The 115343-nt window shown below is 53.3% G+C and carries 92 protein-coding genes, 1 other RNA gene and 1 pseudogene (2 of these 94 running past the window's edge); 42 read left to right on the top strand and 52 right to left on the bottom strand.

The window, feature by feature from the left end; genetic code table 11:
- Together mfd and msrA are read right to left on the bottom strand one after the other, a co-directional pair.
- Positions 1-1199: the 5' portion of a transcription-repair coupling factor gene (gene mfd / locus EFA69_RS10965; RefSeq protein ID WP_123133115.1), read on the bottom strand. It extends 2158 nt beyond the left edge of the window; only the first 1199 of its 3357 coding nucleotides appear in the window; its start codon is at positions 1197-1199; the stop codon falls past the left edge of the window.
- A gap of 218 nt (positions 1200-1417) precedes the next feature.
- A complete protein-coding gene (msrA, locus tag EFA69_RS10960) occupies positions 1418-2080 on the bottom strand; it encodes a peptide-methionine (S)-S-oxide reductase MsrA (protein WP_123133464.1) in 663 nt (220 codons plus the stop codon).
- A 129-nt stretch (positions 2081-2209) separates the two neighbouring features.
- On the opposite strand from msrA, the gene EFA69_RS10955 reads away from it, so the two are divergent.
- The 3 genes from EFA69_RS10955 (at position 2210) to EFA69_RS10945 (ending at position 4518) form a co-directional block, all read left to right on the top strand.
- A complete protein-coding gene (locus tag EFA69_RS10955; protein WP_123133114.1) occupies positions 2210-2479 on the top strand; it encodes a hypothetical protein in 270 nt (89 codons plus the stop codon).
- Between the two features lie 171 nt (positions 2480-2650).
- Positions 2651-3004 carry a hypothetical protein gene (locus tag EFA69_RS10950; protein ID WP_123133463.1) on the top strand — a complete coding sequence of 118 codons (354 nt, stop codon included), beginning with the start codon at positions 2651-2653 and terminating at the stop codon, positions 3002-3004.
- Positions 3005-3984: 980 nt separating this feature from the next.
- The gene (locus tag EFA69_RS10945; protein WP_123133113.1) at positions 3985-4518 is read left to right on the top strand and encodes a ferritin; all 534 of its coding nucleotides are present in this window, start codon (positions 3985-3987) and stop codon (positions 4516-4518) included.
- Positions 4519-4574: 56 nt separating this feature from the next.
- Here EFA69_RS10945 and EFA69_RS10940 read toward each other — a convergent pair whose 3' ends face one another.
- The 4 genes from EFA69_RS10940 to EFA69_RS10925 form a co-directional block, all read right to left on the bottom strand.
- Positions 4575-4847, bottom strand: a complete 273-nt coding sequence (locus tag EFA69_RS10940; protein ID WP_123133112.1) for a (2Fe-2S) ferredoxin domain-containing protein — start codon at positions 4845-4847, stop codon at positions 4575-4577.
- 137 nt (positions 4848-4984) lie between these two features.
- A complete protein-coding gene (locus EFA69_RS10935) occupies positions 4985-5545 on the bottom strand; it encodes a hypothetical protein (protein ID WP_148041331.1) in 561 nt (186 codons plus the stop codon).
- Between the two features lie 269 nt (positions 5546-5814).
- Positions 5815-9345 carry a DUF7948 domain-containing protein gene (locus tag EFA69_RS10930; RefSeq protein WP_123133110.1) on the bottom strand — a complete coding sequence of 1177 codons (3531 nt, stop codon included), beginning with the start codon at positions 9343-9345 and terminating at the stop codon, positions 5815-5817.
- 106 nt (positions 9346-9451) lie between these two features.
- On the bottom strand, positions 9452-9997 hold the full coding sequence (locus tag EFA69_RS10925) for a YfiT family bacillithiol transferase (protein WP_123133109.1): 546 nt from the start codon (positions 9995-9997) through the stop codon (positions 9452-9454).
- Positions 9998-10256: 259 nt separating this feature from the next.
- Here EFA69_RS10925 and mutM point away from each other — a divergent pair, with 259 nt between their 5' ends.
- The 6 genes from mutM (at position 10257) to EFA69_RS10895 (ending at position 15551) form a co-directional block, all read left to right on the top strand.
- A complete protein-coding gene (gene mutM, locus EFA69_RS10920; protein ID WP_123133108.1) occupies positions 10257-11072 on the top strand; it encodes a DNA-formamidopyrimidine glycosylase in 816 nt (271 codons plus the stop codon).
- 292 nt (positions 11073-11364) lie between these two features.
- On the top strand, positions 11365-11778 hold the full coding sequence (locus EFA69_RS10915) for a hypothetical protein (RefSeq protein ID WP_148041330.1): 414 nt from the start codon (positions 11365-11367) through the stop codon (positions 11776-11778).
- Between the two features lie 100 nt (positions 11779-11878).
- Positions 11879-12283 (top strand): hypothetical protein, encoded by a 405-nt coding sequence (locus tag EFA69_RS10910; protein ID WP_148041329.1) that lies wholly within the window; start codon positions 11879-11881, stop codon positions 12281-12283.
- Positions 12284-12365: 82 nt separating this feature from the next.
- Positions 12366-13010 carry a hypothetical protein gene (locus EFA69_RS10905; protein ID WP_123133105.1) on the top strand — a complete coding sequence of 215 codons (645 nt, stop codon included), beginning with the start codon at positions 12366-12368 and terminating at the stop codon, positions 13008-13010.
- 83 nt (positions 13011-13093) lie between these two features.
- Entirely contained in the window at positions 13094-14401 is a 1308-nt protein-coding gene (locus EFA69_RS10900; RefSeq protein ID WP_123133104.1) for a serine hydrolase domain-containing protein, read from the top strand.
- A 106-nt stretch (positions 14402-14507) separates the two neighbouring features.
- Complete coding sequence (locus EFA69_RS10895; RefSeq protein ID WP_123133103.1) at positions 14508-15551, top strand: alpha/beta hydrolase; 1044 nt, start codon at positions 14508-14510, stop codon at positions 15549-15551.
- Between the two features lie 117 nt (positions 15552-15668).
- Here EFA69_RS10895 and tamL read toward each other — a convergent pair whose 3' ends face one another.
- From tamL to EFA69_RS10870, 4 genes are all read right to left on the bottom strand, one after another.
- A complete protein-coding gene (gene tamL, locus EFA69_RS10890) occupies positions 15669-17954 on the bottom strand; it encodes a translocation and assembly module lipoprotein TamL (protein ID WP_183906753.1) in 2286 nt (761 codons plus the stop codon).
- 65 nt (positions 17955-18019) lie between these two features.
- Positions 18020-23005, bottom strand: coding sequence for a translocation/assembly module TamB domain-containing protein (locus tag EFA69_RS10885; protein WP_148041328.1), 4986 nt, complete (start codon positions 23003-23005; stop codon positions 18020-18022).
- A 393-nt stretch (positions 23006-23398) separates the two neighbouring features.
- On the bottom strand, positions 23399-23947 hold the full coding sequence (locus EFA69_RS10875) for a lipocalin family protein (RefSeq protein ID WP_123133099.1): 549 nt from the start codon (positions 23945-23947) through the stop codon (positions 23399-23401).
- An 84-nt stretch (positions 23948-24031) separates the two neighbouring features.
- Positions 24032-24469, bottom strand: coding sequence for a GNAT family N-acetyltransferase (locus EFA69_RS10870; protein WP_123133098.1), 438 nt, complete (start codon positions 24467-24469; stop codon positions 24032-24034).
- 111 nt (positions 24470-24580) lie between these two features.
- Here EFA69_RS10870 and EFA69_RS10865 point away from each other — a divergent pair, with 111 nt between their 5' ends.
- The 14 genes from EFA69_RS10865 (at position 24581) to EFA69_RS10795 (ending at position 39661) form a co-directional block, all read left to right on the top strand.
- Complete coding sequence (locus tag EFA69_RS10865; protein WP_123133097.1) at positions 24581-25072, top strand: YajQ family cyclic di-GMP-binding protein; 492 nt, start codon at positions 24581-24583, stop codon at positions 25070-25072.
- A 103-nt stretch (positions 25073-25175) separates the two neighbouring features.
- Positions 25176-25964: a TerC family protein gene (locus EFA69_RS10860; RefSeq protein WP_123133096.1), complete on the top strand. Its 789-nt coding sequence runs from the start codon at positions 25176-25178 to the stop codon at positions 25962-25964.
- 309 nt (positions 25965-26273) lie between these two features.
- Complete coding sequence (locus tag EFA69_RS10850) at positions 26274-27404, top strand: sugar phosphate isomerase/epimerase family protein (protein WP_123133094.1); 1131 nt, start codon at positions 26274-26276, stop codon at positions 27402-27404.
- Between the two features lie 395 nt (positions 27405-27799).
- Positions 27800-29479: a GMC oxidoreductase gene (locus EFA69_RS10845; RefSeq protein ID WP_123133093.1), complete on the top strand. Its 1680-nt coding sequence runs from the start codon at positions 27800-27802 to the stop codon at positions 29477-29479.
- 46 nt (positions 29480-29525) lie between these two features.
- A complete protein-coding gene (locus EFA69_RS10840) occupies positions 29526-30992 on the top strand; it encodes a Gfo/Idh/MocA family oxidoreductase (RefSeq protein WP_123133092.1) in 1467 nt (488 codons plus the stop codon).
- A gap of 109 nt (positions 30993-31101) precedes the next feature.
- On the top strand, positions 31102-31665 hold the full coding sequence (locus EFA69_RS10835; protein WP_123133091.1) for a gluconate 2-dehydrogenase subunit 3 family protein: 564 nt from the start codon (positions 31102-31104) through the stop codon (positions 31663-31665).
- A gap of 135 nt (positions 31666-31800) precedes the next feature.
- A complete protein-coding gene (locus EFA69_RS10830; RefSeq protein WP_183906752.1) occupies positions 31801-32967 on the top strand; it encodes a Gfo/Idh/MocA family protein in 1167 nt (388 codons plus the stop codon).
- 228 nt (positions 32968-33195) lie between these two features.
- A complete protein-coding gene (locus tag EFA69_RS10825; RefSeq protein WP_123133462.1) occupies positions 33196-33663 on the top strand; it encodes a c-type cytochrome in 468 nt (155 codons plus the stop codon).
- 6 nt (positions 33664-33669) lie between these two features.
- Entirely contained in the window at positions 33670-34416 is a 747-nt protein-coding gene (locus tag EFA69_RS10820) for a 3-keto-disaccharide hydrolase (RefSeq protein ID WP_123133089.1), read from the top strand.
- 138 nt (positions 34417-34554) lie between these two features.
- Positions 34555-35838, top strand: a complete 1284-nt coding sequence (locus tag EFA69_RS10815; RefSeq protein ID WP_123133088.1) for a nucleoside permease — start codon at positions 34555-34557, stop codon at positions 35836-35838.
- A 12-nt stretch (positions 35839-35850) separates the two neighbouring features.
- Entirely contained in the window at positions 35851-36741 is an 891-nt protein-coding gene (locus EFA69_RS10810) for a hydroxypyruvate isomerase family protein (RefSeq protein ID WP_123133087.1), read from the top strand.
- A 64-nt stretch (positions 36742-36805) separates the two neighbouring features.
- Positions 36806-37756 (top strand): sugar phosphate isomerase/epimerase family protein, encoded by a 951-nt coding sequence (locus tag EFA69_RS10805; RefSeq protein ID WP_123133461.1) that lies wholly within the window; start codon positions 36806-36808, stop codon positions 37754-37756.
- 221 nt (positions 37757-37977) lie between these two features.
- Positions 37978-38727 (top strand): SDR family oxidoreductase, encoded by a 750-nt coding sequence (locus EFA69_RS10800; RefSeq protein ID WP_123133086.1) that lies wholly within the window; start codon positions 37978-37980, stop codon positions 38725-38727.
- 262 nt (positions 38728-38989) lie between these two features.
- Positions 38990-39661 (top strand): MCP four helix bundle domain-containing protein, encoded by a 672-nt coding sequence (locus EFA69_RS10795; RefSeq protein WP_123133085.1) that lies wholly within the window; start codon positions 38990-38992, stop codon positions 39659-39661.
- A 132-nt stretch (positions 39662-39793) separates the two neighbouring features.
- Here EFA69_RS10795 and EFA69_RS10790 read toward each other — a convergent pair whose 3' ends face one another.
- The 10 genes from EFA69_RS10790 to EFA69_RS10745 form a co-directional block, all read right to left on the bottom strand.
- Positions 39794-40873 (bottom strand): SGNH/GDSL hydrolase family protein, encoded by a 1080-nt coding sequence (locus tag EFA69_RS10790; RefSeq protein ID WP_123133084.1) that lies wholly within the window; start codon positions 40871-40873, stop codon positions 39794-39796.
- Between the two features lie 194 nt (positions 40874-41067).
- The gene (locus EFA69_RS10785) at positions 41068-42381 is read right to left on the bottom strand and encodes a glycoside hydrolase 5 family protein (protein ID WP_123133083.1); all 1314 of its coding nucleotides are present in this window, start codon (positions 42379-42381) and stop codon (positions 41068-41070) included.
- 124 nt (positions 42382-42505) lie between these two features.
- The gene (locus EFA69_RS10780) at positions 42506-44821 is read right to left on the bottom strand and encodes a glycoside hydrolase family 3 N-terminal domain-containing protein (protein ID WP_245964545.1); all 2316 of its coding nucleotides are present in this window, start codon (positions 44819-44821) and stop codon (positions 42506-42508) included.
- A gap of 107 nt (positions 44822-44928) precedes the next feature.
- Positions 44929-46335, bottom strand: a complete 1407-nt coding sequence (locus EFA69_RS10775; protein ID WP_123133081.1) for a sialate O-acetylesterase — start codon at positions 46333-46335, stop codon at positions 44929-44931.
- Positions 46336-46497: 162 nt separating this feature from the next.
- Positions 46498-47727: a glycoside hydrolase family 27 protein gene (locus EFA69_RS10770; protein ID WP_123133080.1), complete on the bottom strand. Its 1230-nt coding sequence runs from the start codon at positions 47725-47727 to the stop codon at positions 46498-46500.
- 98 nt (positions 47728-47825) lie between these two features.
- Positions 47826-49574 carry a glycosyl hydrolase gene (locus EFA69_RS10765; RefSeq protein WP_123133079.1) on the bottom strand — a complete coding sequence of 583 codons (1749 nt, stop codon included), beginning with the start codon at positions 49572-49574 and terminating at the stop codon, positions 47826-47828.
- Between the two features lie 117 nt (positions 49575-49691).
- The gene (locus EFA69_RS10760; protein ID WP_123133078.1) at positions 49692-50918 is read right to left on the bottom strand and encodes an AGE family epimerase/isomerase; all 1227 of its coding nucleotides are present in this window, start codon (positions 50916-50918) and stop codon (positions 49692-49694) included.
- On the bottom strand, positions 50915-52138 hold the full coding sequence (locus tag EFA69_RS10755; RefSeq protein ID WP_123133077.1) for a glycoside hydrolase family 130 protein: 1224 nt from the start codon (positions 52136-52138) through the stop codon (positions 50915-50917). The genes EFA69_RS10760 and EFA69_RS10755 overlap by 4 nt, the downstream gene beginning before the upstream one ends.
- Positions 52139-52188: 50 nt before the next feature.
- Positions 52189-54060 (bottom strand): sodium:solute symporter family protein, encoded by a 1872-nt coding sequence (locus tag EFA69_RS10750; RefSeq protein ID WP_123133076.1) that lies wholly within the window; start codon positions 54058-54060, stop codon positions 52189-52191.
- A 45-nt stretch (positions 54061-54105) separates the two neighbouring features.
- Positions 54106-55245 carry a glycoside hydrolase family 26 protein gene (locus tag EFA69_RS10745; RefSeq protein WP_183906751.1) on the bottom strand — a complete coding sequence of 380 codons (1140 nt, stop codon included), beginning with the start codon at positions 55243-55245 and terminating at the stop codon, positions 54106-54108.
- A gap of 558 nt (positions 55246-55803) precedes the next feature.
- Between EFA69_RS10745 and EFA69_RS10740 the strand changes: the two genes are divergently transcribed.
- The 3 genes from EFA69_RS10740 (at position 55804) to EFA69_RS10730 (ending at position 58863) form a co-directional block, all read left to right on the top strand.
- Positions 55804-56676, top strand: coding sequence for an AraC family transcriptional regulator (locus tag EFA69_RS10740; RefSeq protein ID WP_123133075.1), 873 nt, complete (start codon positions 55804-55806; stop codon positions 56674-56676).
- Positions 56677-56911: 235 nt separating this feature from the next.
- Entirely contained in the window at positions 56912-58342 is a 1431-nt protein-coding gene (locus tag EFA69_RS10735) for a sugar MFS transporter (protein WP_123133074.1), read from the top strand.
- A gap of 125 nt (positions 58343-58467) precedes the next feature.
- Entirely contained in the window at positions 58468-58863 is a 396-nt protein-coding gene (locus EFA69_RS10730) for a hypothetical protein (RefSeq protein ID WP_123133073.1), read from the top strand.
- A gap of 130 nt (positions 58864-58993) precedes the next feature.
- Here EFA69_RS10730 and EFA69_RS10725 read toward each other — a convergent pair whose 3' ends face one another.
- A complete protein-coding gene (locus EFA69_RS10725) occupies positions 58994-59566 on the bottom strand; it encodes an RNA polymerase sigma factor (protein ID WP_123133072.1) in 573 nt (190 codons plus the stop codon).
- Positions 59567-60236: 670 nt separating this feature from the next.
- Here EFA69_RS10725 and EFA69_RS10720 point away from each other — a divergent pair.
- The 10 genes from EFA69_RS10720 to EFA69_RS10675 all read left to right on the top strand — a co-directional run bounded on the left by EFA69_RS10720 (position 60237) and on the right by EFA69_RS10675 (position 74127).
- Positions 60237-61388 carry a FecR family protein gene (locus EFA69_RS10720; RefSeq protein WP_123133071.1) on the top strand — a complete coding sequence of 384 codons (1152 nt, stop codon included), beginning with the start codon at positions 60237-60239 and terminating at the stop codon, positions 61386-61388.
- Positions 61389-61582: 194 nt separating this feature from the next.
- Positions 61583-64876, top strand: a complete 3294-nt coding sequence (locus EFA69_RS10715; RefSeq protein WP_123133070.1) for a TonB-dependent receptor — start codon at positions 61583-61585, stop codon at positions 64874-64876.
- A gap of 21 nt (positions 64877-64897) precedes the next feature.
- Positions 64898-66178, top strand: a complete 1281-nt coding sequence (locus EFA69_RS10710) for a RagB/SusD family nutrient uptake outer membrane protein (RefSeq protein ID WP_123133069.1) — start codon at positions 64898-64900, stop codon at positions 66176-66178.
- Between the two features lie 29 nt (positions 66179-66207).
- Positions 66208-67131, top strand: a complete 924-nt coding sequence (locus tag EFA69_RS10705; RefSeq protein ID WP_123133068.1) for a phosphodiester glycosidase family protein — start codon at positions 66208-66210, stop codon at positions 67129-67131.
- A gap of 147 nt (positions 67132-67278) precedes the next feature.
- The gene (locus EFA69_RS10700) at positions 67279-68604 is read left to right on the top strand and encodes an IPT/TIG domain-containing protein (protein ID WP_123133067.1); all 1326 of its coding nucleotides are present in this window, start codon (positions 67279-67281) and stop codon (positions 68602-68604) included.
- A gap of 204 nt (positions 68605-68808) precedes the next feature.
- Positions 68809-69768, top strand: coding sequence for a sugar phosphate isomerase/epimerase family protein (locus EFA69_RS10695; protein ID WP_221175711.1), 960 nt, complete (start codon positions 68809-68811; stop codon positions 69766-69768).
- 87 nt (positions 69769-69855) lie between these two features.
- Positions 69856-71127: a YdcF family protein gene (locus EFA69_RS10690; RefSeq protein WP_123133065.1), complete on the top strand. Its 1272-nt coding sequence runs from the start codon at positions 69856-69858 to the stop codon at positions 71125-71127.
- A 352-nt stretch (positions 71128-71479) separates the two neighbouring features.
- A complete protein-coding gene (locus EFA69_RS10685) occupies positions 71480-72625 on the top strand; it encodes an SGNH/GDSL hydrolase family protein (protein WP_123133064.1) in 1146 nt (381 codons plus the stop codon).
- Positions 72626-72774: 149 nt separating this feature from the next.
- Entirely contained in the window at positions 72775-73464 is a 690-nt protein-coding gene (locus EFA69_RS10680; protein WP_123133063.1) for a helix-turn-helix transcriptional regulator, read from the top strand.
- A 153-nt stretch (positions 73465-73617) separates the two neighbouring features.
- Entirely contained in the window at positions 73618-74127 is a 510-nt protein-coding gene (locus EFA69_RS10675; protein WP_123133062.1) for a DinB family protein, read from the top strand.
- Between the two features lie 98 nt (positions 74128-74225).
- On the opposite strand, the gene arsB is transcribed toward EFA69_RS10675, so the two are convergent.
- The 9 genes from arsB to EFA69_RS10630 all read right to left on the bottom strand — a co-directional run bounded on the left by arsB (position 74226) and on the right by EFA69_RS10630 (position 80249).
- The gene (gene arsB / locus EFA69_RS10670; protein WP_123133459.1) at positions 74226-75299 is read right to left on the bottom strand and encodes an ACR3 family arsenite efflux transporter; all 1074 of its coding nucleotides are present in this window, start codon (positions 75297-75299) and stop codon (positions 74226-74228) included.
- Between the two features lie 134 nt (positions 75300-75433).
- Complete coding sequence (locus EFA69_RS10665) at positions 75434-75853, bottom strand: arsenate reductase ArsC (protein ID WP_123133061.1); 420 nt, start codon at positions 75851-75853, stop codon at positions 75434-75436.
- A 17-nt stretch (positions 75854-75870) separates the two neighbouring features.
- The gene (locus tag EFA69_RS10660) at positions 75871-76362 is read right to left on the bottom strand and encodes a GNAT family N-acetyltransferase (RefSeq protein WP_123133060.1); all 492 of its coding nucleotides are present in this window, start codon (positions 76360-76362) and stop codon (positions 75871-75873) included.
- A 14-nt stretch (positions 76363-76376) separates the two neighbouring features.
- Positions 76377-76943: a DUF6428 family protein gene (locus EFA69_RS10655; protein ID WP_123133059.1), complete on the bottom strand. Its 567-nt coding sequence runs from the start codon at positions 76941-76943 to the stop codon at positions 76377-76379.
- A gap of 36 nt (positions 76944-76979) precedes the next feature.
- Complete coding sequence (locus EFA69_RS10650) at positions 76980-77312, bottom strand: ArsR/SmtB family transcription factor (protein ID WP_123133058.1); 333 nt, start codon at positions 77310-77312, stop codon at positions 76980-76982.
- 164 nt (positions 77313-77476) lie between these two features.
- Positions 77477-77849: a transfer-messenger RNA gene (gene ssrA, locus EFA69_RS10645) on the bottom strand.
- Positions 77850-77975: 126 nt separating this feature from the next.
- The gene (locus tag EFA69_RS10640) at positions 77976-78680 is read right to left on the bottom strand and encodes a YjjG family noncanonical pyrimidine nucleotidase (RefSeq protein WP_123133458.1); all 705 of its coding nucleotides are present in this window, start codon (positions 78678-78680) and stop codon (positions 77976-77978) included.
- A gap of 77 nt (positions 78681-78757) precedes the next feature.
- Positions 78758-79858, bottom strand: coding sequence for an acyltransferase family protein (locus EFA69_RS10635; RefSeq protein ID WP_123133057.1), 1101 nt, complete (start codon positions 79856-79858; stop codon positions 78758-78760).
- 4 nt (positions 79859-79862) lie between these two features.
- Positions 79863-80249 carry an ArsR/SmtB family transcription factor gene (locus EFA69_RS10630; RefSeq protein ID WP_123133056.1) on the bottom strand — a complete coding sequence of 129 codons (387 nt, stop codon included), beginning with the start codon at positions 80247-80249 and terminating at the stop codon, positions 79863-79865.
- An 81-nt stretch (positions 80250-80330) separates the two neighbouring features.
- Here EFA69_RS10630 and EFA69_RS10625 point away from each other — a divergent pair, with 81 nt between their 5' ends.
- Positions 80331-81023, top strand: a complete 693-nt coding sequence (locus EFA69_RS10625) for a carboxypeptidase-like regulatory domain-containing protein (protein WP_123133055.1) — start codon at positions 80331-80333, stop codon at positions 81021-81023.
- A 282-nt stretch (positions 81024-81305) separates the two neighbouring features.
- On the opposite strand, the gene EFA69_RS10620 is transcribed toward EFA69_RS10625, so the two are convergent.
- From EFA69_RS10620 to EFA69_RS10580, 10 genes are all read right to left on the bottom strand, one after another.
- Entirely contained in the window at positions 81306-83639 is a 2334-nt protein-coding gene (locus tag EFA69_RS10620) for a M1 family metallopeptidase (RefSeq protein WP_123133054.1), read from the bottom strand.
- 79 nt (positions 83640-83718) lie between these two features.
- Positions 83719-84333: a J domain-containing protein gene (locus tag EFA69_RS10615; RefSeq protein WP_123133053.1), complete on the bottom strand. Its 615-nt coding sequence runs from the start codon at positions 84331-84333 to the stop codon at positions 83719-83721.
- Between the two features lie 56 nt (positions 84334-84389).
- Positions 84390-84992, bottom strand: a complete 603-nt coding sequence (locus tag EFA69_RS10610; RefSeq protein ID WP_123133052.1) for a HupE/UreJ family protein — start codon at positions 84990-84992, stop codon at positions 84390-84392.
- A gap of 239 nt (positions 84993-85231) precedes the next feature.
- Positions 85232-87850 carry an ATP-dependent chaperone ClpB gene (gene clpB, locus EFA69_RS10605; RefSeq protein ID WP_123133051.1) on the bottom strand — a complete coding sequence of 873 codons (2619 nt, stop codon included), beginning with the start codon at positions 87848-87850 and terminating at the stop codon, positions 85232-85234.
- A 399-nt stretch (positions 87851-88249) separates the two neighbouring features.
- Positions 88250-88798, bottom strand: coding sequence for a hypothetical protein (locus tag EFA69_RS10600; RefSeq protein ID WP_123133050.1), 549 nt, complete (start codon positions 88796-88798; stop codon positions 88250-88252).
- Between the two features lie 104 nt (positions 88799-88902).
- A complete protein-coding gene (locus EFA69_RS10595; protein ID WP_183906749.1) occupies positions 88903-89700 on the bottom strand; it encodes a prohibitin family protein in 798 nt (265 codons plus the stop codon).
- Entirely contained in the window at positions 89697-89888 is a 192-nt protein-coding gene (locus EFA69_RS20285; RefSeq protein ID WP_183906748.1) for a hypothetical protein, read from the bottom strand. The genes EFA69_RS10595 and EFA69_RS20285 overlap by 4 nt, the downstream gene beginning before the upstream one ends.
- 172 nt (positions 89889-90060) lie before the next feature.
- Positions 90061-90735: a deoxyribonuclease V gene (gene nfi, locus EFA69_RS10590; protein ID WP_123133048.1), complete on the bottom strand. Its 675-nt coding sequence runs from the start codon at positions 90733-90735 to the stop codon at positions 90061-90063.
- Positions 90736-90873: 138 nt separating this feature from the next.
- Positions 90874-91566 (bottom strand): hypothetical protein, encoded by a 693-nt coding sequence (locus tag EFA69_RS10585; protein WP_123133047.1) that lies wholly within the window; start codon positions 91564-91566, stop codon positions 90874-90876.
- A gap of 126 nt (positions 91567-91692) precedes the next feature.
- The gene (locus EFA69_RS10580; RefSeq protein WP_123133046.1) at positions 91693-93504 is read right to left on the bottom strand and encodes a T9SS type A sorting domain-containing protein; all 1812 of its coding nucleotides are present in this window, start codon (positions 93502-93504) and stop codon (positions 91693-91695) included.
- Positions 93505-94168: 664 nt separating this feature from the next.
- Between EFA69_RS10580 and EFA69_RS10575 the strand changes: the two genes are divergently transcribed.
- Positions 94169-96394, top strand: coding sequence for an NADP-dependent isocitrate dehydrogenase (locus tag EFA69_RS10575; protein WP_123133045.1), 2226 nt, complete (start codon positions 94169-94171; stop codon positions 96392-96394).
- Between the two features lie 81 nt (positions 96395-96475).
- Here the strand turns inward: EFA69_RS10575 and EFA69_RS10570 are convergent, their stop codons facing one another.
- The gene (locus tag EFA69_RS10570; protein ID WP_123133044.1) at positions 96476-98731 is read right to left on the bottom strand and encodes an AAA family ATPase; all 2256 of its coding nucleotides are present in this window, start codon (positions 98729-98731) and stop codon (positions 96476-96478) included.
- A gap of 248 nt (positions 98732-98979) precedes the next feature.
- On the opposite strand from EFA69_RS10570, the gene EFA69_RS10565 reads away from it, so the two are divergent.
- Positions 98980-99198 (top strand): NmrA family NAD(P)-binding protein, encoded by a 219-nt coding sequence (locus EFA69_RS10565; RefSeq protein ID WP_123133043.1) that lies wholly within the window; start codon positions 98980-98982, stop codon positions 99196-99198.
- A gap of 14 nt (positions 99199-99212) precedes the next feature.
- Entirely contained in the window at positions 99213-99362 is a 150-nt protein-coding gene (locus EFA69_RS20280; RefSeq protein ID WP_183906747.1) for a hypothetical protein, read from the top strand.
- 323 nt (positions 99363-99685) lie between these two features.
- Here the strand turns inward: EFA69_RS20280 and EFA69_RS10555 are convergent, their stop codons facing one another.
- Entirely contained in the window at positions 99686-102214 is a 2529-nt protein-coding gene (locus EFA69_RS10555; protein ID WP_123133041.1) for a cellulase N-terminal Ig-like domain-containing protein, read from the bottom strand.
- A gap of 442 nt (positions 102215-102656) precedes the next feature.
- Between EFA69_RS10555 and EFA69_RS20700 the strand changes: the two are divergent.
- Positions 102657-102824: pseudogene (locus tag EFA69_RS20700) on the top strand (NADP-dependent isocitrate dehydrogenase); the annotation flags it as partial.
- Between the two features lie 182 nt (positions 102825-103006).
- Here the strand turns inward: EFA69_RS20700 and EFA69_RS10545 are convergent.
- From EFA69_RS10545 to EFA69_RS10500, 10 genes are all read right to left on the bottom strand, one after another.
- A complete protein-coding gene (locus EFA69_RS10545; RefSeq protein WP_123133039.1) occupies positions 103007-103378 on the bottom strand; it encodes a nuclear transport factor 2 family protein in 372 nt (123 codons plus the stop codon).
- Positions 103379-103462: 84 nt separating this feature from the next.
- A complete protein-coding gene (locus EFA69_RS10540) occupies positions 103463-103930 on the bottom strand; it encodes an SRPBCC family protein (RefSeq protein ID WP_245964543.1) in 468 nt (155 codons plus the stop codon).
- A 126-nt stretch (positions 103931-104056) separates the two neighbouring features.
- Positions 104057-104467 (bottom strand): hypothetical protein, encoded by a 411-nt coding sequence (locus EFA69_RS10535; RefSeq protein WP_123133037.1) that lies wholly within the window; start codon positions 104465-104467, stop codon positions 104057-104059.
- Positions 104468-104564: 97 nt separating this feature from the next.
- Positions 104565-104819 (bottom strand): hypothetical protein, encoded by a 255-nt coding sequence (locus EFA69_RS10530; RefSeq protein WP_148041327.1) that lies wholly within the window; start codon positions 104817-104819, stop codon positions 104565-104567.
- Positions 104820-104829: 10 nt separating this feature from the next.
- Positions 104830-105102 (bottom strand): hypothetical protein, encoded by a 273-nt coding sequence (locus EFA69_RS10525; protein ID WP_123133035.1) that lies wholly within the window; start codon positions 105100-105102, stop codon positions 104830-104832.
- A 99-nt stretch (positions 105103-105201) separates the two neighbouring features.
- Complete coding sequence (locus EFA69_RS10520; protein ID WP_123133034.1) at positions 105202-105627, bottom strand: glycoside hydrolase family 43 C-terminal domain-containing protein; 426 nt, start codon at positions 105625-105627, stop codon at positions 105202-105204.
- 496 nt (positions 105628-106123) lie between these two features.
- The gene (locus EFA69_RS10515) at positions 106124-107320 is read right to left on the bottom strand and encodes an MFS transporter (RefSeq protein WP_123133033.1); all 1197 of its coding nucleotides are present in this window, start codon (positions 107318-107320) and stop codon (positions 106124-106126) included.
- A gap of 270 nt (positions 107321-107590) precedes the next feature.
- Positions 107591-110554 carry a M16 family metallopeptidase gene (locus EFA69_RS10510; protein WP_245964542.1) on the bottom strand — a complete coding sequence of 988 codons (2964 nt, stop codon included), beginning with the start codon at positions 110552-110554 and terminating at the stop codon, positions 107591-107593.
- Positions 110555-111445: 891 nt separating this feature from the next.
- Positions 111446-111970, bottom strand: coding sequence for a hypothetical protein (locus EFA69_RS10505; protein WP_123133031.1), 525 nt, complete (start codon positions 111968-111970; stop codon positions 111446-111448).
- Between the two features lie 63 nt (positions 111971-112033).
- Positions 112034-113980 (bottom strand): DNA polymerase III subunit gamma/tau, encoded by a 1947-nt coding sequence (locus tag EFA69_RS10500; protein ID WP_123133030.1) that lies wholly within the window; start codon positions 113978-113980, stop codon positions 112034-112036.
- Between the two features lie 204 nt (positions 113981-114184).
- Here EFA69_RS10500 and EFA69_RS10495 point away from each other — a divergent pair, with 204 nt between their 5' ends.
- On the top strand, positions 114185-115343 hold the 5' portion of the coding sequence (locus EFA69_RS10495) for an ATP-binding protein (RefSeq protein WP_123133029.1). 878 nt of this gene lie beyond the right edge of the window; only the first 1159 of its 2037 coding nucleotides appear in the window; the start codon lies at positions 114185-114187; the stop codon falls past the right edge of the window.

Here is a 115343-nt window from a genome sequence, read left to right as displayed (position 1 = left end):
AGATCATCCACGAAGCCTTCGCGCAGCGCCAGCATCATGTGCTGAAATCGTACGTCATGGTCCAGTTCATCAAAGATAGTTCTGAGGCGGTCGGCCTGGCGGGGAGACTCGGCGGCGATGACGTTCACGTAGCCGTTGCTCTGGTTCTCATGCAGGTTGCTCACCAGCCGCTGGAAATCTTTGTTGAACGAGGGCTGCGGGTGCGCCTGAAACTGTATTATTTGGGCGTTCTTGAAGTTGAACCGCTTGCCAAATTCCAGCAGGGTAAACCGGTCCAGCGCTTTTTTAAAGTCTTTGCCGCTTTCAAACAGATCCTGTGGTTTGGAGACAATCTGCATGCCGGCGCTGGCTTCCAGCATCTCCTGAAACGCCTGCTCGGCCTTCTCAAAAGACTCTGACACCACCTCTGCGGTATGGCGGTAATCCTTGAGCCAGATCTTGCTGTCTTCGGGAATGAAGTCCAGGAACGATTCCCGGGTCTCCTGCAACAGCTTGGTCTGCACGTTGGGAATGATGGAAATCTGCTTTTTCTGCTCCACGCTCAGCTGCGTGTTAGGGTCAAACGTCCTGATGCTCTCAATCTCATCCCCGAACAGTTCCAGGCGGTAGGGCAGGTCATTGGCATAGGAGAACACGTCAATAATGCCCCCGCGCACAGCAAACTGACCGGCTTCATACACAAAGTCGGTGCGTTCAAAGTCATAGCTGGCAAGTACTTCGGTGAGGAAGTTCACGTCCAGCTTTTCGCCCACTTTGGCACCCAGTGTATTCGCCACCAATGATTTTTTGTTGATGACTTTCTCAGTGAGGGCCTCGGGGTAGGTCACGATCAACGCACCGGCCCCGGCGCGGTCGTTGAGGCGGTTGAGCACTTCGGCGCGCAGCAGAATGTTGGCGTTCTCGGTGTGGTCAAACTGGTAGGCCCGCTTGTAGGAGCTGGGGAACAGCAGCACTTCCTGGTCGTTTTCCAGCAGGTTGGAGAGATCGCTGTAAAAATAGGCGGCCTCGTCGCGGTCATGCAAAATGAACAGGTGCGTACCGGCTTGCATGGTTTGCAGGGCAGAGGCTACCACGGCATCCAGGCTGCCCACCAGGCCTTTCAGTTGTATATGTTGAGGTTCAGAAGACTGCAGGCGCTGGGCCATGGTTTGCACCACGGGGTCCTGGCGGTACAGCTCTAAAAATTGAGTTGCTTTCAAGGGATAATCTTTCCTTAGATACTAGTGACAAAGCTAACCATTCTTGCCGTTTACTGGAAACGGACTGGATGGGCGTTGGTTGTTCTAAAAACAGCGTAGGCGGGCTGCCCGGTGCGTTTAGGGGCCGCTTTTGGAAAAACGGCCCCTAAACGCAAAAACCTGTAAAGTTGCAAAACCTCACAGGTTTAAGGCTTCAAAACCAGAAAACGTGGAAAATGTTATTCCCCGTCCTTCAGCTTGCCCTGCATCTTCTTCTTGAGCTTTTCCACTTTGGGCGTGGAAACGGCGCGCATGTAGGGGTTGTCTGGGTTGTGGCGGTAGAAATCCTGGTGCTCTTCCTCGGCGGGGTAAAATTCCTTCAGGGGGGCTACTTCCGTCACAATGGGAGCCTGGAAGGCGCGGGCGCTGTTCAGCTGCCGGATGTACGCGTCTATCTGGGCTTTCTCCTGCGGGGTGCGGTAGTAAATGGCGGAGCGGTACTGGGTGCCCACATCGGGGCCCTGGCGGTTAAGCGTGGTGGGGTCATGCGCCGCGAAGAAAGCTTCCAGCAGCGTCTGGTAAGACACTACCTTGGGGTCATAGTAAATCTGGACGGCTTCGGCGTGGCCGGTGAGCCCGCTGCTGACCTGCTCATACGTAGGGTTCTTGGTGGCCCCGCCGGTGTACCCCGAAATGACTTCGTGCACGCCCTTCAGTTTCTCGGCGGCCTCCTCGGTGCACCAGAAGCAGCCCCCGGCAAACGTGGCCACGGCCAGGCTGTCTTTGGAAACGGTTGTCTGGGCAGTGGCCGGGGCAGAAGCCTTGGGAGCTTTTTCCGGGCGGTTCCGGGCGCAGGAACTGAGGATCAGCAGGAATATAAAAGCAAAAAGTAGATGTCTCATGTGGTCTGGAATAACTATAGTAAAACCGTAAAAGTACGGCATAAGTTTCTGGCGTCCCGGGCGGGCGGGAAGGTAACTTTTTAGGGGAAGCAACGTGCAAGAAAGGAGAAACCAACCCAGCATAGAACTATGTCAGAATCAGCGAAAACCACCACCGACCACAACACCATCAGAAAATGGGCCGAGGCCCGCGACGGCAAACCCGCCACCGTGAAAGGCACCGGCCAAGGCGAGGAGGCCGGTCTGTTGCGCATCAACTTCCCCGGCTACGCCGAAGATAACCTGGAGGAAATCAGTTGGGAGGAGTTCTTTGAGAAGTTTGAGGAGAAGAAACTGGCCTTCCTGTACCAGGACGAGAAAGACAGCCGCTTCTCCAAATTGGTGAACCGTGACAGCTAAGCCACAACAGTATGTTTGCGTTTAGGGGCTTTTTTCTGAAAAAGAGCCCCTAAACGCAACTTAAGCGGCATTCTTCGGGAAATGAGAAATATCATCCAGAATTATTTGGACTAATTCTAAACTGCTCTTACTTTTGCATTGTTCCCGTTGAGCAACCAGAAGAAGTACCGTATGCCTACCCCTCCCCAACTGCAAGAGTTATTCCGGACTGTCTATGGCGCTGTTTACCAGTGCAACCGTTACAACTGCTATTTTGTGGAGTTTGCCGGGGGCATCTCGCCGTTCAAAGTAAGGGATTTCCTGGACCTTAAACACCACGTAGACGCCATCAACGTGGAGGCCATGTTAAAAGACCCTTCCCGCGCTTCAGACGTGCACGTGCTCATGCCTTACCGCTCTGAGCGCTGCTTCGTCCTTTCCTTGACAGATGTGCTGCATTTCCAGGAGTTGTTGCAGGGAGCCAAGGCCATGCTTTCTTTGAACAGCATTCTGCATGAATGTCTGTACGCGCCAGTGGCGTATTAATCTTTCCCTTTCTTTTCTGTGGTATCACTGCGTTTTACGCCTGTTTTTAGAAAAACGGCTCCTAAACGCAAAGTCTGTTTCTGTCTGCTGAAGGATTGCCCGTTGCGCTCTATACTTTCTAAACGGTTTATTCCAAGAGAACTGCTTCTCACCGCGCAGAGTCCCCCTTTGAAGGGGGTAGGGGGATGTTTACACAAGTAGGTCTATTTTCTGCCGATCTGTCTGCAAGGGCAACTACCTTTCACTCCCGTTCCTGCCGAACCTCGGGCTATATTACCTTCCTTGCGAACCTCCTGCTGCTTTCGCCGTTGTTGGTGTTCTCACCGACAACCAGGACTGCCCCTCCGGTTAGCTACCCGTCATTGCTTTCTATTGCCGTTCCTGCTAAGCTCTTGGCGGCAGATGCGCTCTGCCGGCGTCTGTCACTTTTCTCCTTGATGAGAAAAGTAACCAAAAGAATCAAGAAGCTCCGGACTCGCTGACGCTCAAACAGGCGGAGCTTCAGTAATGGTACCACCGGGCAGGCGTCTTCTGTTTCATAGGGAGCGTGGGCCACTGCAGGCTTTCAAGGTCCAAGCGTGCTCCCGCTAAGCGCCTCGGGACGTGCCGCCCCTGCGTTGCCCGCTCCCGCAGGCAAGCCTACTGCCTGTGTAACGGCTTTGGTGCCCCATTAGCCTGCGGATGGGCTGGAGTGTGGGGCCGAATGAGTTCAAGGCACTGCGTATTGATCCTAGGTGGCGGGACTCCCCTCCTGGGAGGGGTAGGGGTGGGTTAAGTGCGTTTAGGGGCTCTTTTTCCGGAATTGCGTCAAAACTAGGCGAAGGTATGCTTGGTTACTTGTCTAATCTCTGAATTTAGACTGAATATGTATTACCCAAAATGCGGGAGCCCGAAGAACCAAGACAAGCTTTTACCGGTATATTTGAGTTAAGGCAGTTGCGCACCGCAGAGCCTTTTACCAGATAGAGATTATTACAGACATGAAAGATTTATTGAGACTGCGTACCTCCCTTTCAGAAGAAATAGAGACGCTTTTGAATGAACAGATAAAAGTGGAAGCCCATTCCTCGGCCACATACCTGGCTATGTCCAGCTGGTGCAACCGCCAGGGCTTTGACTACAGCGCAGATTACTTCATGAAGCAGAGCCATGAGGAGCGCGAGCACATGCTCAAGATCTTCAACTTCGTGAGTGATTTGGGCGGGCACGCCGTTTCGCCGGAGGTGGTGAACATTCCGCAGGAGTTTGACTCCTTCCGCGATGTGTTTGAGAAAGCGCTGCAGCAGGAGATTTTCGTGACGCAGCAGTTCAACCGCCTCGCCGACCAGTGCATGAAATCGAAGGACTTTATGACGTTCCAGTTTCTGCAGTGGTTCCTGACCGAGCAGGTGGAAGAGGAGTATGTGGCCCGTCGCGCCCTGGAACTGTTTGACGTGATTGGCGAAGAAGGCACCGGCCGCTACGAGATTGACAAAGCCGTGCGTAAAATCAAGTATGACAACGGCGAAGACTAAGCCCGCGCCAGCAACAGCATAAAAAAAGCCTCAGATGTTTCCATCTGAGGCTTTTTTTATTGGCCCAGCACCTGCTCCCTGAACACCTGCAGAATCTGGGATTCAGACATGTCATGGAGCCAGAGGTTCTGCGGCTGTATACTGAAAATAGGGCCGTGCTTGCAACGGTCGGTGCAGTCGGTTTTAATGATCTCTACCTCGTCTTTGAGGCCGGCGGCTTTGATCTGGTCGCGCATGGCCTTCCGGATTTCCTTTCCGCCGCGCTTTTGGCACTTGCCGCTGCCGCAGGCATAAATGACCTGCCGGGGTGTGGTTGGGTATTTGCTCATAATAATTGGGGCTTCTTCTGGCTTGTACGGGTATGGGCGGTATTGGCTGCGGCTAGACGTTGGAATAAACGGAGAGCTGTTGCTGTTTAGCGCCTGTTTTTAGAAAAACGGCCCCTAAACAGCGCTCGGCTCAGGGCTTAGTCTTCATATTCTTCGCGCTGGCGCTTCAGGCGTACCAATTGCCAGATGTAGAGGGCAATGCCGGCCGCCAGCAGTCCGTAGATGGCGTACGTAATGCCGCCGCTGTTTACCTGGGCCACAATGTCTTTGCCGCTAAAAAAGGTGAGGTTTTTGGCCGGGGCAGACAAACCATATAGCTTTCTGGTGCCGCCAGTCTCCAGCATATCCTCGCGGGTGCTGTACTCCACCCGTACCCGGTCGCCGGGTTTAAGGGCAGCTTTGAAAGCGGTGGTATCAAAGGTGGCTTCCTGGCCAGAGAGCAGTTCAAAGCGCTCAGAGAATTCCTTGAGCCAAATGCCGTAGTCTGGTTCTCCTTCGGGAGTTTTCTTGAATGAATAGTTGGTGAGGGTTCCTTCCCGCGCCGCCAGGTCCTGCTCATGGCGTACTTCCTGGGTCAGGGTCTTGTACATAAGCAGACCTAACCCTAGCACGATGAGAATGATGGCGGGCATGAACCTGCCCGAGATGGGCATGGGGAACGTAGGAACGCCTAAGGTGCGTCTACCGCGTCTGGACATAAATGTGGTTTCGTAAATAAAGTGCTAAAATTATAAAACTATGGCGGGAATGGAAGAGTTCGTTTGCGCGCTGTTCTTCTCAAAGCTCTTTTGCCCAGCTTTCAAAGATGCAGCAGACGTGTTTTTTCCATAGAGCCGGGGAGGTAGCGCAAAAGGCTGCCACATGCGTTTAGGGGCTGTTTTTCTAAAAATAGCCCCTAAACGCATGTGAAGAAAAGCGGTTACAGCCAGCCGGAAAGGCAAAAGAAGACCTATGCACCACAGGTTGGTTACCGAAGTATTTCCACCCAGCCTTTGGCCGAGTTGCCTTCCGTGTCTTTGAGGATGTAGAAATACGTGCCCTCAGAGAGGCTGCCCCCGTCCCACTTCTGGTTGTAGATTTTCTCCTGGTACACTTGCTTGCCCCAGACGTTGTACACAATGATCTCGGTGGGGAAACAGCTGAAAAACTGCACGAAGGTATCGTTCTTGTCGTCGCCGTTGGGGGTGAAGATGTTGGGCACAAACGGCGGTTCCACAATAACATCGCCTACGGGCAAGGTTTCCTGGCAGTTGGCGCCGTAATGGGCCACCAGCGTGACGGAGTATTTACCCGGCTGCTGGTACAGGTGCCGGGGCGTGCGCTCCGTAGACTGGGTACCATCCCCGAAGTGCCAGGTAAAGCCGGTGGCATTGGTGGTGTTGGCGAAGGAAGCGTTGAACGGCGCGTACCCCGAAATCTTAGGGTTGTCTTTGCAGGAGTTATCCAGCCAGGCTTGCATGGTGGGCCGGGGTGGCAGGTTGATCTTCTTAGTGCCGGTAATGGGGCAGGGCAAGGCAGCGGAATAAGTGACTTCCACGGTGCCGGTAAAGCTCACTGGCGGCGAAAAGTAACCTGTGGAGGAGACAAAGTCGCCGCTCCAGGTGCCACCGGGTACACTGGCCCGCAGCTGAAACGGATTCACATTACCGGGGCACAACGTAGTGTCTGGGCCTATGCTCAAGGTAGGCGCTAATACCTCCACTTCCTTGGTTACAAAGCCGCAGAACCCGTTGGAGCCGTCGCTGCGGTAAGTGATGGTGTGTTTGCCCGGCCCGGCCACCGCTGGGTTGAACTTAGAACCTGTCACTCCTTTGCCGGAGAATACGCCCCCCGCCGGTGAACCTGCTATCTGTACCGGAGCAGAGGCGCCTACGCACAAAGGTTCAGCGGGCAGCGTGATACTATGCGCTGCCACCTGCGTCACGTTCATGACCATGGATTTGGAGATGGCGCAGGAGCCGGTGCCCATGACGGTATAGGTGAGAGTGCGCGGTCCGGCCAGGGCGGGGGAAGGAGTGAAGCGGTACACCCCGTTCTCCAGCGTAACCCCATCGCCGGACCAGACACCTCCGGTCGGTGTGCCTTTCAGGACTACGGCGGCCCCGTCTGCGCAGACTTCATCATCGGGGCCCGCATCGGCCCGCAGTTCCTCCGCGAAGTCAAACTTGAAGGCGGCGTTGTTGCAGTTGTCGCTGGGGTTGAGGCGGGAGTAGAAGTTGGCTCCCAACGGAATAGGGAAATTGGACCTTGACTGGCAGCCGCCGCACACGGCCTGGTACACGTACCCTTTCTTGTCAAAGCGGCTGGTGCCGCCGTCTACGTGCTCAAAACCACCACCGCTGGGGCCGTTCTGGTTTGCCCCATAATAAGACGCGTACAGCAGGTCACGGGCATTGGCGCCTAATTGCAGCAGGTAAAAGTCGCCGCCGTCTGTGGTGGCCTGCATTGCATTGGCGGTGATGGGCAGGCCGTTGGTGGTGCCGTTGCCGTAAATGCCGCCGTTGCTGCTGCCGCCCCAGCCAGACACGTAAATGCGTTGGCAATCGTCTACCATGAACGCCGTGGGGGAAAGGTCAATAGAGTTTCGGCCTGAGCCGAACACCGTAGACCACTCGGTGGTAGACAGATCATTGCTGAGCTTGTGCAGGAACTGTTTGCCGTTGGCGTTGCGGTACGTGTTGCCGCTCACCGGATAACTGCCCAGGGTCTGGCCCAAGAGGTACACGTGGTTGCTGGCATCCAATTGCAGGAAGTACGTTTGGTCATACTCTGCCGTGCCCAGAAAAGTAGCCGCCAACACTGCCGTGCCTGCCGCATTGATCTTCAGGACGAAGCCGTCTGTGCCGCCGGCAGAGGCCTGATGGAGCCCCGGAGCGGTACCGGGCAGGGTGGGGCTGGTGGTGCCCCCGCAGATGTAGACTTGCCGGTCCTGGTCCAATTGAATGGAATAGGCCGCGTCTTGCCCGTTGCCGCCCACGTAGCTGGCCCACAGCAGCTGGCTTAAATCAGGAGACAGCTTACAGACAATGGCGTCGTTTCCACCGCCGTGCGGCTGTGACCGGAATCCGTTTCTGGCCGGGAAATCGGTGGAGGCCGTGTTGGAGGCGATGTACACGTTACCGTCTGCGTCTGCGATGATGTCTCCCCTGAACTGATCACCGTAGTTCTGCACCAGGTCATCGTTTAAGACATAGGACAAAAGCCCGTCGTTGCCGCTGCCACCCAGAAAAGTGGAGGCCAGGAGCTTATCTCCATTCTCGCTCAGGCGCGTGATGACAATATCTGACCCATTGTCAAACGTAGGGTTGCCGCCGGAGCCCAAGGGTTCTATGGAGGTGCCGCCGTTAAAACCTCGGCTGAACGCAGTCTCTGTCACCGGATAGTTGCGTGAGCTGGTGGTGCCCAGGATTAGGAGCTCGTCCTGGGGGTTCACTACCAGACTGTGGGGCGTCTCAGATTCAAGGCCGCCCAGGTAGGTGGCGTACAGGCGGGCGGCGGGCCCGGAGACTTTGGTGTTGAACTTCATGATGGCGATGTCCCAGAACCCGTTGAACTCTGTGTCAAAGGCGCCCAGGGAGGCCGGGTAGCCGGTGCCGGCGGCAATGCCCCCAGAGTACATGTTGCCCTTGCTGTCATAGGTGGCGGTAAAGCCCCAGTTGTCGGCCCGGGAACCGGTGTAGGAGGCAAACTCAATGACCGGGTCAATGAGGAGCGGGTGCTGCGGATCATAGCCCTTGGGGAAGTGGAAAGAGAGCGTCTGGCCCTGCAACTGGTACTGACAAGGCACCGCCACTTTCTGGTTCCTGATCCACTGGAAGGCCACGGGCGTGTGTTCTATGATGTTGCCCACAGACGTTTCCACGTGCAGGTTGCCGTTCTGGAGGGAAAGGGAAGTAGCGCCGGTGTATTGCAGCTGTATTTGGGCGGGCGAAGCGCCGGCGGCTAGGTACAGATCATACTTCAGCTGACCATTCTGTTCATACAGCGCCAGGTCTACGCCCTTGTAGAGGTTGGCGTAGCGCAGTTTCCGGAAACCCCTCGCCCCGCTGCCCCAGTTCTTAGGATCTTTGCCCAGATAGTAGTTCCGGATGCCCTGGGTAGCCTCCTGGGCCTGCTGCGGAGGAGCCGCGTTAGCACCCAGAAACGTAACCGCGTACGCATGTTGTTTGACGGCATTGGCCGGAGGAAGAGTACGAGCCGTAGGGGCGGGAGCCGCCGGAGTTTCCCCGTGGGCTGCACCGGAGATTGGTTCATGGAGCACGTATACAAACCCCGTGGCCTGCAGAAACATCTTGCCGCCCGGTAGGTCTGCCGCGTAGGTTACCTGTTGGGGCCACTGGCCTTTGTTCTCTACAAATTCCAGCGTGCGCGCGTATGGAGCCGCAGAAGTGACGGCAGCGGTTTTTAGAGCCGGCGCAACAGGCGCCGGGGGTGTCAGAAAGCTCTGTAACAGAGACCAGAACGCAGAGAGAATGAAGACAGGAACAGACAGGCACATGGTCAGAAGGGGAAATCTCCTGACTAATATAATTTATTTTTTATATAAATAAATTTCTACCAGTACCTAGTTTTTGCCTGATTCTGGAAAAAGAGCCCCTAAACGCTTACCACTCCATTCTTTCCTTGGTAGAAGTGATGTGGCCCACGTGGTGCAGGCCGTGCCAGGCGTACATGCCCACCGCCTGGAACAGGTACACCTCGCCGTGCTGCGGGTGCAGGTAGGTGCGATGCCATTCTTCCATGGTGAGCGAGCGCAGCAGAATAAGCCAGCGTTGGTGTAGGGCGTCCAGCATCTGGAGCGACAACTCAGGATCTGCCCAGCGGGCATCCTGCAGATATGCCCAGGAAGACTCTTCGTAGGCTTTGATGGACGGGCGATCCTCCGTGAGGGCCAGCCGGAAATGGGCGTAGCTGTTCATATGGCTGTCGGCGAGGTGATGAACCACCTGGCGCAAGGTCCAGCCGCCGGGGCGGTACGGGGTGTCCAGTTGCTCCTCTGACAACGGGGATACGGCTGCCCGCAGCAGCCCAGGCAGTTCTTCCAGGGCGGTCAAGGCCTGTTTCACAAAAGCAGAGCGGTACAGGGCCGGTGCTTCATAGCGTCCTATGGGGTAGCGCAGTTTTTCCAGGGGTAGAGTTGACGTTTCCATGCAGATTAAAGAACTGGTCTAAGCAAATCTAACGAAATAGAGATTTCTTTGCTGCGTTTTTGGGGCGCTAATTTTGAAAACTGCGCTAAAGGAGCCGGTTTGGTAGAATTGCCCACAGAGTAGGCCAGAACTATCGCCGCACTGGAAACCATGCCCTGAAATGAAGCCGCCGCGCAACCATGTGCTTCCCCGGGCGGTTTAGAAAAGAGCTGTTTTGCTCCCGATTTTGGAAAAACAGCCCCTAAACGCAAATAACGCCATGCCAGAGCTACCTGAAGTTGAAACCTACCGCCGCTTTATTGAGGAAACCAGCCTGCACCAGACCATCGCGGAGGTGGAGGTCCAGGACCCCAAACGCCAACTGCAGCTGGACCTGGACGACTTTAGGCGCGCCCTGCTCAGAAACCAGTTCACCGGCACTCAACGCATTGGCAAACAGCTTTTCCTGCTCACGGCTCAAGGGCCAATTGTGACCATGCACTTCGGGATGACCGGCGACGTGGCCTATTACCGAGATGCCGCCGATACGCCCCGTTTCGCCCGCGCCATCTTTTTCTTTGAGAATGGCTTTAAGCTGGCCTTCCTTGATTCCCGCAAGTTCGGCCGGATAGGGTTGACCCAAAGTGTGGACGCGTTCCGGCTCCAGAAGAAACTCGGTCCCGATGCCCTCACCCTATCCACCGAAGAACTCACGCAGGGGCTGGCCAAAAAGAAATCGGCGATCAAGCCCCTGCTGCTGGACCAGCGCATTGCCCCCGGCGTAGGGAACTGGATTGCCGATGAGGTCTTATTCCAGGCCCAACTGGAGCCCGAACGCCCCGCCCACACCCTGCAACCCGCCGAGGTTGACCGTTTGGCCTCGGCCATTAGAGAAGTGCTGGCCACCGCCATCGCCGCGGAAGCCGTGTACCGTGATTTCCCCTCGCACTACCTCATCCACGCCCGCGAGTGGGACACCGCCCCAGCTTCGCCTGTCAAAGATGCCCACCTGCACTGCCCCCGCTGCCAGACGCCCATCCAGAAGAAATACGTGGGAGGCCGCGCCACCTACTTCTGCCCCAACTGCCAAGTGTGAATTCCGTTTAGGGCCTGTTTTTGGAAAAAGAGCCCCTAAACGGGAGGCGTTTCCTGAAGTGGTAGCAATCTAGTATATTGGGTAGCGCTACTCCGGATACCGGCTGATTCTTAAGGGATAACCGGATGTTTTACTATAGACATAGCGCTGATAACCGGAATAGGGTGCTCCGTTTATCCAGTAGTTAGTAGCAATTAATAATTATGAGATTTAAGTGAATAAAAAGATTCTTTACCTAATTCTTTGTTTAGCGCCTTTTATCGACTCTTGCGAGAACAGGAACTCAATTAAATTGAAAGATGATGTTGATGCAGTTGAAAAAAGCATAATACAAGTTGAAAGTATCTTCAAAAAGCTGGACGATTCTGTAAACCTTATGTTTGTTGAAAATGACAATCTTTACATAAACCAAACGGACTACGGTAATTTTGATTCAATCACTAAGGAGCATATTCAAGAACTAAAGCAACTGGACACTTCAGATTGGAAACTTTTAAAGAATAACCTGAAGCTGTTGCAAAGGAACAATATAAATGGCTTTAGCCGTACCAGACACGGATTCATCAGATTCATTTATAAAAAAGAATCGGACGAAGCTTATATGCAAAGATACATTGCCTTGGACAGCGGGAATCTCAAACTAGAACATACGGGTTATAAGTTTCTTGACAGAAAGTCTAACTTAGTTTTGCTATCAGGCAGATGAAAAAAAGAATAACAGCTACTAACGGACTAGTATAAACACCAAGCTTCGGCCGACGGCCTTGCTCGTTGTTTATACTAGTCCGTTAGGCTTTATTTTAAATATGAAAAATACATCAAAAATATTATTGAGTAATTGGGTGAATGTTCTTGGATTAGTGATAACTGTTTACCTATTTACTTTTTTGATGATGTTTGTAATTTCTCCTGAGCAAGACAACGACAGAATGAGTATATGGCTTGGAGGTACCTTGATTTTAATTTTTGGGTATGGATTTATAGTTTGGTTAGGATTTTTAACAGCTATTATTTTATTAGATATTTTTTTAATTGTGCCAAGTAGGATAAGATTAAAAGAAAAACTTCTTTTAGAATGGCTTATTATTATACTGCCTTTTATATACTGGGCTTTCGAATATGATTATTGGCTTTGGTTGATGTTAGCTACATCATTTCTAATCACCCAAATTATTAGGAAAAATAAGATTGAAAGTATAATAAAAACGTAGCCCAAATTGTGTAAAAGTCATGCTGCGTCCGATGGCCTCGCCCGTCGCTTACACTAGCTGTTATGGCCAAGCCTAAATATAAATGAGAAAAGTATTCAAGATTCTTATTGCGGTTCTAACAATCTCTTGCTCCAGCCCGAGGCAGGAGAAGGAATTAATTCCACAAGCACAAGAAACTTTGGCAACTCCAACGCCAGACACTATCCTGAGAAAAGAAACCAAGAAGGACATTCTAGAAACTCTAGGTGCAAATGACGCACCCACCGAAGAAGAAGCACCTGAGGAATGTGTATTCGACCAAGAAACGCAGACAGATGAATTTCTTAAGGACGCTAAAGAACTGAAAGGCTATAAGTGGGACTACGGGAAACGGACTGCTACTTTCCTTCTTGAGACTGGCGACACATTACTGATTTACAGGGGCGGGTGCAGCCACTTCGTAGTTGAGGCGGAATTCAGGCTGAGGAACGATAAGACCGACTACTCAAACTGGGGCAATGTGTATAAGAAAGCATTATGGATTGCAAAAGTGCTTGAGAATGAATTTGATTACAAGGCGCTGAAGAAAGACATCGACTCAAAAAAAGTAACTTTCGACAGATACGAAGAAGTAGGAATCGACGTGGTGTATTTCACAAGCGAAGATTTGCGGGATAGGGAATATCAGATTGAGAGGAAACTGGAGCCAAGGTTACAGACTATAACATTGAGCTACTCCATCATCTAAAAAGGCCAGGTCACAACGTCTAGTGTAAACGTCACTACGACCTCGCCTGTAGTTTAGCCTGACTGTAAGCTACCCCTACCTGAATGAAAAACCTGTACATCATCTTTTTACTTCTTACTGGACTATTTATAGGCATCTCCTACAAAATCAAAGATGACTACTTTTACTTACCTTACCCGAATGCCATTGAGTACGTGTTGGTTTTGCTACTACTGCTAGTCACAGCAGTAGTTTTAATTGGAAAAAAGCATAGGCGAAAGAAACTGTTTACAGGCCTGGCAGCAGCAGCCACTTTGCTCATAGTAGTCAATAGTATGAACTACTTCTTTGAATGGCATCCGCTCAATCTTGCACTGCCCTTCACAGATTCACAGTCTTTCGAGGTCAGCCACGAGCCTTACCAATGGCAAAGGGCCACCCCGGAAAGTGCAGGGTATGATCAGGAGGAAATAGAGCAGTATCTCAAGGAGATTGGGGGCTGGGAAAGGCTGAGAGGACTAATAGTAATCAAAGAGGGTAAGGTAATAGTTGAGAAGTATCAGAAAGGCGCTACTAGGTTTAGCGCGTTCAATGTGCATTCTGTCACTAAGAGCATCACATCAGCCCTGACGGGCTTATCCATCCAGAATGGCTATCTTGAATCAGAAAACGCTTACGTGATGCCCTACTTCAGTGAGTACCAGAAGGGTGGACAGAATCTGCAGAAGAAAAAATTAACGGTAGCTCACCTGCTGTCTATGCGGGGTGGGTTTACCGGGTGGGATGGGCCACAGAATGTAGAGCAGGTGATTATGGAGGAAGAAGTCTCTGAGAGTAAACTTGGGCAGGAGTTTAACTACTTCACAGGCTCCCAGATGGTTCTTTCTGCTTTGATCACGAAGGCTTCCAAAACAACTACGAAAGAGTTTGCCCAGGAGAAGCTGTTTAAGCCACTCGGAATCCAATGTGGCTTCTGGCGGAAGGTAGACGGCTACTACGCCGGCGGAGACGAGACGTACTTCACGGCCAGGGACCTCGCCAGATTCGGAGAATTGTACCTTAACAATGGAAAGGTCAATGGAGTACAGCTACTTGATTCTTCATGGGTAAATAAGAGCTTCACTAACTATACCAGTGAAAGCAAAGCTTTCAGAAACTTAGACTGCTATCAGGAGAATGGGTATGGCTATTCATGGTGGCTCCTGAACTATAACGATAAGCCAGTGTACACCGCGAGAGGTAAAGGGGGGCAATACATCCTGATCCTGCCTGAACAAAAAACTGTAGCTGTTATCTTGCAGGAATGGAATCTACAGAAAGACTTTGGAAAGGAAAATGCCTATTTATGCCAACTGCTCTCTATTTTAACTAAAGAAAATAACCAGACTGCCTACAGCACGGCACACAAGTAAAACAGTAGCTACGCTTTGCCCTCCTCGTGTACAAAAACGATATAGCCAATTTGCATAGCACATTTATCATAGCTCACCACCCTTCATTCCGCCACTTCAACCAATCATGAAGCTTAAACTTTTATTGTTCCTATTCCTCTCAGTACTTGCAGGCCAGTTAGCCGCCCAGACAAATTCCATCAACGAGGAGAAATTTATTCCCATAGGTGGCATAGAGCAGTGGGTCACTATCAGCGGGGCAGACAAGACCAAGCCCGTGATCCTGTTTCTGCACGGTGGGCCGGGCAGCACCATGAGCCAGTACGATGACGCGATCTATGGTACCTGGAAGAAAGAGTTCGTGCTGGTGTACTGGGACCAACGGGGAGCAGGTAGAACCTTCGGCCGAAACGCTCCCGAGCCGGTAACCGAGGAGTACTGGATAGAGCACCCGTTAACCGTGGAGCGGATGGTGGCCGACGGGATTGAGCTAACCGAGTATCTGGTCAAACACTTGGGCAAGCAGAAAATTACCTTGGTGGGAACCTCCTGGGGGTCGGTGCTGGGAGCCAGCATGGCCCTGAAACGCCCAGACCTTTTCTCCGCCTACATAGGCCATTCGCAGGTAGTCAACGGAGAGGAAGGATTTCTGCATGCGTTCAATACGGTATCTAAACTAGCCCAGGCCGCCAAAGACGAAGAATCTCTAACTAAGTTAGCTTCCTTGGGCCCTCCACCCTACGGAGATGCCCGGAAGTCGGGGCAACTCATGCGCATCATTAAGAAATATGAGCGGCAGAACGCCACCCCAGCCCCCGCCACCTGGTGGAAGCTGGCCAGCGCCTATGACAACGAGAAAGACGCCCAGCACCGGTATGACGGCGATGACTATTCCTTTCTTTACTTTGCGGGGCATAAGGCGTTGGGGATCACATCTATGGAGGCAGCCGTGAATTTCATGAGGGATGGTTTGCACTATAAAATCCCAGTGTACTTCATTCAGGGCGAGGAAGATATTTTAACCGCCAAAGAACTCACCAAAGCGTATTTTGACAAAGTGAAAGCCCCTAAAAAGGAGTTTGTGCTTGTTCCCAAGGCGGCACACGGGCACAACCAAGCGGTGGTTGAAGCGCAGTATAAAGCCGTGAAGAAGTCTTTAAACCTTCGCTAGCAAACTGTAAAAGTCCGGCAGCCACAAACGTATGGCTAAAAAGTAAGAGGTGGCGTTTAGGGGCTGTTTTTCCAAAAACAGCCCCTAAACGCCACCTCTTACTTCTGAAAAGATGCGCTAGAACGGATAACCAATGGCCAGGTTCAATACTCCCGTCCCGAACAAGCCTGAAGATGGTCTGTCGCCGTTAGGGTAGGTGGGGTCCCGCAGCGGGTAGGCCAAATCTACCCGTATCACAAAGAATTGCACGTCTACGCGTACGCCCGCTCCGGCGCCAATGGCCAGCTGGCTCATGAAATTCCCGCTGAACTTACCGCCCGGTCTGGAGGGGTCTTCGTTCACGAGCCAGATGTTACCGGCATCCACAAACACCGCGCCTTTCAGGTAGGGGTCCAGGAGCGGGAACCGGAACTCGGCGTTTCCTTCAATCCTGATGTCACCGGTCTGGTCAAAATAGGTAAAGCTCTGGGCCACCGGGTTTTCCCCGTTTAAAGATTGGATAGGATTGTACACCCCGGGCCCAATGCTCCGGGCTGGGAATGCCCTAATGCTGTTAGGTCCGCCAATGCCGTACTGTTTAATGTAAGGCAGCACCGTAGAGTTACCGTAGGGCAAGCCATAGCCGCCCAGCAGGCGCGTGGCCAGCACCAACTTATCAGTGATGTTGAAATAGTAGCGGGTTTCCAGGTCCAGCTTCACGTACTGCGAGAGGGTCTGGCCCCGGAACTGGTTCGGGTTTTCCGGGTCTGCCGGTCTTTTGTTTTTAACCCGGTAGAACAAGCCCCATAAGCCGCCGGAGCCGTCAAACCCCGGACTGATGTAGAACTGGTGCTTTCGGCCAGGGATTCCCTGGGTGTTATAGACAAATCGGTAGTTTCCGCCAATGATCAGCTGTTGGTCAAAGGCCCGCGCCAGAAACGGACGATCTTCTAGTTGTTCCAGAAACTCCGGAGTGGCGTTCAGCAGCTTGGAGTATTGCACCTGCACCGGGTTTATGTTGATTTCAGTGGTGGCGCGTTGTCTCCAGGTGTAGCCGTACTCAAAGTTGAACGAGTTCTGCTGAAAGAACTCCCGCCGGTCTATGAACCGGAAGCCCAGCATAAACCGCGTTCTGGGCTGGTACATGCTGTTGGAAATCCGGATGTTGAACGGCGAAATGATGCGGGGAATATGTAACTCGGCATCGGCACCCACTTCATACGAGGTAAGGCCGCTGGTGCGGGTAGAATCACCGCTCACCAAGGTTTCAAAAGAACCCACCAGGTTGAGCATGAGCAGCTCGGCCCCCCTAAACGCATTCCGGTTCCTGAAACTCACCGTAATACCCGGCCCCGTGTACCCATTTGATTTCTGCACCATCTGCACCTCAGCCCTCACCGATTTCTTTTTCGCCTGCGTGAGCAGAATATCGGCGTTTAGCCTGCCGTCCAATCCCGCTGAGTCGCGGGGCGTGAACCGTACCTCGGCAAATTTAAAGGTGCCCAAATCCATGAGGCGGTTCACGGTTTGCAGGTGTCGTTTGCGGCTGTACAAGTCACCGTTTTCAATGAACACGGCATTGAGAATGGTACGGGCCTTAAACGTTTCCTCATCTGGGTAATACTTATAGTCTTTGAACTGCACGGGTGGCTGTGTATCTCCAAGCGTATCATTCAGGGAATAGTCTGTGTACACGCTCACTTGTTGGTAGCGGTAGGGGATGAGGGCCTTGGGGGGCGTGGTGTCTTTTACTCTGATGTAAATGCTGACCTTGTTGTTCTGGGTGCTGTCTACGTGGTACACCAGGTAGTCTTCGTCAAAGAAAAAGAAGCCTTTCTCCTTCAGGATCTCATCTACGCGCAAACGCTCCGCAATCATGGTCTCCAGCTTGTAAGGGTCGTTGACCTTGAGCAGGCTCTGCGGCTCTGTCTCCCTAATGGCGATGGACAGGCTGTCATTGCCCTGCGGAAACTGAATGTGCTGGATGGTGTACTGCTTGCCTACGGTAGCCGTGTAATGCACCCGGGCCATTTTGCGTTTGCTGGTGGTGTCAAGGCTGTGCTCTAGCGTGGGCGAGAAATAGCCGTTGTTGTAAGCCCGGTTAATCATCTGGCCCTGCACGCGGTCTGGGTGCGCCTCGCTCAGGAGCACCGGTGGTTCGCCCAGGCGGGTTTTAATCCAGTTGGCCACACCCTTGCGCTCACGGTTGCCGCCCATGGCGTTGTAAATCCAGAGTTTGGGGCGCATACCCAGGAACGAAATATTGGGCTGAGGCCTAATGGAGGCAGCCAGTTCCGTTTCCAGTGCTTTGGTATCTGTTTCAGGGGCGGTAGAATTCACTTTAATATCGCCCCCAATGTAGAGGTAATCGCCGGGGGGTACGCTTTTGGTACTGCTGCAACCGGCAAGCGTAGCTAAAAGCAAAACCAGAGGCAGAGCCTTTAATAAAGAGCGGCGAAAGGGTGTCACGTATGTAGAAGGCGATGTCATTATTTTGCTTTACCAGTATTTCTGAAAAGATCTGCGAGGCTGTCATACTCGCGCACGAAAAGTAGGGAGACGCCGGTGCGTTGCAGCTGTCCGTCTAAGAAGCCCTCATAGGAATTGTTCCGGAACGCCCGCAAGCGCAGCCTTCCGTCTTTGGTCACGGAGTACTCCACTGAGACATCACCCGCAAAGGCGTTCGCATTGTTGGTGTTGCCGGTGTTGCCCTGGTCACTGCCGCCCAGCGGAATGTCTGTTCCGAAGCGGATGGTGAGGCGTTCATTTAAGAGTTGCCGCTGCATGGCCACATTCAAATCGGTACGGCTTTGGGCTTCGCCCGAGGAATAGTCATCATAGGAGTTGAGGCCCAGTTCCAGCCCCAGTCCACCCAGATATTGGCCGGTCAGTGCGTTGAGCTGGTCAGAGAGCACCTTGCTGGCACTGCCGCGCAGCGCACTGTTGATGCCCCCGCCGCCAGAAGACGCCAAGGGGTCTTGGGCCATGAATCTACCCAGCACCAACAGGGAGAAGACCTGTTTAGTACGCTCAGACTCCTGGGTAGGCTGGCTCAGTTGCTCCAGACGGGCATCTACCTCTCCGTTAAAAGCGCCTTTTGCTTTCTGGTCTAACTCAATGTTGAAGGAGATTTCAGGTTTCATGAGTTCTCCTTTCAGGTTGAGGCGCACATCAAACGGCAGCTTCTGGCGGTACTGGCCGGCGCTTCCGGCATCTACTCCTGCTGTCTGGCTCTGGATCAGTTCCAGCGGTGCGGCATCCACGTTGTAAATAGCCGTGATATTGGCATCTGCGTTGAAGGGGTCGCCGGTCCAGGCCACGTAACTAGCCGGGTCTATCTCAAACTCGCGTTTCACCAGTTCATAAAGGTTCATGGCGTAGCGGCCCTCCGTCACGTCAAACCTTCCCGAGAGGGTGATGTTCTCGGTCACGTCAAACCCTACGTTCAGGTTGGCATCGCCTCTAATGGTGAGGTTGTCGCCGGTTTCAGGGTCCACAATTACCGTGATGGGTGTCTCATCGGTGAGGTTCAGGGTCATGGCCATTTCAATGCCCTGCACCACGGTCTCTACCGTGTCAATTTCCTTTTGGCGGTTAATGCGGCGGTTGCGGGTGCTGTCTACATCCACAAAAACCACAATTCCTTCCCGGTTTGGCGTTACTTCTTCCTGCGGTACTATGTAGGTTAAGTTAGAGTTAGGCGCTACCGTTACGTTGGTGTTGATCACGGGCACGTTTAAGTCTCCGGTAATGCGGGTGTCACTGTTCAGGAACACGGTGCCGTAGTAGAGCGGGTTGTCCTGTACGGTGCTGTTCATGACCATGAAGTTTTCTGTGACGGCACGCAGGTCAAACTGATAGTCTACGAAGTTAGTGGTAAGGATGGCTCCGTTCACCGTAGCCCGGTTGTTTAAGGAGTCTACCAACGTAAATTCATTGAACCTAATGCCTTCATTGGTCACGCTCAGGGTGTTGTTAGGAATGCGGTAAGTAGAGTTCAACATGGCTACGTTGAAGGTCGCATCCTGGAAGCGCAGATCACCCACAATGTCTGGGTCACTGAAATTCCCCCTGATGGCCACTGACCCCAGAATGCCGCCGCCCATGTTCTTCACCATACCCATGGTGAAAGGTTCTAGGCTGGCCAGGTTCAGTTGGTCTAAGTTCAGGTCAAACGACATAGGCTGGCCTTCGGTGGTGAGGTAATAACCCCCTAAGGTTACGTTGTTGCCGTTGCCCGTGAGGCGGGCGGTCATGTCATAGCGGTTGGCGCCGGTGTTGCGGGCCTGTAAGGTGAGGTCTCCTACCGTTTTAGCCTGGTATTGCAGTCCCGCCAGGGTCATGTCTGCCGTAAAGCTCATGTTGCCGGTGAGGTCATTCACGGTGGCCTGCCCGTTTAAGATGCCGCCTACCAAGCTGTCCTGCTCCAAAAACGCCCGCGACAAATACCCAATGTCCAGGTCTGTGATGTTGACGTTGAGCGGCGAATTGGGGTTCTGCGGATTCTGGCTTTGCAGGGCCAAAGACATGCCCCCGTTAGACAGGCGCAGGGCATCAGCCACTACGGCCCCGGAGGTGGTGTAATAGCGCACGTAGTTATTAGGGGCTACCTCCCAACGGTCGCGGTTCAGGAGCAGGTCTGGGTCTAGCCTTACTTCCAGGGCATTCGCCAGCTGCGTGAGACGAACGCCTAATGCCGTTTGGTCTTCCCCGGCTTCGTTCTGGATGGCAGCCCGGGCGGCTACCACGTTGTTCTGCACGTTGCCCCCCAGTACAATGTTCTCAATTTGCAGCGTGTCTTGGCGCGCGCGTTCGGCCCTTACTGCGTAGTTCAATTGCTCAGGGTTGGAGTTCATCTCCAGCACGAGGGAGTCCAGCCTGACGTTGGTGTAGCGCAGGCGCGGCACATTGGCCACCACCTGTAGGTTAGCCGTTTGGCTGTTGTAGCCCCCGTACAGCGTGTCTAGTTTCACCCGGGTAAGGCCGGGGACGAAAGCCTGGAAAACCCGCGGCTTATGCAGGGCCATGGCAAACGTGAACTGGCGCGGATTGGTGCTGGGTTTGTACGGGCCATTGCCCAGGTCATAGTAGCGGCTGATGTGGTTCATCAATTCTGGACCTAAGTCACCCAAGCCCATATTGCCGTTTAGGTTAGCGGTAAGCACGTCTGAGAGCACCCGTACCTCGGTCTGGTTAGGTTGCTGGGTCAGGTACACAGCCAGGGAATCAAACTTGAGCGGACGGTTATTGCTGGTAAGGGCGGTGTTGCGGGCAATCACGGAGCCGTTCAGGCTGTTGGCGTCACTGCCCCGCAGATCAGCCACAATATCGCCGCGCAGGCGCAGGTCTTCTGAGTACAGCTTGAGCGCCTGGAAGTCAATGGCTCTGAGGTTGGCGGTCATGGCAATGGCGGGCTGCGAACCGCGCAGGTTCACTGTGCCGTTCAGGCCGAAGTCCAGGTTAGGGTCCTGGGTGCTGTTGGCTTTAATGGCGTAGCGGTTGCGGTTGGCATCTACGTTAAACCCAATGTTGCGGTAGTTATAGCCACCGTACTCAAAGCTTTGCACCGTGCTGTTGATCTTGGCCACCATGTTCTCCGGGGTAATACCCGTGCCGTTAATGTTGGCTACCAGAGAAGCACGGCCCAAAGCGGGGTTCTGCATCAGTTTGCCCACGTCAAAGCGCAGGAGGCGCACGTTACCGGTAATGCGTTCCTGACCGGCAGCGCGGCCCGGGGTCATGTCTATTTTGGCAATGGCATTCCCGAAGGTGGTACGAATGGTGGCGTCTACGTCAAAAGCGGTCATGGTGCCGCTGAACGTACCTTCCACATCCATAGATGGCGGCAAAGTGATGTTGGCGGGCAGCGTACCGGCGGGTAACAGTGACTTCACGTCGGCGGCGGTGGTATGGAAGCGGTTCAGCTGGATGTTGGCCGCCAGGTTGTCTGGGTTGGGCAGTCCTTTGATTCGTCCGCTCAAAGCTAACTCCGTGTTGCGCCAGCCGCTCACGCGCACGTTGCTCAGCAGGAGGTTGTCCATGCGGCCGTTCACTTGCCCGCTTAGGTAAACCGTTTGGTTTAAATTGCCCGCCAAGGGTGGTTGCGTGACTAGAGAAGGTTGCAGCAGGGCAATGTCTCCGAAGCCAATGTGGGTATCCCGGAAGTCGGCGGAGAGGGTGAGCTTGCTCAGATCATCGGCGGCGGTCTCCAGTGACGGGTAACCCACTTTGATGCGCTGCGCGATGCGGCTGTTGCCGGTTTCCAGCACCAGGTCAGAAAGTTCGGTCTGCACGGAGTCAAACAGGATGCCGGCGGTAAACTGCTTTACTTCAAACCCGCTCTTCTCCTGGAAGGTGAGTTGCTCCAGCTGGGCGGTGGTGCGGTTGGTGCTGTAGTAAAGGTCGTTGAGCTGTAGGTTGAGGTTGCGGGCCTGCAGGTGGTTGTAGTCCATGCCTTTGGCCTGTTTGGGCGCGTCATAGTTGTCAAAGGCAGCATCTACCTCGGTTATGTTCAGTTTGTCTAAGGTAAATACCCAGTTCACCGGTTCGCCGGTGGTTTTGGAAACCGCTTCCTCAATGGCTTCCACGGCCTCGGCCGGATTCACCACGCGGTATTCGGCGGGCATTTCGGCGTTCTGCGAGTAGGCCAGGGTGCTGTTGTGCAGCTCTAGGTTGCTCAGGTCTATGCGCGAGTTGATGAGGTCTATCTTGTCTGAGGCCATTTTGGCCTGCCCCAGGTTCACGTCTATGTACTGTTTGGCCACGCCGTTGCGGTACTTGAGCTGCACGCGGTCCAGAGACACGGTTTTGAGCCCAAACTGCATGGTCATGGGTTCTGACTCGCCTTCCGGCGGAACCTTGGTCTGCACCATGTCTACCCAGGTATCGCGCAGCGCGATGTCTTCTATGCGGTAGATTTCCTTGGTGAGGTCCAGTTCATCCATCTCCACGGTGAGGTTGCCCACCCGGGTGCGCACGTTCTGGCCGTTCACCTCATCGCGGTAGGTGAGGTAGATGTTCTTGAGGCCAATGGTGCCAATGTCATAGACAAACCCGGCGCTGGTGGTGTCTGTGACTGCCGTGGTGTCTGTGGGCGTGGTGAAGGCTTCCAGGATGAAGTCAAAGTTGGAGACGCTGTCTGGCAGGGTGCGGTAGATATGGGCGGTGGCGTTTTCCAGCTCCAGCGACCTGAGCGCCACTTTAGATTGCAGAATGCCTAGAATGTCCAGGTTGGCGGCCAGGCGCTCAGAGTACCAGAGGGTGTCGCCTTTCTGGTCTTCCAGGTATACACCTTCCAGCAGGATGTCCTTGCGAAAATCGCTCCGGAACTTGCCAATGCGCACTTCGGTGCCCAGTTTGTTCTGGAGGTAGCTTTCGGCCTTGCTGGCGGCAAAGTCCTGTACTTTGGGGAACTGCAGCGCTACCAGCAGGAGCACCACCAATCCTAACACAATGCCAATAATCCATAAGAGCACGGCCAGTGTTTTAAGCGTATATTTCTTTATAGTATGCGTAGACAAAATCGTATAAGGTAGCAATTAGAGGAGATGCTACTTGTACTCAAGACATATAGCTGTGGTTACATATTTGCCTGGGAAAGAAGTGGCTATTAAGCAGTTTAGGGGCTATTTTTTCAGAATTAGCGTAAAAATGAATGTCCTTGAGGTGCTATTTGCTGCCTTTGGTTCTATGGAGGCTGGGAACAATGGGCGCCGGCAGAAACTCTTCTCCGCAAGAAGGTTTGCGTTTAGGGGCCGTTTTTCAAAAAAGAGCCCCTAAACGCAACTCCCTATCCGTTGCTTGTGCTGGAGCAAGGCGAGTAGTATACCGTTTAGGGGCTCTTTTTTTGAAATCAAGGCAAAAGGAACTTAACGGTCTGGGCAACGCTGGTCTGCTTTACGAAGCTTGCGGGTATCAAAGCCCAGGCCTTGGGCGTCCTGCACCAGTTGGTCATAGGCAGTTTGGTCTAGGTGGCGGGTGCGGGCCAGAATCCAGAGGTACTGGCGGTCTGGGGCGCCTACCAGCACGTGGGAGTAGTCGGGGGCCAGGCTCAGGATCCAGTAATCGCCTTTGAAGGGCCAGAAGAACTGTACCTTTAATTTAGCGTTGTGGCTGCCCTCCACCGGAAAGGCCTTGCCCACGGTTTCTTTGAGCGGGCCGTTGGGCCCGTTTTTGCGGCAGGAATTGCGCACCTCCACGTAGCCTTCCTTCAGGGTATACTGGGCGGTGGTGCAGTGGCAGCCTTTTTCAAAGCGTTGCGGAAAAGCGGCAATTTCATACCACTTGCCGGCGTAGCGGGCTAAATCAACTGAAGGGACGGTGGGGAGCGGGGCTGGTTTTGGGCGGGTGGCTACATACAGGGCACCAAATCCCAGCGCACCTACGCCAAGCCCAGAGAAAAGCGTTGATTTTTTCATGGCATACGGATAAAAGGAAGTCTCTCCCCGGGGCTGTAAACCAGCCGACCCGGAAACAGAGAATTGCCTTTTATACGGTTCTGCCTAGTAAAGCGGTTTGCGCATCTGGTAGTGCTGCACCTCCCCGAAGAGCAGGTGGGTAGGGTGTTCCTCCGTGAAGCCGTTGCGCTTGTAGAAGTTTTTGGCGTACTCGCGGGCCTGTACAATCAGGTCTTTGGCGCCTAGTTTACGTGCTTCCTCCTCCACGGCCTGCAGCAAACGGCGGCCAACCTGCTTGTTCTGGTATTTGGGTCCCACGGCCAGAAACCGCAGCTGGGCTTCAGTGTCAGATTCCTTGTGCACGCGGCAGCCGCCCATGATCTCGCCGGTTTCTTCGTTAATGGCCATTAAATGGATGGCCTCGTCATCGTCTTCCATGCGCTCACTGCCCACGGGCTGGTGCCAGGGCTTGCGCAACATTTCATAGCGTAAACGGTAATACTGTTCAAACTCGTGAAAGGTAGAGGGCTGAATAATTTGCATGACTGCGTTTTTAAGCTCTTTTCCGTAAAATTCTGCTAAACTAGTAACTTTGTTCGGCTTCCGGCAATAAAAGGCTTTTAAATACCTTTCATTTTACTAATAATCCTACTTATGCCCTCATTTGATATTGTGAGCAAAGTTGATCCGCAGACTTTGGACAACGCCATCAACACCGTGAAAAAGGAAATCCAGACCCGCTATGACTTCCGGGATACCAAAGGCAGCGTGGAACTGGACAAGAAAACCAACCTGGTGCACATCATCACGGAGAACGACATGCGCCTGCGGCAGATTGAGGACATCCTCCTGAGCAAGATTGTGAAGCAGCAGATAGATGCCACCGCCCTTGACTTCAGCAATGAGGCCACGCCCAGCGGACCCATGATCAAGAAAGACGTGAAGGTGCGCGCCGGCATTGACAAGGAAGACGCCAAAAAGATTGTGAAGCTCATCAAAGACAGCAAAATAAAGGTGACGCCCGCCATCATGGACGACCAGGTGCGCGTGACCAGCAAAAAGATTGACGATTTGCAGGAAGTGATTGCCATGCTACGCCGCGCCGAGCTGGGCATTCCGCTGCAGTTTGTGAACATGAAGTCATAGCTCGCTCCCGGGTACGCAAACCCCTACCGGCCACCGTTGTTGGCCGTTATCCGTAGAGTACAGACAAAAAGGTATTTCTCGCACCACCTGACCCAATAAAACTATGTTTGATGTATTTTCGAGCCCAGACGTCTGGCTAAGTTTACTCACCCTAACCTTTATGGAGGTGGTGCTGGGTATAGACAACATTGTCTTCATTTCCATTGTAGTGTCCCGGCTGCCCAAAGACCAGCAGGGCCGGGGCCGCACCATTGGCCTTCTGCTGGCGCTGGTCTTCCGGATCATCCTGCTCATGTTCATCAGTTATATTGTGCACGCCAACCAGCCGCTCTTCACCTGGAACCTGCCGTGGTTGGATGAGCCGTTTAATGTTTCCTGGCGTGATATTATCCTGTTTGGCGGGGGCTTGTTCCTGCTGGCCAAGAGTACCACGGAGATCCACAACAAGCTGGAGGGCGAAGAGGAGCAGCACGGGGCCGGGGGCGGTACCGCCACCATGGGCAAAATCATTGTGCAGATTATTCTGGTGGATATTGTCTTCTCCTTTGACTCCATCCTGACCGCCGTGGGCCTGGTAGACCATGTGAGTGTTATGATTGTGGCCGTGATCATCTCTATGTGCATCATGCTGGCCTTCGCCAAGTACGTGAGTGATTTCGTGAACAACCACCCAACCGTGAAAATGCTGGCCCTGTCTTTCCTTATCCTCATTGGGGTGATGTTAGTAGTGGAGGCCCTGCACGCCCACATCCCTAAAGGCTATATCTATTTTGCCATGTTCTTCTCATTGGTGGTGGAGATGCTCAACATGAAACTCCGCAAAAAGACCCCTCCGGTGCAGCTGCGCCAGAGCGAGATCAAAACCGACGACATCACCGTACAGGGGCGCTAACCGTCCGTAGAAAGTCCATAACAGCAAAAGCGGGAACCGTACAGAACGGTCCCCGCTTTTGTTTTACCGGAAGTCTTATTGCGTTTAGCGGCTCTTTTTCCTGAAACAGGCCCAAAACGTCATCGCCGGGAGCGCCGCCCTCAACATTGTAAACGTCTGCTCTGAGGAAGAAGCGTTTGCACATGTACGCAAAAGTCAGCATCTTACCCTGGTCAAGCAGTGGGCTGTTGCCCAGGCAATGCAGTCTCTGCTGGCTTCCACCAAACCACAACCAAGGCCTGCCCAGAAAGCAGGTGGCACTACCGCACTATGAACAATCAAATCTGGATCATGACCTCAGCGTTTGATCAGCTGAGTTTAGACGATGTCATTGCCAAGGCGAAGGAAGTAGGCGTGCAGGGGCTGGACGTGTGCGTGTTCAGGAAAGACGGCACCCGCGATGACTTCGTAGCCACGCACCTGGACTATGAACACTTCACCCCAGACCACGCCCAGGCACTGCTGGAGAAGTTCAACCAACACCAACTGCGGCTGTCTTTGGGCGCGTTTGACAACCTCATTGGCGGCGACCCCGCGCAACGGGTCAAAAACCAGGACCACCTGCTCCGGCTCATCCGGATGGCGCACCTCCTGGGCGGCGATGCCAATGAGGTGAACGTGGGCACCTTTGTAGGCTATAACCATGAGCTGGGAAACCAGGAGAGCGGCTTCCAGAAAAACCTGGAGGAGTACGCCCGCATTTTCACACCTATTATAAAGTATGCCGAGGACCTGGGGGTAACCGTGCTCTATGAGAACTGCCCCATGGAAGGCTGGCGCTCCGCCGGGCATTCCGGCACGTTCAATAACCTTACGGGGGTGTTGGCGGCCCGCAAGCTCATGTATGAACTCATCCCCAGCCACGCGCACGGCGAGATCTATGACCCTTCGCATGATGTGTGGCAGCACGTAGATCCCAGTGAGGTCATTCTACACACAGACATGTCCCGGTTGCGCCGTATCCACGTCAAAGGCACCCGCAACGGCAACAATGTGTACTGGGGGAACCTGTACGCCATGCAGCAGATAGATGCGGCGTTGGCCCAACGGGCCGGCGTGCCCACCAGTCAGCACGAATGGGACCGGCATAACTATGAGGCCATGTTGCCGGGTTTTGGAGGGTCAGACAGTATGGATTGGCGTGCGTTCGTGAACACACTCCGGCAGCGGGGTTTCCAGGGGTCGTTTGAAATTGAGAACGAGGCCGCCTTGTCTAAAGGAACGGGCAATCTGGGCGCCATCCTGCAAGGGTTCAAAGCCGCTACCTTATGTCTGGCGCCGCTGTTGTGGGAGCTTACGCCAGGCGGTTACCAGTACCCAGCCACCGCGTTCCGGGAACTGGAATCTGCCGCTCCCAAAGACATTCCCGTGGTGACCATGAAAGACCTGGGCGCGCGGTAAGTTTCTTCAGCAAAGTCGGCGCTTCTCCTATTGCGCAATGCCTTCCGTTTAGGGGCCGTTTTTCCAAAAATAGCCCCTAAACGGAAGGCATTGTTTTTAACGGCAACCGCAGAAACATCGCCTTATCCTTCGCAACATCTGTTTGGAGCAGGTCTTCCCCTCCTTGTCTTTTTTTAGTCTGATTGAGGTTATCATTGCTTTTTTAATAATTCCGAAGTGTTTCGTTTGGTTTTTATGTTTTTAAAAATTATTATTAAAACGCGGTTTTGTTAATACATTTCTAAAGAACCATAGTTGTTCTGCAAAGCCCTTGTCATGATTTGAATTCCGCTTACCCTGCTTATAGAAATAGAATTGTGTAATCTCTACAAACATTAAATATATACTCCTGAGTTATGGCCGATAATTATTATGACGCAATTGTGATAGGTTCTGGAATCTCTGGGGGCTGGGCCGCCAAAGAGCTCACCCAAAAAGGACTTAAAACAATTATGCTGGAGCGAGGCAGAAACATTGAACACGTCAAAGACTATGTGAACGCCAATAAGAACCCCTGGGATTTCCCGCACCGGGGCGGCCGAACCCAGGAGATGATTGAGAACTACCCCGTCCTGAAACGGGACTACCCCCTAAACGAAACCAACCTTGACTATTGGGTAAACGAGAAGGAAAGCCCCTACACAGAAAGCAAACGCTTTGACTGGTACCGCGGCTACCATGTGGGCGGTCGTTCCCTTATGTGGGGCCGCCAAAGCTACCGCCTCTCTGACCTTGACTTTGAAGCCAACGCCAAAGACGGCATTGCGGTAGACTGGCCCATCCGGTACAAAGACCTGGAGCACTGGTACGGCTACGTGGAGAAATTCGCGGGCATCAGCGGGGCCAAAGACGGCATTGCGCACCTCCCAGACGGTGATTTCCTGCCCCCCATGGACATGAACTGCGTGGAAAAAGATGTGGCCGCCCGTATCAAGGCGCACTACAAGGGCAACCGGCACATGATCATTGGGCGCACCGCCAACCTCACCGCCGCCCATAATGACCGCGTCAACTGCCAGTACCGCAACAAATGCTGGCTGGGTTGCCCGTTTGGCGCTTACTTCAGTACGCAATCTGCTACGTTGCCAGCGGCCATGGCCACGGGTAACCTCACGCTGCGGCCTTTCTCCATTGTGACCAAGATCCTGTATGACAAAGACACCAAAAAGGCCAAAGGCGTGGAGGTGCTGGATGCGGAGACCAACCAAACCTACGAGTACTTTGCCAAAGTGGTGTTCCTGAACGCCTCCACGCTCAACTCCACCTGGGTCCTGATGAATTCCGCCACCGATGTGTGGGAGGGAGGCCTGGGCAGCAGCAGCGGCCAGCTGGGCCATAACCTCATGGATCACCACTTCAGGGCCGGGGCCAAAGGCGATGTGGAAGGCTATGAAGACAAATATTACTACGGCCGCCGCCCCAACGGTATCTACATTCCGCGCTTCCGCAACGTGAACGGCGACAAGCGCGACTACATCCGGGGTTTTGGGTACCAGGGCAGCGCCAGCCGCTCTGGCTGGGGCCGCGAGATTGCCGAGATGAGCATTGGCGCCGACCTGAAAGACGCCATGTGTGAGCCGGGGCCGTGGCGCATGGGCATCAATGGTTTCGGGGAAACGCTGCCTTACCATGAGAACATGGTGCGGTTAGACAAAAACAAAAAAGACAAGTGGGGCCTCCCGGTTCTTGACATTAGCTGCGAGATAAAGGAAAACGAGCTCAAGATGCGCAAAGACATGAAGGAAGACGCCAAAGAAATGCTGGAGCTGGCGGGCCTCAAAAATGTGGAAACCTATGACTCTGGCTACGCCATGGGGCAGGGTATCCATGAGATGGGCACGGCGCGCATGGGCAGAGATCCTAAGTCTTCGGTCCTGAACCAGCATAACCAGGTATGGGATGCTCCCAACGTGTACGTCACCGATGGGGCCTGCATGACCTCGGCGGGTTGCCAGAATCCGTCCCTTACCTATATGGCGCTTACCGCCCGGGCGGTAGACCATGCGGTAAGCGAGATGAAGAAGCTGAACATCTGATTTTCCCCTTCCCAAACCAGATCCTCTATCCCTCATATCTGACCGTATGGCTCAAGAAGACAAAGACAAATCTGCCCAAGACCACAGCAGAAGACAGTTTCTGAAAACGGGTGCCCTGGCGGCAGCCGGCTTCATGATTGTACCCCGCCACGTGTTGGGCGGTAAGGGCTTTCTGGCCCCCAGCGACCGGCTCGTGATTGCGGCCGTGGGCGTGGGCGGCAAAGGTGAAAGCGACATCAAAAGTTTCCATGAAAGCGGCAAGGCCGAAATTGGGTTTCTCTGCGACGTAGATGATACCCGCGCTGCCAACACCCGGCAACGGTTCCCCAAGGCCAAGTACTACAGAGACTGGCGCGAACTGTTTGACAAAGAGCACAAGAACTTTGATGCCGTCTCTGTGTCTACGCCAGACCATAACCACGCCATTACCACCCTGGCGGCCATGCAATTGGGCAAGCACGTGTACGTGCAGAAACCGCTCACGCATGACATCTATGAAGCCCGCGTACTTACAGATGCCGCCAAACGGTACAAAGTAGTAACCCAAATGGGTAACCAGGGTGCCTCCGGCGATGGCGTGCGCCAGCTGCGCGAGTGGTACGATGCCGGTATCATTGGCCATGTGCACACCATTTACTCCTGGACCAACCGCCCCGTGTGGCCGCAGGGTATTCCGTGGCCAAGCAGTAAGGCCGAAGTACCCAAAGACCTGGACTGGGATCTGTGGCTGGGTACCGCTCCATACAAAGACTACGTGCACAAGCTGGTGCCTTTCAACTGGCGCGGCTGGTGGGATTACGGCACCGGCGCCCTGGGCGACATGGGTTGTCATCTATTAGAAGCTCCGTTCAGTGTGCTTAACTTAAAATATGCCACAGACGTGCAGGCCAGCGTGGGCAGCGTGTACGTAGATGAGTTCAAGCGCGGGTACTTCCCAGAGAGCTGCCCGCCCTCCAGCCACGTGACCTTAAACTTTCCCAAAACCAATAAAACCAAAGGCCCCGTGACCGTGCACTGGATGGACGGTGGCATACAGCCCGTGCGCCCAGATGAACTAGGTCCCAATGAACTGTTCGGGGACGGCGGCAACGGTACCCTGTTTGTGGGCACCAAAGGCAAGATGATGTGCGGTACCTATGGTAAGAATCCGCGCCTGCTGCCCACTTCGCGCACAGAACAGGTAAAAGTGAAGCAAACGCTGGCCCGGGTTCCCGGTAGTGATGCCGGTCATTACGCCCAGTGGGTAGAGGCCTGTATTGCCGGCCACGGTAAAAAAGAAGTAAGCTCGCCGTTTGAGATTGCCGGTCCGCTCACTGAGGCCTTGCTCATGGCTAACCTGGCTATCAGAGGCTATGACATTCAGAAACCCAAGGCCGATGGCAAAGGGTTTGACTACCCCGGCCGCAACATCAAACTAGTCTGGGACAATGCCAACATGCGCGTGACCAATTTTGATGACGTGAACCAGTTTGTGAAACGCGAGTACCGCCAGGGCTGGAAGTTGAGTGTCTGAGAACACACCTCTTTTCGCCTGTGCTCTTTGAGCCCGGAGTAGGTAATCTGCCAAGTAGGCTGAACAATAAAAGACTGTAGTACCCAAGAAGTACATAAACAAATTAAACATGAACAGAAGAGAAGCAGTGGCTGCCATAGGCTGGATCCTGGGCGGTACCATGATTGGCGCAGAGCTGCTGGTGTCCTGCACCTCCAGCACCGCCAGAGTCAACAAACTCTTTGACCAGAACCAGGTAGCTTTTCTGGACGAGGTAGGGGAGACCATTCTTCCGGCCACGTCTACCCCCGGTGCCAAAGCCGCGAAAATAGGCACCTTTATGGCCACCATGGTGCAGGACTGCTACAAGCCCGAAGACCAGAAAGTTTTCCTGAAAGGAATCTCCCAACTGGACGAGGCCTGCCAGAAGAAATTCAACAAGAAATTTATGGAGGCCGCTCCCCGCGAGCGCACCGCCCTGCTTACCCAACTGGATGCCGAGCAGAAGAAGCACCAGGAAAACAAAGAAAAGGACGCGCCCAACCATTACTTCCGGATGATGAAGGAACTCACCATGTTGGGTTTCTTCACCTCAGAAGTGGGGGCCACCCAGGCGTTGCGCTACCTGCCCGTACCCGGCCGTTTCGACGGTTGCACGCCCTACAAAAAAGGCGACCGCGCCTGGGCTACCTAGGCAGTTGCGCCTTCCGCTTCACAGTGTGCTCAGCAGCAGCCTGAACTCCGCTGGAAAAGCACTAGATTGATTCACCGCCTTGGGAGGGATAGATTGCACCATCTTGCCCGCCCCAGGTAACTTATTTTTTGAATAATGAATAGAAAACTGCGAATGGGGATGATTGGGGGCGGGAAAGGAGCCTTCATTGGCGCCATCCACAGAATAGCCGCCACCATGGACGGAGCCATTGAGCTGGTCTGCGGCGCCCTCAGTGCCAACCCAGACAACGCCCGGGAAAGCGGTCGCGCGCTCTTTCTGCCCCAAAGCAGAACCTATACCAGCTATGAAGAGATGCTGGAAAAGGAAAGTACCTTGCCCCCCCAGGAACGCATGGATTTTGTGAGCATCGTCACGCCCAATTTCGCCCATTTGGCTCCGGCGCTCCTGGCGCTGGAGAAAGGCTTCCACGTGGTCATTGAGAAACCCATGACCCTGACACTGGACGAGGCCCGGCAATTGCGGCAGAAGGTGGAGGAAACCGGTTTGCTGCTGTTGCTCACCCACACCTACGCCGGCTACCCCATGGTAAAGCAGGCGCGGCAAATGGTAAAAGACGGGGCGCTGGGCAACATCAGGAAAGTGCTGGTAGAATACACCCAGGGCTGGCTCAGCAGTCTGTCTGAAAAGGAAGGCAACGCCCAGGCGGCCTGGCGCACAGACCCGCAACGTTCCGGTAAAAGCGGCTGCATGGGCGATATAGGAACGCACGCCGCCCACCTGGCGGAGTACATCTCCGGCCTACAGATTGAGCAGGTCTGCGCGCAGCTGAACACTGTGGTGGAAGGCCGGGCGCTGGACGATGACGGCCATGTGCTGTTGCGGTTCAGCCAGGGGGCCAGCGGTATGCTCACTGCCTCGCAGGTAATGGCCGGGGAGGAAAACAACCTCAGAATACGCGTCTACGGCGAGAAAGGCGGGCTGGAGTGGGCGCAGCAGGAACCCAATACGCTGCTGCTGAAGTGGCAGGACCAGCCTGCGCAGGTGCTAAGAACCGGCGGGGCCGGACTTTCCTCTTACGCAACCCATAACACCCGTACGCCCGCCGGGCACCCCGAGGGCTACATTGAAGCCTTCGCCAATCTGTACCGCAATTTCGGGATGGCCTTGGCCGCCCGCCTGGATGGCACCACGCCCCCGGCAGAGGCATTGGACTTCCCATCGGTGCAGGACGGCGTGCGGGGCATGGCTTTCATTGAGACCGTGGTGGCCAGTAGCGCCAGCGCAGAGAAGTGGACCGACTTCTTGGTCAATCCAAACTGAAAACGGCTGGGCCAATCGTTCCGGCTTTGCGTTTAGGGGCTGTTTTTCCAAAAAGAGGCGCTAAACGCAAAGCCGGGGGCAGTAGCCCCTGAATAGCCTGATTGAAGTGAAGAAACAAATACAGAAAAGAGCAAGAACCACTGATAATCAAAAACAAACTGCTAGATTGAGGAGGCATACCCTACTGGGCGTATGCGCTACTTTATTCCGTTTACCTATTTTATTTCTATGAAAAAAACGTTTCTTCTTTTGGCCAGCTGCGCGTTCATGGCAGCCTGCGGCAGCAACTCCTCTTCTTCAGAAAATGGCACGGTAGCCAACGCAGACGCTGACTCCGCCGATGCCGCCGCCATGAGTGCCGCCACCCGGCAGTCTGACGTAGACACCAGCAGCATGAACATAGGCACCGACCGCACCGCCGGAGGGGCCGGTAGCCTGGCGGAGAAAGGAGCCCAGTTGATTGCCCAGTCAGACTGCGCCGCATGCCACCGCATTGACCAGAAAGTAGTAGGGCCGGCCTATGAAGCGGTAGCCCAGAAATACGAAGCCAACCAGAAAGACACTGACTACCTAGCCTCCAAGATTATCCAGGGCGGCAAAGGCGTTTGGGGCGAAGTGCCCATGACCCCGCACCCCAACATCAGCAAAGAAGACGCGCAGGCCATGGCCCAGTACATTTTATCGCTTAAAAAATAAATTCGTATGGCATTCCGGAATCTACTCCCTGTACTTTCCCTGGCGGCACTGGTGGCCTGTCAGACTTCCTCTTCCCCCTCTATGGATTCTACCGCATCATCACTAGCGCCGGCAGGCAAAGAAGGAAAATGGCAAACGCTTTTTGACGGCAAAACCACCCAAGGCTGGCACACCTACGGGAAACAAACCATTGGCAAAGCCTGGAAAGTGGAGGACGGAACGCTGCGGTTAGATGCGGCCGCCAAAAAAGACTGGCAAACCAGTGAGGGCGGAGATATTGTCACGCAGGAGAGCTTCGGTGATTTTCACCTCAAGCTGGACTGGAAAATAGCCGCCAACGGCAACAGTGGCATTATTCTTTTTGTGCAGGAAGATCCAACTAAGTACCAACATACCTGGCATACCGGCCCCGAGATTCAGGTGCTGGACAACGCCGGCCACCCAGATGCCAAAATCCACAAGCACCGCGCCGGCGACCTCTATGACCTCATTGCCAGCAGCCCCGAGACGGTAAAGCCCGCCGGAGAATGGAACCAGGTGGAGATCATTAGCCAGAACGGACGTCTGGAGGTAAAGCAGAATGGGCAGCAAGTCCTTTCCACCACCATGTGGGATGACAACTGGCGCGCGCTCATAGCCGGCAGCAAGTTCGCCAAGATGCCTGGTTTTGGCACCTTCAAATCAGGCAAGATCGCGTTGCAGGACCACGGCGACAACGTGTGGTACCGCAACATCATGATCAAGCGGCTTTAAACTCTAGTTGCGTTTAGGGGCTGTTTTTGGAAAAACGGCCCCTAAACGCAAGACCAGTTTTTGGGCCCGGCATTACCGGCGGCTAAGCTCGTCCTAAAGTTTCCCATTCCCCAACGCTTTACACCAAACCAACGAACCATGAATACCCTTACCCGCATCAAGTTATCTGCCATGATGTTCCTGGAGTTCTTTATCTGGGGCGCCTGGTTTGTCACGCTGGGCACTTTTCTGGGCAATAACCTCAAGGCCTCTGAACTGGAAACGGCCAGTGTTTTCTCCACTCAGTCGTTTGGGGCCATCATTGCGCCTTTCATCATTGGGCTCATCGCAGACAAATACTTCAACGCCGAGCGGATTCTGGGGCTGTTGCACCTGGTGGGCGCGTTCCTGATGTACCAGATGTACCAGTCAGACAGTGTGGGTACCTTTTACCCGTATGTGTTTACGTACATGGTGGCCTATATGCCTACGCTGGCGCTGGCGAATTCGGTGTCTTTCCGGCAGATGAAGAACCCGGAGAAGGAGTTCTCGGTGATCAGGGTGTGGGGGACCATTGGCTGGATTGCCGCGGGCTTGTCCATCAGTTACCTCTTCCACTGGGATTCCGCCCAGAGCATTGGGCAGGGCATGCTTAAAAACACGTTCCTGATGGCGGGGATTGCTTCACTGGTGCTGGGCGTTTACAGCTTCCTGCTGCCCAAGACTCCGCCGGTAAGGCAGGAGAATAAAAGCAACTCCGTGGCAGACATTCTGGGGCTGGACGCGATCAAGCTGTTAAAGAACAGAAACTTCCTTATCTTCTTCCTGGCCTCGGTTTTGATCTGTATTCCGCTGGCATTTTACTACCAGAACGCCAACCCGTTTCTCACGGGCATCGGGTTGGACAATCCCACCGGGAAAATGACCATTGGGCAGATTTCTGAGGTGCTGTTTTTGTTGCTGCTGCCGGTGTTCTTCTCCCGGTACGGGTTCAAGAAAACTATCTTAGTGGGCATGGTGGCGTGGGCGGTTCGGTATCTGCTGTTCGCCTACGGCAACGCGGGGGAGCTGTCGTTTATGCTGATCATCGGCATTGCCCTGCACGGCATCTGCTATGATTTCTTCTTTGTCTCGGGCCAGATCTACACAGACGCCAGGGCCGGGGAACGGTACAAGAGCTCGGCGCAGGGCTTGGTGACCTTGGCTACCTACGGGGTGGGCATGCTCATCGGGTTCTGGGTAGCGGGCTACATAAGTGAGTACTACCGGGGCGCCGATGCCGAGAATTTCTGGCAGAACGTGTGGCTGGTGCCTGCCGGTATTGCGGGCGTAGTGGCTTTGCTTTTCCTGCTCCTGTTCAGAGACCAGCCCGCACCGCCGCAGGAAGTGCCCGTCTTTGAACCCGAAACCGATAAAGCCCCGGCGGTCACCAGTTTACCCTAACCCTCTACAGACATGGCATCACAGAATAAAAGACGCACGGCCATCAAAGGCCTGCTGGCCGGTACCGCCGCACTGTCGGCCACGGGGTCGCTGGCTTGCTTTGCGGCCACTGAGAAAGAAGCGGAACCTCCTTACCAATTGAAAGGAAATATCAATCATTCGGTGTGCCGCTGGTGCCTCAGCAACCTCTCCATGGAGGAACTGTGCGTGGCCGCCAAACAAATGGGCCTGAAAGGGATTGATCTGGTAGGCCCCAAAGACTGGCCCACGCTCCAGAAACACGGCCTGGTCTCTACCATGTGCAACGGCGCAGAAATCAGCCTCACCGAAGGGTTTAACACCAAACAATACCACGCCACGCTCCAGAAGAACTACTCAGACATGATTCCGCTGGTGGCCAAGGCCGGTTACCGGAACCTGATCTGCTTTAGCGGGAACCGCAAAGGCATGGATGATGAAACGGGCCTGAAAAACGCCGAGGAAGGTCTCAAGAAACTGCTGCCCCTGGCCGAAAAGCACCACGTGGTCTTGGTGATGGAACTGCTCAACAGCAAAGTGAACCACCCAGACTACCAGTGCGACCGCACCGCCTGGGGCGTGGAGCTGGCCAAGCGCCTGGGCTCCGAACACTTCAAGCTGCTGTATGACATTTACCACATGCAGGTAGATGAGGGCAACGTGATCCAGACCATCAGAGACAACCACCAGTACATTGCCCATTACCATACCGCCGGGGTGCCCGGCCGGCATGAGATAGATGATACCCAGGAACTCAATTACCCGGCCATTATGCGGGCTATCAAAGATACCGGTTTCAAAGGCTACGTGGCGCAGGAGTTCATTGCCAAGGGCAAAGACAAAGTGGCCTCCATCCGGCAGGCCGTCCAGATCTGCGATGTCTGATCAAACACGCGGCACTGGTACCCACTAAAAAGATTTTTCCCCTGTTTTGCCCAACACCAATTTCATGAGTAAAAGAAGACAGTTTCTACAGCAGTTAGGGTTGCTTTCGGCGGGCCTGGCGCTGTCGCCGTCCTTGCTGGCCTGCGAATCCTCCAGTTCATCACAATCTGCCGCTTCTGCGGGAGCCGCTGTGGCCGGCGGTGCCGCCGCCTCGGGCCGCGGAGTCCTCAAAGAGATAGGCCTCCAACTGTACACCCTGCGCGATTACCTGCCCAAAGACCCCAAAGGCGTGATTGCCAAGGTGGCCCAGGCCGGTTACCAGGATGTGGAAACCTACGGTTATTCGCCAACGGGCGGTTACTGGGGCCTGAGCCCGAAGGAATTCAAAGAGCTCCTGAAGGCCAACAAACTGGTCTCTACCAGCGGGCATTATGAGTTTGGGCAGTACATGAAAGACGGCAACCTGGACATTGTCAAGCGCTACATTGAGGCCGGCACCACCGTGGGGCACCAGTACATCACGGTGCCGTACCTGGACGGTGCCGTGCGCCGCAGCGCCGATGACTACAAGCGTATTGCCGAGAAAACGAACAAAGCCGCCGAACTGTGCAAGACCGCCAACCTCAAGCTGGCCTACCACAACCATGCTTTCGAGTTCGAGGCCTACGGCAACACCACCGGCTATGACATCCTGCTCCAGGAAACCGACCCCGCGCTGGTCAGCTTTGAGGCCGATCTGTACTGGGTGGTGCGGGCCGGCCGCAAACCCGCCGATCTGTTCCGCCAGCACCAGGGCCGCTTTGTGATGTGGCACGTGAAAGACATGGACAAAACCTCGCCCGACCTGAACACTGAGATTGGCACCGGTAGCATCAATTATCAGGAAATCTTCGGACAGGCCAAGCTGGCCGGCGTGCACCGGATCTTTGTGGAGCAGGAGAACTTCGCGGCTTCCAAAGACCCGTTCCAGAGCATCCGGCAAAGCCGCGACTACGTGAAAAACACCCTGCTGTAAAGCGGCCGTTTGGCTCCCGTGCTAAGTTGCGCCTGATATAGAAAGCCTTTCCTGCACACAGGGGAGGCTTTTTGCGTTTAGGGGCTCTTTTTCCAAAAACAGCCCCTAAACGCAAAAAATGCCTGCGTGTGCCCCGATGCCTGTCTATCCAAGAGAACCTCCCGCGCCGCAGAGCAGTAAATAAGAGGGAAACTGTTTCTTCCCATTTTTGCCTAAAACCTATGAAATTAGCTGGAAATACCGTGCTGGTGACCGGAGGAGCCACCGGAATTGGATTGGCCATTGCCGAACGTTTTCTGAACGCCGGCAGCACCGTGATCATCTGCGGCCGCCGCTCAGACAAACTGAACGAGGCCAAAGAAAAGCACCCGGCCCTGCACACTATTGTCTGTGACGTAGCCCAAGAATCTGACCGCATCGCCTTGCTGGAACAAGTTACCGCCGAGTTTCCGCAGCTGAACGTGCTGGTGAACAATGCCGGAATCCAGCGCCGGGTAAACCCGGTGGAGGTGCAGGAGGAGTGGGCGCAGACCCAGCAGGAACTGGTCATTAACGTAGAGGCGCCCATCCATCTGTGCCACCTGTTCATCCCGCACCTCAGAAAACAGGACCGGGCGGCTATTGTCAACGTTACCTCGGGGTTGGCGTTCACGCCGGCCGCTTTTGCCCCAGTGTACTGCGCTACCAAAGCCGCCCTGCATTCCTATACCATGTCGCTGAGGTTCCTGCTGTCCAAAACCAGTGTGGAGGTGCTGGAGATTGTGCCGCCTGCCGTGAACACAGACCTGGGCGGACCGGGACTGCACACCTTCGGGGCACCGCTCCAGGACTTCGCCGATGCCGTGATGCAACGCCTGGACAACGGCGAGCTGGAAGTGGGCTACGGCTCCTCTGAGGAAAGAAGAAAAGCCTCCCGGGAGGAAAACGATGCCTTCGCCGCCCAGATGAACGCCAGAATGCTGGGCTCCTGATCTGGTTCTGGCTTTCTTTGAGGTGACTGCCTGAGTATTCTAATTGTTTTTATCTCATCATGCGTTTAGGGGCTGTTTTTGGAAAAACAGCCCCTAAACGTGTTGGGTGGGTGTGGCCGGTAAGTGGCTGGCTTTTGGGGAATATATTTTGTATCTTCCAGACAGGAAGAAGCTTTTGTATCTGGAGGTGAGGCGCGGGAGTTGTGGTTTGTTGGTGCTTCTTCTTGTTCCCGGCTGGTGTTCCTCTCAAAAAGTTCTGCCAATGAAATGGGTGTATAGCATAAAGCATAAAACCAGGGCGGCCCTGTTGTTGGGCGTGGTGCTGGTGTTGGTGCTGGCCAAAAATCTGCTGGACAGCAGCCACGTGAGCCAGTTGGGGTCTTCGTTCGCGGCGGTCTATGAAGACCGGCTGCTGGTGGAAAGCTACATTTACCAGCTCTCTGAGCATCTGCACGAAAAGAAGATGCTGGTGGAGCAGAGCTACCATACAGGCCAACAGCAACAGCTGCCGCAGGAACTGAAAGCTAAGAACGCCGCCATTTTAACGCTGGTGGAAGCATACGGTAAGACCACCTTAACCCACGAAGAGGCCCAATTCTTTAAGGCGTTTACCCAGGATATTGACGCCATGCAAGCGCTGGAAAACAAATACCTGGCTGCCGCCGGAGCCCAGGAGCAGGTAAAGCTGCTGGTGAAAGAGCAGCTAGATGCCCAGCACCGCCTCACCAAAGGGCACCTCAGTCAATTGTCCCGGATTCAGGTAGCCGAGGGCAAACGCCTGAACGATGAGTCTAAGCAGATCATTGCCGGTTCCAACATCCTCACGCACTTTGAGCTGGCGTTGGTGGTCAGTCTAGGGGTCATGATCCAGATGCTGGTGTTCGCCTCCAAGTCCCAGATCTCCAAATTCCCGCAGAAACCCATGCTGAATTAAGCGGCAACGTTGATCCTCACAAAGCAGAGAGGCCGAGACAGGAAGTCTCGGCCTCTCTGCTTTGTGAGGATTTTTACTTTTTGCGTTTAGGGGCTGTTTTTGGAAAATCAGGCTCTAAACGCAAAAGTGGGCTTACCAGCGGAGCATTTTCTTCAGGAAGGGGGTGAGTTCCTGAGCAATCAGGTCATGGTCTGCCAGGTTGGGGTGGCTGTCGCAGCCGTTGGTGTAGGAGCGGGCAAAGAAGAACGAATGCACTTTTGCATCGCCCGCCCGGCGGGCCGCCTGTACAATGCCGGTGAGGTAGTTTTTCTGGGAAGCGGCCAGTTGGACATCGGCCATGGGGCTGGTGAGGCAGATGATTTCCGCCTGCGGATATTTGCTTCGTACGGTCTGGAGGAACTGGAGGTAGTTTCTGGTGAAGAGCGTGGAGTCCTGGATGCCGTCATTCTGGCCCAGGCAGATGGTGACCGCGTCTGGTACATATTGGCTGAAGTTCCAGGCGATTTCGTTTTCTCGCAGGTTCACTTTGTCAAAAATCTGCGGCATGACCAGTTTCATGTTGCAGCAGCTGCGCATGAGCCCAATGCCGGAGAACGCGGTGAGGTGCCACTGCGCGTTGAGGGCCCGGGCGGTTCTGGGGCCATAGGCCAGATAGGCGTTGTGCTGGTCATGCCACTGGCCCTGGCCGCAGGGCACGGTAGAAGGATCTGCGCCGGAGCCGCAGGTAATGGAGTTGCCAATAAACTCAATCTTGCGGGTGGGTTTGGCGGGTGGCGGTAACAGGGCTTCGGCCTTGATGCCCACTAACTCCAGATAGCCAATGTTGGCCTCGGTGTTTTTGCAGAGGGTGACGGTGTGCTCGCCGGGCGGCAGGTTGTGGGCTACCTGAATGGTGTTGCTCTTGCCGGTGGTCTGGATTCTGTAGGGCGTGCCGTTGTCCACAATCACTTCCAGGTAATTGTGTTTGCCGCCATACTCCTCGTCGTTGAGCAGAATCTGGCAGGAGGTGCCTTTGAACTTGGCGGTGATGTACACGCCCGGCGTCCAGAACCGGGGAGCTTTGGGGTTTGAGAAGTCAATGCGGCCGGTATATTGGATGTAGGGGTGGTCGGCCTCAAAGAGAACCGGCGTTTGGGCGGCAGGGGCGCTGGTTTTGCAGGCCGGCAAAGTCAGGCACACCAGAAACAGAAACGGGAGAAGGCGTTGGAGCATAGTGTCTGAGTTTCCGTTTAGCGCCTGTTTTCAGAAAAAGAGCCGCTAAACGGGAGTAGCAAAAGGTAAAGGTGGTGGAAGAACGCTACCCGCAAAGACAGGTCGTGTTCTGGCCGTAAAGTAACAAACCGCAAACATGAAAAAGAACCAAAGCAGACAGATGGGCGGCTTTGGTTCTGTGAGGGCAAGCGGTTTTACTTCTTCTTTTTCTGGGCCGCTTTTTTGATGGCCTTGGCGTATTTCGCGATTAGGGGCATGGTGCTGTCACTGGCGAAGACGGAGTTAAGGCCCTGTTCTTCCTGCGGAGGATCGCCCATGAGATCATCGCCGGGTTGCCAGAAATGGCGGCTGGGGTTGGGCTGCGCGGTTCCGCTGAAGGCCCAGAAATTGGCCCCGGCCAGTGCGCCTTTCTCCTGCGCGCTGCGGAGTACCCGCTCAAACACGTATTGGTAGTACTTGTCGCGGGCGGTGGTGGGGTCGGTGAGGTTGTACTGGTGGTGGTCGCGCGGCAGGCCGAATTCCTCCATCACAATAGGCATTTGCTGTTGCTGCGCGAACTCCAGGTGGCGGTTCATGTACTGCTCCGTCTTGGCAATAGCCGAATCCAGGGTGCCGCTAATGTTCTTGCTGTCCAGCCAGCCCCAGTTCTTGGGCCAGATGTGCATGGTGAGGTAATCAATGTTTGGGTCTGTGTGCACCTGCTTGAACACCTCCATAGACGCCTCAGACCCGTGCGAACCCTCAGAACCGGTAGAGACCAGCTGGTGAGGGGCCAGCGATTTGAGGAGCGCGGCGGTGCTTTTGATCCAGCGGTCATAGGCGGGTACGTTGGCCATAGAGAACGCGCGCGGCTCATTGGCAATCTGCCAGGACATGATGGTAGGGTCTTGGGTGTATTTCTGCCGGGTGAACTGGTTGGTGCGGCCCAGCAGAAACCTGATGTGGTCTGCAAACTGCTGCTTGCACGGGTCGCACTGGTGGAACTGGCCCACGTAGCGCATAAACCCTGCCCAGTCATTGTTGTTGGCCAGCGCGTACGGAATAGGGCCGTAGCCGTTCCAGTTGAGGTACTGCCCGTAGCCGCCAGACCATTCCCAGCTGTTGTTCAGGTACAGCACCGCCTTCATGTCGCGCTTGGCCATCTCGGCCAGCAGGAAATCAAGCCCCGCCAGCAGCGTGTCATTGTACACCCCCGGCTTCATCATGAGCCCCGGCGAGACGCGGTACGGTTGGTTATTGGGGCCTTCGGCGCCCGCCAAGACCCGCAGGTTGGTCACGCCCGCATTCTTGAGCAGGTCCAGTTCTTTTTTGAGCCGTTCACGGTTGCCGCCCTGGCCGGTGGAGCCCAGCAGCCCGCCGTACCAGTAATTGGTGCCCACGTAGTAGTACGGCTTGCCGTCAAGGGTGAAGGTGTGCCCGTTGGTCTGCACAAAACCTTTGGGCTTCTGGGCCAGCAGCGGCAGCGCCGGGAACATGAACAAGAGCAGAAAATAGCAGATTCTCTTCATAAAGGTTTCTAATTGCGGCTCCGCCGATGCAGCATGGGCAGAGGGTTTGATTCGTCTAGACGAACGACCAATAGGATTGCGTTTAGGGGCTCTTTTTCCAAAACAGCCCCTAAACGCAGAATAGTTATTGATAGGTAATGGTGGTTTTCTGGTCGCCTACCATGAGGTCAAAAGCGCCGGGCTCCGTGACCCACTGGCCTTGCTGGTTCACAAATGCCAGGTCTTTGGCGGTAAGTGTGAACGAGACTTCCCGTTCCTGGCCGGGTTGCAGGTTCACTTTGCTGAAGCCGCGCAGGCGTTTGGCGCTAGGGGTAATGCTGGCGAAGTGGTCGCGGCTGAACAGATCCACGGCTTTGCTGCCGGCACGGCTGCCGGTGTTCTTCACCTTCACGGTAATCTGGAGTTCATCCGTGGCCCCGAAGGTGGTTTTGTTCACCCGCAAATCTGAGAACTGGAAGGTGGTGTAGCTTAGGCCGTGCCCAAATTGCCACTGCGGGTTAAAGCCCACGTTGCCGTACGTGTTGGGCACGTCTTCCCTGATTTCCTCTGAGTTCTTGTGGTCATAGAGCAGCACGTCGCCGGCGTGGCGCGGATAGGTGAACGGCAGCACTCCTTCGGGGTTGTGGTCTCCTACCAGAACATCGGCGATAGCCGCGCCCCCAAACGTAGACGGACGGTAACCCATAAGCACAGCGTCTGCCAGCGGTTCAATGGCGGAAATCACGCGCGGACGGCCTTCCAGCAGCACCAGAATCACGGGTTTGCCGGTTTCCTTGGCGGCTCTGGCCAGGGCCAGTTGGTTCGCGTCCAGGGTGAGGTCGTCAATGACGCCGGGGCTTTCGGCGTAGGCTTTTTCGCCCAGGCACAGCACAATGGCTTTGGCTTGCGCAGCGTCTCTCTTGAGTTGGGCCACGTCATAATTGGCGGGAGCGTTGAAATCAGCGGCGGCGCGGGAGATCACGTTGGCTTTGCCCATCTTGCCTATGAGCGCCTGCAACACCGTCTGGGTTTTCTTAGGGTACTGGCTCTCGTCTGACCCCTGCCAGGTGTACGACCAGCTGCTGTGCAGCGCGCCTAAGTTGTTGGCGGTGGGACCTACTACCAGGATTTTAGAGTTTTTGGCCAGCGGCAGCGTCTGTTTCTCATTCTTGAGCAGTGTGATGCTTTCCAGCGAAGACTGGTAGGCCACTTTGTCAAACTCGGCGGTCTGGATGCGGTTCTTCAGCTCAGGCTTGGGGAAAGCGTTCTCAAACAGGCCCAGCTTTTTCTTGAGCGCCAGAATGCGGCGCACCGATAGGTTGATGCGCTCCTCAGAGATGGTGCCTTCCTTCACCAGGGCAATCAGGTGGTCATAGAACGAGTAGTCATAAGGCACCATGCTCATGTCCAGCCCGGCTTCCACGGCCATGCGCACCGCTTCTTTGGGCGTGGAGGCCACGCGGTGGCGGGTGTGCAGCCTGATCACGTCTTCCCAGTCAGAAACGGCCACTCCCTGGAAACCCAGCTCGTTGCGCAGAATATCAGTGAGGTAGTATTTGCTCGCGTGCACGGGCACCCCGTTAATCTCAGCGGAGTTGATCATGACCGTTGACGCCCCGGCCTCCACCGCGGCCTTGAACGGCGGCAGGAACAGCTCCCGCAGCATCTGCTCCGGAATGTAGGCCGGGGTGCGGTCTTTTCCGCTGGCCGGCAGGGAATAGCCCAGGTAGTGTTTCATGCATGATGCCACCGTGAAATCCTGGCCCTGGCCGTTTTTCTCATAGCCGGTGATGGCGGCGGTGCCCATGGTTTTGGCCATGAACATGTCTTCGCCGTAGGTTTCCTCAAAGCGCGGCCACAGCGGCTGGCGGCCCAAATCCAGCACCGGGTCAAAGTTCCACGGAATGCCCGAAGCCCGCGTCTCAATGGCCGTAATGCGCGCCGACTGGTTCACCAAAGCTGGGTTGCGGGTGGCGGCCATGCCGATGTTGTGCGGGAACAGCGTGGAACCGGCCAGGTAGTTGGCCCCATGGATGGCGTCAATGCCGTAGATCACGGGTATTTTGTGGCGGGTTTCCTTCGTGGCCACGTTCTGGATCTGGGTCAGGATCTGGTGCCACTGGTCAATGGTGTAGGCGTGGTTGCGCACGTTCAGGAGAGACCCGATGTGGTGGTTCACCAGCACGTCGCGCAGTTTGGCGGCGTCTACCACGGTGGTCTCGTTGCCTTTGAGAATCACGTCAATGGTGAGCTGGGTCATCTGGCCTACTTTCTCCTCCACGCTCATCTTGGCCAGCAGGTCTTCTATGAACGGATCGGTGGGCAGGGCGGGCACCGAAAGCGCCGGCGCGGTCTGCGTCACCGGGGCGGTTTGGCTGGGCGACTGCGTAGTGGAGGTAGTAGAGCTGCAGGCGTGCAGACCCATTGCGAGTAATAAGGCTAGTGGGGTATAGTATTTCATTATCTGGTTAAATGATTTAATCGTTTCACAGTTGAATATCTTTTTTGCTGGCGGTGCGTTTAGGGGCTGTTTTTCCAAAAAGAGCCCCTAAACGCACCGGGTGGGCGCTACGGGCGGGGCCAGTCATCGGTGCGGAAGCTGGAGGCGGGCAGGCCGGTTTTGCTGTACAGGTTGGGGACGGCGGTATTGCTCCAGCCCATGCGCACCGCCACCGGTTTCTTCACGTTTTTAGCGCTTACCACTACCGTGTTGCCGTCTATTCGGGCGGTGGCGGGCACAAACTTCCGGTCTTCGCCGGCTATCTCAAAAAGAGTGAGGTCTTTGCCTTTGGCAGTGAGGCCCTGGTCTGCGTGGTCAAAGAAGAGCCTGATTTTGTTTCCCTCCGTTTTCATGCGTTGGTACAGCGGGCCCGAGAAGGGAATGTTTTTCTGCCCGTAGGTTTGGTGCAGGGCCCAGGCGGCCAGGCGCTTGCCCACGTCCAGTTTGTTTCTGGGGTGGATGTCGTCAATGTTGCCTATGTCATTGATCACGGCCATGCCGGTGTTGGGCACGCGCAGGGTTTTCTGTTGGGCTTCGGCTAAGCGCGGATGTTCCTCAGGGCCACCATACTTGTAAGGCGCAATCTGCACGAAGTAGAACGGGAATTCCTGCTGAAAACCGCTGCGCCAGTTCTGGATGAGCGTGGGCAGCAGCTGGGCGTACACGTCAGGGGCATCGGTGTTGGATTCGCCCTGGTACCAGAGGGCCCCGGCCAGGCGGAAGGGCATGAGCGGCGCAATCATGGCGTTGTAGGCTTTGGCGGGCTGCACCGGACCCCATTCCACTTCTTTGCGCTGGGCGGCCGCCTGGGCCAGTACGGGATTGGCCGAGATGGCATTGGCGCTGAGCCAGACCTCAGCGGGAGTGCCGCCCCAGCTGCTGTTAATAAGCCCCACCGGCACTTTCTGGTTCTGATAGATCTCGCGCCCGAAGAAATAGCCCACCGCACTGAAATGTTTCATGGTTTGGGGGGTGCAGACCACCCATTGGCCCTGCACATCCAGCTGCGGGGTATTGGCGGTGCGGTGCGCCACCTGGAAAAACCGGATGGACGGATAAGTAGCCTCGGCAACGTGTTTTTCGGCGTTGTCTATGCCCGAGGCGGCGCTCCACTCCATGTTAGACTGCCCCGAGCAGAGCCACACTTCGCCCAGCAGCACGTCTTGCAGCACCAGCGTATTGTAGCCCTGTACCGTGAGCGTGTGCGGCCCGCCTGCCGCCGGGGTCTGGAGCTGTACCTGCCACTGGGCCTGGTTGTTCACCTTGGTCTTCACAGGTTTATTGTCCCAGCTTCCGGTCACGGTAATGTCTTCGCCGGTTTTGCCCCAGCCCCAGACGGTGACCTGGCTGTTCTGCTGCAACACCATATGATTCCCGAAAATGGCCGGAAGTGTCACGGCTCCCGCCGATGAAACCACGCCGCCCATGAGCAGGAGGAGAAGGAAAGTAAGCTGAAAAGGTAACCGTATACGCATAAAGCCAAGGGTTAAATTCTGATGAGATGATCGGCAAAAATCCTTTTCTGCGTTTAGGGGCTCTTTTTTGAAAAACAGGCCCTAAACGCAGAAAAGGAAGGAAGTTGTTTTAAAGCAATTTCAGGAAAAAGAGCCGCTAAACCCACGCTCCTTCATATCTTTTTACTCCGACAATACCAGTAAAATGGCATCATGGCGGGGCACCGTGGCGGCATAGGCTTTTTTGGTGTTGCCCTGCGCTTTCCTGGCCCACACGTCCCTAATTTTGTAGGTGGTTTTGGCGGCGTTCAGCTCCCGCTTGGAGAGTTCATCTGAGATAGGGGTGTTCTTCCAGTCAAAGTTCACTTTCTGGGGCGTGTTGCTCCTGTTCAGGAAACAGACGGCCCATTTGCCGTTGTCCAGCGGTTTGAGCCAGGTTTCCACGCTGTCTTTCTTCGCGTAGCGGAAGCCCTGGATGCCCAGCTTGTCCTGGTTGATGGCAATGGCTTCTTTGTGGGTGAGGATGGCCAGGGTTTCTTTGCTCATGTTGCGCAGGTCGTTGCCGGCAATAAGCGGGGCGGCAATCATGGCCCACATGGAGAAATGGGCGCGGTCTTCGTGCACGGGCATGCCGTTGCCTACCTCCAGCATGTCTGGGTCGTTCCACTGGCCGGGGCCGGCGTACTGCCGAAGGCCTTCCTGCTTGTCCAGAATCTGCATCACGCCAAATGATTTCCAGGTGCCGTGGTCTTTCACGCAGTCAAAGCAGTTGTAGATGTCGCCGGTGGTGCGCCAGAGGTGCCCCACTTCCGGACCCCATTCCCAGGGTTTGTCATTGCCCCACTCGCAGATGCTCAACACCACCGGCCGACCGGCTTTGCGCAGCGCGGCGGTGATGGTTTTGTAGGCGCCTTCGGCTTTGAGGCCTTCGGTGTTGCACCAATCGTATTTGAGGTAGTCAATGCCCCACTTGGCGTACTGCTGGGCATCCTGGAACTCATAGCCGCGGCTGCCGGGGCGACCGCCGCAGGTCTGGGAACCGGCATCTGAGTAAATGCCCATCTTCAGGCCTTTGGAGTGGATGTAATCGGCCAGAGCTTTCATGCCCGAAGGGAACCGCCTAGGATCTGGATGGATGAAGCCCAGGCTGTCGCGGTCGCCGTGCCAGCAATCGTCTATGTTGATGTAGGTGTACCCGGCGTCTTTCATGCCCGAGCTGACCATGGCATCGGCAATTTCCCTAATCAGTTTCTCGTCTACGTTACAGGCGAACTTGTTCCAGCTGTTCCAGCCCATGGGCGGGGTTTGGGCCAGCCCCTCAAATTTCTTGTAGTTCTGCGCATAGTTATTCCCCTGCCCGAAGCTCGCTGCAGAAAGCGTGAAGAGGGTTAAAAAGAGCAATACGTTTTTCATGTTTGTGCAGTGGTGTGGTGTTAGGTAAGCGGTTTTATTTTTATTGGCTTTGACCGTTTAGGGGCTGTTTTTGGAAAAAGAGCCCCTAAACGCATTGGTTACTGGATCACTATTTTTCTGGAGATCTGGTCATGGCCCTTCCAGATGGATAAAAGGTAGAGCCCGGCCGGGAGGTGCGCCAGCGGCAGCTGCACCAGGTTCTGCCCGCCCTTAAGGGATTGAGCCAGATGCAGCACTTCCGTTCCGGTGGAACTGGTGAGGGTAAAGGTGGCTGCTACTTTGTTTTTCGCCTGGAGCCGGATGTGCAGTTGCCCGTCCACGGCCGGATTGGGATACACTGTGAGCTGACCGATGTTTTCTTCCAGCGCACTGCCGGTCACGCTGCGGTAGGTTCGCCAGTTGGGCAGCTCGTCTAGGGTGATCACGTCTGGATGGTTGAAGACGCTGTGCAACAGGGAAGTGGACTGCTTGCGCAGGTAATCGCTGCCGGTCCAAACCGCGAACCAGGACCACCAGGTGCCATAGGCGGTGATGTAGTCTGGGTTGGGCAGGTTGCCGGTCTCAGAGAGCGTGACCAATTTATTGCCGTTGAACAGGCCCTGTAGTTCGGTCCACTGGTTGCTCAGGGGCGAGGCCAGCGGGGTGTTCTCATAAATGTCAATGCCCACTATGTCTACGTAGGCATCGCCGGGGTACCAGTCTGGTTTGTTGCTTTCGGCGGTGTAGACCCAGATGAGGTGGTGTAGCTGGTGGTGGCGGGTGAACCGGTCATGCATGATCTGCCAAAGCTCTTTGAACGGACCGGCTCCTTTGGCGCCCCACCAGAACCAGCCGCCGGCGGCTTCGTGCAACGGGCGCCACAGCACCGGAATGTCCTGCGTCTGAAACTTCTTCAGTTCTGCGGCAATCACGTCCATGTCGCGGAGCAGGAGCTGGTAATTGGCCCCGTTTTTATCTGCGAGGGCAGCGGCCAGGTCAAAGGTGGTGGCCCGGGTGTAGAATCCGCTCCACCAGAGCTTGTCAGGGGTCTGGTTAATGAGACCGGAAGGCGCGTTCCAGTGCCACATCAGGCTCATGATGCCCCGGCCCTGGTCTTTTTTGGCCCAGGCGATGGCTTTCTCAGAGAATCCGTTGGGCTGGGCGCCGTGCTCTACGCGCGAGGGAGAATACTCTATGAGGTCAAAGGAGCCAACGGCCGGTTCTTTGCCCGTGTGGGTGCGCACGTAGGCAATCTCATCCAGTTTGTCGTTTTCCTGCTGCCCGGCCAATACTTTGGTGCCGTACAGGTCTGTGAGATAGGAGAACAGGTTTTGGGTGGAAGACGTGGCGTTAGGGTCTGTGAGTACCGCAGATGGTTTGGTTGGCGGTGCGATGGTGGCCGGGCTCAGGTTGATGAAATCGATCAGGTAGTACCCCCAGCCTCCGCCAATTTTGAGGGTGTTGCCGCCTGCTTTCAACTGCACCTTGCCCGCCTGTAATGTGGTAAACGTTTTTACCTCTGAGAACATGCCCGCCGACTGCTGCCCGTTCACTTCCAGTACATACCCCTTCTCGCCGGAAGGCGTGGCGTACCTGATGGCAAGGTCGTAGAGCCCCGCAGTAGGGGCATTGACCGTAAAGCTCACGTTCTTCCCGAAGGAGTTGTCAAAGCCCTGCACGTATCCGGTGCCGGAATAGCCCGCCGTTTGGGTGGCGGTGGTAAGGCCGGTAAGGGTAGCCATTTCCGCCTCCAGCTTAATGTCTGCCGCCCTTGCACCAGTTACCCTCAAAAAACCGACCAGCAGCACAAAGCCCGTCCTCAGCAGGAGGCGTAAAGTAGCGGAAGAGAAGCGTACGCATGTTTTCATTCTGAACAAGGTAAATGGGGATGCGGTGCTATGTATCTGGTCAGGTAACAAACTTGACTTTCCGTTTAGGGGCTCTTTTTGGAAAAACGGGCTCTAAACGGAAAGCAGGAGAGCGTCTTATGCTTGGGTTCTCTGGCACCGGTGGATGATCTCCAGACACGCCCGGGCGTTGTGGTAGGGGCACTTCCAGAAGCCTACTTTGTCTTCCTGGGCCATGCGGCTGTAATCATTGTGCACACCCCAGAACCACTCGCCCTGCTCCAGGTCCAGGAGATACTTTTTGGCAAACTGCCAGGCGTTCCAGGAGTGGTGCAGAAAAGTTTGGTCTTGGGTGAATTCATAGGCGTTGAAGAAACCCACCATCGCCTCGGCGCTTACCCACCACTCGCGGTGCTTGTCATGATGGTTTTGGTCGGCGTTGAATTCATGGTACAGGCTGCCGTCTGGTTGCAGGGCGGTGGCAGTGGTTTTGGCCATGGCAAGCGCTACTTTTCTCACTTCCTGGAGCAGGGGCTGGTCTCCCAGGACCTCGGCGGCTTCCTGTAAAAGCCAGGAGGCCTCAATGTCATGTCCGTAGGAAATGAGGTTAGCCATGGACGTCCAGTCGCGGCGGAAGAACAGGTGCAAGTGGCCGCTCTGCGCATCAATGATGCGGTGCAGGAACACCTGGATTAAGCCGGTAAGGCGCTCTTTCAGCAGTGGGTCCGGCCAAATACGATACAGGTTGGCGTACGCTTCCAGAACATGCAGGTGCGTGTTCATGGTCTTAGGGTCATTGCGGTCTTTCTCGCTCAGTCTCAGGTCTTCCAGCAGCTGCCCATCCTGGCTGAACGCTTCCAGATAGCCTTGGTGCTCGGGGTCATGGCTGTACCGCTCAATCCAGTGGAACAGGTTCTGGCTTGCCTCCAGCGCCTGGGGCTCCTGGGTGGATAAGTAGTACTCACTGAGTCCGTAAATGGCGAAGGAAAGGGCGTAGATCTGCTTGCGGGTGTTCAGGGGCTTGCCTTGGGCGTCTACCATCCAGTACAGGCCGCCGTACACGGTGTCCAGAAATGAATTGGTCAGGTACAGGAAAGCCCTTTCCGCCATCTGCCGGTACTCTTCGCGCTGGGTATGCCGGTACGCCGCCGAGAACGTCCAGAGAATGCGGGCGTTCAGGATGCTGCCTTTGGGAGCCTCGGGGTTTGCCTGCCCCGTATGGTCTATCTGGCCCACAAACCCGCCATGGGTAGTGTCCAGTGTGTTCTCTACCCAGAAGGCCAGGATTCTCTCCAGTTCCCTCTCCATTTCCCGCTGGTAAACGGAGAGGGAAACCTGAGCCGCGGTATTGGTGTCAGATGTCATGCTCTTACGCCGTTCAGTTCTGGGGCCAGTGCGTGGGTCTTTGATTCTACATAGGCTTGGTTCCTGTCTACCAGCCGGTTGATCTGCTGTACAGAGGCCGCGGATCGGAAGTCATCTGCGGGGGTGTTGGTCACGTAGTCCAGCAATTGGGCAAGGGTGGAGGTAGCCACGTGCATTCTGGTGTCTGAAGAGGCATAGTAAATGAACACGCGTCCGTCATCGTCCAGAATCCAGCCGTTGGAAAAGGTCACGTTAGACACGTCGCCCACTCTTTCTTCGCCCTCCGGGGCAATGAAGTGCCCACCGGGCTTGGCAATCACCTTGGCCGGATTTTCCAGGTCTGTGAGGAAGAGATAGAGTACGTACCGGAGGCCGGCGGCCGTGTTGCGTACCCCGTGCGCCAGGTGCAGCCAGCCTTTCTCAGTTTTAAGCGGCGTGGGACCCTGGCCATTTTTCACTTCGTACACCGTGTGGTACTGCTTGCCATCAACAATGAATTCTTTCTCCACCACCGCATTCTCCATGGAGTCTGTGTAGCCAAAGCCGATTCCGCCACCGGTACCGGCCTCAATGAAACCATCCTGCGGACGGGTGTACAGCGCGTATTTCCCGTTAATGAACTCTGGGTGCAGCACCACGTTGCGTTGCTGCGGCGAAGGCGATTTGAGGTCGGGCAGGCGTTCCCAGGTAACCATGTCTTTGGTGCGCGCAATCCCGCACTGGGCCACCGCTGAGGACTCATCGCCGGGTTTGGCTTCCGGGTCTTTGCGCTCAGTGCAGAACAGGCCGTAAATCCAGCCGTCTTCGTGCTGGGTCACGCGCATGTCATACACGTTCACGTCTGGTTCATCGGTCTCGGGCATGGTAATAGGTCGTTCCCAGAACACGAAGTTGTCTATCCCGTTGGGGCTTTCGGCCACCGCGAAGAAAGATTTACGGTCGTTGCCCTCTACCCGCACCACCAGCAGATACTTGCCCCTGAGTTTGATGGCTCCCGCGTTGAAGGCGGCGTTGATGCCAATCCGTTCCATGAGGTACGGGTTAGTTTCGGGGTTCAGGTCGTACCGCCAGAAAAGGGGAGCGTGCTGGTTGGTTAAAACCGGGTATTTGTATCTGTCATAGATGCCGTTGCCAAGCGGCTGCTTTTCGTTCTTTCTGGTGAGCAACGCTGCGTGAGACTGCTCCAACGCTTGCTGTCTCTTTTGGAAGGTATTCTCCATGGTAATAGAAATTGGGTGTTATGGAAACGGCAGGGAAAGCCTCCGTCCGCTTATTTGTGAGTAACTAATCTTTGTTTGAGGGCCGCGGCCACAGAGGTGCCGTCTTCCGGTAATTTGTCCCACCAGGTCTTTTTCAGAATGAGGCCGCACACCAGCAGGATGACCGCTACCACCGTTAATTCTGTGTACATGCCCAGCACCAGGTAGATAGGCAACAGCGTGAGGCTCATCTGCGCGGTAACGCCCACCACCACGTTGAACATGTCCAGCCAGAAGTTTTTGTTAGGCACAAAGGAGGGGTCTTCAGCCTGTACCAGTTCGGCCACCGGTCCCCAGAAGCCCCAGGGGCGGATGGTTCTGTAAAAGCTTTTGAGGGTTTCTGCGTCTGTGGGCGGAGCCAGGTAGGTACCTATGATGCTACCCGCCAGAGACACCAGCAGCAGCAGCGGGAAATAGTAGAGGTCTAGGCCATCAAAGAGGTAGGGGAAGATGAGCGCGGGTATAATGCCGGCCAGCATGCCCCAGAAGAAGCCGCTGCCGTTAAAGCGCCACCAGTACCACTTGAGCACGTTGGCCGAGATATACCCGCCGTACAAGCCCGCCACAATCCATTGCAAGAGACTGTTCACGTCTTTGGCGAAGAAGCCCAGTACCATGCTCACCAGTACCACCACAATGCCTGTGGTGTAGTTCATACGAGTCACGGTGGCATTGGAGGCTTTGGGGTTGATATACCGCAGGTACACATCATTGACCAGGTAGGCCTGCGCGGCATTGAGCGTACCCGCGAAAGTGCCAATAAAAGCCGCCAACAAACCCGCTAACAACAAACCCATGAGCCCGCTGGGGGCAAACCGCTGAATGGCCGCCGGCAGAATGCGCTCAAAGTCAATGCCCGTGGGCGACTCCAGATTGAGCTGGTCATAGTTGAGGATGGCGAGCACCGTAAACCCGATGATCATGAGATAGCGCGTAGGAATGAGCACCACCGACACGAACCCGCTCATTTTGGCGGCATCCTGCGGTGAACGCGCCGAAAGCACCTTCTGCATGTCATAGCTTGGGGTAGGGCCGGCTAAACTGGCGAGTACTCCCTTGAAAACCATCAAAGTGAAGAAAATCCCGAAGAGGGAATAGCCGTCAGACTTTATTTTGGCGTTCACATCGTCAATGATGCCGGTCCAATCCATGTCCAGGGTAGCCCCGAAGAAAGGGGTTTTCCAGGCTTCGGGGACGTTGAGCGGCGTGGTCTCCAGATTGTTAATGGCTAATACGGCCACTACAATAGAAGCGGCGGTCATGATGGCGTACTGCAACACATCGGCCCAGACAATGCTGGCCATGCCTCCCAACACAGAGTAGAACACCGCGAAGAGTGTGAAAACCATGCCGTAGAAGTGCGGCACATATTCAGGGGCAACGGTGAAAGGCACGTACGGCTGCACCGCCGACCACGGCACAAAAATTTCCACAAACTTGCCCAAGCCAATGAAACCGTAGGCCAGAAAGCCCAGGCAGCTCAGAAGAGCAAAGGCCACCACAATGCTGTGAGATTTGTTGGAGTCTCTGCCGCGACCAAAGCGGGTGAGCATCCATTCGGCCCCGGTGGTCACGTTAGACTTGCGTAGCCAAGCCGCCAGAAACATCATCAGGAAAATCTGATTGAAAGACGGCCACAGCCACGGAATCCAGATGCTCTTGAGGCCGTACACAAAGCCCAGCATCACCATCCACATGGTGCCGGAAATATCAAACATCCCCGACGCGTTGGAGAGCCCCAGCGCGTACCACGGCAGCGTGTTGCCGCCCAGCATGTAGGCTTCTTTGTTCTCCTTCGCCTTCTTCTGTAGGAATAGCCCAATGGCCGCTACCGCTATCAGGTAGAGGAAAATGATGCTTATGTCAAGCGCCGTTAGTTTCATTTGGGTGGTGGTTTGTGTTTGGCGAGTTAGTATATAAAGAGGCTCTTATTTTTTGGCGGGTGGGGCGTATAATTGCTCCTGCGCCGCCTTGTTTATGAAGAACACTTTGGGGTTGCGGTGGAAGATTTTGAAGTCTGGGACACTTTTCTGCCCGGGGTAGGGGGCGTAGTAATGGTCTGGCCTACCGTTTCGCCACACCATGACGTAAGACAGGCCCGCGTCCTGTACAATAGGAGTGAGCACGTTCGTCCACCAGTCGGCTAAAGGAAGCGTTTCCAGGCCGGTTTCACTCAGGGTCCAGACTTTGTTTTTCTCCTGGCCAATCTGCCGAAGGGTTTCCACCATCTGGCGGGTTTCTTTGATGAAGGTTTGCGTAGCCTGTGCCGTTTGGGTGGTGTCTTGCGGCAGGCGGTGGTAAATGTCAAAGCCCACAATGTCTACATAGTCATCACCGGGGTAGCGCTCCAGGTAATCTTCGCGGGAGGTGAAGCGGTCTGTGGAGTAGGCGAAAAGCAGGTTGTTGGCTTTTTTCTTGCGCAGGTAATCTACCGTGAAGCGCCACATCTGTTTATATTCCTGCGGCGAGCAATGGTTGCGGCCCCACCAGAACCAGCTGCCGGTGTGTTCATGCAGCGGCCGGAATACCACCGGAATCAGTTCACCCTTGGGGCCTTTCAGGCTTTTCATGAATGTAGCCAACCCGTCTAGCCAGGATTCATAGCGTTTCAGGGCCTTGGGATCTTTGAACAGGTGCTGAATGGTGGAGTCCATGGTGTCCCAGCTGGTTTTAGAAGGGTCCAGAGGGTTGTTGAGGTGCCAGCTGAACGTGTTGAGGCCGCCCTTGGCGTAAATTTCCTGCACGAAGGAGCGCATCTGCTCAAAAGGTACCCCATCCAGGTTGGCGGGTTTGCCTAGTTCCAGATGGCCTAAGTCCCAGCCGGCCACCGCCGGATATTCTCCTACCACGTCTTTCACATCTGACCGGCCTGGTTCGTACTTCCAGCCAATGCCATAGGCCAGATCATCCTGGTGCCCAAACATAATGCCTTTCTTGGCCAGGCGTTGCAGGTTGGCGTACAGGTTTTTGGTTTCAGGGGTCGCTTTTCTGTTGATGGGCAGCGCCTGCCCATAGGAAGTAAGGGCAACTGACAAAAACAGAAAACACGCCAGAAAAAGTCTCGTCATGGTTTTGTGGGTAAAGCGAGAGTCTCAGCTAAAAGTTTGTCCTCAGCCTCCAGACGTTCCCGGAGAAAAGGCATGGGCCATGGTTAGGTCGTGCAGCACTAGGAGCCAGGCATGGAGCCGCAAAACTGGCTTGCAGCAACTCGGTCAGGGTCTCTGCTAATCTGGCACAACTTTACTAAGGCCGTTTACAAAACTACATAGTTTTCATGCTGGCTTATAATACTATTTTATCATTTGTTTGATGTGTAGTTGGTGGATGATGGCTAACTAACCGTAATGTGTTCTGTTGGATCTGGAAAGCAGCCTCCAACTATTGTTATCGATAATTTCTGCGGAGTTCATTGTGGCAATGCTGATCGTGTGTAGCTACACGTTTTGCCATTGTATGGGTAGGTTCTCTAAAGCGAGCGGAGAAGAAGCCTGAATACTTTTGGGTCGTAAATAACCGCGATTGGTATTGAGTTTAATAAAGAAAACGTTTGAAGCTGTGGTATTTTTTTAACCTTTTTACGGTATCAATAATGTTGTTCTGTAATTTAGCAGCTTAAATCATTAGCTATGAGTTCAGTTTACCGCGAGATTACCCCCTTAACCCAGAACGATTGCTTCACGCTCTTCTCCAGGGTGAAGGAAGAGTTTAACTTTCCGTTGCACTACCACGAAGACTTTGAGCTCAACTTTGTGTACAACGCGGCCGGAGCCAAACGGGTGGTGGGAGACCATGTGGAGATCATTGATGACTATGACCTGGTGCTGGTGGGCAGCAACCTGCCGCACGGCTGGTTCACGCACCAGTGCAAGACCAGGAACATAGAGGAAATCACCATCCAGTTTCACCGCGACTTGTTAGATGATAAGTTCCTGCGCCGGAACCAGCTCAGTTTCATCAAAGCCCTGCTGGAGCGGGCCGGCCGCGGAATTTCTTTTTCCAGGGAGATTAAGGAGGCGTTCAGGCCCCGGTTGCAGCAGCTTACCCAGAAAGGCGGTTTTGACTCTGTGCTGGAGTTGATCTCTATTCTGCATGATCTGTCCATCTCGCGCAACATGCGCACGCTGTCCAACAGCTCCTTTACCTCTGACCAGTTCAACTACTACAGCCGCCGCATTGAGAAAGCCTTTGAGTACATGCAAACCTACTATGACAAAGAGGTGTCGCTAGCCGATGTGGCCAAAGTAGTGAATATGCCCGAAGTCTCCTTCAGTAGATTCATCAAGAAGCGCACGGGCAAAACCTTTATTGAAAGCCTGAATGAGATACGGCTGGGTCACGCTTCCCGCATGCTGATAGACACCACTGAGACCATCTCTGAGGTTTCCTACAAGTGCGGTTTCAACAACCTCTCTTACTTTAACCGGATCTTTAAACGCAAGAACGGCTGTACCCCCAAAGAATTCCGGCAGAATTACTCGGGCTCACGGGTGTTTATTTAATAGGGTGGGGCTGGAAAATCTGCGTTTAGCGCCCCTTTTTCCTGAAATAGACCTAAACCAGAAAACCCAGATGGTGCGTGACCGCGAACGGATTTTTCAGACAGATTTCCGTTTAGGGGCCGTTTTTGGAAAAAGAGCCGCTAAACGGAAAATCCCTCACCGGCCGCTGCGCACGGCATTGCCGAGATTCTGTTGAAAGTTCATACCTTCACTGTTACCAAAAAGCAAACAAACTATGGCAGGCATTACCAACAGCGCTCCCTCGGCGGCCCCTCCGGCCGCGGGTGTGGGCGCCCCCGGCGGCGGAAGTTATCTGGGGCCGCTCATGACCGTGACAATGCTGTTCTTCATGTGGGGCTTCATCACGTGCATGAACGACATCCTCATCCCCAAGCTGCAGCAGGTCTTCACGCTGCAGAACTGGCAGGCCATGCTCATCCAGACGGCCTTCTTCGGGGCATACTTCATCGTGTCGTTCCTGTATTTCGCGGTATCGGTCACCAAGGGGGACCCTATCCTCAGGATCGGGTACAAGAACGGCATCATTGTGGGGCTGGTGGTGACGGCGCTGGGCTGCCTGCTGTTCCTGCCCGCCGCCGACCTGCACAGCTACGGGCTGTTCCTGGGCGCGCTGTTCGTGCTGGCCTCGGGCATCACGGTGCTCCAGATCACGGCCAACCCGTACGTTTCCATCCTGGGGCCGCCGGAGTCCTCCTCCAGCCGCATGAACCTGACGCAGGCGCTCAACTCCTTCGGGACCACCATCGCGCCCATCATCGGCGGCTACCTCATCTTCGACCAGGTGTCCGGGGCGGGCGAGGTTACCGCCGAATCGGTGAAGGCGCCCTACATCGGCCTGGCCGCTGCGTTGCTGGTCATTGCCGTCATCATCAAGCTGGCCCGCCTGCCGCGCCTCACCGGCGATGACGGGGCCGGCGTGGTGGCGGGTTCCGGCGCTTTGCGGCACCGGCACCTGGTGCTGGGCATCATCTGCATCTTCATGTACGTGGGCGGCGAGGTGGCCGTGGGCAGCATGCTCATCAACTACCTCAAGCTGCCGCAGATCGCGGGGCTGGACGAGTCTGGGGCCAAGCACTTCCTGTCGTTCTACTGGGGCGGGGCCATGATCGGGCGGTTCTTCGGGGCGGTGGCTCTGGCGCAGCTGCGCAGTAATGGCGTCAAATACGGGATCATGGCCGTGATTGCGGCGGTGACGTTTGGGGCCGTTTCCGTCCTCTATGACCTAAACCAGGCGCTGATCATTCTGGGCCTCATTACGGTGAACTTCGGGGTGCTGCTGCTGGGCCGTTTCATCCCCAACCGCACCGTGGGGCTGTACGCCACGGCGGTAATCGTGCTGCTGTTGATCGGGACCTTCGGGCAGGGCGCGGTGGCCATGTGGGCGGTGATCGGGATTGGGTTGTTCAACTCCGTGATGTTCCCTACCATCTTCGACCTGGCCATCAAGGGGCTGGGCGTGCACACGAGCCAGGGTTCCTCGCTGCTGGTGATGGCCATCGTGGGCGGGGCCATCGTGCCGCCGCTGCAGGGCGTGTTCGCCGACGTGACCGGCGACGTGCAGCTCTCCTTCCTGGTGCCCCTGCTCTGCTACCTCTACATCGTCTACTACGGCTTTGTGGGCTACCGCACCAGAGCGCTGAGCTGAACCCTGGGCAATCTCTGAAATCCCGTTTAGGGGCCGTTTTTCCAAAAACAGCCCCTAAACGGGATTTTCGTTTCTATGGAATATGGCAGTAATTCTATATCTTAGGACGAAGGAAAACTTTTGCCATGAATACAAAGTTGATTATGCTTGCCAGTGCCGTTCTCATGGCGGTATTAGGATTTATTGCTTCTTTTCTGCCGCACGAACTTTTGCAGCAACTGGGGGAGGAAACCACGGGAATAATGCCGGTGCTGGTGCAGTTGCTGGGGGCGCTGTACCTGGGGTTTGCGATCCTGAACTGGATGGCGAAAGGAATCCTGATTGGCGGTATTTACGCGCGGCCGGTGGCGCTGGGCAATTTCATGCACTTTCTGGTAGGGGCGCTGGCGCTTCTGAAAGCCGGGCAGCAGCTTAATGGCTATGTGCTGTGGCCGCTGGCGGTGGGCTACGGTGTGTTCGCGTTGCTGTTCGGGCTTATCGCGTTCCGGCATCCGTTGGCAACGAAGGCTCCCGCTGCTTAAGTTTAACCTGGTGACGAACGGGCAACGTGCCTGTTTCGGCGTTTAGGGCCTGTTTTTGGAAAAAGAGCCTCTAAACGCCTTTCTGTTCCTTTCAAAAAAGCTGCTCCGGTGCGTGAACCACGTGCGGCGGCTAGGTCAGGAAAACCAGCAGAAAGGCGGCGTTCTTCAGGAAGATGCGCAGGTGCCGCTGGGCCGCCGTGATCTGGTTTTCCACGCTCCGTTTGGAGATGCCCAGCTGCGAGGCGATGTCGTCGTTGGAGAGGAGCATTTTCCGGCTGAGGTAAAACACTTCCTGGCACCGTTTGGGCAATTTCTCCAGGTGGCTCTCTAATTGGTGCTCCAGCTCCCGGGCGCAGATTTCCTCTTCCCCCTTGTTGGCCTGTGCCGGTTGCGGTAAGGTCTCTACCTGGTCGGTGTACTGCAAAGGAATGACTTTGGCGGTCTTCAGGCGCTTGTACACGTGGTAGCGGGCCGCGGCGGTCAGGTACTGCTGGAAGGAGTCAATCTGGAGTTGGTGGCGCTTGGTCCAGATGTTGAGGAAGATGGAATGCACAATGTCCTCGCAGGCTTCCCGGTCTTTCAGGTGCGAGAAAGCGGTGGTGAACACCCGCGACCAGTACCGCTCAAAAAGAGCGGTAAATGCTTTTGAGTCATCTTGCCGGATGGCTTCCCACAGGGCTGCATCTGATTGGTCACGAAACATAGACGCTTCTATTTAATGATGGAGCTTGGGTGCATTGATTTTTAAGAACCGGCCTGCCCCAGCCGGTAATTGATCGCAAAAAAAAGGGGTAAAAGTAAGGTGAACGTTATGGTTAAGTTACGCTTAGGTTACGTTTTGTTCCGAAGGTGCCTGGCACATAAGCTAGAGCAAGATAATGAAATTTTTTAACAACTCTTTTTGCCTTAATTAAAATTTCAGACCGATTAAGGCAATACCCTTTGCATTTCTGACAAAGGCAAGCTCCGTTGATGGTAAATTATTCCCCTGCTTAATGCGGTGGAAAGCTTAAAGAAGCTGTTTTAAGGCTTCTTTGCTGAAAACTTCCCTAAATCAGTTTCTTGAACATGGAGGAAAAGCACATGGCATCCTTGCCATACGCCGTGGAGAGCAGGCAGTCTTCCCGGGCTTGGTTAAAAGCGCAGCGTTCCCGTTTCAAGGGCTTTTTTCCTAAAACAGGCCCAAAACAGTAGAGCTTGAGGCATTACTGAAAAGGTCTTGCCTTTCTAATGCTTTCTTTTTATTTCATTCAATAGCCGTGCGTTTCTGCGCCATTTTTGGGGCTTATTAGAAAAATTTGAAAAATTTTTACCCAAAGTATGTGTGTGGGGGCGGGAAAAGGTCTCTCTATCTGTACAAGGCCACCACACCCATGACCAGAGAAGAATACGTCATCCTGCACCAGAAATACCTTGACGGTACCTGCACCCCGCAGGAGAAGAAATTGCTGGAAGAGTACCAGGACCAGTTTGAGTTGCTGGATTTACCCTGGGATTCAGAAGCCATGGGGCCCCAGGAGCCCACAAAGGCCGCCATTTTCAACCGGCTCCAGGAAGCAGCGGGGCTACAGGAAGCAGAGAAGCGGCGCAACTATCCTTTCCTGCGTATGGCGGCGGCCATTGCCTTGCTGTTGGTGTCTGTAGGAGTTTATTACCTGTTCCGGACTCAGCCTGCCGGGCAAATAGCCGAGGTGAAGAAAGCCTCAGTGCCGACCACCGCAGAAGTACAGCCCGGGCGCAACAAAGCCTATCTCACCTTAGCCGATGGCACCGTGATTGACCTGGAGGCCACCGCCAACGGCGACCTGTCCCAGCACAGCGGTTTCAAGATCATCAAGCTGGACGGTCAGCTTTCCTATTCGGGGCAGGAACCTACGGCAGGCCAAGCGCAATTCAATACCCTCTCCACCCCGCACGGCGGGCAGTACCAGATTACCCTAGCCGATGGCACCAAGGTGTGGCTCAATGCGGCCTCGTCGCTGCGGTTCCCGGCGGCTTTCGCCGGCAAAGAGCGCATGGTGGAGCTAACGGGCGAAGCCTATTTTGAGGTAGCCAAAAACCCGGCCATGCCTTTCAAGGTGAAATCAAGCGGGATGGAGGTAGAGGTGCTGGGCACCCATTTCAACCTCATGGCCTATGAAGACGAAACTCAGCTGCGCACCACCTTGCTGGAAGGCGCCGTGAAAGTGAGCAATTCTACCGGAGAGGTCACCATTAAACCCAATCAGGAAGCTGTCCTCCAGCTGGCTTCCAATTCCCTGAAAGTAGAGCAGGTAGATGCCCAGGAAAGCATCGCCTGGAAAAACGGTCAGTTCCTGTTCCATGACGAGGACCTGCACAGCGTCATGCGCAAAATAGCCCGCTGGTATGATGTGGAAGTAGTGTACGAGGGCGAGGTTGACCACAAGAGTTTTACGGGCACCGTCTCCCGCTTCGAGGACATCACAGACGTGCTCAACATGCTGGAATTAACAGAAACGGTTCATTTTAAACGGAAAGGAAGGAGGTTAACCGTGATGCCATAGCCCAACAGAATCTCGCCTTGGGCCCAAAAAAGAAACCAGGGGCGCGGCAACGCCCCTGGCTATGGAATGGGTCTGTAAAGGCAATAGACGTGAGTGCACCTATTTCTTAAACCCAAACAAACAAATGTATGAAAATTAATACTCTTCATAAGAGTAGGTTTCTGGTCTGTATACCGCATAAGCTCCTTTTGGGTATGAAACTTACCATGATTTTTATGCTTGCCGCCCTTTTGCAGGTAAGCGCCGCTGGCTACAGCCAGCAGATAAACCTGTCTTACCGGAACGTGCCGCTGGAGAAAGCCTTGCAAGAGGTGAAAAAGCAAAGCGGCTACAATTTCCTGTACAATGTGCAGATGCTCAAAGAAGCCAAACCCGTGAACCTCAGGCTGAAGAACGCTTCTTTGGAAGAGGCGCTGGAGCAGTGCTTTGAGGGGCAGTCCCTTACTTACACCGTAAACCAGAAAACGGTGGTGGTGAAGCGGAAACCAGTGGCCGAAGCGACGGTAGCGGTTCCACCCACCACCATCAGAGGAAAAGTAGTGGATTCCAAAGGCGAAGGCATGCCGGGCGTCACCATCAACCTCAAAGGCACTACCGTGGCTACGGCTTCGGCGGGAGACGGTAGTTTCTCCTTGCAGGTGCCCGAAGGCACTGGAACGCTGGTGTTCACCTTCATCGGTTTCCAGACAAAAGAAATTGCGTTCAACGGCCCCGCCGATTTGAATATCCAGTTACAGGAAGACAACCAGGCCCTCAAAGAAGTAGTGGTGGTAGGCTACGGCCAGCAGGAGCGCGAAGACGTGACCAGCGCCATCAGTTCGTTCAAGCCAGATGAGCAGAATTCGCGCCCGGTCCTGGGGCCCGACCAATTGATCCAGGGCCGTATGCCCGGTGTAAACGTGTCTTCCGGTTCGGGTAGTCCGGGTTCCTCTACCCGCGTGAGCATCCGGGGAATCGGGTCATTGAGCGCCAGCAACGAGCCCCTGTACGTGATTGACGGAATTCCGGTGGTGCCGCACAACGCCGCGCTGTTCAACCTGGGCGAGAACATGAACCCGCTTTCGCAACTCAACCCCAATGACATTGAGTCTATTGAAGTATTGAAAGACGCGGCTTCCTCGGCCATCTACGGTTCCCGCGCCACCAACGGGGTCATCATCATCACCACCAAATCTGGAAAGCAGGGCAAATCCAACCTCAACTTTGACTACTACACAGGCATTCAGGACGTGCCCAACCGCCACAAGATGAAAATGGCGGGTTCAGACCTGTATCTGGAGGTGATCAACGAAGGCATTGACAATTACAACCAGCAGTTTGGCTACAAACTAGGCGATGCCAACTACATGCTGCGCAAGGAGAATCCGTACCCCGGCATGCCCGACACCGATTGGTTTGACCTGGTAACCCGCACCGCCCGCACCTCCAGTTACAACCTCTCTTTCTCTGGGGGCACCGAAAAAACCAAGGTATTTGTCTCCGGTAATTACCTGGACCAGGAAGGAACCATCATCAGCAGTGAATTCAAAAAATACACGGGTAAGGTCAACCTTAGTCATAAGCTGTTTAACTGGCTGGAAGTAGGCACCAACTCTAACCTGAGCTACACCCACAACTCCCGGGTGCCGGGCTCCAACTCCGGGGCTACCGTCATGGCGCGCAGTATTCCGCAGCGTCCGTTTGACCGCCCATATAAACCCAACGGCGAGTATTACGTGGGCGGAACCGAGGATCTGCTGTACCACAACCCGTTGCACATCCTGAACGAGGAAGACGCCGATATTGAGAACTACCGCTACCTGGGCACGTTCTTCGCCAACCTGCACCTGGGCAAAGGTCTTGATTTCAAAACCTCCCTGGGTCTGGACCAGATCTATACCGTAGACAAGGTGTACTACAATGAAGACCACCCTTACGGAACCGGCGTGGGCCGCCTCATTGACAGCCGCCGCATGATCTCCAACCTGCTGGTAGAGAATACCTTGAGCTACAACAAGCAGTTCGGGGAGCTTTCTTTCTCGGCGCTGGCCGGTCAGTCTTACCAGAAGACCTCCAACTCCGGGATCAACATTGACGGTCGTGGGTTCCCTTCCACCTCTTTTGACGTGCTGTCGGTGGCTGCGGAGATTACCGAGGCAGGTACCAGCCTGGCTGAGAGTGCCCTGGCTTCTTACTTTGGTAGAACCAGTTTCTCCTATAAAGACAAATACCTCCTGAGCCTCACCTTCAGGGCAGATGGTTCTTCTAAATTCGCCCCAGAGAATCGGTTCGGGTATTTCCCGTCGGTTTCTGCCGGTTGGCATATCTCCAGAGAAAGCTTCTTCCTCGTGGAGCTGATGGACCTGAAACTGCGCGCCAGCTACGGTTCTACCGGTAACCAGGACGGCATCAGCTCTTACGCCTACCAGGCGCAGATGAGCGGTGGCCGTAACTACGGGTACCAAAGCGGCATTGGCGTGAGCACCAACGGCAACCGCGACCTCACCTGGGAAAGCGCCGACCAATTTGACGTGGGAGTAGATATGGGCTTCCAACGCGGCAAATACACCTTTACGGCAGATTACTTCGTGAAGAACACAAACAACCTGTTGTACAGCCGCCCTACGCAGGCAACCTCTGGGTTTACCAGTATCACCAGCAACATCGGCTCCATGCGTAACTGGGGCTGGGAATTCATGGTGGGCACCAACCAGACCTTCGGGGAGCTGACCTGGAGCTCAGACTTCAACATCTCGTTTATCAAAAACAAGCTGACCTCGCTCTTAGGCGATGAGGCTTTGCTCATTGGCGCCAACCGCACGCTTAAAGTAGGCGAAGAGGTGGGTAGCTTTTACCTGTACAAAATGCTGGGCATCTATCAGACAGATGAAGAGATTCCTGAGAAATTCTACGCCCAGGGCATCCGGGCCGGTGACGTGAAGTACGACGACATAAACAACGATGGCCTCATCAACGCCGATGACCGCCAGATTGTGGGCACCTCTAACCCCAACTTCTTCGGCGGCTGGAACAACACCTTCCAGTACAAGAACTTTGACCTGAGCGTGTTCCTCAACTACAGCCAGGGTGCCGATGTGTACTTCTCGGGCCGCATCACCGTGGAGCGTCTGGCTAACAACTTCTTCGGGATACGGGAAGAGGTGGCCAAAGAGCGCTGGACTGGTCCGGGTACCAGCAACACCACGCCACGCGCCATCTACGGTACTGGCTGGAACACCCAAAACTCCACCCGTTTCCTGGAAGACGGCTCTTTCCTGCGCCTGCGTTCCGTGATTTTGGGTTATACCCTGCCAACCAGCTTTACCTCCAAAATCAAGCTGAGCCGTGTGCGGGTATATGCCCAGGCCGACAACCTGTTCCTGTGGACCAACTACTCCGGTATGGACCCCGAGGTGACCAGCAACTTTGACCCGCAGTTCATGGGCGAAGACAACCTGATTCTGCCGCAGTTGAGAACCGTGAATGTAGGAGTGAACCTCCGTTTTTAACCACGCTTAACCATGAGACATATGCTAAGGCTTAGATATACTTTATTTTTTGCGAGTCTGTTGGCCCTGCCAGCCTGTAACGACCAATTGGATTTCTATCCGCATTCCTCGGTGTCGCCGGACAATACCTCTGAGAAAGACATGGACGCCTTGCTGTACGGCATGTACAACTCGGTACAGAACTCGCCAGGCCGGGAGTCCTACATCTTCTATGACCTCATTGGCGGGGAGTTAATGAACCCCTCTGGCGGAAACCAGCTGGCGTTCATCAACAACTTTCTTCGGCCGGAATACTCGCTCATAGGCAACGCCTGGGACGGCTATTACCGGGCTCTGTACCAGGTGAACAACGTACTAGCCACCATTGCGCCATTCACAGACACGCAGAAAAAAAGAGAGATGGCAGGTACCGCCCACTTCTTTAGGGCTTACCTGTACTACAACCTGGTCACCCGCTGGGGTGGGGTGCCTGTTTTGGAGCAGAACACCAATGAGAAAGTGTCGCGCAACAGTGAGGAAGAAGTGTGGAACTTCATTGAAAGAGAACTGGAGGCCGCTTTGCCAGACGCCCCGGCCTACGTGGTGAACCGGTACTATTACGTGAACAAAGACGCGGTGCAGGCCCTCATGGCCCGCGTAAAACTGGCCCGCGGCAAGAAGCAGGAAGCGGCTGCCCTGGCCGAAGGCCTCATCACGTCTGGCCGGTATAAACTGGATACCTTTGAGAAAATTTTCCGGAAGCAGCAGAACACCGAGGTCATTTTCGCCTTTGAGAACCTCACCGAGGAATCCAGCATCACACTCAGCACCTTGTTCTACACTTACTCCCACACGGTGAAGGGCTCCTACGTCTACAAGCCCACCGACGATGTGATGCAGAACCTGTTTGAGGCCAATGACAAACGGAAGCCCATCTCCATTGACGTGGTACAGGGTTTGAACGTGATCAACAAATACCCCAGCGGCCAGTCCGGCACTGATCCGTTCATTGTCACCCGTCTGGCGGAGATGTACCTCATCAGTGCCGAGGCGCAGGGAATGGCCGGCTTGAACCGCCTCAACGAACTGCGGCAGGCCCGTGGGCTGGTGGCATTGAGCCCCAGCAGCGAAGAATCCTATTTAGATGCCGTTTTGCTAGAAAGACGCCGGGAACTGCTCGCCGAAGGCTTCCGCTGGTATGATCTGGTGAGAACCGGCAAAGCTGTCTCTACGCTGGGCATTGAGCCGCACCGCCAGAAACTGCCGTTGCCGGAGAGCGAGATCATCCTGAACGATCAGCTGGAACAGAACCCCAACTATTAATTCTTTCCCATCTCTTAACCTCTTAGGATATGTTACTCCCTATTAAACGATATATCATTGCCCTTTGCGCGGTGAGCAGCTTGTTTGCCTTCAGCGGTTGCGAGGACGACGATGAGGCCCCCGCGGTAGATTTCAGCCCCACTACCCCGGTGGCGAAGATGCTGGTGGACAATACCTCGCTCATTAGCCGGGTGTTCTCAGACACTACGTTCCAGGTGCACCCCGGCGTAGAGGAAACCGACATCCATTACCTGAGCATGGAAGGCTACACCATGCACGCCTTCGTGCTCAAGGTAGACCTTAAACAGCCGGGTTTGTCGCTGTACCCGGCCACGCCTTTTGGCGGCACCGGTTTTGCCATGCAGACCATCCCAGACATGCTCAAGTACATTGACAAACCGGGACAGCGCGTGATGGCCGCCGTGAACTCAGACTTCTTCAATACCAGCACCGGGGAACCCCGCAGCCTGGTCTACCTCAACGGAAAAGCCGTGAAAACCGCCATTCAGGCCGGTGGCCGCGGATATTTTGGAGTAGACAAGCAGGGCAACCCCTTCATTGGCGATGCCACCGACTACGAGCAGCGCAAAGACAACATCCAGCACGCCCTGGGCGGGTACCACCGCCTCATCAGAGACAACCAGCGCGTGAGCCAGACCGATGTGTCCATTGAACCCAGAACCGCCGTGGGCATCACCCAGGACAAGGTGGTGTACTTTGTGGTGGTAGACGGCCGCCGGTTCGACTATTCCAACGGCATCACGCTGGAAAAACTGGCCACGTTCTTAAGCGCCCTAGGAGCCCGCGAGGCCCTCAATCTAGACGGCGGCGGGTCTTCCACCTTCATGATCAAGCACCCGCTGGCCGATGTATGGCACATGCGCAACTGGTCCTCAGACCGCTTGCCGCGCGCCGTGGCCAACGGGTGGGCGATAGTGGCCAACGTGCCGTAACAGTTTCTCCGCTGGGCAGAAACCGCAGAAGCAGCGTGTCTGTTTAGGGGCCGTTTTTCTAATAAGAGCCTCTAAACAGACGGGCGGGTGCCAGGGCGCAGGCCAGTGGCGCTATTTTCTCCTTTCATTTTTCCAACTGATAACCTTATGTTCCAAAAGATAAATAAGTACCTGTTTTTCCTGATGGCGGTCCTGTGCCTGACTGCCTGCCAAGAAGACGATGACGCCGCCGTGTCCACCGATCCGGTGCTGGTGTCCATCAATCCCGCCAGCGGCACGCCTTCCAGTATTGTGACCATTCTGGGCCGCAACTTCAGCCCGGTGCGGGAGAACAACGTGGTCAAATTCAACGGCCAGACCGCCGTGGTCCTGGAGGCCTCTGAGGGTCAACTGCAGGTGGTAGTGCCCGAGAACGGCAGCTCCGGCAACGTGACCGTGACCGTGAACAACCGCGAACTGCAAGGCCCTACTTTCACCTACGCCGATGCCCCCGAGGAATTCCTGGTGAGCACCTTTGCCGGTGAAGGAGTGATTGGGTTGAAGGACGGAACCCCTGACGTGGCCCAGTTCCGGAACCCCGAGGGCGTGGTGTTCGATGCTCAGGGCAACCTCATTGTGACCGACCGCGCTAACAACGCCATCAGAACCGTAACCCCGGCGGGTTTGGTAAGCACGCTGGTAGGCTTTGGCGGCACTGCCGGCAATGTAGACGGCGCGGTGGCCACGGCCAAGCTGAATTTCCCCTGGAAATCTGCCATAGACGCGCAGGGCAACCTGTACATCGCGGAGCGGGATAACCACAAGATTCGGAAGATTACGCCCGCCGGCGTGGTGAGCACCGTGGCCGGAACCGGAACCGCCGGTTTTGCTGATGGCCCCGTGGCTACCGCTAAGTTCAACCAGCCCATTGACGTGGCCGTGGACCCCGCGGGCAACCTCTACGTAGCCGATAACCTGAACCACCGCATTAGAAAAATTACTCCAGACGGGATCGTGTCCACCATTGCCGGTAACGGGACCGCCGGCTTCGCCGATGGTGATGCCGCGGGGTCTAAAGTGAACAACCCTTCGGGTGTGGAGGTGGACAAAGACGGCAACGTGCTGGTCGCTGACCGCCAGAACCACCGCATCCGGAAAATCACACCCCAAGGTGTGGCCAGCACCATCGCCGGTGAAGGAAGTCTGGGCTCCGTAGACGGTGATGCCGCTACCGCCAAGTTCAACCAGCCCTACGGCGTCACCGTGGACAAAGACGGTACTATGTACGTGGCCGATCTGAACAACCACCGCATCAGAAAAATCACGGCGGCGGGCAAAGTGACCACCATGGCCGGTACCACCTCGGGCTACGCAGACGGCCCCGGCGCCAGCGCCCGCTTCAGCCAACCCACCGATGTGGCGGTAGACAAAGACGGCAACGTGTACGTAGCCGATGTGCAGAACCACCGCGTACGGGTCATCAGAAAACTCTAATCGCAAGAGCTTCTTCCCGTTTAGCGGCTGTTTTAGGTAAAACGGCCGCTAAACGGGAAGAAATTTATTACCCAAAAGGACTTACCTTTCTGGGGAAGAAGGAAGGGCTGAGCAGGAGGGGAGGCCTTCATGGGCGTTTTGCTTTTCAAGAGGCTTTGTTTCCCTTCTCGAGCTGTTTTTCTGAAATCTCTTACCTGAATGAACATGAAAGCATCCTCCAACATCATCGGCTTCCTCTTGGGTGTCTGCCTGCTGGTATGGGCCTGCGCCACCAAGACTCCGCAGCAGGAAGCGGCCCAGCCGCGAAAGGTGGGCTATTCCATCGCCCTCAAAAACATCACGCCAGAGAACATGGCCTACGCCAAATCTGTGGGGATAGACTACATTGAGACCTCGTTCCAAGCCTTCATTGACGACAAACGCCAGTTCAAGCTTCCGGAGGCCGAGATCTTAAAAGCCGTGGCCGAGGCCAAACAGGCCGCCGATAAGGCCGGGATCAAGATCTGGTCCATCCACATGCCGTACAGCAAAACCATTGACCTTTCGCTGGCCAATGAGCAGGAACGGCAAGCGGTGGTGGCGTTGCACAAGCAGGTGCTGACCTATGCGAAAGCGTTGCAGCCCCAGGTCATTCTGTTCCACCCCAGCTATTATTTGGGCCTCAACGAGCGCGAAACCCGCAAAGCGCAGATGATCAAGTCCAGCGGAGAACTGTTGCCGGCCGTGCAGGAACTAAAGGCCACCATGGTCATTGAAAACATGTTGGGTCCCGAGTTGCTCGCTGATGCCAACCGTGAGCGCCCGCTGTGCCGGTCGGTGGAGGAGACGCTGGAGATCATGGGCCGGCTGCCCAAAAACATTTACGCGGCCGTGGACATGAACCACATCAAAAAACCGGAGCGGCTCATCAGGGCGCTGGGCAAACGGCTGAAATCCATTCACGTAGCCGATGGGCACGGGGAGAAGGAGAACCATTTTCTCCCTTGCTCCGGCCAGGGCGGCAATGACTGGTCCGCGATTCTGGCGGCGCTGGACGAGGTGAACTATCAGGGGCCGTTCCTGTTTGAGAGCGCCTTCAAAGACGTGAAAGAACTGAAGGAATGTTACCTGTCTCTGCACTCAGCATACGTGGCGCAGAAGAAACTCGCGAAATCCAATCCCTAATCCTACCGGGGCACGTGCGTTTAGGGGCCGTTTTTCTGAAAATAGCCCCTAAACGCGCCTCTTTTCATTTGTTTATATTCCTCCGCAATGATAAAACCTTTTCTCTCTCTTAGCCCTAAACCCTTACTGGCGGGCGGCTTGGCAATTCTTTCGCTGTTGAGCGCCTGCTCTCCCAAAGCACCGGCCACGGCTTCGGCCACGGGCCAAACTTCCACCCAAACTCTCTTGCAGCAGAAAATTTATCCGCTGCTGGTCACGTTGCAGGAAAGTCCGTACCAAGCCGAACTCCAGAAAAGCGAAACCCTTCGGCAGTTGGCCTCTCAGCGCGCCCAGCGGGTGAAGCAGGCTGTGCAAACCTGTACCGATGTGCCTTGTCTGGCTTCCTCGGTGCAGTGGAGCGCTGCCGAGGTGCAGCAGGTGGGCAACGAGCTGGTGCGCCTGTTCCAAAGCAGCAAGCGGTTCCGAAACGTGGTTCAGCCCCTGAAAGCCAGCGGGAAATACGAACTCTACGCCCCCCAACCCGACACCGCTTTCCTGCGCAGCGCCTGGCAGAACTCGGCGCAAGCCATGAACCACGCCACCGATGTCTATTTCAAAGGCAAGAAACCGCGCTACCCCAAAATTGACGCCATCAGCTTTGAAGTGACTGATCCCGCCTTCCAGCGGCAGGTGCGGCAAACGCTGGAGAATGCGGCCAATACCTCCGGTGACCAACTGTTCTTCCAGATTCCGCTGCAAGCTTCGCTAGAGGCCCTGGTCCTCAACGGGAGGGACGAGGCCGTACGCTATGAGCCGCTGCACCAGGGCCTGAACGCCGGACCTTTCAAGCAGGCGAAATCCACGGACTGGGGCAAATACACCTACAGCCTGATTCTGGTGCCGGGCTTCGGGCCCGAGGAAGAGGGCATTGTGCTGCACGACAAAGCCAAAAGCCGCTGCCGCATGGCGCTGGAGCGGTACCAGAAAGGGTTGGCTCCGTTCATCGTGGTCTCCGGCGGTAACGTGCACCCCAACAAAACGCCGTACAACGAGGCCGTGGAAATGAAAAAGTATATGGTAGACAGCCTGGGCGTGGCCGAGCAGGTGGTCATCATTGAGCCGCACGCCCGCCACACCACCACCAACCTGCGCAACACCAACCGCCTGCTGTACACACTACAGATGCCCCTAGACAGACCCATCTTGATTGTCACCGATGAAAGCCAGAGCAGCTACATCATGCGTTTCGAGAAGAAGGCCAAGGAGGAACTGGGTTACGCGCCGTTCCAGCAGCTGAAGAAACTTTCTGACGTGGAGACGGAATATTCCTCCGTGCCCACTTCGCGGCAGGTAGACCCGCTGGATCATCTAGACCCGTAATTCACTCTGCGTTTAGGGGCTCTTTTTTGAAAAACAGCCCCTAAACGGAATTCTGGTAGCCAACCACAGCGGCGTGTGCTTTTGCTGATTCTATGTTGTTTAGGGGCTGTTTTTCTGAAATTGGCCTTAAAACAACTTGGACAACCCACTCAGCCTCCATTGATTGTCTCGCTATTCTGTAGTACACGCATTCCGTCCCCCTTGGAAGGGGGTAGGGGGATGACAAAGGCGGAGGAAGAACCGGTAGAGTTGGCTATAATGCTAGGGCAACCACAAGGGATTGCCCCTACCATCTTGAACGCCATGTTCAGCACGAGTAATCATCCCCCTACCCCCTTCCAAGGGGGACGGAATGCGTGAAAATCAAATTATCAACCCATATTCTATCTTCATGATGCTTCGTTTCAGCTATTTGTTTTTGATGTTCATGGCCTGTGTGTTGCTGGGCAGCCCCGACGCGGTGGCGCAGGACAGCACCGGGGTCAAGTACACGTATGTGAACGCGCGTGACTTGAGCGTGCTGGGCCAATCCGCTACCGTGCGCGACTCCGGGTTTCACCGCATAGACGCGGCGGAGCGGCCCAAGTTGCCCAACGCGGTGGCGAGGCTGGCGACCAACTCGGCGGGCATCAGTGTCTCGTTCCAGACCAATTCCAAATCTATTAAGCTCAAGTGGCGGCTGGCCAAGTACAATACGCTCTGGAACATGACACCCGCGGCGGTGAACGGCCTGGACCTGTACGCCTGGAACGGCAAAGAATGGCAATACGCGGCCACGGCGCGTCCGGCGAAGGAACAGAACGACGTGCTGGTGCTCAGCAACCTGGATGGCCAGTTGCGGCACTACCGCGTGCACTTGCCCCTGTACGCCGCCGCCGAGGAAGTGCACGTGGGTGTGGAGGCCGGGTCCACGCTCCAGAAAGCCGATGCCCGGTTCCTGCCCACCCAAAAAGTGGTCATCTACGGGTCCAGCATTACGCAGGGCGCCTCGGCCAGCCGCCCCGGTATGGCGTATCCGGCTATCCTGAGTCGGCAGCTGAACCTGGACATCTACAACCTGGGCTTCAGTGGGAGCGGCAAAATGGAAATGGCTTTGGCCGAGGTGCTGGGCCAGATGGACGCCGATGTCTACGTGCTGGACTGCGTGCCCAACCCTTCGCCGGAGCAGATCAGGGAGCGGGCGGTGCCGTTCATCAAGCGTCTGCGCGAACTCAAACCCCACACGCCCATTCTCATGGTGGAAAGTGTTTTCAGGGAAAGCACGCCCTGGGACCAGGAAAAACGGAAGTTCGATAACGGCCAGAACGAGGAATTCAGGAAAGCCTACGAGCAGCTCAAGCAGGAGAAATACAAGAACCTGTACTATCTGTCCGCCAAAGACCTCCCCAGCTATGACCACGAAGGCACCATTGACGGCAGCCACCTCTCAGACCTGGGATTCATGCGCGTAGCCCCGTTTGTAGGCAAGAAGCTGAAGAAGATTCTGCCCAAAAAGTAAACCTTCCAGCTAGAGTTAGAAAATCCGTTTAGGGGCTGTTTTGGGAAAAACGGCCCCTAAACGGATTTTTTTGTGCAGATGAGCGGCGGGTTTTCTACCTTGTCCTTCCTAACACCAGGCGGAAAGCCAGCCCTAAAATTCCCACGCGTATGAACCGAGTAGACCGGCTTTTCGGTATCCTGACCTTGCTGCAGTCCAAGAAGTACGTGACCGCGGAGAAGATCGCCGAGGCCTTTGCCATTAGTGTGCGCACCGTGTACCGCGACGTGAAGGCGCTGGGCGAGCAGGGCGTACCGGTGGGCTTCGAGCCGCACAAAGGCTATTTTGTGGTGCAGGGCTATTTTCTGCCGCCCGTCTCGTTCACGTCTGAGGAAGCCAATGCGCTGCTGCTCATGGAGGCCATGGTCTTCGGGTTCACCGATAAATCCATCCACACGCACTACGCCTCGGCGCTGAGCAAAGTGAAAGCCGTGCTGCGCACCACCCAGAAAGAGAAATTGGATTTCCTGAACAACCACATCAAGCTGCAGATGCCGGCTTGCTTCAACAATGATTATGAGTACCTGGCGCTCATTCAGGAGTCCATCATCAATACTTCCATTCTGGAGATCGGGTACAAAAACAAGAACGAGGAGGTGAGCAAGCGGCAACTGGAACCCATCGGGCTGATTTTCTACGCCTTCAGCTGGCACCTCATCGGCTGGTGCCACCACCGCCAGGACTACCGCGATTTCAAGGTCTCCCGTATCCTCACCATCAAAAACACCGGTCTGCCGTTCCGCAAAACCAATCACATGGCCATCAATGACTACATGCAGCACTTGCCCGTTCCGTATTAAGCGCGGCGTTTAGCAGCCCTTTTTCTAAAAACAGGCCCAAAACGGCTTCGGTAGAAAAATTCCAGAAAAACTTTCAGACCTGAAAAGTGCGCTGCCATAGGGTTGTCAGTGGGTGGGTGTTTCTTTGTGACATCACTAAACCAAAAGAAAACGATGTCAGAAGTACAAACCTTATCCGTGATTGACGTGCTCCAGAAAGAGCTGGAAGCCGAAGGCCAAACCACCCGCAACATGCTGTCGCGCGTCCCCGATGATAAATACGATTGGCAGCCGCACCCCAAAAGCATGACCATTCGGGCGCTGGCTACCCACATCGCTGAAATGCCTTCCTGGATTGGGATGGTGCTGAACTCCCCGGAACTGGATTTCGCCACCGCTCCGTACAGCCCCAAAGAGATCAACAGCACCCAGGAACTGCTGGCGTATTTTGAGCAAACCCTGGCAGAAGGGAAAGCTGAGTTCGCCAAAGCCCAGGAAGAATCCCTGACGGAAGAGTGGACCCTCCGGAATGGCGAGATAGTGTATCTCTCCGGGTCTAAATATGACATGCTCCGCAACACCATGAGCCAGATCATCCACCACCGGGCGCAGCTGGGCGTGTTCCTGCGGCTGCTCAACGTGCCCATCCCTGGCAGCTACGGCCCCAGCGCAGATGAACAATAGTTTTCATACTGTTGCCTGTGAAATGCGTTTAGGGGCTGTTTTTCCAGAAACAGCCCTTAAACGCATCATTCAATTTATGTATAAGAAAGCGGGGAGAATCAGCGGCTGTCTGCGGTAGTTCCCTTGTAGTACTTCCGCCTGAACCAGTACGCCAGGTTCACCAAGGCAATCAAAGCCGGAACTTCAATAAGCGGGCCCACTACCCCGGCAAAGGCCTGTCCTGAATTCAACCCGAACATGCCAATGGCCACCGCAATGGCCAGTTCAAAATTGTTGCCCGTAGCCGTGAACGCCACGGAGGCATTCTGGGCATAGGGAGCCCCCACCGCTTTGCCCAGGTAGATGCTCACTACAAACATGATGGCGAAGTAAAGCACCAGCGGAAGGGCAATGCGCAGCACATCCAGCGGAATGGTTACTATCAGATTTCCCTTCAAGCTAAACATGACCACAATGGTGAACAGCAGGGCAACAAGCGTGAGGGGACTGATGGCGGGGATAAATACCCGCTGGTACCACTCATCGCCTTTGAGGCCGCGCAGGACCACGCTGGACAGGAAACCCAGCAGGAACGGGATGCCCAGGTAGATACCCACGCTTTGGGCAATAGCGCCCATGCCAATGTCCACCACCAAGCCCTCCAATCCAAACCAAGGCGGTAGTACGGTGATGAACACGTACGCGAATAGGCTGTAGAACAAGACCTGGAAGATGCTGTTGAAAGCTACCAGTCCGGCGGCGTATTCGCGGTCACCTTGGGCCAGTTCGTTCCAGACCAATACCATGGCAATGCAGCGGGCCAGCCCGATGAGAATGATGCCTACCATGTACTCAGGGTAGTCCCGCAGGAAGAGGATGGCCAGCAGAAACATGAGCACGGGGCCAATGACCCAGTTGAGGACCAGGGAGAGCGTAATCACTTTCAGGTTCTGGAAAACGCGACCCAGCTGGCGGTATTTCACCTTCGCCAGGGGCGGGTACATCATCAAGATAAGGCCTATGGCAATGGGCACGTTCACGCTGCCGCTCTGGAAGGAGTTGATGAACGTTTGGGTGCCAGGAAAGAGATAGCCCAGCAGCACGCCCAAACCCATGGCCGCAAAAATCCAGACGGTGAGGAAACGGTCTAGGGTAGAAAGCCTTTTCTTGTTGTCTACGTTACATTGACTCATATTATAAAGAGCTGATGGAGGCGGGAAGCCGCCGGGGAGATAGAGATGGGGAAACAGGCTCATTCTTGCGTTTAGGGGCTGTTTTTCCTAAAACAGCCCCTAAACGCAAGAATGAGCCTTCTTAAAGGAGGTGGTTAGTTTTGCAGACGCTCCGCCACAAACTGCTGGCAGAACTGTTTGATCTGCTCCCGCACCTGCCGGAAGGCGGCCTTGATCTTCTCCTCTGAGCCGGTGGCTTTGGCTGGATCTGGAAAGTTCTGGTGAATACGTACTGCGTTGGTAGGGAAGAAGGGGCAGTTTTCCTGCGCATGGTCACACACCGTGATCACATAGTCAAAGGGTACTTGACGGTACTCCTCTATGTGGTTAGACGTGTGCCCGGAGATGTCAATGCCATCCTCAGCCATGGTAGCGATAGCCCTTGGATTCACGCCATGGGTTTCTATGCCGGCACTATAAACGGTGGCTTGCCCTTGGGCGAAGTAGCGGAGGTAGCCTTCGGCCAGTTGGCTGCGGCAGGAATTGCCGGTGCAGAGAACCAATATGTTTTTCATGTTTTTCTGGAGGTGTTTTAGTTGTTTCCAATGAGAGGACTGCGTCGTTCCAGCAGGTACGTGTCCCGCCACACGCCGTGCAGCCGACCGATGCGCTCCCTTCGGCCCACTATCCTGAAACCGAGTTTCTCGTGGAGTTTCACGCTGGCCGTGTTCTCCGTGAAGATGCCGGCCTGGAGGGTCCAGAGATGATGCTGCTCGCTCTCTGAGATGAGGTGCCCTAAAAGTGCTTCCCCAATGCGCTGGCCGCGGTAAGCTTGCCCTATGTACACGCTCACTTCGGCCACGCCGGCATACACGCAACGGCTGGAAACGGGGCTGAGGGCGGCCCAGCCGCAGACATTTCCACCATTCAAAGCAACCAGGCGGCAGAAGGGGAGGTGGCTGCTGTCCCAGTTCTGCCAAGACGGAGCCTCCGTCTCAAACGTAGCCTGGCCCGTGGCAATGCCCTGCTCGTAAATACGTTTCACTTCTTCCCAGTGCGCTGGGAGCAGTTCTGTGATTTCCATAGCAGCGGTGGTGGTTAGCAGCAGCCTGAGCCGGGCGTGCAGCTGTTGCCTGCGAGGGTGGTAAGCTCTACCAGCTGCACTTTCTTTTTCTCCGGAGCCGGGGCGCAGCATTCTTCGCCTTTGTCATTGGTGCCGCAGCTGCCGCCGCGTTCAATGGCTTTGCACTGTACCGCATCTGGGGCCAGGTTCACAAGCAGGTTTTCGCCGGAGGCGATGAATTGGCTGGGGTACATCTGCCGGGTATCAAACTGCGAGTTGCCGAACTCAATTTTCACAATGGCCAGGGGGTTGAGCGGCAGCACCTTTTCCACCACCGCAATGATGGAAAGCGCTTTGCTGGCCTTCATCTCACGGTCGCTGTCGCGTTGCTCGGGCTCCCAGAGCTGCACAATAACCTCGGTCCAGCTGTTCATGACCCCGCCGCAGTCCACTGACACAATGGGGGCCTGTTTGATCTCCGTGATGTGGTAAGAGGCGTCTACCAGTTGCCCCGCGGCGTACTGAAACTGCAAATGGAGGTCTGGGTGTTGCAGCAACTCGTTCTTGAAGTCCTGCCAGGTGAGAAGGTTGGTATGGTTCATATCATTGCAATTTTACGATGAATAACGATAAATTTTTTAACAGCAATTGTCTTGGCACACGATGGGGGCAGAGAATAAATGGAGGAAAATGCCTCTTACTTCTTCCCAAGTATGTTTGTCTATGCAGTAGCAGACGCTGGTACCCTCTACGGTGCCTTTAATGAGCCCCACGGCTTTGAGTTCTTTCAGGTGCTGTGACACGGTGGCCTGCGCCAGTGGCAATTCCCCCACCAGATCACCGCAGATGCAGGTTTGTTTCTGCAGGAGGTACTGCAAGATGGCAATGCGGGCTGGGTGGGCCAGCGCTTTCGCATACGCCGCTACCTTGTTCTGCTCTGTGGTGAAGTTCTCAGATTTAGTAACGCCCATCTTATGATTTAATTGTTTATTGCAATATTACGATTAATCTTGATACGAAGCAAGGTCTTCCATGAAACTAACAAAAGGGCGCAGGGGAAAGGCATTTAAATGAATGGGGAAGGCAATAAAAAAAGCCCCATAACAGCTAGTTACAGGGCTTCCATTCATAGGTTTTGTGGAGATGCAGGGATTCGAACCCTGGTCCAGACAAGGAAACTTGAGCGCTTTCTACATGTTTAGTTTTGATTGGATTGTCGGGTGGTTTCAGGCCCAAAACTCGCCTATGAAAACACCTTAGATGCTTTGGTTTCATGCAGACCCCGCACCTTGGCCTACACTAGATCGGCATTACGATGCCCTGTGACCAACCCCCACCGAACCGAGGAGCTGCAGGACAATGGCAAAATGCTTAGTACCTAGACTAGGCAGCCATGGCGTAGTTAGACTCGCCAGATAATCGTCGGTCAATTCTGATTTACGGGAAAACTGCCAACTCCCGACATGCTTACACCCAGCTTGCTCAAGCTGTCAATTCCGGTCATCCCCAATTGTGAAAGAACTTTACAGGTCTTTTACGGCCTATGCTGCAAAAGTAACCAAATATTAGACAAAACCTACGCCTTGGGAGTTCCCGTTTAGGGCCTGTTTTTGGAAAAAGAGCCGCTAAACTGCTTACAGAAACTCCTTCAGCTGGCTTAGGCAATGGATCTCATAGGTGGGTTTGAGGCGGGGGCGCTTTCGCTCGGGGTTGAAGAGCACCTGGTCAATGCCGGCGTTCATGGCTCCCAGAATGTCGGCGTCCAGGCTGTCGCCAATCATGAGGCTCTCTTGGGCGCTTACGCCCGCCCTTTCCAGCGCGTGCAGAAAGATGCGGCGGTCTGGCTTGGTGCAGTTGGCGCAGTCTGAGGTGATGATCTCTGAGAAGTATGCATCCAGCTTAGACGATCTCAGTTTAATGTACTGCACATCTTTGAACCCGTTGGTAATGATGTGCAGCACGTATTTGCTCTGCAGGTACTGCAACACCTCATGGGTGAAGGGGAAAACCGCCGTTTTGGTGGGGCAGATGCTGGTAAAGGCTTCACTGATACCAGCCGGAACGTCTGTGGCCGCCATGCCCAGCCCCGTGAGGCATTTCACAAAACGGTTCTCGCGGAGCTGTTGCTGCGTGATCTTGCCCTGGTGGTACTGGTCCCAGAGGCGCTGGTTCACAAAGCTGTACTTCCGGTAGAAGGAGTCGCGGGAGAAATTGCCCAGCTGGCCCAGGTTGTAATGATCGTATAGATGGTGCAAGGTTTCCTCAGAGTTCTTCTCAAAGTCCCAGAGCGTGTGGTCCAGGTCAAAGAACAGGTGGCGGTACGTTTTTAAATTTCTCATATGGTACAAGGGGCTGCTGAGGAAGAACGGGTGGGCAAAGCACAAGGTTCTCTTCTTTTACTAACCGTAGGCACTGGTTATTGTTTCGGGAGCCTTTTGGCCGCCAGGCGCAGCACCCCTTTCTGAAGAGGGGCTTCCAGCAGATAATACCCAGCCACGGAAAGGATGGCCAAGAGCAGCAGCACGCCCCCTTTGTTCTTCCAGAGGTGAAAATACAGGATATCGAACCCAAACGTGTAATGCACCAGGTAAAAAAGATAAGAGCCTTTGCCCAAAGCCTGCCCAACCTGTGATCCTAAAAGTGTAGAAAGAACTGTCTGTTCCTTTACCAGCCCCAGCAGGAGCGCGGCAATACAGACAGGCAGCAGGTAATTGTTCAGGCCGTGGAAAGCCATGGTCTGTACATCTGTACCCAATCCTCCAGGTATATCCCGTAAGAAGGAAAGCCCCAGCAGGAAGAGCACAATGCCCAATGCACCGCCATAGGTGAACACGTCTGCCCTAGGTTGCAGCCAGAAGGCCGGAGGCTCCGCAAGGAGCTTCCTGGCCAGCCAGATGCCCACGTAGAACTCAAAGCAGCGGCCAAAGAACGTACTCCTGACCAGAAAGGAAAGGTCTGGGAGGAACCCGAACGGCCAGGGCAACTGCCCCAGCGCCAACAGGACCAGCCCAGCCAGGAGCGTCAGCAGGGTCCAGCGCCAGAGGCCCAGGCGGTCCCAGTAAAGCAGCACCAGCGGGGCAAAGGCATAAAAGGTGAGTTCAACGGTCAAGGACCAGGCAATTCCAATCCCGGAGAAAGTATAGTCTGCAAAAAAGCCCTGTAGCAGGAGCAGGTTAATCACCCAGGATTCGGGCCTGAAGTCTTGCCGGAACCACAGCGCCGCCAAGGTGCAGAGCAGGTAAACCGGGTAGAGGCGCGCGAACCGTTGCAGGAAATAGGAGCGTAGCTCATGGTGGGAGCCCGGTAGAAACGCCTGGTGGTAGCGTATCCCAATTAGAAAGCCGCTTAAGACAAAGAAGATGGAAACCCCGATATGGGCCTCTTGGAACAGTGCCCTAAAGAAGCCTGGGGCCAGCGGTACCTGCGGCAGCGCGTGGTGCGCGTACACCAGGTAAGCCGCCACCGCGCGCAGACCCGTTAGGGCCGGGAAGTAAAGCTTGTCAGAGGTAGTGTGCATGGTGCTACAGACCCGTGAAGTGCCGCTGTTGCAGGCGGTTAACGGCCAGCTCTCGGTTAGAGAACAGCGTCTGGTACACTTCTTGGTCTTTCTGGAGCAGCGGGTCTTTCTCAAGGTAGCTGAACATCTGCTGCAGAAAATCCAGCATTTCGTCTTTGATATAATAAAATGCCCACTGATCCTGTTTACGGAAGGAGACCAGACCCGTGTTCTTGAGGTAGATGAGGTGGCGCGAGGTCTTGGTCTGCGTAAAATCCAGTACCAGCTCCAGATCAGCGATGCAAAGCTCCTTGTTGCGCAGCAGCAGGTTCAGGACCCGTATACGGGAAGTATCGCTCATGGCCTTGAATACTTGTTCCCCAAAACTGACGTTGAAATTTTTGAGCCTCATGGAGTATCTCTTCGTAAAAATTATTTAAGCCCTGCGGCACAAAGTACCATAAAAAGCCTATACTTGTAAACGATCTTATCCATGGCTACTCTATATTTCCCTTTCCCTGCTTTGTCTTCTCGCTTCTGGGGCCTGCTTGGCCGCTTTTTTGTGGCAGTTCTCATCGTTTCAGGCATCAGTCTTTCCTCGGCGCAGGCGCAAGGCGGGCGCAAGATCATCCAGTTAACCGGGGTGGTGACCGCCGGCGACAGTCTTTTGGGTATACCAGGGGCCAGCGTCTACATTCCCAAGGCCGGAAGGGGCACCAACACCAATGAGTATGGCTTTTTCTCTCTGCCGGTCATTGCCGGCGACAGCGTGGTGTTCAGTTCCATAGGCTACGCCAAGCAGTCATTGGTGATCCCGGAGAGCTTTGAGCGCGACAGTTATTCCATCATTATTGAGATGTTGGAAGACCCCACCGTGCTGCCCGAGGTGCGGGTGTTCCCGTACGCCACCTTCCGCGACTTTACCGCCGCCGTTCTGGCCATGAAATCACCCATTGGCGATATTGATCAGGAAAACGCCATGAGCCAGCAGATCCTGGACCAGATGTTCCGGAACACGCCCATGGATGCCGGCTCCAACCAGCGCCATTTGATAAACCTACAGAACCAGCAGCAGCTCCGCCGGGGCGGTTACAACCCTGGGGTGGCCAATCCGTTGCTGGATCCTATCAAGTGGTATAAGGTCATCAGAGCCATTAAGAACGGAGACCTTAAGCGGAAAGACTAATAGAAACTCGCTGATACCTCTGGCTGTGTTCTGGCTGTTTAGCGCCTCTTTTTGGAAAAACCGCCCCTAAACGCAAGTATGCGTTCTTCTCAGAGTAAGTGTAAAGCATTTAGACAGCAAAGCCGGTGAACTGTTGCAGTTCGCCGGCTTTGCTGTTTCTGGCTAGGGAGAGTGACTAGGTGCCTGCCCTTAAAAACCAAAGGCCTCTCCAGTAGCAACTGGAGAGGCCTTTGAGCTAAATGCGTTTAGGGGCGGTTTTTCCAAAAAGAGCCCCTAAACAGGTTATTGGTTGCCTTGCGGCCGAAGGGTGCCCTCGCGCTGCATTTGCTGTTGCAGTGGGTTAGGCGTGATGCCCTGCGGTTGCTGCTTAAACAACTCAAAGCGGTTGGGCTGCTGGCGCTGCGGATACGAGTTGTTGTTCATGTCAATGTCGGCGGTTTCCTGGAAGGGGTCTAGGGTGAAGCTGGCCACCGGTTTCTCGGTCACAAACACTTTGGTCACCTCCTGGTCATTGTAGCGCCAGATCTCGGCGGGGATGCGCACAATCTGGTTGGAACCGTCCTGGAAGTTCATTTGCACCACCACCGGCATCACCAGGCCGCCGTTGTTCTTAATGCCTACCTCATAGAAGTGCAGGCCTTTCTCCAGCAGGGCGCGCTCCTCAGGGGTAAGGCTTTGCTGGTATTTCTGGTACTGCGCCTTGTTGGCTTCGGTCACGGCCAAGGGGTCATAGGTGTTGTAGAAGTCGTTGAGTTCTGGTTTTACCTCTACCAGGGTTTTAGGGATGTCCTGCAGGTTGCGCTGCTGCGAGAGGCTCTTGGGAGCGGCGTTGATCTCCTGGCGGCGCTTGGCGTTCTCCACCTCGGGGTTGCGGGTGTCTACGGTGTACCATTTCACGCCGGTGAGTTCCTGGTCTACGTGGTCTGTGGTGTAGAACCAACCGCGCCAGAACCAGTCCAGGTCAGTACCCGAGGCGTCTTCCATGGTCCGGAAGAAATCAGCGGGCATGGGGTGCTTGAAGGCCCAGCGGCGGCAATATTCCTTGAAGGCGTAGTCAAACAGCTTGCGGCCCAGCACCGTTTCGCGCAGAATGTTCAAGGCCGTGGCCGGTTTGCCGTAGGCGTTGTTGCCCAATTGCGTGATAGACTCTGAATTGGTCATGATGGGCTGTTGCAGGCTCTTGTCCATCTTCATGTAAGACACCATGTTGCGCGGCTCGCCGCGGCTAGAGGGGTAATCGCGCTGCCATTCCTGCTCAGTCAAAAACTGCACAAAGGTGTTTAGGCCTTCGTCCATCCAGGTCCACTGGCGCTCATCTGAGTTGATGATCATGGGGAAGAAGTTGTGGCCCACTTCGTGGATGATCACGGAGATCATGCCGTACTTGGTGCGCTCAGTGTAGGAGCCGTCTTTCTCGGGGCGGCCGCCGTTGAAGGAGATCATGGGATATTCCATGCCGCCCACCGCGCCGTGTACTGAAATGGCCACCGGGTACGGGTAGGCAATGGTGTATTTGGAATAGGTCTTCAGCGTATGTGCCACTACCTCCGTGGAGTATTTGCCCCACAGCGGGTTTCCTTCTTTGGGATAGTAGCTCATGGCCAGAGTGTTCTTGCCCGCCACGTTTACGTTCATGGCATCCCAGATGAACTTGCGGGAGCTGGCCCACGCGAAGTCACGCACGTCTTTGGCCACAAACGTCCAGGTTTTCTTGCCTTTGGCTTTGGTTTTTTCGGCCCGCAGGGCTTCCTCCGGGGTCACAATCAAAACTGGTTTGTTCGCTTTCTGGGCTTGGGCCAGGCGGCTGCGCTGGGCGCTGGTGAGTACGTCTGTGTTCTGCAACTCGCCGGTGGAGGCCACCACGTGGTCTGCGGGCACGGTGAGGCTCACTTTATAATCCCCAAAGGGCAGGGCAAACTCGCCGGTGCCCAGGAATTGCTTGTGCTGCCAGCCGTTCACGTCGTCATACACAGCCATGCGCGGGAACCACTGCGCCATCTGGTATTCATAGTTGCCGTCCTCGGGGAAGAACTCGTAGCCGCCACGGCCGCCCTGCTTTTTCTGGTCGTTGATGTTGTTGAACCAGTCAATGCTGAACTTCACGCTCTGCTTGGGTTTGAGGGGCTGCGGCAGGTCTATGCGCATCATGGTGAAGTTGATGACATAGGGCAAGGGTCTGCCGTTGGCATCTTTCACCGCCTTGATCTTGTAGCCGCCGTCAAACGTCTGCTCGGCCAGGGCCTCGGCTATGCCGAAGGTAGGGCGGTCAGGTACCCGGTTGGTCTGGGTGAGGCTGGTCATGGAGTTCTTCTCAAAGATGTTCTGGTCTAACTGCACCCACAGGTAGGTGAGCACATCTGGCGAGAGATTGGTGTACGTAATGGTTTCTGAGCCGGTAAGGGTCTGGTTGTCGTCGTTCAGCTCGGCTTTGATGGTGTAGTCCGCGCGTTGCTGCCAGTACTCGTGCCCCGGAGCCCCGGAGGCGGTGCGGTACGTGTTGGGTGTGGGAAGCTCCTGGCCCAGTTGCCGGAACTTAGATTTATCAATGTTTTCCTGCGCCAGAACGGGGGCGGCCAAACCCAGGAGTAACCCGCTGGCGAGTAAGAACTGTTTCATTTAGTTAGCTGTGTGATGTGTAGTTGGGAAAGAGCAATTTGGTGATTTTCTAGATCAAAGTAAAAAGAAAAGGGCTATTTCACGGCTGGGACAGGTCCTCCCCAAAGTGCTTTCTAATGTCTTGCCGCAAGTCTCGCATGACTTGTATAATCTTTATACCCATGGGAACCATGAGAATGCCCATCAGGGAAGCTTTGAAGTTGCCTGTAACCAAAAACAGCAAAGGGATGACAATGAACGCCGCACCGGCCATAAGCCCTAAGGTCAAGATGCCATAGCTGCTGTAGCGGGCCAAAGGGTACCACCATTTCAGTTTCATGGCCTGGGTGCGCTGCACGTAGGCGGCGTAGTCTTTCTCTTTCTGCCGCCGGGCCCGCTCCCGCGCTACGGCTGCCCAGGCGTTGTATTCTTTGGGGTCTGCGGGCGGGTCATAGACGTACTGGTATCTTTCCCAGTCTGAAGGTGGTTTGGGCGGCGGGGCCGAGGTGCGGGAAGAGGGGCTGGCATTGAGTTCCTCCTGAAACCGTTGCAGGTACTCATAGGCGGCCTGCACCCGCAGAAATATTTCCTGCGCGCCGGGGGCTTGGTTGCGGTCTGGGTGGTATTGCAGCACCAGTTGGCGGTAAGCGCGTCTTACCTCGGGCATTTGTGCCCCAAACGGTACCTGTAATATTCTGTAAGACTCTGCCAGCATGGAGGAAGGAAACGTATGGGGCTACTCTCTATACGTTCCTGTTTAGGGGCCGTTTTTTAGAAAATAGCCGCAAAATCCTGGTCCAGAACCAGCATGAGCGCGATGGCCCCGGCGGCGGCGCTTACGCCCAGGGCCCAGTCGCGGCGGGCAATCCGGACGCCGCTCACCAGCAAACCGCCTACTATTAGCACCAGCACCACAATGAGCAACTGCCCCAGCTCAATGCCTAGGTTAAAGGCGAACAGTTCCAGCACAATATTCTGCCCTTTGCCCAGCAATGATTTAAGGTAGTTGGAGAAGCCCATGCCGTGGATTAGCCCAAAGGCGGCCGCAAAGAAGTTGCTCAGGTTAAAGAAAGCCGATCCTTTGCGTTTGGTTTTGCCTAGCTGGGTGAAGTTGTACAGGCAGGTGAACAGAATGGTGACCGGGATGAGCAACTCAATGAGCGCCGTGTTGAACCGGATGATGTCCAGGGTGGAAAGGGCCAGGGTAATGGAATGCCCAATGGTAAAGCTGGTGACCAAGGCCAGAATGCGGCGCCACTCATAGCCGGTGTACACGGCGCACATGGCCAGCACAAACACCATGTGGTCATACGCCTGCAGGTTGAAAATATGATGGAAACCTAATTGCAAGTAGGTGAAGAAGACAGAAGACACAGGCCAGAAAAATATTGAGCTTGAAATAGCTGACAATTTTATAAAATGCTGGCACACTTGCAAGAGGCGCCTCCATTGGCTGTTGCTTAAAGGAAAGCCGTTTGCGTTTAGCGCCCGTTTTTCCAAAAACAGCCCCTAAACGCAAACGGCCAAATCTTGTCTGTGCTGGGTGCGTATGGGTACAAAAAAAGGCGCCGGAGAAAATCTCCGACGCCCTCACTTCAATTTAAAACAACGGGTTATCTGTCAATTGGTAAATCTATGTCTACGTTCACGAACCGGATGTTTCCATCTTCCAGCACGGCTTCTACCACGGCGTCTTTTCTAATGTCACCGGCCAGGATGGCTTTAGACAGCTCGTTCAAGACGCGGCGTTGCAGCACACGTTTCAACGGACGGGCCCCGAACTGCGGATCGTAGCCTTCCTGGCCCAGGAAGTCCAGTACCTCGTCGGTGGCTTCCAGACGGATGCCGCTTTCTTCCAGGCGTTCCTGGATGTGACGGAACTGGATGTCCACAATCTTCCGGATCTCTCTTGAGCTCAACGGACGGAACATAATCAGTTCATCTATCCTGTTGAGGAACTCAGGCCGCAAGGTTTTCTTCAGCACCTCAAACACCTCGTCACGAGTCCGGTCAATGGTGGGCTCAGGATTCAGTTCATCCAGATGCTGGAAGTTCTCCTGAATGATGTGCGCCCCAATGTTAGACGTCATGATGATGATGGTGTTCTTGAAGTTGGCCACCCGGCCTTTGTTATCAGTCAATCGACCATCATCCAGCACCTGCAACAGGATGTTGAATACGTCTGGGTGCGCTTTCTCAATCTCGTCCAGCAGAATCACCGAGTACGGCTTCCGGCGAACAGCTTCAGTCAACTGACCACCTTCATCGTACCCCACGTATCCTGGAGGCGCTCCCACCAGACGGCTCACGGCGTGGCGCTCCTGGTACTCACTCATGTCAATGCGCACCATGGCGTTCTCATCGTTGAACAGGAAGTCGGCCAGGGCTTTGGCGAGCTCGGTTTTACCCACCCCGGTGGTTCCCAGGAATATGAAGGAGCCGATGGGGCGTTTAGGGTCTTGCAACCCGGCCCGGCTGCGGCGCACGGCATCAGAAATAGCGGCAATGGCTTCTTCCTGACCAGCTACGCGGCGGCCCAGCTCTTCTTCCAGGTGCAGCAGTTTCTCGCGGTCGCTTTGCAGCATTTTGTTCACCGGCACGCCCGTCCACTTGGCTACCACCTCGGCGATGTCCTCGGAAGTAACTTCCTCCTGCAACATGTGGTCACCATCTTGCTGCTCCTGCACTTGCTGCTGCAGTTCTTTCAGCTTCGCTTCGGCTTCCTGGATTTTACCGTAACGCAGCTCAGCTACTCTGCCATAATCACCGGCGCGCTCAGCCTGCTCGGCTTCCAGTTTGTACTGCTCAATGGCTTCTTTCTGCTTCTGAATACCTTCAATGACCTGTTTCTCGCTCTGCCACTTGGCGCGCAAGGCGTCACGGGTTTCGCTTAAATCGGCAATTTCTTTGGAAAGCAGGTTCTCTTTCTCTTTGTCGTTCTCGCGGCGGATGGCTTCGCGCTCAATCTCCAACTGCATGATTTTACGCTGTACCTCGTCCAGTTCCACGGGCAGAGAGTCAATCTCAATACGCAGCTTGGAAGCGGCCTCGTCTACCAGGTCAATGGCTTTGTCAGGCAAAAACCGATCGGTGATGTAGCGGCTGGAGAGCTCTACGGCCGCAATGATGGCGTCGTCTTTGATGCGTACCCCGTGGTGCAGCTCGTATTTCTCTTTGATACCGCGCAGGATGGAAATGGCATCCGGAATGCTCGGTTCATCTACCGTTACCGACTGGAAGCGGCGCTCCATGGCTTTGTCTTTCTCAAAGTACTTCTGGTATTCTTTGAGGGTGGTCGCACCAATGGCATGTAATTCCCCGCGGGCCAAGGCAGGTTTGAGCAAGTTAGCGGCGTCCATGGCGCTGTCGCCGCCGGCACCGGCTCCAATCAGGGTGTGTATCTCGTCAATGAAGAGCACAATTTCTCCTTCAGAGTCTACCACTTCTTTGATCACGGCTTTCAGACGCTCCTCAAACTCACCTTTGTATTTGGCTCCGGCCACCAGCAGACCCATATCTAAGCTCATGATGGTTTTGGACTTGAGGTTTTCGGGCACGTCGCCAGACACAATGCGCTGGGCCAAACCTTCCACGATGGCAGTTTTCCCCACACCCGGTTCCCCCAACAGAATTGGGTTGTTTTTGGTACGACGGCTCAGAATCTGCAACACCCTGCGGATTTCTTCGTCACGGCCAATCACCGGGTCAATTTTGCCTAAGCGTGCCTGCTCGTTCAGGTCAATAGCATAGCGCTTGAGGGAATTGTATTTGGCCTCGGCGTTCTGGTCGGTTACTTTGGAGTCACCGCGGAGTTCTTTGATGGCCGCTTTTAAGCCTTTCTCAGAGATGCCGCTGTCTTTCAAGAGCGTAGCGGTTTTGTCACGGCCGGCCAGCAAGCCCAGCAATAAGTGCTCAATGGCCACGTACTCATCCCCGAACTCTTTCAGGTAAGAGTTGGCTTTCTGCAAGGCCGCTGCGGCTTCGTTGGCCAGATAAGGACTGCCGCCGCTCACTTTGGGGTAAGCGTTCACAATCTCGTCCAGGCGGGTGTTGAATTGGTTTACGTTCACGCCCAGTTTCTTCAGGTAGAAACCGGTCACGTTCTCGTCGGTCTGCAGGATTCCCTTCAGCAAGTGCCCCGTCTCGATGGCCTGCTGCTGGTTGCCGCCGGCAATCTCGGTTGCCTTCTGCACGGCCTCCTGGCTTTTGATGGTATAATTGTTAAAGTTCATAGCTCTATATCGTCTTTCCGTAGTTTCTGTGTTTTCTACGATGCTACTAGCAAAGGAGGTGCCTAGGCGTTTAGAGGCTGTTTTTCGGAAAATATGGCAGAGCTAGAGCGATACTGTAAAGAAAAAGAAAGACATAATGGCTGAAATTGACCGGACCAGATAAAGGCAAAGGCCCATTTTACCGCTTGATAAACTTTAATGTATGCATGATAACCCACCCCTACCCCTCCAAGGAGGGGAATTGCTGCGAGAGGCGCTGTCGGTGGTGGGTGTTTATTGGCAGAAGCTACCTTTTCTTAATTTTCTAGACTACGCATTCCCGATACTCCCCTCCTCGGAGGGGCAGGGGTGGGTGTCCTCCCCATACCGATTGCTCCGCAGACACAGCTCTCGCAGTTTCTATCCCAGCCGCTGCAGCAACGTGAACAGCATGTGGTATACTTCCTGTAGTTTGGTCATGTCCAGAATGGCTTCGTCTTTGGAGAAAGTAAGGTAAGGGGTGGCATCGGGCTCGTCGCTGTCTACGCTGAGGGTGAATTCGCAATTGGGATGTTGCAAAAGAACCTGCCGGAGGTTTTCGTCTGCCATCAACGCTTTTAAGGCTTCAGGGTGATTGGTTTTTATGATGAACGCGTCATCTAGTTCGGGCCAGCCTAAGCGCACATCTTCCATCCCGAAGAATTTGCCAATCTCACTCATCCAATCCTGCTCGTGCAGGGCAAAGCGTAACTCTACCGGAGTGGGCAAAGGGGCCATGAACGTGGTAGCGGAGGAGCCGCTCTCAAAACCGCCGCCCAGGTCAATGTCCAGATCCAGGAAGATGTCGGTGCCGGCCAGGCTCAATTGGGCCGAGTAGCTGGTGAGGTTTTTGTCGCGGGTAATGTCAATGGCAACCTGGCGCCAGAGTTCTTCTTCTGAGTCACAGGAAAATCTTCGAATCGCTTCCATAGGTATATAAGGCAGATGCTTCAAATGAACCAATGGCTATATATGCCATCGGCCTCACGTTAAAGACGTAAGGCCGATGGTTTGGGTTAAGCAAATGGCAACCGCTACTTCTCCAGGCTTTTGAAAAATACCGGTGAGTTGCCGTACAGCGGGGTAGACCCGTTCCATTTTTCTATGAACTGTTGCTGAATGAGCAGCGGCGTAAGGGTTTGCTGGCGTAGGCGGTTGGCCTCGGCTTCGGCCTGGGCTTCCACAATTTTTTTGCGGGCCTGGGCTTCGGCTACTTTTAGTTCGTTTTCTACCTGCATGGCCTGTTGCACGGCCCGGTTTTTCAGGTTCACGGCCCGCACAATCTCCTCGGGGTAGGAAAGACCGCTGGTCATCTGTTCCAGCTTAAAGCCATCTTTCTGCAAGGCAGAATCCAGGGTAGACTGTACCTCGGCTTCAAACTGTTGGCGTTTGGAGATGATCTCCTCAGTGCTGTATTGGTTTAACCTGATCCGGAAGGCGTCTTTCACATAGTTGAGCAGGGTGGTCTGGGAGATTTCCTCAATGTTCTTGCGGTACTTTTTGAAGATCTGCGGCGAGGCCCCCGCTTTAACGTGGAAAGAAATGGTGGGGTCTACCGTGAACACCGAGCCGTCTTTGGCATTTACCGTGAAGGCCTCATAATCTTTGGTCTGGATGAAGGTAGGGAATTCGTACACTTCCTCGGTGAGCGGGTTAAACCACACCCGACCCGTTACCAGTGAGACATCCTGCACGCCTTTGTCTGTACCGTAGAGCTTAACTAAAATACCCTCATGTCCGGCGTCTACCCGGGTGCAGGACTGGGTGGCGACAATGCACAAAATAAGGAAGAGAATAGTGGAGACAATACTGGTAAGGACTCGGCGGGTCATGGGCGTTTTAATTTGGATAATAGAAATCTGATAATGATAAAGTTGCCAGCCAGCAACACAATGAGGAAAAACACCCCGAAAGCCACAGAACTGTCTGAAGGCTGGCGCAGCAACTCCGTGATTTGGGTGTAGGAAAGAAAATCTACCGGTAGCAGGAGCAGTAGCAGAAGCAGGTGCCGGGGTTTCATGCGGGAGCAGTTCCTCAAGTTTACCGCTCAAGATACGCATTCTAAGTAGATTACAAGCGCACTGCTTCTGGAGTTGGATAGGGCGGCCGTGCGTTTAGGGGCTCTTTTCCCAAAAAGAGCCCCTAAACGCCGTCAGTGGCTTTGCAGGTTGAGGGAGAGATTCTAAGGGATGTTACACTTCTTTCTTGAACACCTCGGCGTAATGATCGGCGAGGCGGGTGGGCTCCGGGAGCTTGTGTTTGACGGCGGTGCCCAGGGCGATGCGGGTGGCGGTTTCCAGATCCATCAGGTGGCCCGGCGAGACGAACACGGGTTTCACTTTGTCTTTGGTCCTGATCACGTTGCCAATATGTTCCTGCCGGTGCAGAAGCGGAGTGATGCTGCCTTTGACGGGAGCGGGTTCTTCGTGCTTGCCGGTCAATACTTTCTTGGCCACGCCCATGGTGGGTTTGTTCAGCAGTACCCCCAGTTGGCTGGCAATGCCCAGGCGGCGCGGGTGCGCAATGCCGTGCCCGTCTACCATGATCAGGTCTGGGGTGTGTTCCAGTTTCTGGTAAGCCTGCACCAGGTTGGGCGCTTCGCGGAAAGCCAGGAAACCCGGTATGTACGGCATCTCCACCGGCCCGTAATGCCACACCTTCTCCACCAGCTCCAGCTCTGGGTACTTGAGCACCACAAACACTGAGAGAATATGCTCGCCCATGAACGAAGAGTCACAGCCGGCCAGCAGCTTCAGGTCAAACGTGGGTTTCTGCAGTACTACCTGTTGGCGCAGTTTCTCTTGCTGCTCTGTGAGCGTGCGCACTAACTGCGGATCTGGGGGTGGAAGGTGGGAAGGCCAGGCCATTTGAGATAGTTGTGAGTCTTGGGTTCTGAGTCTTGAGTGGGTTCCCGTTTAGGGGCTGTTTTTCCAAAAAGAGCCCCTAAACGCAAAACTATTCCTGCTCTTACGGCTGAATTAGGTTCTGGATGTGGCGCAGGTGGCTTAGGCGTTGCAGGGAACCATGAGGTCAATGAACAATATCCGCCATTGCCCGTTCACCTGCCCAAAATGAAACTTAAAACCAGAGGTGGTATGCAGTACTGTTTTGGTCACCAAAGGCAGCGTTCGGGCAATCTTGTCTCGCTCCGTTGAGGATAAGTTGGCGTGCAGGTAAGCTTCACTTTTCCGGAAGGAGGTGGCGTCTGCTACAAAGCAGCCGCGTTGGGCATAGGCATCAGCATCTCCCGCGCAGGTGACCTTGGGTAGTGCGGTAACTTCTTGTAAGGCGCAGTCTCGGAACGTTTCTCTAATGCTGAAGAAGGGTTTCTGCTGAACGGGGCGCCGGTACTGGTTAATGTGGGCCACGTGGGTGAACTGCGGCACTGCCCCCGGCGCATCTATGAGGTAAAGGCCAAGCGCAGGATCTACATAGGTCTGGAAAGTAGCGGTGTCCTGGTTCTCAACAGCGTCTTTGAATCTCTGGAAAACTGTTTCAAAGGTGAGGGCAAGGCCAGGCTTGCGTACGTTTTCCTCCTGCACGGCATTAAGGGTGTCTTTCTCCAGTACGGCTAGTTGCCTTTGTTGCTCTTTAGAAGTGGCCTGGACCCTTTGTCGGGTTTCTGGCTTAGACGAATTAGACTGGCAACCAGCCAGCAGGCAGAGAAGAAAACTGGAAACAAGCAGGACGGTCTTCATGGGAGGAGTATACGCTATTGGCAGGAGCTTTGTCTAAGCCTCTAAACGCAGAACGGATGCCTGCTCCCAAGAGCGGCATCCGTTCACGTATGCTTGTCCTGTTCAGGGGAATACCTTGGGTTGGGGTTACTGTTTGTAGAATTTACTGGTGGTACTGCCTGACCTTACCAGGTAAAGGCCCGAAGGTAAATCCTGCACCGGCACCTGTACAGAGAGTGCCTCTTTAGGTAAGGTAACCTGTTTCACCAGTTTGCCCGCGGCGTTCAGGATATAAAGGGTCTGCTCTGTAGGGGTGGGCGCTTCTGCTTTGATGGTGAGATCAGAATTTGCGGGTACCGGATTAGGAAACGCAGACAAGGCCATTGATGAAGTGCCCGTATATGCGAGGTGCACCATTGCCGAGGTTTCGAATTTGCCGTCATGGTCATACTGGGTGAGGCGGTAATAGTTGATGCCTGCCTTGGGAGATGGGTCAGTGAAGGCGTAGTGTTGCAGAACGGAGCTGTTGCCGTTGCCCTTCACCTCGCCAATGGCGGCAAATGTTTTGCCGTTGGTGCTGCGCTCCACTACAAAACGATCATTGTTTATCTCTGCGGCGGTAGACCACTCCAGTTTTATTCCTGCAGGAGATTTTTTTGCGGTAAAGCCCACTAGCGTAACTGGGAGCGGAGTAGGGTCTCCGTTTCCGCCCGGGGTGCTAGGGGTAGTGTTGTCTACCTTGGGGGTAGGTAGAGAAACAGAACGCCATGATAAGTCAGAGATATAGATGCTTTGGTAGCTCACAATGTCTGACGTGGCGAACGCATCATTGAAATAAAGGATTTCTACCCGGTCTACGGGCTCATGGAAGGTAACCGTTACGTCTCCTTCGTTAGAACTTAAATCTATGTTCTTGCCTCCGTTGGAAAGGTCTTTGCTTTTGAACTGGTGGCCGCCGCCACCCGCAACATAGTTATGGTAGCGGGTTACTTGAGCATGTTGTTTCTTAGGATAAATAGGAGTAGTGCTGCCGTTTCTGTACGCCACTACTTCAACCACATCTACAAACTGCTGTAGGGTTGAGCCGCCGGAATTACCAGTTCTGTCTACATCATAAATGGTGAAGGACAATCCACTCACTGACCGGTTGGTGAAGTAAAGTTTAGTTTTGGTATAGCTATCTGAGGTAGTGGCAAATCTTTGCTCCAGGGCAAGCGCCGGGGTAGTCATGTCTTTAACAGGGTAGAGGGCTCTGGTAAGTACCGTGTTTACCTGGCCGTGTACCTCTCTGTCCCATTGCATCTTCACCTCGTCCTTTTCATAGAAAGTTGTAGTGCCGTATTTAGCGTAGGTCAAGGGCATTTCAGTGGCGGGTCTTGATTTCCAACTGAAGGTGGAGGTGGCGGTAGGAACGTCAGGTCCTCCGTGCGGGATGCCTGTAATGGTGATGTCGTCCAGCTCATAGAAGGAGGAGCCTGTGCCCATATATGTCCACCGGAGTTTCACTTTGCCTTTGTTATAGCAAGCCGGTAAGGAAATGCCATTGCCAGCATTTACTTTAGACCAGGCATAGCCTACGTCTGCCCAGCCGGTTACTTCCACAAATTGGCCGTTGTTAAAGCTGTACTCCAGTTTAATGGTGGGCTCTCCCGTTCTTTTAGCGCCCCAGTTCACGTTGATGCCTTCATAACCAGCGGTAGAAAATTCTACCAATTCCAGTATGTAAGAACCTGGCGCAGTTCCTGTTTTGACATAGCTGCCCAGAGAAGCCTGTCCGTAAGAAACGGTAGACATGAGGTGGTTGGCGCTGGTTTGCCAGGAGTGGGTACCGGTGTTGTAGCTGACATTGGAAACTGTTCCGGAGAAGTTTTCATGGTAGAGGGTGGTTCTTTGGGCGTATGCCTCCCCTTGTAACAAGGCTACTACGCCTACAATGAGCAGTGGTAAGATTAACTTCATACAGATAAACAATTAATAAAGGGTAAGAAGAACAGGTAAAGAGTGGTGATAGGGGTTTTAGTCCTATAATTTATTTAATCAGTTATAAAAGTCCGTGGGGGTAGTGTTTTATTTTGACTCTAAATTATATTTAATTAAACTTTTCTGCAAGAAAGTGCTAAAGATATTTTGCTCAGACGAATTAATGTAGTCCTATTTATTATATAAATAGTTTAATAAAGAAATAGCATAAGACTTACTTTAAGCCTATGTATGTAAAGAAAAATCATATAAAATATTTTTATAATGTAAAAGTATACCTATGCGGTGTCTGTGATGAGGCTGGAGGGAGAGAAGCGCTTATGGAACAGAATTAACGGAATATTAGTAATTGTATATGTTTAGGCGCGGGAGAAAAAGCGAAAGGTATTGGCAGGTATACTGCATGCAGCCAATGACTTTGTAAGGTAAAACAGCGTCTGGGGTGGTAAAAAAGACTTAGATACAAGCGGTGGTGCGAGACAGACTTCGGCTGGAAGAGGCTTGTGTCTTGCGCTGGGGGTAGCCCATATTAAAAAGACGCTTATATTTGCTAGCCTTACTAGCTGTGAAGCGTAGGCAAGGTTAGGGCCTGTTTCGTATAAGAAACGCTCCTGGCAGTATTCCTTAACTTTAAACGAAAGAAATGTCAAACACCACTAAGATCATCTATACCATCACAGATGAGGCGCCGGCTTTGGCCACGCAATCATTCTTACCTATTGTAAAGGCGTTTACCAAAGCCGCCGGTATTGAAGTAGAAACCAGAGACATCTCGTTGGCGGGCCGTATTCTGGCTACCTTCCCAGAGAACCTTACCGCTGAACAGAAACAAGCCGATGACTTGGCCGAGCTAGGCGAACTGGCCAAAACCCCAGAGGCCAACATCATCAAATTGCCTAACATCTCCGCCTCGGTTCCGCAGTTGACCCAAGCGATCAAAGAATTGCAGGGGCAAGGCTATAACATTCCAGATTATCCGGCTACGCCGCAGAATGACGCCGAGCAGGAGATCAAAGCCCGCTACGGCAAAGTATTGGGTAGCGCCGTAAACCCGGTGCTGCGCGAAGGAAACTCAGACCGCCGCGTGGCTGATGCCGTGAAGCAGTACGCCCGCAAGAACCCGCACTCCATGGGTGCGTGGTCTTCTGACTCCAAATCACACGTAGCCCACATGGACGGCGGCGATTTCTACGGCACCGAGCAATCTGTGGTGGTAGACAGTGCTACCAGCGTGAAGATTGAGTTTGTAGGCGCGAACGGCTCTGCCAAAACTCTGAAAGAGAACATCGGCCTTAAAGCGGGCGAGGTGATTGACTCCTCAGTGATGAGCAAGAAGGCGTTACGCGCGTTCTTTGAGAAGGAGATTGCGGAGGCCAAAGCGTCTGGCATTCTGTTGTCTCTGCACCTGAAAGCCACCATGATGAAGGTGTCTGACCCTATCATGTTCGGCCATGCCGTGACGGTGTTCTTCAAAGACGTATTTGAGAAACACGCCGATTCTCTGAAAGAAGCCGGTGTGGACGCGAACAACGGTCTGGGCGATGTGTACAACAAAATCCAGAAACTGTCGGCTGATAAGCGCGAGGCCATTGAAGCTGATTTGAAAGCGGCTATTGAGAACGGACCGGCCCTGGCCATGGTCGATTCTGACAAAGGCATCACCAACCTGCACTTCCCCAATGATGTGATCATTGACGCGTCTATGCCGGCCGCTATTAGAACGTCTGGCAAGATGTGGGGTGCCGATGGCAAGCCACATGACACTAAGTTTATGATTCCGGACCGCTCTTACGCGGGCATCTACAAAGAGGTCATCAATTTCTGCAAAGAGAATGGCGCCTTTGACCCAAAAACCATGGGTACCGTGCCTAACATTGGCTTAATGGCCCAGAAAGCCGAAGAATACGGCTCGCATGACAAAACCTTCCAGATGACTGAGGCTGGTACCGTGCGCGTGGTAGACGCTAACGGCAATGCCCTTATGGAGCAGAAAGTAGAGGAAGGCGATATCTTCCGGATGTGCCAGACCAAAGACCTGCCTATTCAGGACTGGGTGAAGCTGGCCGTGACCCGTGCCCGCATTACCGGTGCCCCGGCCATCTTCTGGTTAGACCCGCAGCGCGCGCATGACGCCAACCTGATTAAGAAAGTAGAGCGTTACCTACAAGACCACGACACCAACGGCCTTGAGGTGAAAATCATGTCTCCGGTAGAAGCCATGCGCTATTCTTGTGAGCGTGCCAAAGCCGGGAAAGACACCATCTCCGTAACTGGTAACGTGCTGCGTGACTACCTCACCGACCTTTTCCCGATTCTGGAGTTAGGTACCAGCGCTAAGATGCTTTCTATTGTTCCTCTGTTAGATGGCGGTGGATTGTTTGAAACCGGTGCCGGTGGATCTGCGCCTAAGCACGTGCAGCAGTTCCAGGAAGAAAACTACCTGCGTTGGGATTCTCTGGGCGAGTTCCTGGCCCTGGCTGTTTCTCTGGAAGACCTGGCCTACAAAACCAAGAACGATAAAGCGGCCGTGCTCGCTGAAGCCCTGAACCAAGCCAACGCCGAGTTCCTGGAGAAAGACAAATCTCCGGCCCGTAAAGTTGGCGGCATTGACAACCGAGGCAGCCACTTCTACCTGGCGCTTTACTGGGCTCAGGCCCTGGCCGAGCAAACCAAGAACGAGGAACTGAAAGCCCGTTTCTCTGACCTGGCCAAAAACTTAACCGAAAACGAGGAAAAGATTGTACAAGAGCAAATTGCCGAGCAAGGCAAGCCGGTTGATATGGGCGGTTACTTCCACCCAGACTTCTCTAAAGTAGCAGAGGCGATGCGGCCAAGTGCTACATTGAATGCGTTTATTGACCGGTTCTAGGAGGAAGGTAAGTTTTTAGAAAAGGAAATGCCGCTTGGGAGAAATCTCAAGCGGCATTTTTGTTAGTTCAAAATGAAGATACTAGTTCACAGATGCTGGTTGTAAAGCCTTAACATCGATATTTGGTTCCCCTTTCACTTTCCCCATCATCATTTCGTAGTGAGATAAGTGATTCATATTTTCAAATATTTCTTTAAATACTTTATAATACCTCTCTACAACAGCTTCTTGATGTTCAATAAACAAATCATCAGGTATACTATGCGAGCCATCGTTAATCCAACAAATTAAAGATCTGCAAACTTCTTGGTCTTGAGGATTATCAAAAGAATTTATTAAATCATCATCACCATATTTACCAAGAATTTTAAAATAATTCTCAATAATCCTTCTCATTGTGTTTTGAATTGATATTCCAGACAAGAGCGCCTTCTCCTTTAACTCTTGCCATAATAACTCATATGAATTGCTTATAGGGTTCTTCATTTCAAATGCTTGGATTGTAGAAGTATTGTTGTTTTTTCTCAAAATCCAAAAATATGTATCTACGTTTTGTGATGTCCTTCCATCTATAAAAGACACTTCTTTATGAAAATATATGTTGTGAGTTAAAAGTATAAGCTGCTTTATACTTCCAACTCCATTCTTAATATTTTTAATTATTTGTTTTAGCAGCGAGCTCACTATAAATAACACATTGCTATCTAAACTTGAAATTGGGTCATCAACAACTAAAACTCTTTCTTCGGAAACATCTGATTCACTATTGCTTCCTTTGCATAATTGCAAATAATATAGAAAAGTAATGAAAGTCACCTCTCCTTCAGATAAAGTTGATTCAGCAATAGTATCATCCTCCCTTAAGCATAAGTATTGGCTTTTTTCTGTTTTTGATGGTTCAATTCTAAAATTTGTAAAACCATAAGATTTTAAGACCCTGTTAATTTCATCTACAGAAGCTTGAACGCTTGTTACATTTTTATTTGCTTCCTTAATTTTGTCATCTAGCGCTTTATACTCCACTAATAGAGCATCCTTTTGTTCCTTTGTCTTCTCAATGCTAATATTAAGACCATTAATCTTTTTGATATGTAGTTCAATTATTGATTTACACTCTTCAACTAAGAACTTCCAAATATCACTTATAAGTTCAGTTTTTACAGCCCCTATATTTTTTGAAATCAAATTATGTTCATTAATTTTTTTATTGGCTTCTAAGATAAAAGAACTTATTATCTCTGCTTGTAATTTTGTAGACAATAATTCAATGCCTCTACTAGGTTCTTTAATTTTCTTTAATAATAATTCTTTGTTTGTTGTAAACTGACTAGTTATAGTTTTACACAAGGATGCAAAGGTATCTGTGTCCAATTTGGTTTTAGAGTTGCCCTTTTCTGTAGATTCAATTCTTTGAGTTGAATTTTCAAAATTCTGCACTAAGAGTAAATACTCCTGTGAAAGAGTCTTTATTCTTTCACTTTCCTCTGCAAACTTTTCATCAAAGTATTCCTCAAGTTGAAGCTTGAAATTATCGGTAATTGTATTTTGCTGGCAAAAGGGACAGGTTTCATTGTTTTGGATATATTCTCTGCCTTCGTTAACCCAGTCGTTTAAATTTAATTTTTGAATTAAATTTCCTATTTCTATATCTGATTTTCCAATTATTTTTTTGTTCCAAATCGGCTCTTCTTCTAACTCAGTTATTCTATTAAAGCTTATAGATGAAATCAATGGAAGCATTTCAGGTGCTTCTCCAAAAACGGTATCTGCTATTTTCTTAAGGTCTTCAACTGTTTTAAGTCCTGACTTGTTCTCTTTATACTCTCTAATTAACCTTTCTTTGAATAGTTCTTTTTGCATTACACCTTTAAAGGCCTCTTTAAAGTGAACTTCATATTTTTTATATATATCAAACCAAACTAAATCTTTAAATTCATTTTCTGCGGTTTGCTTTAAATCTGTCAATTTAGCCAGATTTTCTTTTCTTGTATATCCTTTTGCTTTTATCTCAGAAAGCTCTATTTGCATTTTAGATATTGCTTCAATATCCTCCTTGGTTGCTTGCCCTAAAGTGAAGACGCCATCAATACTGCCTTTTCCAAAGTTTCGCTCTTTAAATTCTTTGTTATATACTAATGTTTTCATTGGCATAGAGCCTTTCCAATGAACCGAACTATCCTTGAATTTTAATTCACTAGGGTTATTTAAGAAATTAGTTAATGTGGTCTTTCCACAACCATTGGCACCATAAATGAAATTGATTTTTCGAAGGTTAGAAATGGTCACGCCTTCATCACAGTAAGAAGCTATTTTTTTGATCTGTAAAGATTCAATCATGTTTTATTTTAATTTTTTTATAGAATTGAGAAAACAAAAAAAATTAATAAACTAAAGCTCAGTTTTATTATCTGAACCCATGAAGGACATTGTTCGATAAATATTCGAAAGTAATATATATAATTTTTAGATATAAATGAATGAATTTTAATAGTAGGTACAGACTTATGCCAACATTTATCTTATGTAATCGGTTAGTCTGAAAACCTAACCCTAACTATGCTCAATCCCATTTCCACCTCACCAACATCCCAACCATTATCCTCGCAGGAGCCACCGGCCACTTAGGAGGCCTTATTGCCGAAGAGTTGCGCAAAAGATGCCCGCACGTGCGGGCCTTGGTGCGGGTGGGAACCGAGGCGGGCAAACGTTCTGCCTTGCTAGCTCTGGGCGCCGAGGTGGTGGAGGTGGATTTTCAAAACGCACCGGCCTTGACCCAGGCCTTGTTGGGGTGGGGCGTGTGGTGAGTGCCTTGTCGGGTTTGCGTGGTGTGATAGTAGACACCCAGACCCAGTTCCTGAACGCGGCGGCAGGCGTGCCTTGGTTTATTCCCTCAACCTTCTCCATTGATCTCACCAGGCCGCCCTACGGCCACAATCGCAACCTGGACTTCAGGAAGGCATTTGCCTAAGTGTTGGCAACAAAGAAATAATAACTTCCATTTTTGGCCTGTTTTTGGGAAAACAGGCCAAAAACGAAAGCAGAAACAGCCTCTGGCTCCCCCTGCAAAAAGGATTGGCGGTAACCAAGCAAGACCTGTTTATTGGCCCGCTTCCAGTAGCTTCAGCTTGTGTCTCGTTTCTGTTTCTTCTTCCAGAGACAGCGCCTTCCCGAAGGCTTCCAGGGTCTTTTAGTTACATGCTACCTTAACCTTGGTGGCGCCCCTGTCGACGGTGCTTTGTCAAGTTCCAGTATTACATCAGTTGCTGGTTCAAAGCTGTTACAGTGACAAGTTTATTTAATCAAGTTCTTAAACGCTGACCCAAAAATGAGATAAGCGGTATTTCCGCCAATGGTACCCTCGTTCTGGCCCCATAGAAACGGCCAGTCGTCGTAGTTCTCAAAGTGGTCGGGTTTTCTGAACAGGATGCCGGGAGCCACGTTGCCCGGAATAAAGGAGAAATCAGCCCGGTTGTTCCCGTAGAAGACTGCTTTGGGGCGGGTGGCGCCCACCGTGGCTACCAATGAATAATTGTGATATGGATGCGCGCCGAACAGATAGTTGGTGGCTTTGAATGCATGCTGGGCCTCAATGATCTCGGGGAAATATTTAGTGGCAAAGCAAACGGTGGTACCAAAGCTCGTCACGTCTCCGCTACCGGCCCAGTTGGTAAGACCAATCGGCACGCCGTAGGGATTGTTCTTTTCAAGGCCGGCAATGTATTCTTTGTACTTCACCACATAGGGGCGCAGCTTTCCTTTGTAGGAGGCATCCAGGTGCGGAATGGCATCCAGGGCCGCCAAGAGGTTGCCGCTCACGTTGCGCTCCAGGGCAGGCCAAAGCAGCAGCTGGAACCTATCCAAATATTGTTTCTCGTTGGTGGCGATGTACAGCTGAAGGTTGGTGGCCATGTTGGCCGCGTTGCCGCGGCCACTGGTATCTTGCTTCTGATTGGCGAGTAAGGCGGTGGCCTCTTTCAAAAGTCTTTTGGACTGTGTCAAGGCTCTCGCCGAAAGGTCATCGTTGTAGCCTTTCAAGGCCCGGCTGGCGGCGGCAAACATGGTGGCGGCCCGGAGGTCTAGTTCGGGTTCGCGGCTGGTAAACGCCCACAGATCATCCTTCACGCCGCTGGAGCGGCCATCCTTGGCTACTTCGTACGGGCCGAGCTTGGGGTTATAAGGAAGGCCGTCTGTTAAGGAGGCGGCGTCCCCCAGGTGGTGGTAATTATCCAGCACGGAGTTGGAGAGTGTTTGGGCCATGTGACCGAGGATCTCGGCTTGGGCTACCAGATTGAGGGTGCCGTGCTCAATGAACTGCAACACATCCGGGATTCCATCGGGGCGGTGAAGGTCTACGTAACGCTGCTTCTGGTCAATAAACGTCTGGTCGCGCTGGGGTTTAAAACTTTCCCAGGTTTTGACAAAGTTCTGCACCACGCTAATGTTAGAGCCGGTCTCGATGTCAAAATCCCCGGCATCAAAAAAGCCGCCTACGTTCAGGCCTGGGATCAATTCCAACGGTTTATACTTGGTATCGGTGGTTGGTCCCTGCGCGTGGAGGTCGAAGTGATCGGTGTTGGGCGGGGCTTGGCGGTACCCTTCCTTGAACGGCTCGCCGTGCCATACCCGGTACGCCTCGTTCACGAACATGTGGTTCATGTGGATGGGAATCCAGATGTCGCTGGTGGCATCGGTGATCTTGCTGTACACCTGCTCCCCGATCAGGAAATTATTGGTCTTGGTGTCTCCGTACTGAATGTAGTAGATGCCGGGCGTCTTCACCGAAGAGAAATCAAACTTCACGTAGTGGTACTTGAAGTAGTCACCCCAAGGGTTGATTTTGTCGGTGAACACTTTAGTGGCTTTGCCGTCATCGCCTACTTTAAAGAGGGAAGCGCTTTTAGCGGGTTTGTCTTTCTTGTCCAGTTCAATAACCGAGACTTTGGGTTGCGCAGGGAGGTAGCCTACCTGGGAGAAACCGATGTTGGGATCTCTTACCCAACCTTTGATGGCATTTGGCTCCACGGTCCAGGTTAAGACCTTGCCTGTTTTTCCGGCCGGAAGCAGGCTGCGCACCACAAACCAGCCGTTCTGGGCCAGCATACGGCCATCAAACAGCATCAAGTCGGTATCTTGAGAGGTAATTTTGACCATCCGTTCCGGGGCATCAGGCGCAAACAGAAAGGTACGGCCGGTTTCCAGCGGAAGGGGATGTATGAATTTGCCGGTCCCCCGGTCATCAGAAGTCACATACCCTTTGAATTGCTTCGGTTTTTGGCTGTTAGGCCGCGTAACGGTGTTACCTACCACATAGCGCGGGAAGAGATTGGGTCGGCCGTCTACCAGGTAGTTCTTGGCCCAATATTGCGAGGGCAGAAACTCCAGGTTAAACCCGGCGCTTCCTTCCAGGGCCTTGGGAACAGGTTTGTCCAGGTAAACGGCTATCTCCACGCCTTTGCCCTTGGCCGTCACCACTATCCGTGAATCAAAATTGTATTCTTTGTACCGTAACGTAGCCTCTACCGTTTTGGCGGCACGATCTACCTTCCGGTTGAGGATGTCAGGAACCAGGTCCCACTGCTCCGGCGTGTTGGAGAGCCGTACCGCGCCGCCTTGCGCGGTTCTCACGCCATGGTGAATGAGTTCAATACCGGCGTTCTTCTCATCGTTGAAACCTCCGGTAAAAAGGTTGTTGTACACCAGCACATTGACGCCTTGCTGCTCAAAATATTCCCGGTCGTTGAGTTTCAGGTCTTGGCCTGTAGCATAGTTGAATGCCGCCAGTAGTAGCATGACGACTGAGTGTAGTTTCCGTTTTTTCATATTCCTTACATCCGTCTTTTTATGTACAAAAAAATAAATGACCCCAAGTAAGTCCTCTTACCGAGGCTAGGCATCATTTGCCGAGGTGGCCTACAACCCCATCAAGCTGTGAAATGCCAACGTTGGCATAATATATAAAATAATATTCACTAGCAGAAATAATCTTTTGTTACTATCAAATCACCTTCAGAATGCTGGCATCGGGGACAACGTGATTCTGAGGTTTGACCGTGATCACTATTCCGGAATTTGTCACCTGAACTCATCTTCGCCGACCTGAACCAGGAGCACGCTGGCCAGGGACCATTACTCGTCTTTGATACCGGAGCCAAGCCCAAGGTGTCATCATGCTGAGGCGTGAAAGCCTATTCACCCTTCTGATGGACTTTCTCGGATTCTCTTTTGAGCCTGTTTCCTTGAAAATAGCCTAAGAACAAAGAAGGAGGAACTGAAAACCCGTTTCATGGTTTTGGACCAAACCCTGACTAAGAATGAAGCCAAGATGGTAGAGGAGCAGACTGCCGGCCAAGGTAAGCCAATAGAACTAGGTGGCTACTTGCACCCAAATACGCAAAAAAAGTCGTTACTGTGTGCTCCGGCCTTATCTTGAATGCTTTAATTGAGTGGTTCTATGAGGAACCGATTTCAGATAGGAAGGCCGACTGAGAGATTCTCCGTCGGCCTTCCCTATAATTTATATTGCTGAGGCTGTCAACGAGGCCTAGCCGAATATAGAGCCTGGGGCGTGTTAGCGGAAGGCATTTTCTTCAACATGGCAACGTCATCTCTGTGCTATGATAGCTTAGTGCAACTGCCTCCTATTACTTTTAAACTGTCACTAAACTGCTTCCAAATTCTGATATAGCGAAACCGCCCCTGTATGGGCTTGCCCAACATTGTTCCTTTTGTATCATAAACAAGAATAGCAATTGCTGTATCATCAACAATTTTCACTTCTTCAACGGTCGGCAGGAGTTGCTCAACTAACATTTCACCTGCCCGGTGAGAGTCAAGGTCCATTTGTTTCGTAACAACCTGTCCATTTGGTGCTATAAATAGCAGATCGTCATGCAGAATGCTGTCTAGAAGCTTAACATCTCTTGATTTTATAGCTTCAACAAGTACGGTTTCTGTGTGCAAAACATCTTCTCTGCTTATTTTCATTTGCTGCTGATTGTTTTCTTTTGATGCTTACTGCTAACAGCCTTAGGCCGACGGTTGGGTGTTGTTAGCCCTAGTTTTTAATCTTTATTTATGTCTTATATGAGGGAATTTATCTCTAACCAAGTTGAGTTCAACCCCAAATTCAAGATAGGCTTTTAATCCATCCAACACAGTTGTAAAACCACTAGTGTTATTTTTGATTGCTTCAATTAGGTCATCACCTGTTTGACTAAAGCCATAATTTTTGATTACAACATAGGTCGTATCTTCTGTTAAAGTTGTGAACTCAAAATCAACCGTTGTTGCAGGGGCGTCCCATTCAATGGTTATTTTCTGGTTTGGTATAATTTCTTTTACTTTTATGTTGTCTGAAACATCATACATTTCCCATCTCCAAGTAATTGTCTTTCCTGCTTCAAGTGGTCCGCTTGATTCGGTAAACCAAAATTTGGTCGTAAAAGCCGGGTCAATAAATGCTTGAAAGACTGTTGCAGCAGGCTTCCTTATCATCATTTGGCATTCTACTGTGGGTGTATTGTTGTTTGTTTCCATTCTTATCTCATTATTTGATTTAAGGGTGGCCGTTCCGTTGCAATGACCGCGAATGCTCTCGTGCATGAGGCGTGCAAGGCAGTCGGCCGATGGCTGGCTTATGCATCTTGTTAGGCGGTGGTGTTTTTATAGTTCACTCCAGTTGTGAAGTTCTAGCTTTTCCCCATCATAGATGTAATCCTCAAGCTCGTCTTCATCTTCTATTAGGAAATAGCCAAGGTAACTAGTGAAGACAATTCTTTTTTTATCATTAAGAATCTCTTTTATAAGCATAACTGCTGTTTCGGCCATTTCTTCTGGAGTTTCAGCCCCATACATACCCATATGTACATGCCACCCAAATTGACTTTGTCCAGCCGAAAAACCGACAGTTAGTTCTTTATTCCTTGTATTTATAAATAACTTTAGCTTTCCACGTTTACTTGAGTATTCAATGTCGGCTGTTTTATCATCTTTTAATTGGATATGTTTATCAAAATCAGAAAAGCTTGAGAGAAGCTTAGAAATGACAAAATCCGTAAATTCTTCCTGCTCCATCTTGAATTTTCTTACTTACACTACCGCCTAACGATTAATATAAAAGACGAGCAAGGCCGTCGGCCAAAGTATGGTGTTTGCACAATGTTGTGGTGCGTTATTTTTTTAATTGCTTCCAGCTTGGCTTTCCTTCTTTCTTATATTTTTCGACCGCTTCATTCCAGAAATCTACCATTCCATTATCTGCGGGTCTTTTTATTCCGCTTCCGTCCCAGTCCATCGGTTCTGAAGCGCTTAGAATGTCGCTTACGTCAAAGGTGTTGTTTGAAAGTTCATAGTGTTCTTGCAGGAAGTACCACATAACCCAAAAAGCGTCCTCAGTCGTTAAATTACCATTTTTGAATTCTGTCATTTTTGCTTTTTTAATCAACAGAAGGGTGTTCTGAGAAATATACGTCCATTCCTATTGTTCCCATAATCTTCATTGATTTTGATTTCAGTACTCCGCCACCTCCTGTAGCATCTTTCCGAATGTCAAAAGCAATATCCGCTACATATTCACTAGATGATAGATTTACCCCTTTTGTATCCAACCATTTTTCAAGAGCATCAATCTGATGAGGTAAATCCCAAATGTCATCACAGAGCCAATCCAATTCTTTGCCTGATTCTTCTATGTAAATTTTTATTGGCATTTATTTTTATTTATAATGCCCCACAAGGACTAAGCTAAACGGCGGGCGAGGCCGTCGGACGAGACTGGCGTTTAGCTGTTGTTGTCCACTGTTTTTTTATTAGCGCTTCTTAAGGGTTAGATAAATAGGAGTGTCGCTAAAATAAACTATCATTCCTGAGTTTGCTTGTTTAGCTGTAAGAACCAGATGATAATAATTATCTTCTTTGGTTCCAATTCTAATCTGGCTTATTGAGTCATTGAATTTCCAAAGCTTATTGTCTAAAAATTTCATCTCTTTCATGAGAGGAGATAAATTTTCCTTGAATTTTATTCTAAATGTTCCATTCTCGTTAAAAGTCCATGTTGACTCTTTAAATCCATCAATCATCAATGTCATCATTTGCTTAACATCCGCTGGTAATCCAGTTGAAGTTATTTTCCCATCAATCGCAGTCCATGTACCTATGATATCTGATTTATTGATTTTTTGGGCATTTACTAAGATTGGCAAGCAGAATAAAAGAACCATTAAAATTTTATTCATAATCTTCAATGTAGTGTTAAATTGTGGGTAACTATAGTGTATATGGAGCTGTTCCGGTTATTGGCGCTTTGGTTGGAGTAAAACCTCCGTTTACACGCCTACCGTTGGTCTGATAAATGGAACTGCACTGCCTAATATACTATATACTACAAATATGATTTAGACCTTTCGGCTTCTTTTCCTAAAACGTACTAAAAACAGAGAATAAGCCATCTGCATCTCCTCTTTAGAATATCGTGTATCCTTATCTAAGCCGCAATGAACACTGCTGAGATTTAGAGAAGAAAGCCAGCCTTGATCCTACAGTAAAGCTCCGCCCGCTGACTACCATGCTCCCCAACCGGGATTCGTAGGTCACCGTTGAGGTGCCGAAGCACTGTTCACTGGCCTTTTTCAAAATTGGCTTCGTCCACCTTCAGGAGCCCACTACAAAAAACGCATCATGGTCAGTGGAGCAGGAGCATGCTAGGCATGGGCAATCAACCATTCTACAGGATTACACGGCTGCCAGGTTTCTCGCTTTTTGTTTATGCGCGGCAATGAGTAAGAGGCAAAATAAAACCCCCATGAAAGCCAGGCCCGCCCCCACGTACTCCGGGGAGGTAAACCCGAAACCCGCTGCAATGGGCAAGCCGCCTAGGAAGGCTCCTAAGGCATTTCCCATGTTAGAGGTAGCCTGCAGGAGGGAGGAAGCCAGCATTTCGGCACCTTTTGCCTGCTGCACCATGAGCATTTGCATGGGCGCAATCACACTAAACCCGATGGCGCCTGTAAGAAAGGTCATCATGATTGCCGTAGGTTTGAACTGAACCAGCATCGTGGTGAGAAGTAAGACCACTACCATACTCAGAAACAAAAGCGTGGTAGTGGTTAAGGGAGAGAATTTGTCGGCGAGGCGGCCACCCATGAAGTTTCCTACGGCCATGCCCAGACCGGCCACCACCATAATCACCGTCATAGAGCCGGGGTTGAAACCGGCTACTTCGGTCATAAGCGGGGCAATGTAACTGATCCAGGCAAACATGCCGCCCGTGCCAATAGCCGAGAGGCCAATGATGAGCCACAGCTCTTTGTGCTTGAAAATGTTGAGGCTTTGCCGGAAACTGGTCTCGGACTCAGATTTCACGCTGGGCATCCAGAGTTTTACCGACAAGGCCGCTCCCAGGGCCACCACCGCGATAAGGGCAAACGAGTAACGCCAGGAAAAATGGTGCCCAATGTACGTTCCCAGCGGCACGCCAATGATGTTGGCCACCGTAAGCCCCGCAAACATGACAGAGACGGCGCTGGCCTCTTTGCCTTTCTGCGCTAGTTTACTGGCCACCACCGCGCCAATGCCAAAGAAAGCCCCGTGCGGAAGCCCCGCCAGCAACCGGGTAGCCATAAGCAAAGGATAGCTGCTCATTAAGCCAAACAGCCCGTTGAATACGCCTACCATGAGCATCAAGCCAATCAGTACTTTTTTAGGCGGAAGATTGGAGGTAAGCCCTACCATGAGCGGCGCACCTATGACCACGCCCAAGGCATAGATGGAAATGAGGTGCCCCGCCTTCGGAATAGAGATATCCAGTGCCTGAGACATATCGGGCAGAATCCCCATCATCAGGAACTCGGTCATGCCAATGCTGAAACCACCCAGTAAAAGCGAAATCAGGCTGAGCTGGAAGAACGGGGAGCGGCTGGTATTTTTCATGTAAGTCTAAGGGAAAAGTAAGGAGGCAAAGGTACACTGCTTGCGTACTTTCTCTACAGTAGAGCAGCAGTAGTGAGTGTGGCAGCGTGCCGCTATCTACAGCCTTTATACCAATGGTGCTGTTTTAGGTTTATCTCAGGCTTCTATATTGCGGTGAAAGGTTGGAAGTTCTTTGCGTTTAGGGGCTCTTTTTCCAAAAACGGCCCCTAAACGCAGAAGGAGCAACCGTTCGGCCGCTCCTTCATGCTCTAGTGTCTAGTAGTTAACAGACTAGTATCCAAACAATTCCTTCAAGGTTAGCTGCTTCACGGTGCCGTATTTGGCCAGTTCCTTGAAGTTGAGCCGGTCTTTGGAGCCGATGACCAGAATGGTCTGGTTCTGGCCCTTCACAAACTGCTGCTGGAACGTCTTGATCTGGTCCAGGGTCATGGCATCCAGGCTCTCGTAGATGTCACGTCTGATGTCATGGTCCACGCCCAGCTTGCGGGCCTGCTCATAGTTCATGAGAATGCCCACTTTGTTGATGCGCTCCGTGGCGATGCTGTTGCGTACCGAGGCTTTGGCGTTGGTGAAATTAGTCTCGGCCAGCGGCAGCTCATTGAGCAGTTCCTGCATGCCCGCCATGGCCTCAGGCAGTTTATCGCTCTGCGTCCCAATGTAGGACATGATGTAGTTGGCGCGGTCTTTCTTGCTGGCGTTGGCAAACCGGGAGCTCGCGCTGTACGCCAGGGCCCTGGATTCCCGAAGCTCCTGAAACACAATGGCCCCCATGCCGCCGTCAAAATACTCATTGTACAACCGGATGGTGGGCACCATTTTGGGGTCAAAGTTCATGGCTTTGGAGAGGAACAGCAGCTCGGCCTGCACCATTTTGTAGTCGGTCCAGTAGACTTGCCGGCCTTTGATGTCCTGCTCCTGGAAAGCTTTCTCGGCGGGTACCGGCTTGAGGGTGGCGGGAACAATGTGGCCGGTGTTCAGCGTGGCGGTAATGGCCTGCAGTTCACGGGGGCCATAGTACAATACCCGGTGCTGGTACGCAGGAATGCTCTTGATGCGCGAAACAAGTTCAGCGGGCTTCACCTTCTTCAGTTCCTGTTCGCTCAGAATGTGGGTGAACGGGTTTTTAGGACCATATTTGGCGTAGTTCACCATGGCCACGCTGTGGATGAGGTTCTTGTTCAGCTTGGCGTCTTTGCGGTCTTTCAGGATACCGGCCACCATGTCATCCAGGGCCTTTTGATCTGCTTTCGGGTTCTGGAGGAGGCTCTCGAAGAGTTGCAGGCCTTGTTCCAGGTTTTCGTCCAGGCCGGTTAAGGAAACGTAGATCTGGTCCTGGCCCGAGGAAACGTCAAAGGAGCAGCCAATCTTGAAGAACTCTTTCTGCAGCTCCTCGGCGGTGTATTTATCGGTGCCCAGGTATTGCAGGTAATCCACGGCCATGCCCAGCTTGAGGTCATGGTTGGTGCCCATGTCCAGGATGTAGTACAGGTTGAACAGCCCGTTCTCCGTGTTTTTGGTGTAGTACACCGGAATGTTGGCCTTGAGCGTGCCCTGCTGGATGTCTTTCTGATAGTCTACAAACTGCGGCTGAAGCTCAGAGGCGGGTCTGGCGGCTACTTGTTTATAATAGTCAGACTGAGCCTCACGGTTGGCGGGTACCGGGGTAATGGTGGGTTTGTCTACTTTCTGAGCCATGGGGTCTTGCCCGGTGCGTTTGTAGATCACCGCGTAGTTGTTGCCGTAGTAGCGGTTGGCTACGTCCATCACGTCTTGCTTGGTGATCTTCTCAAAATTGTCTTCCTGCTTCAGGTAGTCGGCCCAGTCCTGGCGCGCGATGAAGGCATCCACGAAAGCGGTGGCGCGGGCGGCGTTGCTCTCATAGGCTTTCATCTTGCTGATTTTGTTTTTGTTCACAATGGCCGGAATGAGCCAATCTTCAAACTGGCCTTTCTTCACCAGTTCCAGCTGCTGCAACAGTAGGTTTTTCACCTGGTCCAGGGTTTGCCCCTGGCGCGGGGTGGCGGTTAAGAAATGGGCCGAGTAATCATTGTAGACCTCGGCAAAAGAACCGGCGCCCAGGGCCGCCTGCTTCTGGTTGATGTTGAGGTCAATGAGGCCGGCCTGCCCGTTGCTCAGGATCTGGTTGATCATGCGCAGCACCAGCGCGTCTTTGGTCTTGATGCCGGGGAAGCGGTAGGCCATCAGCAGCATTTCGGCCTCTGGCCCCAGCACTTCTTTGACTACCGGCGCGGTAATGGGTTTCTCCTGGGGCGCATTATACACCGGATCTGCTTTCTTCTGCCACCGGCCGAAGTGCTCATTAATGGTCCTGATGGTCTGGTCAAAGTCCAGGTCGCCGCTCATGGCAATGGCCATGTTGTTGGGCACGTAGTAGGTGTCAAAATACTTCTTGATCTCTGTGATAGACGGGTTCTTGAGGTGCTCTACGGTACCAATGGTGGTCTGGGCACCGTACTGGTGGGTAGGGAACAAGGCTGCGAAGGCGGCTTCAAAGGCTTTATTGTTGTCTGAGTCCAGGGAGCGGTTCTTCTCCTCGTACACCGCCTCCAGCTCGGTGTGGAACAACCTCGGGATCATCACACCCAATCGTTCGGCTTCCAGCATGGCCCATTTGTCCAGTTGGTTGCTGGGGATGTCGCCGTAGTAAATGGTCTGCTCTACCCAGGTGCTGGCGTTGGAGTTCTTCATGCCCATGGCCGCTACCAGTTTGTCGTACTCATTGGGCACGGCGTACTTGGCGGCCACACCCGAGATGGAGTCTATCTGATGGTACGTCTTCTTGCGCACCGCCGGGTCTTTCTGCGTGCGGTACAGTTCATATAGCGCCTCAATCTTGGCCAACTCCTCTTTCTCTTTCTCCCAATTGATAGTACCCAGGCGGGTAGAGCCCTTGAAGGCCATGTGCTCCAGATAGTGGGCCAGGCCGGTGGCATCGGCGGGGTCGTTCTTGCTGCCCGCGCGCACCGCAATATAGGTCTGGATGCGCGGCGCGTCTTTGTATTGAGTGAGGTATACCGTTAAGCCGTTGTCCAGTTTGTAGATACGCGCCTGTAGTGGGTCATTGGGAACGGTAGTGTACGGAAACTCTGTCTGAGCGCCTTGTGCCGCCGTGGTTGCCGGGGCAGGGGCGGTGGTTTGCGAAGGCGTACTGGTTTTACATTGCGAAAACAGCGCGGCGCCCAGTAGGGAGAAGGCAATCAATCTATTCTTCACGGCGAGTGGGGTTAGTCTGAAGTGGTCTCAAATATAGGAAAAACCAAGGATTAGCTTGTGTTTAAACAAACGAAAGGGGAGGAGGGGAAAGTGTAAGTTACTTGGCGTTTAGGGGCTCTTTTTCGAAAAAAGGCTTCTAAACGGGTTTTCCTTTTTCAGGGGGGATGCTGAGCTGACGGAAGGGTTCAACGTGAATTTTGAGGCAAGTTGTTGACTGATGCCTTGGCTTTACTGTTTGTCTAGGGCTTTATGGGCTGTGTTGTTCCATCTTTGGCGGTAAGCGCTCACGGCCGCGGGGCCCCGTCTTCCCCTCTCGCACTGCCCTTGCGGCCATGCCGATGTCGTTTTCTCTTAGCTTCTGCCTATCTGTGGCCACAAGCGAGGCGCTCTAGGGAAAGACTGGAAATGGTGCGGGTAGCAAAGGCTGTTGCTGGTTTTGGGTGTAGAAGCTCTTTTAGTGTAAACCCACCCCTACCCCTCCAAGGAGGGGAATTCCAATTCCTTGCGGAGGATGCGGCAATGATGGGAAGTGGTATAAGCGTAGAGGCGGCAGAAGATTTACTGCTTGAACGTACCTCTTAAGCGACTTTCTCACTCGTGCAGATAATTCCCCTCCTCGGAGGGGTGGGGGTGGGTACAAGCCGCCTCCCGCCGCGTTACCGTCTACTCAAAAGACCTCGCAGCGTCCGGAGGACCTGCGAGCGTCTGCGCCAACTCCCGCCTCTGGTCCCTACTTCCTAAGCTAAGCCAGAACCAAACTTAAGACTCAGAACTCAAGACTCAGGACTTATTTTAACCTACAGGCGTCTGCGCCAACTCAAGCGTTTAGCGGCTCTTTTCCCTAAAACAGCCCCTAAACGCTATGCTTGCTCCTCTTGCGGGGGCAGTGTTTTAGTTGGCGGTTTTGTCTTGGATGGGGATGTTCAGTTGCTTGGATAGGAGTTGCAGGGTCTTTAGGGCGTCTTCCCGGCTGTCGGTGCGGAGCTCGTAGTCGGCTTCCTGCTGGCGGGAGTAGAGGCCGATGGTGTACCAGGGAACCAGGGGGGCCGGGTCTTCATGAGAGTGGTCATGGTCATGCTCGTGGTCATGCGCATGGGCCGGGGCCAGATTGGAGGAAAGCTGCACGTACTGAAAAGCCGGGAGCGGCGCCCACTTACCGGTCTTCAGCCCGAACATGCTCAGGTATTCCCGCACGCGGCGGTCCCTGAAATCTATTTGGAAACCGTGGTGCGTGCTTTGGAAAAGAACTCCTAGCAAGAATAATAGCGCGCCTACAGATAGCATTTGAGCCTTGTCAGCGCCGGACCACCATGGGGAGCCGCCCAGTATAATACCCGCCGGCAGAAGTACGTACCCCACATAACGGAGGGAGCCAAAGAAAGAATCGGTTTTGCGGTCGAAGAGGTGCTGGGGCATGGGGTAGGTGAAAGTAAAACGTGTGCCACCTGTCTGGGGGCACACGTTTTAGCATACGTAAGTTTAGAAGTCGGTGTCCAGGCCCAGGCGGGCTTTCAGGTCTTTGAGGGCTGGGTACTGCTCGGCCAGGTAGTTGTACTTGTCCTGTGAGGTGTACAGGTTGCGGCCGCTTTCCTGCTGCACCACGTCTATGTGCACCTGCAGGCGGTTGTGGCCCAGGCCCTGGCGCAGGTACATCAGGAACTCCGGCTTAAAGCTGTTGAACTCGGCCACCTGCACATCATTTTCCACCTGCAGGTGTACCTCGGCCTTCTCGGCGTCAAAGTACCACTCGCGGTTCAGGATGGTGTACTCCAGGGTGCGGTCGGTTTGCTTCACGCGGTCGGTGTACTGTTTCCAGAGCTGTTGCAGCTTGTATTCATTGATGGCGGGCAGTGAGCCGGGCACGTAGGCCTCAGACTCTTCTTCCAGCACTTCCACCATCGGCGCCGCCGATGCCGCCACTTTTTCCTCTATGTTCTTCAGGCTGGGGAGCTTGGAGAGTTTGCGGCTGGCCAGCGGAGATGCCACGGTGCGCATAGGGGCCGCCGGGGCCGGAACGGGAGCCGGGGCAGCGGCAGAAGGTACCGGTGAAGGCGCCTCCTTGGGGTAGGTGTCAAAAACCGGGGCTTCGCCCGAGTCCATGTCTGCCGGAGCGGTGTTGTGGTGTGTTTCGGGGCCGTTTTTCCCAAAACTGCCCGAAACTGGCGCGGGTGCCGGAGCAGGGGCAGGCATTTTCGGCGTAGCCGAAGGAGGCACAGATGAGGTACCCAGGGCAGGAGCCGAACCACTGGCTACCGGTGCGGCTACGCCGGAACTTCCGTCAGTTTTTTTTTTGACGTCTCCGTTCAAAGAGACGTCTGAGGCCAGCTGCAACGCGTGGGGCAGGTGCGCCAGTTTCATGAGCAGCAGCTCTACGTGCAGCCGCTGGTTTTTAGCCGCCTTAAAATTCTGGTCGCAGGTGCCCACCAGGTTTAATCCCGAGAGCAGAAAGCTCAAGGAGGCTTCCTGCGCCTGCTGCGCGTACTGCGCCTTGATGTTCTCAGAGACCTGCAACAGTTGCACCGTCACGGTGTCTTTGCACACCAGAAGGCTCCGGAAGTGCTCGCCAATGCCCAGCACAAAGTTGTGGCTGTCAAATCCGTTTTTCAGGATATCGTCATATAACAGCAGGGCGCCGCTCAGGTTCTGCGTGAGCAGGAACTGGGTGAGCCTGAAGTAATAGTCATAGTCCAGGATGTGCAGGTTCTGCACGGTGGCCTTGTAGGTGAGGTGGTTACCTGAGAAGGTCACCATCTGGTCAAAGATAGACAGAGCGTCGCGCAGGGCACCGTCGGCTTTCTGGGCAATCAGGTGCAGGGCATCGGCATCGGCTTTGATCTCTTCTTTGGTGGCAATGCGGTCCAAGTGCTGCACCATGTCCTCAATCCGGATTCGGTTGAAGTCAAAGATCTGGCACCGTGACAGAATGGTAGGGATGATCTTGTGGCGCTCCGTGGTGGCCAGGATGAAAATGGCGTAGGACGGCGGCTCCTCCAGGGTCTTCAGAAACGCGTTGAAGGCCGAGTTGGAGAGCATGTGCACCTCATCTATGATGTAGATTTTGTACTTGCCCGTCTGCGGGGCGTAGCGCACCTGCTCCACCAGGTTTCTAATGTCGTCTACCGAGTTGTTAGACGCGGCATCCAGCTCATGCACGTTGAAGGAGCTGTTGGTGTTGAAGCTCTTGCAGGAATCGCAGACGTTGCAGGCCTCAATCTCGGGCGTCAGGTTCTGGCAGTTGATGGTCTTGGCCAGAATACGTGCGCAGGTGGTCTTACCCACGCCCCGGGGACCGCAGAACAGAAACGCCTGGGCCAGGTGGTTGCTGCTGATCGCGTTCTTTAAGGTAGTGGTAATATGGTGCTGCCCCACCACGCTGTCAAAGGTGGTAGGACGGTATTTACGGGCCGATACAACAAAATTCTCCATCGCTCTACAAAGTTAATCTATTCTGCTTTGTTTGCGCAACGGAAAGAACGAGGCCGGAACAGGTTCTTGATTTTGTGCAATGACGAGTGCATTTTAGGGTGTATGCTGATTTTTTACTGTAATTTATATACCTTGAGACCTTGTTGAAATAAAAGCTAATCGTCTGAACTTTGCAGGCACAACCTAAATACTAAGCAGAATATAATGGCTACAATTGTAACTGATGTTGCTGGAAAGCTCCGCAATCTAAAGTTGTCACAAAATGATGGAGTTCTTGCTGTATTTGAGGCTACTATGAATGCAATTCATGCTATAGAAGATAGAAAATGCCATAATGGCAAAGTAACTATAACTTTGAAAAGAGCTAAAGAAAAGAGTGTCATTGGAGACAATGGCTTGGTAGCCCCAATTCAGAGTATTGAAATAAAAGACAATGGAATTGGATTCGATGAAAATAACTTTAAGTCATTCTTGAAGTCAGAATCAACTTATAAAGCGGCGAGAGGCGGTAAAGGGGTAGGTCGTTTTACTTGGCTTAAGGTTTTTGACTATGTGATAGTAGAAAGCACCTATCTTGAGCAAATAGGTGAATTTAAGATGAGAATTTTTAGGTTTGAAAATTCAGATAATCCTATTTCTAGTGAAACAATTGAAGATGCTCCTGCTGAGGAAGTAGGGACAATCATAAAGCTATGCGGAATAAATTCTGAATATATAAATTCTTTCCCAATACATCTTGAGAACATTGCTGATCAGGTTATAAGTCATCATCTAGTTTCTTTTGTAGATAAATCATGTCCAGAATTTGTGATCGTTGATGAAGATTTTGATGGAAACTCTATACAATTGAATCTAAATAAACGTTTTCAAAATGATTTTTTAATTGATACTGATGCTGATTCTTTTGTGTTAGAAAATATTGCATTTGAAGTAGCATTTGTAAGGTTAAAGGCCTTGAACCTTACAGCCGATCATAAACTTTTTTTGTGCGCTAATGATCGTGTAGTTACAACTGATGAATTAAAGAAATATTTTCCAGATATGTACAAGCCTGTTTATAATACCGAAAGCGGGTTGTACTATAATTTATATGTACTTGTCAAAAGCGTGTATCTTGATCATAATGTTAATAATGAGCGTACACAATTTATTCTTCCAGAAAAGGAAGGTGCAGCAAAATCTTATTTAATTTCATTAGAAGAGATAAGGAATCTGACCGTTGAGTCAATTTATAACTTTCTTGAGCCTGATATTAATTCCATTAGAAAAGAAAAATTAGATCATATCCAAGATTATGTACTGAGAGAAGCTCCGCAATATCGTTCTTTATTAAAGTTTCAGAAGCACATAGATAAAGTAAAAC

It is taken from the genome of Rufibacter immobilis (assembly GCF_003721565.1).
Classification (GTDB): domain Bacteria; phylum Bacteroidota; class Bacteroidia; order Cytophagales; family Hymenobacteraceae; genus Nibribacter; species Nibribacter immobilis.
The sequence above is the reverse complement of the archived record's forward strand: the minus strand, read 5'-3'. Positions and strand labels throughout refer to the sequence as shown.

Coding starts and splice junctions, on each gene's coding strand:
- EFA69_RS10815 (WP_123133088.1), top strand. CDS start 34,555: ATGAATACCCTTACCCGCATCAAGTTATCTGCCATGATGTTCCTGGAG.
- EFA69_RS10800 (WP_123133086.1), top strand. CDS start 37,978: ATGAAATTAGCTGGAAATACCGTGCTGGTGACCGGAGGAGCCACCGGA.
- EFA69_RS10870 (WP_123133098.1), bottom strand. CDS start 24,469: ATGCAAATTATTCAGCCCTCTACCTTTCACGAGTTTGAACAGTATTAC.
- EFA69_RS10535 (WP_123133037.1), bottom strand. CDS start 104,467: ATGGAGCAGGAAGAATTTACGGATTTTGTCATTTCTAAGCTTCTCTCA.
- EFA69_RS10715 (WP_123133070.1), top strand. CDS start 61,583: ATGAAACTTACCATGATTTTTATGCTTGCCGCCCTTTTGCAGGTAAGC.
- EFA69_RS10750 (WP_123133076.1), bottom strand. CDS start 54,060: ATGAAACTAACGGCGCTTGACATAAGCATCATTTTCCTCTACCTGATA.
- EFA69_RS10795 (WP_123133085.1), top strand. CDS start 38,990: ATGAAATGGGTGTATAGCATAAAGCATAAAACCAGGGCGGCCCTGTTG.
- EFA69_RS10930 (WP_123133110.1), bottom strand. CDS start 9,345: ATGTGCCTGTCTGTTCCTGTCTTCATTCTCTCTGCGTTCTGGTCTCTG.
- EFA69_RS10770 (WP_123133080.1), bottom strand. CDS start 47,727: ATGAAAAACGTATTGCTCTTTTTAACCCTCTTCACGCTTTCTGCAGCG.
- EFA69_RS10740 (WP_123133075.1), top strand. CDS start 55,804: ATGAGTTCAGTTTACCGCGAGATTACCCCCTTAACCCAGAACGATTGC.
- EFA69_RS10725 (WP_123133072.1), bottom strand. CDS start 59,566: ATGTTTCGTGACCAATCAGATGCAGCCCTGTGGGAAGCCATCCGGCAA.
- EFA69_RS10910 (WP_148041329.1), top strand. CDS start 11,879: ATGAAAAATACATCAAAAATATTATTGAGTAATTGGGTGAATGTTCTT.
- EFA69_RS10755 (WP_123133077.1), bottom strand. CDS start 52,138: ATGGAGAATACCTTCCAAAAGAGACAGCAAGCGTTGGAGCAGTCTCAC.
- EFA69_RS10785 (WP_123133083.1), bottom strand. CDS start 42,381: ATGAAGAGAATCTGCTATTTTCTGCTCTTGTTCATGTTCCCGGCGCTG.
- arsB (WP_123133459.1), bottom strand. CDS start 75,299: ATGAGTCAATGTAACGTAGACAACAAGAAAAGGCTTTCTACCCTAGAC.
- EFA69_RS20285 (WP_183906748.1), bottom strand. CDS start 89,888: ATGAAACCCCGGCACCTGCTTCTGCTACTGCTCCTGCTACCGGTAGAT.
- EFA69_RS10830 (WP_183906752.1), top strand. CDS start 31,801: ATGAATAGAAAACTGCGAATGGGGATGATTGGGGGCGGGAAAGGAGCC.
- EFA69_RS10955 (WP_123133114.1), top strand. CDS start 2,210: ATGTCAGAATCAGCGAAAACCACCACCGACCACAACACCATCAGAAAA.
- EFA69_RS10775 (WP_123133081.1), bottom strand. CDS start 46,335: ATGCGTATACGGTTACCTTTTCAGCTTACTTTCCTTCTCCTCCTGCTC.
- EFA69_RS10685 (WP_123133064.1), top strand. CDS start 71,480: ATGCGTGAAAATCAAATTATCAACCCATATTCTATCTTCATGATGCTT.
- EFA69_RS10810 (WP_123133087.1), top strand. CDS start 35,851: ATGGCATCACAGAATAAAAGACGCACGGCCATCAAAGGCCTGCTGGCC.
- EFA69_RS10940 (WP_123133112.1), bottom strand. CDS start 4,847: ATGAGCAAATACCCAACCACACCCCGGCAGGTCATTTATGCCTGCGGC.
- EFA69_RS10790 (WP_123133084.1), bottom strand. CDS start 40,873: ATGCTCCAACGCCTTCTCCCGTTTCTGTTTCTGGTGTGCCTGACTTTG.
- EFA69_RS10720 (WP_123133071.1), top strand. CDS start 60,237: ATGACCAGAGAAGAATACGTCATCCTGCACCAGAAATACCTTGACGGT.
- EFA69_RS10820 (WP_123133089.1), top strand. CDS start 33,670: ATGGCATTCCGGAATCTACTCCCTGTACTTTCCCTGGCGGCACTGGTG.
- EFA69_RS10700 (WP_123133067.1), top strand. CDS start 67,279: ATGTTCCAAAAGATAAATAAGTACCTGTTTTTCCTGATGGCGGTCCTG.
- EFA69_RS10540 (WP_245964543.1), bottom strand. CDS start 103,930: ATGGAAACAAACAACAATACACCCACAGTAGAATGCCAAATGATGATA.
- EFA69_RS10895 (WP_123133103.1), top strand. CDS start 14,508: ATGAAGCTTAAACTTTTATTGTTCCTATTCCTCTCAGTACTTGCAGGC.
- EFA69_RS10950 (WP_123133463.1), top strand. CDS start 2,651: ATGCCTACCCCTCCCCAACTGCAAGAGTTATTCCGGACTGTCTATGGC.
- EFA69_RS10835 (WP_123133091.1), top strand. CDS start 31,102: ATGAACAGAAGAGAAGCAGTGGCTGCCATAGGCTGGATCCTGGGCGGT.
- EFA69_RS10625 (WP_123133055.1), top strand. CDS start 80,331: ATGGCTACTCTATATTTCCCTTTCCCTGCTTTGTCTTCTCGCTTCTGG.
- EFA69_RS10530 (WP_148041327.1), bottom strand. CDS start 104,819: ATGACAGAATTCAAAAATGGTAATTTAACGACTGAGGACGCTTTTTGG.
- EFA69_RS10665 (WP_123133061.1), bottom strand. CDS start 75,853: ATGAAAAACATATTGGTTCTCTGCACCGGCAATTCCTGCCGCAGCCAA.
- EFA69_RS10555 (WP_123133041.1), bottom strand. CDS start 102,214: ATGAAAAAACGGAAACTACACTCAGTCGTCATGCTACTACTGGCGGCA.
- EFA69_RS10765 (WP_123133079.1), bottom strand. CDS start 49,574: ATGAAAACATGCGTACGCTTCTCTTCCGCTACTTTACGCCTCCTGCTG.
- EFA69_RS10860 (WP_123133096.1), top strand. CDS start 25,176: ATGTTTGATGTATTTTCGAGCCCAGACGTCTGGCTAAGTTTACTCACC.
- EFA69_RS10900 (WP_123133104.1), top strand. CDS start 13,094: ATGAAAAACCTGTACATCATCTTTTTACTTCTTACTGGACTATTTATA.
- EFA69_RS10585 (WP_123133047.1), bottom strand. CDS start 91,566: ATGAAGACCGTCCTGCTTGTTTCCAGTTTTCTTCTCTGCCTGCTGGCT.
- EFA69_RS10635 (WP_123133057.1), bottom strand. CDS start 79,858: ATGCACACTACCTCTGACAAGCTTTACTTCCCGGCCCTAACGGGTCTG.
- EFA69_RS10710 (WP_123133069.1), top strand. CDS start 64,898: ATGCTAAGGCTTAGATATACTTTATTTTTTGCGAGTCTGTTGGCCCTG.
- EFA69_RS10675 (WP_123133062.1), top strand. CDS start 73,618: ATGTCAGAAGTACAAACCTTATCCGTGATTGACGTGCTCCAGAAAGAG.
- EFA69_RS10825 (WP_123133462.1), top strand. CDS start 33,196: ATGAAAAAAACGTTTCTTCTTTTGGCCAGCTGCGCGTTCATGGCAGCC.
- EFA69_RS10905 (WP_123133105.1), top strand. CDS start 12,366: ATGAGAAAAGTATTCAAGATTCTTATTGCGGTTCTAACAATCTCTTGC.
- EFA69_RS10615 (WP_123133053.1), bottom strand. CDS start 84,333: ATGCTGGCAGAGTCTTACAGAATATTACAGGTACCGTTTGGGGCACAA.
- msrA (WP_123133464.1), bottom strand. CDS start 2,080: ATGAGACATCTACTTTTTGCTTTTATATTCCTGCTGATCCTCAGTTCC.
- EFA69_RS10840 (WP_123133092.1), top strand. CDS start 29,526: ATGGCTCAAGAAGACAAAGACAAATCTGCCCAAGACCACAGCAGAAGA.
- EFA69_RS10745 (WP_183906751.1), bottom strand. CDS start 55,245: ATGACGAGACTTTTTCTGGCGTGTTTTCTGTTTTTGTCAGTTGCCCTT.
- EFA69_RS10505 (WP_123133031.1), bottom strand. CDS start 111,970: ATGCCCCAGCACCTCTTCGACCGCAAAACCGATTCTTTCTTTGGCTCC.
- EFA69_RS10640 (WP_123133458.1), bottom strand. CDS start 78,680: ATGAGAAATTTAAAAACGTACCGCCACCTGTTCTTTGACCTGGACCAC.
- EFA69_RS10620 (WP_123133054.1), bottom strand. CDS start 83,639: ATGAAACAGTTCTTACTCGCCAGCGGGTTACTCCTGGGTTTGGCCGCC.
- EFA69_RS10935 (WP_148041331.1), bottom strand. CDS start 5,545: ATGTCCAGACGCGGTAGACGCACCTTAGGCGTTCCTACGTTCCCCATG.
- nfi (WP_123133048.1), bottom strand. CDS start 90,735: ATGGCCTGGCCTTCCCACCTTCCACCCCCAGATCCGCAGTTAGTGCGC.
- clpB (WP_123133051.1), bottom strand. CDS start 87,850: ATGAACTTTAACAATTATACCATCAAAAGCCAGGAGGCCGTGCAGAAG.
- EFA69_RS10695 (WP_221175711.1), top strand. CDS start 68,809: ATGAAAGCATCCTCCAACATCATCGGCTTCCTCTTGGGTGTCTGCCTG.
- EFA69_RS10875 (WP_123133099.1), bottom strand. CDS start 23,947: ATGAAAAAATCAACGCTTTTCTCTGGGCTTGGCGTAGGTGCGCTGGGA.
- EFA69_RS10515 (WP_123133033.1), bottom strand. CDS start 107,320: ATGAAAAATACCAGCCGCTCCCCGTTCTTCCAGCTCAGCCTGATTTCG.
- EFA69_RS10630 (WP_123133056.1), bottom strand. CDS start 80,249: ATGAGGCTCAAAAATTTCAACGTCAGTTTTGGGGAACAAGTATTCAAG.
- EFA69_RS10845 (WP_123133093.1), top strand. CDS start 27,800: ATGGCCGATAATTATTATGACGCAATTGTGATAGGTTCTGGAATCTCT.
- EFA69_RS10730 (WP_123133073.1), top strand. CDS start 58,468: ATGAATACAAAGTTGATTATGCTTGCCAGTGCCGTTCTCATGGCGGTA.
- EFA69_RS10595 (WP_183906749.1), bottom strand. CDS start 89,700: ATGACCCGCCGAGTCCTTACCAGTATTGTCTCCACTATTCTCTTCCTT.
- EFA69_RS10660 (WP_123133060.1), bottom strand. CDS start 76,362: ATGGAAATCACAGAACTGCTCCCAGCGCACTGGGAAGAAGTGAAACGT.
- EFA69_RS10500 (WP_123133030.1), bottom strand. CDS start 113,980: ATGGAGAATTTTGTTGTATCGGCCCGTAAATACCGTCCTACCACCTTT.
- EFA69_RS10520 (WP_123133034.1), bottom strand. CDS start 105,627: ATGAATAAAATTTTAATGGTTCTTTTATTCTGCTTGCCAATCTTAGTA.
- EFA69_RS10575 (WP_123133045.1), top strand. CDS start 94,169: ATGTCAAACACCACTAAGATCATCTATACCATCACAGATGAGGCGCCG.
- EFA69_RS10525 (WP_123133035.1), bottom strand. CDS start 105,102: ATGCCAATAAAAATTTACATAGAAGAATCAGGCAAAGAATTGGATTGG.
- EFA69_RS10655 (WP_123133059.1), bottom strand. CDS start 76,943: ATGAACCATACCAACCTTCTCACCTGGCAGGACTTCAAGAACGAGTTG.
- EFA69_RS10850 (WP_123133094.1), top strand. CDS start 26,274: ATGAACAATCAAATCTGGATCATGACCTCAGCGTTTGATCAGCTGAGT.
- EFA69_RS10925 (WP_123133109.1), bottom strand. CDS start 9,997: ATGGAAACGTCAACTCTACCCCTGGAAAAACTGCGCTACCCCATAGGA.
- mutM (WP_123133108.1), top strand. CDS start 10,257: ATGCCAGAGCTACCTGAAGTTGAAACCTACCGCCGCTTTATTGAGGAA.
- EFA69_RS10760 (WP_123133078.1), bottom strand. CDS start 50,918: ATGACATCTGACACCAATACCGCGGCTCAGGTTTCCCTCTCCGTTTAC.
- EFA69_RS10570 (WP_123133044.1), bottom strand. CDS start 98,731: ATGATTGAATCTTTACAGATCAAAAAAATAGCTTCTTACTGTGATGAA.
- EFA69_RS10735 (WP_123133074.1), top strand. CDS start 56,912: ATGGCAGGCATTACCAACAGCGCTCCCTCGGCGGCCCCTCCGGCCGCG.
- EFA69_RS10580 (WP_123133046.1), bottom strand. CDS start 93,504: ATGAAGTTAATCTTACCACTGCTCATTGTAGGCGTAGTAGCCTTGTTA.
- EFA69_RS10705 (WP_123133068.1), top strand. CDS start 66,208: ATGTTACTCCCTATTAAACGATATATCATTGCCCTTTGCGCGGTGAGC.
- EFA69_RS10805 (WP_123133461.1), top strand. CDS start 36,806: ATGAGTAAAAGAAGACAGTTTCTACAGCAGTTAGGGTTGCTTTCGGCG.
- EFA69_RS10545 (WP_123133039.1), bottom strand. CDS start 103,378: ATGAAAATAAGCAGAGAAGATGTTTTGCACACAGAAACCGTACTTGTT.
- EFA69_RS10945 (WP_123133113.1), top strand. CDS start 3,985: ATGAAAGATTTATTGAGACTGCGTACCTCCCTTTCAGAAGAAATAGAG.
- EFA69_RS10690 (WP_123133065.1), top strand. CDS start 69,856: ATGATAAAACCTTTTCTCTCTCTTAGCCCTAAACCCTTACTGGCGGGC.
- EFA69_RS10865 (WP_123133097.1), top strand. CDS start 24,581: ATGCCCTCATTTGATATTGTGAGCAAAGTTGATCCGCAGACTTTGGAC.
- EFA69_RS10780 (WP_245964545.1), bottom strand. CDS start 44,821: ATGAAATACTATACCCCACTAGCCTTATTACTCGCAATGGGTCTGCAC.
- EFA69_RS10650 (WP_123133058.1), bottom strand. CDS start 77,312: ATGGGCGTTACTAAATCTGAGAACTTCACCACAGAGCAGAACAAGGTA.
- EFA69_RS10600 (WP_123133050.1), bottom strand. CDS start 88,798: ATGGAAGCGATTCGAAGATTTTCCTGTGACTCAGAAGAAGAACTCTGG.
- EFA69_RS10680 (WP_123133063.1), top strand. CDS start 72,775: ATGAACCGAGTAGACCGGCTTTTCGGTATCCTGACCTTGCTGCAGTCC.